Below are 115,343 nucleotides of genomic sequence, written 5' to 3' on the forward strand. Positions count from 1 at the left end.
GGCGTTCATCTCTGTTGATTGGTGAATCCATGGTTCCGATATAATCGGTTGATTATCCCATGTGCCGCGGTTGAGATAAAGATAGCCAAAACGTGCCATATCACGAGGTGTTAACGTAATCCCCCACCCTCCTGTGGAGATACCGTCCTGGTCTTTCACCCACCCTCTCACATTCTTCCCGAATAAATCCTCAAACCCAAATGATTTCATATCATAATCTGGGATTTCTTTCATGCCGATCGGTTTAAATAAGCGTTCGCCCGCAAACTCACGGGCACTTTTTCCTGTGCTACGAGTGATGATGGCTGAAAGCAGGTGCGCCCCTGCGGTGGAATATTTAAAAGCTCCAATACTTCCTCTTTGACCCAGCATATCCAGCGTATACTTTACCCAGTCGGGTTGCATACACATCTTGTCCAGCGGTTCTTGCCAGTCCTCAAATGGATAAGGAGCCGTCATCGTGAGAAGATGGCGTATGGTGATTTCTTGTTTTTGCCTATCAGCAGCATCGGAAATATATTCAGGGAAAAAATCCAGCACCTTTTGATCCACATTTTTAATATATTCTGCATCTATGGCAATACCAATGAGGGCAGATATTACACTTTTCGTTACAGATGCCACATGGTGCGTATCATCCGGGCCATAGCCATTATAATATCTTTCATAAGCAATAGACCCATTTCTCACAACAACAATACCGTTTATATTGCTGTACTCGGATTTTATCATAGGTTCAAGCTCTGAAAGCTTTTCAGAATCCATTCTCAAGGTTGCCGGGTCTACGGTCTACCATTCTGTAGTTGGCCAGTAGTTTCTTTTCATTATAGATACCTCTCTAAAAGACGTTTTTTGTTTTGTTTAGCGAGCGTTAATGATAATGTCACGTCGTGCTACTATTTTTTCTTTACAGGAAAATATACCTCGGTAACCATATCCTCAGGAACGGTGGCTTGATTGGGGTCGGTTACATATACTTCATATGGTGATTTCACCAATTCATAGCCTTCATTTTCTACCCATTCTCTCAGCTTGGCATATACCGATGTCAATTCTGAATATGAACCCTTTACAACAGATCTCGCACAAAGGCCTCCAGGCAAATCTCTCGTTCCCTTTACAGTCTCCTCTATCGGGATGGCAAACTCTGTATCATTGCCGGCAGGATTGTATTCAGGGCTGTGATAAATCGTCATTGGCGTACCAAGCAAGGTGAGTTTTTCAGTAGCAATCTTTTCATATAGCCTGCTAAAATACTTTCCATATCCTAGAGCATAGTCATCAATACTCATCATCTGACGCATATAAAGGATATTCATTGGCCGGGTTTCAATAAGTTGCACTTCTATATTGTCAAGGTATGACATCATTGGTATGCCCTTCTCTAAATTTAAAATATCATTACTCATTTGTTTTAGGGTATATTCAAAAGTGTTTAGCTGTTCCTGTATTTCTCTTCGCTTACGATTAAGGGCAGAACAAAGATTCTCTTCTGACTGATCCTCTTCCAATTCCAGAATGGCTTTGATTTCTTCCAAAGAAAAATGATAGGATTTCAAACGGTTGATAAAGAGCATCTTTTTTAGTTGTTTGATGGAATAATACCTATAACCGTTTTCAGGATTGATCTCATCAGGATGAATCAATCCAATTTCATCATAATATCGAAGCGTTTTTGTAGACACTTCGCATATCTTTGAGAATTCTCCAATCGATAGCAAGAGGTCACCTCCATTCTTCATATTTTAATACAGACAAAATGCTTTAAATATCGATACTTTGTTCAATTTCACTGTACATCTTACCCTAAGGGCAAAGTCAACAGCAAAAACATTAGTGCTTCTATAGTTAGGCAATCAAGAAAGCAGGCTTGTGCCTGATTTTCTGGTATATATCCACCGCCTACTGCAATGAATTACACCGGAATAATAGTCATCTCCACAAACACAGAGCAAGCTCCTATAATGGTGCACGTTCCTTGTGTGCTCAAACGCAATATTCCATGCGGAAGGTTGAGCAGCACAGTATTCAACCCGCCACCCTGTACAAGCGTTACCACGAAAACAATTCAACTGAGTGTACAAAGGGTATGCAAGTCCGTCATGCTTTTATGATTGCTCACAGAAACTCTCACTGTAACTGGCAAAAGGGAGCTCCGCAGTATACAGCGTATGAGCTCCCTTTTATAAACTGTCAACCATATTAAAAGAGTAGCGCTGAACTGACTAGACTATACAGATGTACCTTTTCCTAAAAAGATTTAAATGAGATCCCCGGGAGCTTCTGTGCTTCGGGAGAATCCAGAAACGATGCGTTTATCTTTTGTTTGAATCATGCTGGGCAGATCGGTACGGAATGTCAATTCATAAATCTCATTTTTTTGTAAAACTAGAGAATGCAGAAAACCCGAAAATTATACTAGAAACGACAATAAAATAATTATTTTCAAGAATATATGGATAGATTGACTTATTATTTACAAATAAAACCGCGTAGATACGCGGTTCCAATGTGTATATGTTGTTTCCCTTTATCATCTGAACAATATTAATTTCACCAATTCCATCTTGTATCCATATCTCTATTTCACTTTACGGTATTCCCCATTGCAATAGAAACTCTATTCCAAGTGTTAATTTGACCAATAATAATGATTAGCTCAAAATATTGTTCTTCGCTAAAGAATGTACGAACATGTTGATATAAAGAATCTGGAACACCATGGTTTGAGATAAGAGTGATGTGTTCAGTTAGTTCTAAAGCAGCTTTCTCTTCATCTGTATAGAAATCACACTCTTCCCAAGCATTCAAACAGTAAAGTCTTTGTTCGGTTTCTCCTAATTTTCTTGCTTCCGCAGTGTGCATATTGAGACAAAATGCACACTTATTGATTTGAGATGCGCGTATTTTAATCAGCTCTCTAATCGTCTTGCTAATCGACGATATGATCAATCCAGAATAATGCATTTTTTTAGAATGTCAATTCTTTAGTAATGCGCTTCAAGTGGTTTCGCTATTGACAATCAATCACGCTTCCTTCTAAGATTGAACACATGAATTCCAAGGTATTTCAGAAACATACCTTTCCAAAATTTTCGGTAAGCTATCGAAAGCAGGCATCGTACATTCAGTACCTGGAGTTAAAGGTGGATATCGCTTAGCAAAATCTCCTAAAGATATTTCATTTTGGGATGTCATAGAGGCAGTCGAAGAAAATAAACCCATCTTTCAATGCAAAAATATTCTCAGTAAGGGATATTTAGCTCAAGAATCGGAAAAATCATGCTGCCAATCTCCTAACCCCCACTGTACAATTAATTTGGTTATGTTAGATGCAGAAGAAAAAATGCGAAAAGAATTACGTGCTAAAACACTTGATTGGTTAGACAAAGAGCTCGATAGAACATTGCCTCCTAAGCGTAGGGAGGATACCCGAGCTTTCTTTGAGAAGAAAGAATAAGTAACTTGATTAAAATAAGTACCGTTATAAAACCAAATAGGTGATGCTACTTTTTGATGTACGTGACCTTATGCAGTTAAAGTAACTTTTTAACACAATGCTATAGTCTAAAACTTCGTACGGCGGCAATGGATATAAATTCTTGTCCTTTTCGGCTTAATACAAAAAAACCGCGTATCTACGCGGTCCCTAAGTGTATATGTTATTGTCCTCTGACACCTATCTTCTTTTTCTTGGGTATGACGCTACCAGTATATCCCAACTTATAAAGAAAAAATACCCATTCGTTTGGTGTCTTTGAGCTACTACCGGACTAATCTTCTAGTTCAATTTCGATACGTGCAAGGACACCAGCCGGATTATCTCCGCTTCTGTTTGCATTTGACGGAAAGTTAAAAGCGGCGATCACAATATCATTTGTACCTCTCCGAAGGAAACGCCTAATATTAAACGTTCTTCCAGGATTAAAGAATGAAACATTGCCCTGCGGATTGTCGATAACTACCGACCGTCCATTTATTAAAACGATGGCAAAGTTATCAACGGACAGGAATAAGCTAGCTCTCTCAATATCGTCTCTAATCGTAAATCTTCTGGCGACTACAGCAGCAGGACCGTTAGGGTCATTTCTTCCCCAAACGTACGATTCACCAGATTGCGGCGCAACCCATGCCGGATTTCGCTCGATTTCAAGTGCGTTTACCCAATTTCGATCCGTACTTATTCTCCTAATTCTTTGATTAATAACAACCGGTTTTTGTGCATTCAATGATCTTTGTGCGGCAAGCATCATTCTCATTGCCTTTGCAACGCTACTCGCCCGGATTCCGTTAAGTCTTCTAGGTGCTTGTAGTTGTTTGACTGTATTATTTGCCTTTCGTATGACAGATCTTTTGTGCATTTCATGCTTCCTCCTTTTTATTAACGAATCTTTACATATATATGAGTCCATGGATTTAATGGATATGGACAAATGAATAGTCAAATCGCTCAATTTCCGCAAATGAAAATAGACCCCCGTAAAAACGGAGATCTGTCTCACATTTTGCTTGGTGACCATAGAATCAAACCTGCTGCATAAATACACGCAAACACAGGCACTTAATTCCCTACGTTAAACTGCCCGTTAGTTCAATAAAAAAGAACACTCTCTAGCCTTCGCTTGGGCTATGTTCCTCCACATTATATTACCAATCATAGGATGTCAGTCTTTTACATTCGAAAGCTAAGCAAAGGCCTGCTCAAGATCTTTTTAATGCAAATCCGATTTTTGTAAATGTTTAAACTCATACATAATGAATCTCTTACAATTTCATCGCATTAAAAATGTCGACTGGTTTTTTAAAAAAACAATCGGCAAAACAAGAAAAAAATTTATCTATGTTCTGACACGCACTTCTACCTGTTAAAAATTCACACTCTCAGCTTTACTCGCCTGTCTTGCGTGTAATTTTTTCATTGCAAATCTTGCTATAGGCTGTACAATCAACAATTCAATCCATAATGCTATACCAAAGTTTCTAGGCCAAATATGAAGGAAATTTTCAAACGGTTCTAAGCTTATTTGTTTCGTACCGACCCAAGTTCCTATAATTGATAGCCAAAGAGATAACACCGTTACATTTAATACAGTATTTAATAATACTCTGGCATTAAATCCATCTGTCTGTCCCACGAATTTTGGCATCAGCTTAGCAACGAGCGGTCCCGCAATCAACCTTACTGATAAAATTACGATTATCCACATAAGCGGAATAATTTTTAAACTATCTAAGTAAACTTCTTTACTGAAGCCACGTTCCAATCCCATAATAATAGGCGAGATAGTGTTTACTGAAATGATAGAAATAGGCAGTCTTGTTTCTACGTACATATTGTTTGTCATCTCCATTATCATCCCTTCTCTTAAACACCATACAGTCTCCACAATTCATTTAAATTTATAATAAAACCTCCCATTAAACCTATTAAATCTAGGTTTAATGGGAGGTTTTATTCTGTTTGCATTAAGAAAGCCAAAGAGAGAGTTGACTGACTTCTTTCCCTCTGAATATACCCTCGATTACTTTAAAGTGCTTATGTCACTTTAAAGTGCGTACTTCCTATGTATGGTTAGTTAATGCAAAATAATGTTGTACAAAAAATAGTACAGAAGGAGCTGAAACACTATGAATATTGAATCTACAACAACACGTAAAGTCGCCTTAGTCGTGGGTGCAAATGGTGTTATCGGTCGCAACCTCATCGATCACCTCATCACTCTCCCTGATTGGGACGTGATCGGCGTATCGCGTCGCGGTGGAGAATCTAGCAACCATGTTCGATATGTGGCTGCGGATCTACTCAATATAGACGAGCTTCGCGAGAAGTTAAGCGATTTAACTGATGTAACACACATTTTTTATGCTGCTTACCAAGACCGTCCAACTTGGGCTGAACTTGTTCCACCGAATCTCGCCATGTTAGTGAACATCGTAGAAGTGATCGAACCAATCGCGTCGGGCTTGAAACATGTCAGTCTGATGCAGGGATACAAGGTATACGGTGCACATCTCGGCCCATTCAAAACTCCTGCTCGTGAGACTGACGCTAACCACATGCCTCCTGAGTTCAATATTGATCAGCAAGATTTCTTAGAACAACGGCAAAAAGGTAAGGCTTGGACTTGGTCGGCACTCCGTCCTTCTGTAGTCTGCGGCTTCTCGCTCGGAAATCCGATGAACCTCGCAATGGTCATAGCGATTTACGCTTCAATTTCGAAGGAACTTGGAATACCTTTGCGGTTTCCAGGTAAGTCGGGAGCTTACAACAGCCTCTTGGAGATGACAGACGCTGGGCTTCTCGCAAAAGCAACAGTATGGGCGGCGACCGACGAGCGCTGTGCGAATCAGGCATTCAACATTACGAATGGCGATCTGTTTCGTTGGAATGAGTTATGGCCGAAGATCGCTCAATACTTTGGCATGGAAACAGCGCCTCCGCTGCAGATGTCTCTGGACGTTGTCATGGCGGACAAGGAGCAGCTTTGGAACAATATGGTTGAGAAGCATGGTCTTGCTCGGAATTCCTATAAAGACGTATCCTCTTGGCTATTCGGCGATTTCGTGTTTGCATGGGATTACGATTTTTTCGCCGACGGAACTAAAGCTCGTCGTTTAGGCTTTCACGAATTCGTCGATACCGAAGCAATGTTTATGGACATCTTCAATGACTTCCGCAAGCGTAAAGTCATCCCGTAAACTATCGTATAAAATAAGAAAGCCGACCTTGTATATTGGGTCGGTTTCTTAACTGTTATTTACGTCTTTAAGCATTGGATTAGCCAGAACGCTAGCCTTTCCCTTGTACTTTCTCTCTATATGCGAATCCCCCCAACGGCACATCAGATGTAGGAGTTCCTTTAGACTCCAGCCGTAGTCTGTCAACTCATACTCAACTCTCGGTGGTACCTGATTATAGGAAATACGTAAGATGACGCCCTCTTCTTCAAGCTCCCGAAGGTGCTGCGTTAACATCTTTTGTGTAATTGCGGGAATCAAGCTCATAAATTCATTATTACGTTTCTTACCGAATGTCAGATGAAAGAGAATAACAGGTTTCCATTTCCCACCAATTACCTCTAAAGTTGCCTCTACTGCAGTGTTGTAAGTTCTTTCAGTCTTTTTCACACAACTTGCCCCTTTTCGAATATTTCGACACAGGTTATTGGTAACTCCTGATGAATTGGAGCCATTAAATAGCCCTATTAAACATTATAACTACAACCAAAATATTACGCTATCCTGCCCGTTACTTCAACAAAAGAAGAAGGAGCTGCTTCAAAGCAAACTCCTACATTATCGTTTCCCGTTAGTTTAACATCACCGTTAAAATTACAGGTCAAGAATGACGTCTCCAACATGTTAGATATTCATCAAAATGCTTCTCAACCAATTTAACAGCAACTTCAAAAGGTACTGCGGAATTTACTTCGATAACTTTTAGACCGAGCTGGTTTGCTTCTTCTCTTATTTGAGCGTCAATTAGCATATCTCGTTTATGCATGTTCTCCAGTGCTACGTTTTCTATATCAATTGTCTTAAATTCTCCTGACAATTTTCTGCGTTTCTTTGCAGAAGTCATCTTAAAGTGTTCATCCGACACAAACCAAATCGCTTGGTTTGAATTGCCTAAAAAAGGAGCTACCAGATTCGGCGTAAGTCCAAATCCTTCTGCTAAAATTGGATTATCGACATTCATTGCAGATAAATCACGGACCACCATAGGAAATCGACCACGAAATGACGCATTTGACCTATGAACTAATTCGTCTGGCGTGATATACACCCAATTGTCTTCCATAGTCGAAGAAAGGATTTCTTCTGCACCAACTGAATGAGCGGAAATCTCTTCATGATGCCTATTTTCATTACTATCATAATCATAGTATGATAGGTTGTATTTTTGAACGATGTACCTTGCTATCGTGCTTTTCCCTGAGTCGGGGGAACCGCCAATCCAAAGAATTAGATTATTAAATTCCAATGTGACGCACTCCTTCTCCATCGGGTAGCACGAATCAATGCCACCACTATATGTATTTACTTATACATAGACTACCGAATGTTTGTTCTCCTGTAAAGTATAGGCTGCAGGTTCTTATTATCGTAAACTGCCTGTACTTCAATGCGAAAGGGAACAGTTGCCTGTAGCGGTCTACTCCCTGGTTGTTTGAACTATCGTTACCCATTATTTGAATCGTCTTTCTGACTCAGGATTATCTTTTCTAAATTTTCATTTACTCCTTCTCCAGAGTATGAGATTAAAGGAGACACTTCAATTTGTCGGTTTTGTTCTAGTTCTAATATACTGGCGCCACTATTCTCTATCCATTTCTTATGGAGATTAAAAATTTGGTTTCTTGCAGTAAAAGGACTGTCCTGTCCTTCTCTATTTTTTACTGGAGCTTCCCGTTCAACCATTAAAACTGTAACTTTTTCTGCCAAACGGAAGTAGTCAAAAATGAATCTTTCCAACTTGTATGCATTTGGTTCACTGGGGGTTACAACATAGCCCTTAGAATCGATATAAGGTATTTTTTTCAGAGCAATGTGGTACGGGGTATTATGATGGGCAAAACTTTCAACGAAATCATATCTAAACATATGTATGGAAATGTTGGCGAGATTTAATAACAAATTGCCTTGAATATCCCGTTCTTCTAATATTGATTCTGGTATTTCATTATATTCTAATACGGATGGACGTCCGTTACTCAAGCACAAGACCCCAACCTTTTCATCTGGGTCACACTTTTCAGTTACTTTTACAGCTATTGGTTGATTGCAACAAGCAGAATACCCTATAAACAAAGGGTCTGCTATTTTAATAATGGTATTATCAACGCTATAATAAAACAACCAAGTTATCCCCCTGCGTTTTATATCCGCAAGAGCGCCTGATTGATAAAGAGAAGAAAAACATTCGCCATTCCCACTAGGCACTAAGTTTATTTGTGAAGGTGAAGAAAGGAGTAGTTTTCCTTCTGGATTTACTGCGGACATAGTTTTTTGTTGAAAGTTTATATTTAATAAGTAATTGTTTGGCCAGCAGTAGATTATCATTCATTGAGCGCATTCCGCATCCCCCTTTATTTCTGCTAATCCGCTCCTTCTATTGCTACTTGAGCAGCTTATTCTTCAGCTCCTCGGCCGTGTCCGACTTCCAATAGCTTATTCTTAATTTCTTCTCCTGAACCAATTGTCCAACCTGTTTAAAAAGGACTGCTCTCTTCGGTGCTGACCAATGGGTAAAAGACTGCAAATCACTGGACACATTCCAAATAGAGGTTGCATTTTCCTTTTGGGACCATTTTTTCATAAGAATCGATTCAACGTCCTCATAACCTATCCGATACAAAATACCAACATACGTCGCGCCAATTCCATCATCCAGAATCGCTCTTTTCAGAAAATACGATTGAACCTTTTGGCAGCAAACTTCATTATTTAGCGGGAGCAGATCACCCAGCACATCATCAAATTCTCCAGTTACTTTTCCAACATAATAGCTCGTTTTAATAAGACCGCTTAGCTTTTTCTTCTCCGGTTCAGCTGCCAAAAGTTCTATCCAGCGCACATCCAAATCCTCAAACAGCAGCGGTGTAAGTGAAAAATATGTATCATTCCTAAGCATATGACCCCAGCCAAACATAAATGTATGCCGGTTTTGCTTAGTATCAAACTTCACCGTACCTAGCACGTTCATAATAAGACGCTGCGCCACCGGATCTTTGTAATACTTTGAAAACACCTCGAAAACATCGCCAGCAGGCTTGGTTAGAAGCGCAGAAGCGAAGACAGGAGACAGCCAGGCTCCCCCATATTGTTCATATAGCTTGCAAGCCAGCGCTTGCAACCTAATATCTCCATCCATCAAAACAGAGCCAACCAAAATCATAGGAAAGGCTTGCTCTAAAGTCACACCTTTCAACGTTTCGCTTATATTAAAGAAAGAAGTATCTCTGTGGGTTAACTTTAGTACCTCGCTGTCGCGCTTAAATGATGAAACCTTCTGGATATGCTCTGCTGCAAGCTCATACACCTCGCACATCTTCTCACTCGCTTTGCCCGGCATCATGCCAAGTAAGGCAAGCAGTGTTTCATGCTCTTCCCAGCTGATCGTGCTGCCAGGCTTCTTCTCCAGAAACGTCTGCAAAAAAGCTAGCAATCGATCAGCAAGCAGATCCGACACTGTATTCGAGAATGTGTGGTTTAATATTTTTTCGCATTTTTGAGGCGACTTTAATAGCTTTTTCCAATAAGCTGCAGCCGGTTCATAATCAATCTTAGCCAGTGCCCTCTGGGCGGCAAGCTTACTCTTCCCGCGCTCTGTACTAGCCAGATGCAACAGCTCAGGCGCCTCGTTAGCTCCGAGCTCCGAGATAGCCTTCTCTCTGCTACTCCCTTTGGGCGGCAATGCATCGAGAACTGGCTGATTATAATCTGTCATTACTGCGTTCCTCCTCATCCTGACTATTTCTATTATAGTAGCATGACAAATTTTGCGGATATATAGTTCTGACTTCCATACGGTGGCCTTGATGCCACTTAATGGCTGTTGTGTTGTCCAGCTTCTCTGCCAAGCGCTCATACATAAAGGTGATCCCCCTTCAGCCGTTAGTTCAACAAAAACCTACTCTTAAATCCACTCTTTTCCATGGTCACGAATGAATTTAATATCATTTTGATAATGTTCAAGATGCCCTTCATCTATCATCTTTTGAAAAGCAATGTCTCCTTCACTGGCTTTTCTTGTAATTGTTTTACATAACCCTTCTAATCGTAGCAATACCATTTCCAAATAATCTTCTTCTATTCCCTCACCGTAAGATTCAAAAAACAATCTAACTCGTTGTTTTATTCGGTTAGCATGCTGTAATGAATTATAATGAACTTTCTCACCTGTTTCAGAAAAATAAAATCTACTTAAGGGGATGCAAGTATAAAGAGTATAAGCTATATCCCAAAGTCTTGGACCAGGTCCAGCGACATCAAAATCAATAATCCCTATTGGTCTTTCATGATTAAAAATAACGTTGTATATTGCAAAATCATTATGGCATAGTACCTCAAATTGTTGGGGGGTGTTATCTATCGATTGCCAGCTATCATCCAATAAAAAATCACTCATAGAATCATGATAAAGACGGAGCATTTTCGCTATATCGATTAAAACATTATCAGACCACATGTATTCTTTTAAAGGATAGTTACCAGCTTCTCCTTCAATAAATGATAACATCTCTCTTCCTTTTTCATCGATACCTAAAAACTTTGGTGCATAACTGAAACCTTTGTTCTCCAAATGCTTTAATAGCTTATGAATTTTTGGACTATCTGGCTTTAATTCTCGTCGCACAGTATCTCCCGAACGATAAACGTTAGAGACATTCCCTCCTGTTAGCATTTCTTCGTTTTCATGCTTTGACATCTAAATATTCCTCCCTATCTTACTCTTATTCTACGAATGCGTAATAAATTATTTTGGTGGCTATTTCTCTCATTTTATACTTTACTCTACCGAAAAAATATATCAATCAATCTATATTCCAATTCATGCTGCTCATAATGAACTGCCCCTCAATTGTTATACACCACTAACATTAGCAGACATGGTATGAAGGCGTGAAATTCATTGTGAAATCATTAGGAGCAAATCATGAAGTTGTCACAATAGTCAGCAATCAATTGCCAGGCGGTTGAGAAAAACGGCAGCCATTGTAACTGGCTGCCGTCTCTTATTGTCAACTTATTTAATTTCCATTACCGCAAAGTAATTTTCTTCATTATCTGCAAAGTTAAACACTCTTCCGGAAGGCATATTTACAATTTCTCCTACTTTGATATTTTTATTGGAGAAGTCGCTATATAATTCATCGAGATTCTCCGAAAAAAACATTAAAGAAGGTGTACCAAGATTTAATCCAGGGGACATTTTAGCAACGAATTCCTTATTGTGCAGAATGATGCTTGTTTCTGCGCCCTCTATTGGAGCAATTTCAATCCATCTCATTCCCTGACCGTTATTTTCTTCAGAAATTACGCTAAAACCTGCTTTTTCTGTCCAAAAATCCACTGCCTCATCTTGGTTATTTACATACAACATAATTTGACCAACTTTACTAATCATAAACTTTTCAACTCCCTTTTATAAGTAAATACCAAACCCAATACTCTTATCCTTTCCATCATTAAACAAAAACACTTGGATCATACCAATTAGTTAATCAAGACGAGATTGGCTGGTGGTGACTTGTCTAGGCTAACATATTTCCATGATATAATTATGAAAACTTATATTCACAAGTAAAGAAGAAAATTCAGCCGGGAGCGTGATGAAATGCTCAGAGGAAACAATGCGATACGATCTTAAGAGCGCAAGAGAGTTTGCTATTCGCGTGTGTGTTGCTGCTGGTGCGAGTAAAGCGATGGCACTCTCTCTTGCTGAAGCAACTGTCGCTGCGGAATGTTCCGGTCGTAGTTCGGTTGGATTTGCTCATCTTCCCGACTATCTAGAAGGCTTATCGTGTGGGCGCATTACTGGCACAGAAGAGCCTTCGATCTTCTTTCCAGCCCCTACACTCATTCATGTCGATGCAAAAGGTGGTATCGCCCAACTTGGTTTTGATCGTGCATTCGAGGAATTGCATACACGGGCAAGTGCTTATGGTGTAACCGTATTTGCTTTAAAGAACAGCTATACGGCTGGAGAATTGGGCTATTACGTAAGACGTCTCGCCCGTAAGGGATTGGTAGCAATGGCTGCGACCAATGGATCTGCCTTAATGGCCGCGGGCCAAAGTAGCGAGGCTGTTTATGGCACCAATCCTCTGGCATTCGCTGCTCCTGTCGACAACAGGCCCCCCTTGGTTATCGATCAGGCGTCTAGCGCCACGGCGTTTGTTAACATACGGCAGGCGGCAGAACGGGGGGAGATGATCCCAGAAGGCTGGGCCATCGACGGGAAGGGACAAAACACCATTGATTCGTGTGAAGCGATCAAGGGGGCTTTACTTGCTTTCGGGGGTGCGCGCGGTGCCAATATCGCACTCATGGTTGAAATTCTCGCCGCAGGTACGACAGGCGCTAACTGGTCACTTGATGCGCCATCCTTCGAGGAAGGGAGTCACTCACCTGGTGTAGGCCTGTTCATGGTTGCCCTAAACCCCGAACTGCTCGCTCCAGGTTTTTCGGCTCGAATGGCGGCTCAAATCGAACGATTGTCCTCCAAAGGTATTCATGTCCCTGGGAACAGCTACGTTGAGGATGAAATAGATCTTCCGACTTCACTTGTTGCGACCCTTGAGGAATACTGTCAGTATTAAATTTTCAAGCATAAATTGAGGCAACAAATACGTTAGACTCATTTCTTTACTTTTGAAATAGTCATCCCATCACCGATTGGAATAAGAAGGGATTCTAATTGAGGATGATTGGCCACAGTTTCATTGAATTTCTTCATTAATTCAGTATATCGTTTAGGTTTAGCCCCCTGGTCTGCTACACTACCGCCAGCAAGTACGTTATCAGTAACTATTAAAGCACCCGAATCCGCAAGTCTAATGCAATATCTCAGGTAATTTTCATAGTTTTCTTTATCAGCATCGATAAAGAAAAAATCAAATCGTTTATTATCCTCAACTAGTTTTTCGAGGCTTTGCAAAGCTTCCCCTGTAATATATGATACTTGATCGCCAAAGCCTACTTTAGATAGATTGCTGTATGCTAACTTTGCGTATCTCTCCTCTAATTCAAGGGAAGTTAATTTTCCTTCTCTACCGAATCCTCTGGCAAGGCAAATTCCGCTATAACCTCCAAGAGCACCTATTTCAAGAACATTTTTAGCCCCTGAAATTGATATAAGCATGGTTAGAAGTTTTCCAGAGGAAGGAGATACCGAAATGGAGGGCATTCCGTTTTCTTCAATGGACGAAATGACTTCCTCCAAAAGAGCATTTTGATTATGAAACACGGAATCGATATAAGCGTTAATTTGTTTCATTTAATCTAATTCCTCCTCATCATTATCTAAAGACTTTTTACTATCCAACACCGAAATTTCTTTATCTTCATTATTACTCGGTATATCCATTACTTCATTCTCATGGATTTCAAATAATTGAATAAATTCGTTAATTACCATATCAATGGCTTTTAATTCACCGACTAAAATTGGATGAATAGATTGAAACTCTGGTTTATCTAACTGTTGCTTAATGGTTGAACGCTTAAGATTCATCCTCTCTAAAAAAGCAATTGCTCTACCCCGGCGAAAGGTTTTTGCTCCACGTTCTTGTGAACCATCTCTTCCTTTGTGACGCTCACCACGATGATGTCCCTCTTTCTTAAGGTCCTTAAATTTTTCATTTCTCATTATAAATCACCCTTCCTTGTATGCAATTGTATACATATCAACTTAGTATTGATTGTATACATATGTATACGAATTGTCAATTTCAATTCAAATGCGCTTGCAAGAAGCAACATCGTCAACCCTCCGAATATTCAGTTTGAAGTAAAAAAAAGCGCCGACACATTTGTCAGCGCTTATTCTTATCCATCTTTATTCTTTTCATTATAGATACCATACCTCTATTAAAGACTTTAGATTAATCTATTCGTATTCCTATGTTACCCAGTTGATCTCCCTGTTTCATTCGATGTAAGGCCTGAATTGTATCTTGTAAAGGATATACCTTATCAATGATTGGATGAAGCGAGTGACGTTCCATAAATTGAAGCATCTCAGTGAACTCTTCACTGCTACCCATTGATGTACCAATGATATTGATTTGGGGAAAGAATATGTCTCTGATTGGAATCTCTATTTGGTCTCCCGAGCTTGCTCCAAACATGACGATACGGCCATTTGGTTTAATGATATCAAAGTATTGTCGGAACGTTGCAGGGCCTATGCTATCTAGGATGAGGTCTACGGTGTCATCGCCTATACTATCCTTCCAATTGCTATGACTGTCAAATGCATATTCAGCTCCATATGAGAGTGCAGCTTGTCTTTTGGTTTCACTTCGTGAAGTTACACTGACTTTTGCACCAACCGCTAACGCCATAAGCATGGCATAAGTCGCTACTCCTCCCCCAATTCCAGGAATGAGGATATGTTCACCTTGCTGTAAGCGTCCTCTCGTGAACAATGCTCGATAGGCTGTTAGCGCAGATAAGGGCAATACGCCCGCTTCTTCCCATGACAGGTAAGCCGGCTTGCTGACGACATTAGTAGCTGGAACGGTAACATACTCGGCGAATGTTCCATCTGAAGGACCGCCTAGTATTGCTGGAACAGATGGAACTTCATGGGTCATCTCCCATCCGATACATGGATTAATAATTACATTGGCACCTATTGTAAGATTAAACACACCTTCACCGACTGCTTCAATCCTTCCTGCACCATCTGAACCTATAATCAAGGGAGACTCCCCTTCATTTCGATCTTCCATAATGAACAAGTCTCTATGGTTCAACCCTGCAGCTTTAAGCTTAACTTTCACTTCGCCATAGCCCGGTGCTCTTTCACTAATGTCTTCATACGTTAAGCCCTTCAAACCACTAATGTTTGCATGTACGATCGCTTTCATCTTATATCCTCCTAAGTTGTGTTCTGTGTATCTATTAAAAATTGTACATAGGGGATATTATTCAGTAAAATGAACAGAATCGAACGTGACAATCAGAAATTATCATACCAAGCAGGTGATATAGATATGGAAACTAAAGACTTGAAAATTTTTCAAGCTGTTGCTCGCGAGGGCAGTGTAACGAAGGCTGCGGAGGTCTTGAACTACGTGCAGTCCAATGTGACCAACCGTATTCAATACCTTGAGGCTCAGTTAAAGATACCACTTTTCTATCGATCTAATCGGGGGATGACGTTAACGCCTGCAGGCGAAAATTTGCTGATATATTCGGATAAAATACTGACTTTGATGGACGAGGCTGTGAAGTCCTCACAATTTTCGGAACATCCTGTCGGTCCTCTCCGGGTAGGTTCAATCGAGACAACAGCTGCCATTCATCTGACACCACTTTTGATCGACTATCACTCGCGTTACCCTGATGTTGATCTATCACTAATAACAGGTGAAACACATACTCTCTTACAAAAGGTACTGAAATATGAACTTGATGGAGCTTTTGTTTATGGACTAATTGAAGAGCCAAATATTGAAAGTATTCCAGCTTTTGAAGATGAATTGGTGCTGATCTCGGAACCGGAGAAGAGCGATATACGCCAATTACTTACGAAGCCAATGTTGTTTTTTGATGTTGGATGCACACATCGCACAAAAGCTGAACGCTTCCTACATGAAAATGGATTTACTTCTTATCAGATTATGGAGTTTGGAACGTTGGAAGTGATTCTAAGTGGGGTATCTTCAGGTCTTGGCGTGTCTTTGCTTCCAAAATCATCGATTGTTAAGGCGGAAGAGTTGGGAACGATCGCTTCCCATCGCCTGCCAGAAGGGTACCGGAATTTAGAGATATGTTTTGTACATAGACAGGATTCGATCTACTCGAGTGCATTATTAAAACTAGTACAATTAATTAATTAATTTAATCGAGTCTTCCTCATTATAATTCTATACAACGGGAAGAACTTCAGTGTCTAACAAGAACAAGCTGGATCCGTGTTTGGAACCAGCTTGTTTCCTATCTAATCATGATCCCAGCCCATTTTTACGAAGAAACGCAGATGTCCAACATTTTTATTTTATAGAATTCTATTTTTCAAAAATGTATCTCGGGTCAAGTTCAAAAAGGCTTCGATCGCAGGTGAGATCCACTTCTCTTCATGCCAAAACATTTGGGTTGCAAACGATGTGGCGGTCAAATCCCATGGCAACGGAACCAGTTCTCCCCGATTCACTTCTGCGGTCACGGCCATTTCAGGCAATATGGCGATGCCCATTCCTATTTTCGCACATTGTTTAATCGCCTCAGCGCTGTTAAACTCCAATTCGGTAATGCCTCCCATGCCCTTCTGTGAAAGACTTCGTTCAAAAAACGTGCGATAGGAGCATCCCTTCTCCGTCAGCAAAAAGGTCTCACCATTAAAATCTTCAATGGTCAACGCAGTTCGTACAGCCAAAGGATGATCGGGCGCTGCCAATACATAAAAGGGTTCATCCAGCATTTTCTCTCCGCAGAATCCGGTCTCACCCTTGTTCTCATCCAGCATAAAAATAATGTCCGCGTCCCCTTCACGTAAGCTCTGTTTGAGGTTCGGATTAGCCAGCGGTCGAAACATCAGCCGAATCCCTGGATAACGCAAGCGAAACCGGCGCAGTACAGCCGGCAGTCGGTACGTACACAACGTTTCATCTGCACTTATGATCACCGTACCCGTCATCTCGCCAGATTGCTTGACGGCATGCTGTGCTTCTTCAAGCTCACTCAATATGTTGTCTACATAGCGCAGAAAACTTCTCCCCGCATCGGTCAGGATCACTTTTTTACCCAATCTGTCCACCAGCTTGACACCCAGTTCTTCCTCCAATGACTTCATCTGCATCGTAACCGTTGAGGGGACATAGTTTTGCACTTCTGCAGCGCGGCTAAAGTTGAGTGTGGAAGCAAGCGTATGAAAGGTCTTTAGTTGGCGCAATTCCATAGTACATCCCACCCCTTAATTCAAAAAAAATGAACGTTCTATTCGGAAACGTTTCTTTGACTTAACAATAGCATCATCGTAGAGTGATGACAAGAAAAGCAATTCATCTTTAACTATGAAAAGGAGATTTTCACATGAGAGATTATGAAATTTATGAACTAGGGGACGTTCTGCTGCAATCCGGTGACACCCTGCCACATGCCGTTCTCGCCTACAAAACCTACGGAACGCTAAATACAGAAAAAAACAATGTCATCCTTTATCCTACCTGGTTTGCAGGCCAGCATACCGATAATGAATGGTTAATTGGACCTGGTAAGGCACTGGACCCGGAAAAGTATTTTATCATCATCCCTAATATGTTGGGCAATGGATTATCCTCCTCGCCAAGCAATACGCCCCCGCCCTATCATCAAGCTAATTTTCCGCAGGTTTCGATTCATGATAATGTTCGGCTGCAGCATCAACTGGTTACCCAGAAGTTTGGCATTACGAAAATCGCCCTCGTCGTAGGCTGGTCACTCGGAGCCGTGCAGACCTTTCAGTGGGGAGCAAGCTATCCGGATATGGTTGAACGAATCGCTCCATTCGGAGGGACTGCCAAGACCCGGCCACATGCAAAGGTTGTATTTGAAGGAATGATCGCTGCCCTTCAGGCTGATTCTGCCTGGAAAAATGGCTTTTATACGCAGCAGCCCAAAGCAGGATTGGCAGCCATGGGTCGGGTCTATGCGGCTTGGGGCTTCTCCCAGGCTTATTATCTGGAGCAGCTCTATCAGCAAGAGGGCTACCACACACTGGAGGAATATCTCGTGGATTACTGGGATCAAGTGTTTTTGACCTTTGACGCCAATGACCTGATCACCATGCTGCGTACCGGAATCACCGGCGACATTAGCGCAAATCCGGTGTATGACGGCGATTTTGAACTTGTATTAAGCAGGATTACAGCACGGGCACTGGTCATGCCGGGAAGCACGGACCTTTTCTTTCCTCCCCAGGATAACAAATATGAGGCACAACATATGCCTGATGCGCTCTTCCTCCCGATTGAATCGAAATGGGGGCATTGCGCAGGCATCGGACAGCATGAACCAGATTCCGTATTTATAGATAGAAACCTGAAAATGTTCTTGCTTGAATAAAAACTTCGCGACTTGACTTTCCCCTGCACGGGAAACTGTATACTTCCATTATGTTATAGATTGGAGGTGATATTTTGTTTAAAATCAGTGAGTTTTCCAGACTAAGTAAGGTCTCCTTAAAAACATTGCGCTATTATGACCAGATTGGCATGTTAAAGCCGAGAAAGGTGGATCACGACACCGGCTACCGTTACTATTCAGCAGACCAGCTTCTTGAGCTCAACCGAATCTTTATTTATAAGGAATTGGGGTTCACATTACCACAAATTATACAGTTGCTCCGCGAAGATATTACATTGGAGCATATTCAAGGGATGTTTAAGCTGAAAAAAAGTGAAATCCAGCATATCATCGATATGGAACAAGCCAAGCTCTCCCGAATTGAGGAGCGTATGCAGCTTATAGATAGAGAGGGGCAAGTGGAAACAGGACAAGAAATCAGGATCAAAGCAGAAGGTGCTCAACCGTTTCTTTCTTTGAAAGCGCGCGGGAGAGAAGAAGACATTCCAGATCTCTTTCGTACATTTAATCAATTATTAACAAAGGAAACTCGCCAATTGGCTCAAAGTCCCCAGGTCGTTTTGTGGAAAGAAATAGACGAACAAGAGGATGAGTTTGAATTTGAAGTCGGTTATTTTTTAACCCGGGAGCTTCTAATATCTCAAGATACATTTCAACTACGGATTCTTCCTCCTGAGCCGATGATGGCCACAATGGCCTTTCGTTCAGATTCTACCTTTGCTTGTACAGCCTGTGTTGATTTAGCGAAATGGATTGAGAAAAATAACTATCAGATCAAGGAGAACGAACCTGGCAGGGAAATATATTTACCGTTATCAAAACAAGATGCACAATTAATGGAGATACAAATTCCAATAATAAATAGATAACGGGAGGAGGAGTGACTTGAATTGAAAAATAACCTGATCATCTATGTCCTGGCACTAGCTGTTTTTCTGATCGGAACCATTGAATACATTATTACAGGAGTCATTGAAATGATCGCCGTGGACTTGGGAGTAACTACTTCTGAAACTGGGTTATTGGTGACTGTATTTGCTCTCGCAGCGGCCATTGTCGCTCCAATTCTGATCGCCCTAACGATAAATGTGGATCGCAAGAAGCTGCTCCTGGTTACCCTTAGTGTGTTCATTGCCAGCAACGGACTGATGTTTATAAGCCCTTCTTATGAAACAGCACTATGGATACGAATTATTCAAGGGGTTAGCGGAGGAATCGCTACGGTGGTAGCCATGGCAGTAGCTACTCGACTGGTTGAAAAAGAAAGAAGAGGCCGTGCTATCGGCATTATTTTGATGGGACTCAGCAGCTCGCTCGTGCTGGGTGTTCCGATTGGCACATTTTTTAGCGAGATGTTTGGATGGAGAGTTTTGTTTATTTTGATCGGTTTATTAACCATTCTTCCATTGCTTATCATCTATAAAAAGGTTCCGGCAATCAAAGAAGAAGAAACGGTTACCCTCAGGATGCAGCTCTCCATTTTAAAAGATTCAAAAATTCTGACTGCACTGGCTATTACTTTATTTTATATCGGTGGCTACTCTACGCTATTTACTTATATTACGCCTTTTTTGCAAGCCACATCTCCTCTTTCCATAACCGAAATTAGTGGCATTCTATTCCTGGCGGGAATTTGCAGCTTCGTCGGATCAAAAATAGGTGGACAATTAGCAGATGCAAAGGGATCGAAATTTACAATTTGTCTCGGGCTCCTGTTACAAGGAGCAACTCTCCTTTTATTCGCTCTAGCCGGTGTCAATCTCTTTGTATTGATCTTGGTTTTAATGATCTTTATGTTAGCAACCTGGAGTATTTCACCTGCCCAGCAGCTATTTCTGGTTACTCTGGTACCTCGAAATCCGGACATTGCCCTAAGCGTAAATACTTCCTTCATCCAATTTGGTTTTGCGCTGGGATCTGGATTAGGCGGGCTTGTCATCAGCCGTACATCAGTCCTGAATTTGAATTGGGTAGGTTTGGCTGCTGTAATCATCGCTTTACTTCTTGCCATCTTGCTATTCAAAAAAATGAGCAGTGGAATTGGAACCCCTATTGTTACTAAAGATAAATGAAATGAAAAATATTATATAGCCCCAAATCTGCCCACATCCTTCCTTTATATTGAAGTGCTCGACTGAAAATCGGCATATTCAACAATAGAGGTAGGATGTTCTTTTATAATCTCGAGGATTTTTTTTGTCTAAATCACTGGCATAAAAATAGATGTCGAGAAAATCTCGACATCCTGAGAAGCTTAGGGAATAAGCCTCTGTTGAGAGACTCCTTTTTCTCTGTCTGAAAAACCTTGTTAAATCAAGGCTTGTGACTTATGAAATTGATTCAACTATAAATAAATTATTCACTCAGAACAATCTCCACATTTACATTGTCGACTCTTCTTCAAGAGCATCCCATGGTACCAAATACAGCTCCATTCCCTCATCTTCGACGAGTGCTAGATTATCGTTAGCATAGGCGTGCAGCAAGGTAAGCATACTGCCCGTAGGGAGCTCTTCGATTTCTCTCGTAAGCGTGACGCTCTTCTCTACTTGATCCTCAGGGTAATAATTCGAGATTTGAAGCAGCTTGGATTGCAGCTCGTCCAATTGATAGGTCATTTCAGTATATATGTGTCTGACTTCTTCACTCGATTCTCTTGCAGCTAATTCATTATATCCGTTCGCTAAAGCTTCCATTTCTTTGGCGACTTCAAATGCATTCTTGATGTTCATGTCGTTAACTCCTTTTCTATATTGATTGTTACAGTTAATAACTGTATTCGACATTTCCACTGTACAACCTTTTCTCAATTTCGACCATAGGTCTGTTCCCTCAGCGGCCCATTTTGCAAGAATTTAAGGGTAGGTGGATTCGCAACAGTCCCCCCAATGTTCTTTGTCATCGGAGACATACAACGATTTCTTGACGTTGCCTCCTTGGCATATGTAGTTGTATTTCAAGGTATTGCCTTCATGGGAGAACAAAAAAAGAAGCGCGCCTCTCCCTGATTGGAGGTGCCCACTTCTTCATTCATTTCTGTACTTCATTGCGCGAAAGGTTCCCGATAAAAGTAGACATCCTCCGTCACTATGCCTTTCCAAGGCGTCAACCAATCACTGCGGATACTCACGACAATGAGCAAAGTTTCGCTATCAATATTTTGATAAGCTTGGAACTCTCTTGACGTCTTCGAAGAATTATAGATATCTTCTCGGCTCACGTATACCTTAACGATTTTGTTAAAGATTTGCCGCGCATTGGATATAGGTATGATCTGAGAATGATTATAAGAATCGCACAAAGTTAATTGACTGATTTGCTTGTTCTTCATGATTGTCCTCCTTAACTTTGATGGAATCTCTTAGTCTAGGACTTTATCGATGCGTACACCCTTCTGCTCGAGCCATTCCAGAATAAAAGTGAACCCGTCCAGGGATAATTGAATTTTGTTACGCTTCTCATCTGGAGAGATCATATCGATTCGAATCGACTTGTCAAATTCGTTGAAGACAACGAAATAATCCATTTCCTTATCATCGACCTGTTCTGAGAACTTGCACATGATACTGCTTGCGAAGTTCCTCATATTCTTACGTTTCAGTTCTGGCAGCAGGCTAGAGCTGCTTGCTTGATCAATTGTTGCCACATGATGTTCCTGTCCGACCTCAGAATCTAACATTTGCGGATTTCTTGCCATCTCAGCATCCTCCGTTTTATTGGAATTGGAAAAAATCATTTGTTCAAACCAGTCGGAAGGATTCGATGAACGGGAAGGTGATGCTTCTTGTTCCTCTGCTTCGCTCTCATCGATATGAATTGTTCCGGCCTGTTCTTTGATGTTTTCGTCTAAAGATGCTTCCTCTTCTGCGCTGGCTTGCTGCTCTTCTGTCGACTCGGAGTTAGACTCCTCGGGAATATGATCGTGTTCAGCATCCAGACGATGGATTGAAATCGCAGTATCAGCTGTCAAAGGATCCGTAATAATGCTTGTCTCATCTTCTGCGATTATCGAAGCTGCCGCTTCCGTATATGCAGCTGTTATGTCTTCCAATAGATCAGCGTTACTTCGTTCATGTTCCATAGTGGGTAACGTTGGAGCCGCATTTTTGATGCTTTTAAGTAATGAGCCGAACTCTTCTTCCGCTTCTTGAGATAGACTTGCATCCGACACGGAGTCTACTTGTTCCACCAAATCGGGCGTTTCCGAGACAAGTGCTTCCTTCACTTCTAAGCGAGGTTCTATTAGTGCTTCTATTAGTGCTTCTATTGATAATTCTAGTTCTGGTTCTGGAACTGAGGCTGCTATAGGCTCTACGACTGCTTCAGTTAGGCTATCCTGTTCACTGATCTGCTCTTTTTTATTGTTCTCGATCAGCGGCATGACTTCTAGAATGATTTCCTTCACTAACTCAGGTTCAAACGGCTTCATCACATAATTGTTCGCCCCTGCCTTTAATGCCTTGGAAATGAGATCCCGCTGACTCATCGCGGAGCAGATTAAAATGACAGACTGCGGGTCAATGGCCCTAATCTCCTTTAACGCCGTGATTCCATCCATCTCCGGCATAGTAATATCCATAATGATCAGATCGGGCCGCAACTCTCTGAACATGTCAACGGCAATGACACCGTTCTCTGCTTGACCCACAACCTCATACCCTGATTTCATTAATATATCCGTTAACATCAAACGTACAAATTTCGTATCATCAACGATAAGAATCCGAAGTGACATAGCAGTTCACCCTCTTTCTTAACTTCCTGGAGTATTGATTATCGGCTGGTTTACGTTGAATGGGTTTATTTTCCCGCTTGGTAATGGATAAGATGCTGGTGGCAGCTCCTCGACCACACCTTCCATTTGTGGAACGTAGAAGGTAGAAATTGAAAGACTATAGGTATCAGCCTCTTCCGTTAAATTTAGCGTATCGACCTTTATAACACGCTTTAAGTTCTCCAACCCTAGAATAAATTTCTCGAGATCTGCAAATGTTGGTGTTTTTACAGTCATCCCGAGTACCACTTTATAAATCTCAGGTTGAACGCTTGCGTTATTAGGCGAAGGTGATGCTTGGGCTTCTGTTTCCGTCGTTGCTTCTCCTTCTTCTGTCTCCTTGGAGTTCGATGCTGTTGATTCATTCGTTGAATTCTCCTTTGGACTTGAATTTACGGCCTCTAGACTCACCCCCGAAGCTTGAAATAGTTCTGTCATCGTTGTCTTGGAGTAACTAACACCGATATTTTGGACAGTATTCAAAGATGATTTCTCTAGCGCCCTAATGTCGAGCAATAATTGATCAACAAGTGCTTGAACTGGAACCTTCTGTTGTAATGCTACGGTATCCACTTTCACATTCTGTTGCTCTTCTATCTGCATCCGCAAGGTTTCAAACAATTTTTTATCCCGTGTAATTTGTTTGTCTAACGAGCTGACTTCTTTTTGTGTCGGGCTAACTTTATTCATGTAAAAGATCAACAACCCAGAAAGGACGATCAGACTTAACGCGGCTAAAACAAGCACTTTCATATGTTTCGCGTTCAATTTCCATCAGCTCCTTTCGCGCTCGGGAAAGCTTCTCTTTTCAATTGAACCGTATAATTTGCTTCATAGAGGGTGGATTCTGTCTCATTATCCTGTCTAGAGACAGAACTAATCTCAATATGCTTCACCCAATCCGAGACTGTTAGCTGATGGAGGTATTGTGCTGTCTCTTCCATACTGCTGAAAGTTGCTATCAGCGAAATGGTACCTGTATCTTGATAGGTATACGATTTAAAATAACCATTTTGCGGCAAAGCAGCCGTCATGTCATTCAGAATCTTTACAGTTTGAATGGGCAGTTTTATAAGCGTATTTACAATTTCTTGATACTGTCCTGTCATTGATTGGAGAGAAGCTGTTAGTAGTTGCGCCGTTGCTTTCTCAATCTGCTCCGCAATGATCTTGCTCTCCGACTGCTTCGCATCTTTTTCTTTCGATAACGATTGGTACTGATAGAATAGTATCCCCCCACCGATAAGCCCAATGGATAAAATAATAGATAAAGCTAGAATAAAAAAAATGCTACGCTGCTCTCGCTGTGGAAGTAAATTAATGTCACTTAGCATTAGACGCCCCCCTTTAAGGACAAACCAAGCGCCAAATAGTATTTGGGAGTAATTAATTCTTTGGATTGGGTATCGAATAATTCGTTGCGAAATAACAGCGGAACCTTCCCGAACGCCTGCTGCAGGTTTTGACCAATGCCTTCAAGATCCGGGTAATCCCCCGTAAGCAGAATGATTTCAATCTCGTCATCATGCTGCGTTAAAGTCCGATAAAAGTTGATTACACGCTGAATTTCGCCCATCATCACATTAATTTCATATTTCAAATAGTTCTCTTCACCGATCCATACTGGCACCGATGCCCCATGTCTATCTATTTTCCGTTCCCAGTTCTCTAATGAGAGATTCATTTTAAATTGGCGTAATAATAGCAGCTTATGTTGACTGAGCACACTAACCGTAACGGTCTGTAAATCGAATTGAACCGAAAGGGTTGTCGATCCGTCAGGGATTGCATGATCTGATTCCCCATAGACTTTATGGAACAACCGATATATTGCTAATGAAGATACATCCGCTATGGCTGGTTTCAGATTGACACTTTTCATGATTTGGGTATACTCCGTTACTACATCCTCGGGAGCTGCAAATAATAAAATTTCTTTTGTATCTTCTTTCTGACCGAGAAAGTCAATATCAAAGATCGGGTTATCAAACGGCAAATGAATATTCGTTCCCAATTCTAGATATAGATGCCCTTTGATCTCGTCGTCCTGAACATCTGTAGGTATTTCGATCTTACGAACGATTACAAGCGAATCGGGTACAAGAAATTGGACTTCACGATCCTTCAAATTCCACTTGCGAACACAATCTCTTAGGATCGTCCGAAAGCGATCAACATCCACAATTTTTCCATCTTGAATAACACCTGACGGCAAAAAGTGCTCGCCACAAGCAACAACGCCATAAAAATCTGGCTTTTTCGAATCGATATAACGAATGACATGATCTTTAATGACGAAGCTAACCATCTTCCTTTTTGGAATGCTTCTTTTGTTGCCTTTGATTGAGCCAGGCAGTCCATTCGCTGGACGTTCTTTACGTGTTTGATTTGCTTTATCCCGTCTGCTAGCAATCATATTTTCTCCTCCACTAGATCAAAAAAAGGACTGATAATACCAATTAATAAACGCATCTCCCCACAAATAAGCGGTCATGGTTCCCAGCGCAATCGCTGGACCAAAAGGCATCGGCTGACCTCTGTGAACCTTGCCGAGGATCATTCCAACAACCCCAATCAGCGTTCCGTAAAACGTAGAGAACAAGAAAGCGAGCAGAACACCCTTCCATCCCAACGCTAACCCCAAGACAGCAAACAACTTAATGTCTCCACCGCCCATGCCGTTCTTGCTGACGAGGGCAATCAATAATAACAATGTGAAGCCACTCGCCGCTCCCGCAAACATATCCCACCAAGGATGGAGCGGAACAAGAAATCGAAGAAGAATAAATAAAATGGCAAACACGATCAATATCTTATTTGGAATCAACATATAACGTAGATCTGTAATCGTAATAATAACGAGAAGTGAGGTTAGGCTCCATGCTACGAGTAATTCAAGCGACCACCCCATAACCCACGGGGCCATAGCAAAAAGCAAAGCAGTGCCGATTTCGGTGATAAGATATAAGGGTGAAATCTTCGTGCCACAGCTTCTGCAAGCGCCTTTTAACCACAAATATGAAAAAAAAGGGACAAGTTCACTTGGACCTAATGTGTGTTGACAATTCGTACAATGCGAGCGAGGCCGAATAATCGATTCGCCTTGCGGTACACGGAGACCCACCACATTGTAGAAGGACCCTAAAAATAAGCCAATAATTGCTGCATAACTATAGTAGATAATGGTCATGATTCTTTCCCCTTGATGAGAATAGCACTCCCCCGGAAGGGGGAGTGTTTTAGTTGTGGACGGATGAACGAGCGATACTGGCTTCTGGAACGTAGTCGTCTACATCGGTGCCGTCGTCGCTGTCGGCTGTGTGAATGCCCCACGTGGCAGTTATGAAGCTATTGGTAAATACCAAAAAATTGTTATTTAACTTCCTCACGTGCTACTTTATCTTCCTCTACATAAGATGTCCCTTTACCACCAACACCTCTTTTATCATTAAAAAGAGAAACCTTGTATGTCAATGATCCTGTTTTTGAAGCAGTTACCTCTACTGCTGATACTTTTGGATCCTTATCAGAAGGGTCAGCTACAGTACCCTCTCTCGTATATCCATCTTTCCCCTTATCTGGATCTTGCATTTTATCAATGTAGCCATTAGTTTCTAACCATAATAATGAAATAAATAGCTTACCATTTGGTTCTGGTCTTGCTTTACTGTCACCTGCCGCAGCAATTTTTGCTGAATGTATCATTTGAATCGCATTCGCCGCATGCGCATCCTTCTTACTATTGTCGATAATGCCCCCAATCGCCGGAATTGCAATTGCCGCAATAATCCCTAAGATTACGACAACCGCTAGTAACTCAATCAACGTTAACCCTTTCTCATTTTTTAATGCCTTCCTCATTGCATGAACCATTTGAATACCTCCCAATTTTCTAAAATTAATCTATTATAATGTTGCCACTATAACCTATTTGACGTGGTTGAAAATATCGAACATCGGCACCATGATCGATAGCACGATGAACCCTACCATCCCAGCAAGCAGGATGATCATGATTGGCTCGATTAGACCTTTCAAGGCATCTGCCGTTGCATCTACTTCCTTCTCATAGAAGTCAGATATCTTCTCCAGCATGAGGTCCAAGGAACCGGATTGTTCCCCAATCGCGATCATTTGCGTCACTAACGGTGGGAAAATCCAATGCTGTTTCATGGGGTCTGACAGTGATTTTCCTCCTTCAAGCGATTTCCTTGATTCTTTCAATACGCGATTCATTACTTCATTCATTACGACCTTTTCTACGATGACGAGAGCTTCAAGGATTGGAACGGAACTTTTAAATAAAGAACTCAAGGTTCTTGTCATCCGTGCGATGACCGATTTCTGCACTAATTTTCCGAAGATCGGAACCTTCAATATGGCATAGTCTAAATAATATTTACTGGATGGCTTTTGTAGGATTAGCATGATCCCGATCACGATGCCAGCGAGGATAAGTAACATAAGCCACCAGAATGCCTGCACCCACTCACTAATCCTCAAGACGGTCTTCGTGATCGCTGGCAGCTCAGCGTCAAATTGCATGAACATCGATGCAAAAGTCGGGACGATGTTCGTTAATAGGAAGATCACAACCGCAATCGCGATGATCGCAATCGCAATTGGATACGTTAAAGCAGATTTCACCTTTTGCCGGGTATAATGCTGTTTCTCAAAATAAACAGCTAGTCGATCCAACGTCTCATCCAAATTACCGGTGGCTTCCCCAGCTTGTACCAAGTTGATGAACATTGGAGGGAAAATTTTCTCATGATTCGCAGCAGCGACAGATAACGGTTTCCCCGAGCGCAGCTCTTCTTCGACATTCATCAATGCTTTACGAAGTGCCTTGCTTTCGGTTTGTTGAGCCAATATTTTCGTTGCCTCAGCGACCGATACCCCCGCTATGATCAAAGTTGAAAATTGCCGCAAATAGATTACAAAATCTTGGGTTTTAACAGGGTTACCAATCGAAATCTCTTGATTGAACACCGTGGTCTCCAGCTCAACAATGTCCGATACCGCAATCCCCTTCTCACGAAGAACCATGACGGCATCTTTGCGGGCGGCACTCGTTATTTTCCCTTTACGAACCTTGCCGGATCTGTCGCGCCCAATGTACTCAAATTGCGCCATTAACTCATCTCCCTAAAGTAAGGTGCTGCAACCTCTCTCGTAATAATTCTCTTTTCTATGAGTTCGTTCATCGACATTTCGAGTGTATGCATGCCGTAGGATTTGCCTGTCTGCATGAAGTTGAAGATTTGGTGCACTTTCTCATTTCGTATCAAATTCGCGATCGCATGGTTATTGATCAACAATTCTGTTGCAACATGTCTGCCACGATTATCCATCGTTGGAAATAAGCGCTGTGACAATATGCCAATTAAGACGGAGGCTAACTGAATCCGAATTTGCCCTTGCTGATTCGGTGGAAACACATCGAGTATACGATCAATTGTCGCGGGTGCATTCGGTGTATGCAGCGTCCCCAGCACCAAGTGACCCGTCTCAGCGGCCGTGATCGCAATGGAGATCGTCTCCAAATCCCGAAGCTCTCCGACGAGAATGACATCCGGGTCTTGACGAAGCGCAGCGCGCAATCCATTCGCAAAACTATGTGAGTCATAGCCGATTTCCCGTTGGTTTATGACCGAGTAACGGTTGTTGTGCAAATATTCAATCGGATCTTCTAACGTAATGATATGTTTTCGCATTTTTTGGTTCATATCATTGAGCAGGGAGGCTAATGTTGTAGACTTTCCACTCCCCGTTGGTCCAGTTATTAAAATCAATCCTTGCGCCTTCGTAGACAGTTGACGCAATACTTCCGGTACATGTAAGTTATCAAGCTCTGGAATTTCCGTCGGAATGAGTCGAAGTGCGATACCAACATTCGAACGTTGGTGATAGACGTTGACACGGAAGCGAGTTAAATCTCTAATCCCGAAAGAAAAGTCCAACTCCCTCTTCTCTTGAAAAACATCCCATTGCTCTTTTGTCATTAAACTTTTAGCCATCTTCACTGTATCTTCTGGAGTAAGCTTGTCCTCGCCATGTTGTTTCAGTTCACCATGAATTCTCACAATGGGAGGCACATCCACGGTTAAATGCAAGTCAGAGGCCTTACTCTCAAAGGCTATTCGTAATAATTGCTCCAATGAATCCAATGCCATCTCACCTCTCACTCACTAATCGCGACACGCAGCACTTCTTCCGTGGTTGTATAACCTTCTTTCACCTTCATCAACCCATCATCCAGGAGAAAAATGGTCCCTTTGTTCACTGCAATTTGTCTAATCTCTTCAATCGATCGATTATTCATAATCATCCTTCTGATTTCATCATCAATAACTAGAATTTCGTGGATGGCGATTCGTCCTTTATAACCTGTCATATTGCAGGCTCCACAACCTTTGCCACGAGCAATTGTATCCACCTGTAATCCGCGATTTTCAAAAATCTCTTGTTCACGATTCGTAGGCATATGGATTGTTTTGCATTCCTGGCATATACGTCTGACAAGCCGCTGGGCAACTACGCCAGACAGTGATGCGGCTACGAGAAAAGGCTCTATTCCCATATCAATTAAGCGTGTAATCGTGCTGATCGCATCATTAGTATGAATGGTACTTAATACAAGATGACCTGTAAGTGAAGCACGCACCGAAATTTCTGCAGTCTCTGTATCTCGAATCTCCCCTACCATTACGATGTTAGGGTCTTGACGCAAGATGGCTCGTAAACCTTTGGCAAATGTCATCCCTGTGTTTGCATTTACCTGTACTTGATTGACGCCCTCCAAGCGATACTCGACAGGATCTTCAACCGTAATAATATTCACATCGGGTGTGTTTAATTGGCTTAACGCTGAGTACAATGTCGACGACTTCCCTGATCCTGTCGGACCCGTAATGAGTACAATACCTGTTGGCTTATCAATCATTTGAACGAAGCGCTCATAATTGGTAGGGTGAAAATTCATCCGCTTCAAATCAATCGCTGAACTGCCAAGATCCAGAATCCGCATAACCACCTTCTCACCGTAAACCGTAGGAAGGGTAGAAATACGCAGATCCACCGCATTGCCATCCATGATGATTTTGATCCTTCCATCCTGCGGGACACGAAATTCGGTAATGTTCAGATTAGACATGATCTTGATGCGGGCTACAATCATACTTAACATGTTCTTAGGAAATTTCTGCTCCGTTCTCAATATCCCATCGACTCGATACCGAACCACAACCTCTGCTTCTCTGGGATCAATATGTATATCACTTGCCCGCTGCTGATAACCAACAAGAATCATTTGATTAACCAGCTTCACAACAGGTGAATTCTCGTCGGTAACGGTATCTTCTTCCTTGTCTTTGGATTTCAGACCCATCCCGAGCAAATCATCCATGTTATCCACTAAACTGTAATATTTATTGATGGATTTCTGGATATCTTCTTTGGTTGCGATAACGACTTCAATTTGGAATCCTGTCGATAATCGCAGATCGTCAATCGCGTAGAAATCCATTGGATCCGCCATGGCAACAAATAACTTATTATTTTCTTTTTTCAGCGGGATCAGCTTATTTCGTTCAGCCGTTTCTTTCGGCACGATGTTAAGCAGCTTCGTATCGATAGGATATTTAAACAGACTCACGTAGGGGATACCTAGTTGGAATTCCAGCACCTCGATTAACCTTTGCTCGCTAATAAAGCCTAATTGCAACAAGGTTTCTCCTATTTTCTGATTCGCCTTCTTTTCTCGAAGGGCAGTCTCTAATTGTTCATTCGTGATTAGTCCCGCCTCGATAAGCAAATCTCCAAGTCTTTTGTGAGGTTTATTCATCCTTTATCACCTACCTTCAAATTAATAGGGATGCCAATTAAATTAAGCGCTTTCTTTATAGGCCAGGGCAAAAAATGCTGAAGTCCCCACTGTTGTAATCGTTTTTTTGTTTAATTCTATGTTGAGCAGGGATACTTCGGAATTTACTTCGAACCTCTGCTGATTCTTGTTGCTTATGATTTTGTAGGCGAGAATGGAAGAGCTTGTCTTGCCAAATTCAACAGTATAAGTAATCGGATCCTTTAAGTTTTCGGTTACGATCTTACGTGTCACATGAGAAGCTGAAGCGGTATCATACACATGCTCTTCAATACTTCTCCCACTTCTCCCATTCGGATTAATGCAGATATAGTTGAAACCTGGCTCGAAGGTTGCTGGGCAAGCATTTAATAACTGGACTTCACTGGCAAAACGTATTTTCGAAGTTATCACATGCGAAGCAATCCGTACTTCGTCTTGAAGCTCACTTTTCTCATTGGCTCGTTGAAATGCATTTACACCGAACTTGTAGGCGGAAAAAGCTAAAGATGCGACAATCGTCAAAAGTACAATCGATGCTAATAATTCAACCAGGGTTAGTCCTTTCTGATTCAGCTTCCAGCTCTGCATTTTCGCCCCCATTCTGAACATGATCCGTTAACACTATCAAGAACAGCATGTTCGTTATTACTAAATATCTGTCCAATAAGAACCCTCAATGTCCGGCGCATTACTAATACTTGATGTGTGAGGTCTTAAACATTTGTAATTCTTACCCTTGTATCTAACCTGATCGTTCAACGTATAATCAACGGTGGCCGCCCACTGCGGTGGGGTTGCAATAAATAGATCCAAACTACTTCCCGAGGCCTCCGTTATTTGCTTATTCACCGTCTCGCCATGTATGGTGATCGGAGCACCAGCTCCAGAAACCTTATTAATCGTCAAATTTCCATCGGTTCCACTCGTTGCTTGTTCAATATCCTTACGGGTCAGATGCATCGATTCGCTCCGGTTCCCAAATTTCGTAATGGACTGAAAACCTTGCGAGAAGAGACTTAATGTAACCGTTGCCAAAATGGCGAGCAATACAAAAGAGATTAAGACTTCAATCAGCGTAAACCCCTTGTTTTGTCTTAATGCATTCAATCGATCCCCCCCTATACATGGCTAGTTACTCCATTTCACTTTCTTGAATTTTCGTGTTTCTGCAAAAAGGTTTGCGACAGCAGCGTCATAGTTGACTGTCGAAGCACCTGTTAAAGTCACATTTTTCGTGATCATAGCACCTGTAAGAAACAATGATCCATTGGTGGAAGTATAATCTGCATTAGGTGCATATAATAACACCCCATTCAAAGTAAAAGAACCATCTAATATAAGTGATTTTTCTACAAAAAGAATCACTTTATGTCCATTTGAGTTAATACTGAAAGAAGTATGAGTCTCCAATTTATTAGCATAAATTTGCACAATCCCATTTCCACTTCCTGTAATATTAATACTTTGTGATGGTGTAAATTCATTAAATGCAATATAAAGGTCTTTATTATTAGCTACGTTAATGTATTCAAATTGAGTACTACTCGATGAATAATCACCATAATTACCCGACTGACTAATTGTTGATCCTGTTATAGTTAGAGGAGGCCAACCATTTACATCTGGAAAATGAATTGCTGGTGGCATAGCTCCTGTATAGCTTTCTTCAAGTTTACCTCCCCCAAGAGATGCGATTTCACCTATAATTTTCTTTCCTGCGGTAACATCACCTTTTTCAAATACTGCTACTGCTCCTTGGCTTACTATATTTTCCGAGGCAAAAATCGCATGATTCATAGGGACAATGGGTGCATCGGGTTCTAAGGTCAATGTGGCTGGATTTGTAACGTTCCCTACTTTGGCTGTTGATTTAACGATGATGGTGTATGGATTGAGAGGAGCGCCTGTTGTAACTTCTGCGCGAAAAGTACCTTGCCCAAGATGAATATCTTGATCTAAATAGTCGCTATTAAGAGTGGATATAGCTGTTGTTGTTAATGTGGCTGGATTATAGTTCTCAATAATATACGACGCAATCGCATCTGCACCAGACTTCGCAATGTAGAACGCCTGCTCTTTTTTCTCCTGATGAACGGTTCGGGCAGCTTGGCTTACGCTAACTCCAAGAAGGGTCATTCCTAATATGGATAAAGCTGTTACTAAGATGAGTACCATCGGGAGAGCAAATCCCCGTTCGTTTTTAACCATCGTTCACCCTCATTCCAATATCAAATGCATACAATATTCTCCAATTTCTTCGCAATTGTAGCAGACAACCCCTAAATATGGAATATGTATATTTCCAATTTTTATGAAAAAATGTCGAAATAATAGGAACTTATCCCTACTTTCGAGAGAATTACCCCCTCCTGAAGCGTAACAATAGACCTATATACCGGGTAAATCGTCGTTTATGGTTACCCACAAGCCCTAGATAAAAAACCTTTTCTTGATATTTTTCGTCATCTCCAGCTATCAGCCTAGCCTGCTAAACACCAGTCACGCTACTATGTACCCAAATTCGCAAGATTCCGCTTTAAAAGCGGTTGCACCCGTATTGGTCTTGCTGCTACCTTTCGAATTCATATGCACTTCATTGCTAGATTGAGGGCTGATTTTCAAAAATGATATAAACAAAAAAGCAGAAGATCACTTCTGCTTTTTTTGGAATTTCTTTTTTATTTCCTGTTTATCCTTGAAATTCAAAAAGCTATGAGTAGCTGTTACTGATTCTTCCCATAGCTTTAATCAACTTTCATCCATAGCTTTTCGAATATTATAATCATTTAGATCGATATCCAGAGCCATTCCTAGTGCCATCTTTGCCAGCTGGCTTCCAATATAGGGGCCCATCGTCAGACCGGATGCACCAAGTCCGTTTGCCGTTACAAGACCATCCCAGCCAGGAATAGCGCCTATCACCGGAAGAAAACCGGGTGTAAACGGGCGAAAACCAACTCTTACCTCCTGAAAAGTGCTGTTTGCTAAATCAGGTGCCAATTCCAACCCTTTATTTAGGATTTCCTGTATTCCGCCTGCTGTTACCCTTGTATCGTAGCCTTCAATTTCATTTTCGTGAGTCGCCCCTATAACGATCTTCTGATTATCAAAAGAGAGTAGATATTGATCAGTAGGCGGCATGACCACAGGCCAAATCCCTGTGTCTTGTCTATCTGGAACTTGTAAATGCATGATTTGTGCTTTTTGAAAACTAACCTTAAAGTGAATGCCTAAAGGGCGCAGCAATTCATTTGCCCATGCACCTGCACAAACAACAACTACGTCAGACAAAAAGTTTTTTGCACCGACAGTTACTCCTGTTACACGGTTCGACTCATATTGAAGTCTGGCATCCCCACTTATAAGTACAGCCCCGTTTCTTTGTGCTGATCGGATCAACGCATCGCGCAGCGCACGACCGTCCACCCTTGCGGCACCGCTAATATGAACAGAATGATGATCTTCTGTTAACAAAGGAAAACGCTCATGAGTTTCTTTTTCATTAAGCTGGGTAATTTCACCGATTTCCGGTGCATCCACTTTTCGTAGTTGTGCCCGCTCCCCCATCTTTTTTATTTTCTCCAAATCATCATGAATACTAAGAGCACCAACTTGAGCATAGCCTGTTTCTGTTTCACCTTCGCTTTTGAGTTCTTTAATCAACCCAGGGTAAAAACGTGCGCCGGCCTTTGCCAGCTGGTACCAAGCCTGATTACGCCTTTGTGATAGCCAGGGGCAGATAATGCCAGCAGCGGCATCAGTAGCCTGTCCTTTATCTTTACGATCTACAATAAGGACATCCGCACCCATTTTTGCTAACTGGTATGCTGTCGATGCCCCAAGAATTCCTGATCCAATTACGATGACTTTCTTCATGATTACATTCCTTTCCTAAATCACTGTTTCCATTATAGCGAATACTTCATTAAAGTATAATGTTCACAATTTATTCCAATTGAAATCTGTTAGACATTCCTCAAATCGGCTATGATATAAGTTCTTGTCCTCAGCTTTGGACAAGACTTATATCATTAAAACAAAAAAAGCCGCCAATATGGCGACTTCTTATACATGTATGTTCTTGCCCTCCGACATGTCTTGACGAAACCTAATAAACTTAAGTCGTCTCTTCTCACTACCTTTGTTAAAAGTAGCAATCTCGTATTGATTTAGTCGTTTTTTATAATCTTCAGTTATAACTCAAGAACTTACCCGAGCCACCAGTTTCCAAAAGTAATCTTACTATTACTTCATCTCTAAGTGTCCATCCCATTTGAGATCCATCTCTATAAATTAGATATGGTAAATTAGCGTCAGTGATAATTTTGGGAATCCATTCATTACCCACTAACTTGAAGTATGAATTAGATTTTCTTCGATAAGAATAATAAATTGGTTCTTCCGTCCCTGCTATTTTGGAAGTCTCGGTTTGTAACTCCGCGTATTTTTCGCTTCAATAGAATTAACGTGAGTTGAATAGTCTGCATCTATTAAAGGGTTCTGAAAAATATAGAGTTTTAAATGAATCATAGCCATGTTGAATAAATTAATTGCACTCGTAAATTCTTGTCCCACGGCATGTATGTCTTCTTGTCTTTTTACATCTTCTGTTCAAAGTCCCTTTCTTGAGCCATAAATGTCTCTAATTGTCGCGTACTTACCTACACAGAACCGAATATTTAATTACATCGTCGAAGTGTATGTTCGTAAAATGACGAGAGAATCACTGGTATAAAATAGATGTCGATAAAGTCTCGACATCCTGAGAGGCTTAGGGAATAAGCCCCAGTTTTTTTAATTCATCCAACACGGTGAACAGTTCCACCTCGGTATTTATAACTTCATGAAAACCGAATTGCTTGATTTTGGTTGTATCGGAGATCACATCATATTCGCACCCGAACACAAAATCACCGAAAGGCCAGGCTGCGACTTTTTCATATGGGATGGAGAGCAAATCATATTTCTCAATCATGGCTGTCCAGATTTCTTTTTGCAACGGCATCAGCTTCGATAGCGAGATGGTTTGGACCGGACCTGCTTCCATATTGAAATACCGAGCTAATTTAGGCCAGAGATTCTCCCATCTGAAGAAATCCCCGTTTGTTATATTGAAGATTTCGAAAGCCGTATGTTCTTGGACAGCTGCCCATGCCGAAGCGCGCGCCAACAAGGAAGCGTCCGTAAGCTGAACTAATGCGCGGAAGGCGCCTTCCTTACCGGGGAAACGGAGTGGAAGCCCCAATTCTTTGGAAATGGAAGCATACACGCCAATAACCATGGCAATGCTCATTGGATTGCCAATCGAAACCCCGGCAACCAGGTCCGGACGCAGGATTGTCCAGGACCAGCTTTTTCCCACTTGATGGGTCCGCAAAAAGTCCTCCTGGTTGTAATAGAAATTAGGCGGCAAATGGCGCGGATCACTTTCCTTCGCCGGAGTTTTGAACTTGCCCAGATGCGCTCCGTACACCTTGGCTCCCTGCATCAGAACGACACGCTCCAGAGAGTTCGACGTTTCTTCAACGCCTCTAACGGCATTAGCCAGCATGTTTGTGTTTACTTCAATCTGTTCTTTGGAATGAGCGGGGAAATCCTGATAAGCGGCAAAGAAAATATGGGTAATTCCTTGGATATGGCCTAACGTTTCCTTAACCTGATCAGCGTCCAATAAATTCAGACTTACGTACCGTTCCGGGTGTTTATCCGGGATAGTTCGGGCTACGCCAATGGCTTCCCAGTCCACCAATGAACTTAGGTGATCCAAAATGTAGCTGCCAATAATTCCGGTAGCGCCCACGACTAAAGCCTTCTTTTTCAACATATGATTCGTTTCCTCCTTGCCCTAGTAACCAGATTTTTATTATATCGTGGCCTGGTCGTCCCCCAATGAATTCCTTCCGCGGCGGTTGGCTCTCAAGCAAATATGGGAAAAGACTCTCTCGGTGGTTTGGTTTGTTCTTTCGTAGCTATTATAATGTTGGTTAATTCATAAAACAAATTATAAAATAATAAGAAATCCATAAATATATTTATAGATTGAACTTCAGAGCTCCTCTTGCAGCAGCTTCATTATTTCATGAATGGGGGGCAGATGCTTTTGTTTCAGTTTATACGCAATAAAAAACTCATTGTTCACACTCAGCTCTTCAAAAATGACTTTTGCCTTTGCATCATCCAATGCCTGATCCAGAATGTATGTTGGAATGACGCCCAGCCCCACACCGCTCTCGACTGCTTGTAATATCAGTTGAACATTCGGAATAACATGCACAGGCTTAAGTAAGGGACGCTTCTTGAAATGCTCCCGCCAGATTCGTCTGATCATCGGCAGTTCCAGACCATAGCTTATAAAGTTCTGAGTGGAAAGCCACTTCTCCTTGACGCTCACGCTAACGTCTTCAGGAACTTTCACATGGGCAGGAGCGACAATGACAAAGGTTTCGTCCATTAGCTTAAGATACTCTATGCCGGGCACCGGAACCCTTTGTGAGGTAATGATCATATCGAGATTGTCAGCCTGTAAAAGCGCCAGCAGCTCATTAGCTTCGTTAAAATGAATGACGGTACGGCTGCTGCATCTGTGAAGGTGAGGAAGTAGCTTGGCGCTAAAAAACTCATAATGAGTTCCGATTCTGACAACGGCCGGTGTAGGCAAAGAAGAGGACTTCAGGTTCATCGCGGCTTCGTCCAGTGATTCGATTAACGGGGCCAGCTGCGAATACAGCTCCTTTCCCCGCTCGGTAGGGACTATTTTTCTGGAGGCTCTTGAGAATAAAGCTTCTCCTGCTTCCGCTTCTAGGGAAGCTAAATGCTGGCTCATAGCCGGTTGGGTCATCATACGTGTTTTGGCAGCTTCGGACACGGAGCCATGCTTATAAATCGCAATAAAGCTGCGGAACCATTCATAATCAGCCATTTTGGCCTCCTTTATCCATAAAAACTGTTGTAGTAAACAATTTTAGATTCTATCTCTTATTTTAAAAAACTTTTATAGTCATGAAGCTATCTTTAATTATGAATTATGCATGAATTTACTCAAAAAAACATTATATTCAAAATAGTACATTAGCCCTTTATCTATATGAAATGTAAATGCATGATTTGTGCTATTTGATAACTTACCTTAAAGTGAATGCCTAAAGGCTACAGCAGTTGATTTGCCCATGCACCTGCACAAGCAATGACTACGTCAGACGAGAAGCTTTTTGCACCGACAGTTACTCCTGTTACACGGTTTGACTGATATTGAAGTGTGGCATCTCCGTTTATCAGGACCGCTCCGCTCCTTTGTGCAGATCGGATCAACGCATCACGGAGCGGCCCCAAGAATTCCTGATCCAATTACGATGACTTTCTTCATGATTGCATCCCTTTCCTAAATCACTGTTTCCATTATAGCGAACATGGCATGAAAGTATAATATTAACATTTTATTCCAACCGATATCTGTTAGACAATCCTCAAATCGGCTATGAATACATGTTCTTGTTCCATTTCGGCAAAGGATATGGAGAAAACACCACCCGATTGTAGAAAAACCCTTGTAATCGTAACTTGTACATTTAGAAGCAGGGTTGCTGTGATGAGATCGAGACCTCGGAGTATGGAACTCAATTTATTCTTATTATGACTTTTGGTAATCACCATCACCAACCTTCTCCTGCATGGCACAATGAGTTAGTGGGTTTATGTTATGCAGAAAACTCCCGCCTTTCGGCTGATCGCCGATGGACAGGAGTTCTGTTTAAGTAAGGCTATCATTTTGCGGTGGATCATATAGTCCCGAAGTGTCTTTGAACCATTGGAAAATATGGGATGCGCAAACCTTAAGAACCGCATAGCCAGGAACGGCCAGCAGAATGCCAACCACACCGAATAGATTACCCGATGTCAGGATAACAAAAATAATCGTGATGGGGTGAATCTTCAGCGTTTTGCCCATGATCTGTGGCGAGATGAACTTACCCTCTATTAGCTGTACGATCGTCCAGACTGCCACCATCTTCAGCAGCATTACCGGAGATGTGACCAGAGCCACAATCAGCGCTGGCGTAATCGCAATCGCAGGCCCTAGATAAGGTACAACATTGGTAAACGATGCAATTATGGCTAGAATAAGCGCATAATCCAGACCAATGATCATGTAACCAATGTAGAGCAGAATACCAATACAAAAGCTGACGATAATCTGTCCACGGATAAACGAACTGATCTGGTGATTAATATCTTGAAGTATATGCAATATGCCGGAACGACTTTTAGTTGGCAGGAAAGACAAAATCTTCAGCGGCAGCTTCTTGCCGTCTTTCAGCATATAAAACAGAACGAACGGAACCGTCACAATCGACAACACGATCTCGGTAAAAGCACCCAGGAATCCGCCCACTCTGCTCCACGTGTGGTTCAGAATTTCCGTTGCTTTCTTGGTAACTGTGCTCCACCAATCTTGGGAGTTAATGCTCACAGCTTCCTGGAGCTGACTAAATAACTGACTACCCGTAAGTTCTTCAAATTGCAGTTTAACATTTTCACTATATGTCGGGAAGTTATCAATCAACCCCATAATCTGGTTGCGAAGCACCGGAATGACCGCAAGCACGACCACCGTCAGAATACCGGCAATAGCCAAATATAGGATCAGGATGGACCATCCGCGCTTGATTTTCCTATTTTCCATAATATCCACAAGGGGATTAAGCAGGTAATATAATATTCCGGATAGTATGATCGGCAATACGATCGTCTTAATCAGTACTACGAGCGGATGCAGAACAAATGAAATTTTGCTTAGCACCAATACGTTAAGTCCCGCCAGTAGCAGGATAAGCAAAAGAAGTACAAACTTGTTGTTCAGAAAAAATCGTTTGAACCGGTCCGGCCAAATGCGGGGTTGCTCCATATATGTCTCCCTCACTTATGTATCGTTTATTAAAATGTAAAATCACTTCAGGAGAAGAAATTCAACTGCGAATATTCAATAAATGTTCGCTAACTCATTCTTGTAACTATAATATTTAACATAGTCACATGTCCAGTTCACCAAGGATCAAGCTAGAAAAATGCATATAGTCCTTCTATCATCTTTCCCATTATACTGGCTGCTGCCGGTTCCCATTCATAGAATTTCTGTTTTGATATCGACTGATAACAAAACATTTCTGTCAGCGAGCAAAGAAGACACCCCCATCAAGGATGCCTTCTCGTCTATTTTTTAAACCCATCGTGATCTCATTTATTTCAGCGTGAAATCCCCAGAGCTTGTGCGAACCTTCAGCACCACGCCGCCACTGCCGAATGTTCCCTTCAACTGGTTCTTGTCTTTGTCGTTAGTCTCATAACGCATTCCGTCCCACTGCATATCCCCCTTGCCGGAGCTCCCTTCGAAATCAACTTTCAGCGAGGATGGCTCTTTAACCAGATCGACGGTCACACGACCGCTGCTGGATCGCAGTTCAGCATCATGTATGAGCTGGTCCGCATCCAGGCGTATGTTTCCGGAGCCCGTCTTTCCTTGTATGCCTGACTCTCCGTCTTTCAGTTCGACATCGCCGCTCCCGCTCTGAAAGTTTAACATCGAAGCCTTATAGCGTTCGGCCGATATATCGCCAGAGCCTGACTCCAGCGCGATTGATTCAGCATCGATCTCCTCGGCCTTGATATCGCCGCTGCCAGTGTGCACCGTTATCTCGTCAGCCCTCACCTGCTGTACTTTGACATCTCCGCTGCTTGCCTTGATTATGACCGAATCTCCCTGCATTTGTGCGATCTCGATATCGCCGCTCCCGCTTTCAATCCCGGCCGATGCCCATTGCTTCTCGGGTAGTTCCACCGTCAAATCGATATTCATGACCCGTACGCCCAAGTCAATTCCTTGCGGTACATCGACCCCCAGTACCAACGTATCCCCGTTAGGTTCAGCCTTCAATTTCACTTGTTCCGCAATCTGGGGGCTTACCTTTCCATGAAGACGAACCTTGATCTGGTCCGCATTCCCTTGAACGAAATGTATATCGCTGCTACCTGTACGAAGGTTCAAGTGACGGAAATCATTGGCGTCGAATGTTTGCTCTCCGTTAATTTCTTTGGTATCAAATGAAAATCCGAAGTTAATACCCGAAAAGGTTTTTATCGGGTTCATCGTAATGATCAGAAGCAGCACACCCACCGCAACGATCAATAAACCTTTTTTCTTCTGCATAGCGTTCTTCATTCCTTCCCTCTTCCCCTTTTCTCTCTCCGCTGCAAATTCCGAAGTCCTGTTCAGTATAGCACCCCTGAAAAACTCAATCATTGGGCCCGGGAATGAGATTGGAGCCCCGACTTAAGTCCAGTTTCGCTTAAGAGAGCCGAGTGCCCAGCATCTAACACGCACGACAACTGCACTGTCTAGGGTGACTCCCGAGTTTATCATTGACGGACTGCCCATAATCGATATGCCTCCCGGTTTTCTCATTCAGCCTGTTCTACGGGCATCGGATAATTCCGTGTTGTTTGAATATCGATAAAACAAAAAAAGCCGCGATTTTCGCGACTTCTTATGTGTTCATGTTCTTATTCTATTTCTTTCATAAATATAAATCTTCTAAGTAGTCCGTATTTACTTTTTCAATGAAATCTCAAATTCCGAGCCAACTTCACCTGCAAATACGATGCTACCGTTCTCCGGTAATACGACCTGATTCTTACCGCTAACCACGGTGTGGTTGATGCAAATACCCGCTTGATCATAGACAGCAAAGGCGCCATTTGAAGGCATTTTAACCGTCATGACCTTTCCTTTAGCACTCGCTGGAACTGAATACCATTTGGCATAGCCATCAGCGTCGATTGTAGTCGAAGAACCTTTACCGGAATAGAGAGGTTTGACAAGATCCTCACTCGCGTATACATTACCTACGGCTGTTAAATATTCGATCCCGTTCTTCGTAAAGAAATTGATTTCCATCGTGTCACGACCATCCATACCAGGGATTTGCAGCCCATTGACTGCTTTGTCTGCTGCAATAATCTTATTATTCAAGACATACCCTGGAACCTCTTTCAAGCTATGAAAAGGAATGATAGCTGAAGCATTGAGATAGATCGTTGATGTATACTTCTCACTCATGAGGTAATATTTTTTACCTTCGCGCTTTTCCCATGCGGCGGTAATATCCTGAGGTAATTTACTCATTTTAAGCTTCTCTGCACTATATTCCGAGAGAGCCAACTGTCCGAGCCCTGGCACGGATATGTATGAGCGAGACCACAAATAGGTGCGCCCATTTTTCTCTTCAACGAATTTCAACTTTTCAGTACCTTCATCGTTTACAAAAGTCCCATCAGCCGTATAGGTGTATGGTTTAGCAGGGCTATTTGGAGCTGTGAGCGTGGATACAAACATTTGTCCGGTAGTGTTCATTTCTACCTTCATTACCGAATTATTACCGCCATAAACACCTGCATACTGGGTTATTTCCTGCGGTATATCTGCTTTTACAGGGACACCAAACGATTTTTCCGGCTTCCGTTCTTGAATGATATCCTTTTCCTCAAGAGCGCTGAGCAACAGTTCACTCGCAATGAATTGATCGGTTGCGCTTGAACCCCCTGATGAGGTAACGGCTGCAGCCATGTTGTATTCCGGGAGCACAACTAATGATGAATGATACGATGTGGTATCTCCACCTTTCGTAACGGCCTTGATGCCGTATTCGTTGAATGGGAACAAGTTCACACTATCCCACCCTAATCCGTAAGAGATAGACGTATCGCTATCCGCTGACCACATGCCTCTTTTATATTCTTCTTGTGCCATCGCTTCTACCGACTTACTAGAAAGAATGCCATCGACCTGTCCCGTGAAGATTTGTGATAATTTGGCGAGATCTTCCGCTGTGGAGTAAATGCCTCCTGAAGCAATGATGTTATAGTTTTCTTTTGGAAGTTGTCCATCATACAGAGGCGAATAGATCCCGGCCATTTTCGCTGGATCCAGTAGATCCTGCGGGGTTTTGGTGTGCGTCATGTCCAGTGGCTCAGTAATATATTTGTGTATGAATGCAGTGAATCCCATGCCACTCACGCGCTCGACCAGAATCTCAGCTAACGTAAACCCATCATTACAATATACCGAGAACGCTCCTGGATCTGCCTTTAGTCTTTGCGTCGCTAATTGCTCTAAAAAAGTGTCATGTGAAAAAGTATCATGATCCCCGTACAATGTTGCATTTCTCCCCGAGGTACCGAGAAGACCGGAGGAATGATTCAGCAGCATACGTGGTGTAATCTGTTTGTATCGGTCGTCTTTCATCTTAAAATCAGGTATATACTTCACAACGGGCAAATCCAAATCTACCTTGCCATCATCTACAAGCTTCATAACAGCCGTTGTGAGTATCATTTTGCTGGTTGAACCTATCCCATAGATCGTATTTGAAGTAAGAGGGACTTTATCCATTAGATCGTTTTTTCCAGCCTGTCCGGATATCACAATCTCACCATCATCAATGAGCGCATATTGTAGACTTGTCGTGCCGTACTTTTCGGATAGTAACTTGGCTTTCTCAGCAGCGATTTTCTTCGTTACATCGAAAGTAAGATCACTGCTGTTCGTAGCTGTTGCGGCCATTGCAGACATTGGAGCTAACATGGTTAATACCAGGGTTAACGCGGCGATTGAAGTTCTTTTTTTAGCCAATTTCTTGCCCACTCTCATTTTCAAATCTTCTTGTGCTACCATTCGCATCTTCTCCTGTCCTTATTTGTTTATCGGGCTAGATTAATCTAGCCAATACAGATAGCTTATACGACGAAGATGTACTCCCAATGACGACAATATGAATGGAGTATGAACAGGCTAAGAAATGATAGACCTGATCGGTTAGAGGTCTCCCGGCTCTATAAATTTCACCTCTGGATACATGTCGTTCGGCCCTTGAATCAGATTTCCACCCGTTCCTTTCAGTTGCTTATTAAAGAAATCGAGTACATATTGATTTACGAGGCTTGATCCTCTTTTACCATTTATGTCTCCTGTTATCCCCGTCAGTTTAATCAACTCAGAATAGAATTGAAGGTCCGTGAAATTGAAGTGTTGGGTTCCTTCTACGTAAATCGTACTTCCCCCATGCTTGATAACATTTTTAATAATGTGCAGCTCATCTGAAAGTTGCTTATTTATTTCGTTATCCGAATTTTTATCCTTTTTAAAATCTACTAACCAGTCTTTAAAACTTCCCGATCTTATGAACATAAACGGTTTGTTTATAACATCTCTATTTTTCACTTCATATAGTGACCCATCCATATTAATCCCGGCCTTGATTCTATGATCTAAATAAGTTGTATTAAACGCCGTTGCACCCCCAAAAGAATGCCCCATCACGCCGATGTTATTTAAATCTATTTTCCCTTTAAATTGACTTTCGATTGCACCTGAATTTAGCTTTTCAACTTGATTGATTACAAACTCTACGTCTTTCGTCCATATATTTCCAACTTTTTTACGATCATCTATTGTTGTCATCTTTGTTTTATAGTCCGTTACACGGCCATCCGGAAAAATGGTAGCAAAGGTGCTATACGTATGATCGATTGTGACCACGATAAACCCATGACTGGCCAGATTCTCGGCCTGTGATGCATGTAGAACTTTACTGGATCCCATGCCATGAGATAGCAGGACCAAGGGATAAGGACTTGTAGAAGGTAATATTTCTACATTTTCATAAGAGTTGGTTCCACTATACTTCCAGTAATCGAACACAAAATCGGGAAGGCTTAAAGAATTAGAGTATGTCTGAATGTATTTTTTGAACATTTCTTTATCTTTTGGAAAAAGCGCTTCACGCTTGTTGTTATTCTTATTTTCAGTAGGATACCAAATTTGAACCATGAGCTCCCGCTTATCGCTTTGATCGTCAGTTAAAACTTCATCTCTGTTCTGATCTGTAAAATGAAATGTTTGAGTCCCCACTTTCTCTGGACCATCAGGCTTTGGCAAATGAAAGACAGGCAAGTATATAGATAAGCTGGTAGATACAACCAAGAGAATGATGATGATGGAAGACAAGCTATATTTCAACAGCTTCCCTATTTTTAGATTTACTATCTTTCTTGAATGTCTGAATAAAACGATGAGTATGAATAGAGCCGTTAGGATATAGACCACAAGCAACTGCCATCTGTATCCCTCAACAAACAATTGAATTGCGAATATAACGCTACTTCCTATACTCAGAATTACTCCTGTTTTCTGTGCACTTCTTTTAATAAACAATAAATCTAGAAGTAAAGCCAAACAGGATAGCACTAAAAGTATTTCAAACAATCTCATTTGTATCCCTCTCTTTCATCAATAGACCCTAATTCAAGCGTGAGCGGTTGAAACCTGGAAAATAAAGTATGCGTCAAGACACCGGACAATTGGACAAACTGTGGAAAACCGCCCCAAAGGACGGTTTTACATTCGATCTATTTATTTTGCTTCTTTCATAAAAGTTCTAACGTTCTCCGCGATTTCTTTGAATTTGGTGTGGTGCAAATAGTGAGAGCCTTCCATTAGGACGACTTTCCCATGCACCGAGTCCTTGATCTGCCCTTCATGCAGAGGGATCCATCCGGCTACACCTTGATTATCCGCTTGTACAAAGAGTAGAAGTGGAAGGTCTTTCGGGAATGTTAAGCCTTGAGCCCCTTTGAAATTAGAGGAGATATGGTCCATCTCATTCAACATCGTGGAACTATTCGAGTTTCTATTCGACAGCATTTTCATCTGCTTCACGGTGTGATCATCAAATGCGAGTCCAGCATAGGGGTCACCACCAAATTTGACCATCAATCTTTGGAGACCTGAATTTTTAAGAAATGCAAACATTTTTAATGGGAATTTAACATCCATACCCGGTTGGGTTGGAACACTGCTATCGATTCCGACAAATGCAGTCACCTCGTTAGGATACTTGTTCACATAATTAATACCGTAAATGCCCGTAATGGAGTGGCCCATGAGCATGTAGCGGTTAATGTTAAGCTGCTGTAGCGCTTCATGAACTTCACTTACGATATTCTCTGTGGTTCGATCTTTTTCCGTTCCATCACTTAATCCATAACCGAAAGGCTCAACTGCAACAACTTTGTAATATGGTGATAGTTCATCGATGAGCAGCTTAAAATCAAGCGCCGGTGCAGCTGTTCCATAACCAGGCAGAAGCACGATCGTTTCCTTGCCATCGCCTTGAATTAACACATTCATATTTTTTCCGTCCACAGACACGTGTTGACCGTACGGCACGGTTTTTGCTTGATCCGATTTTGTTGCAAATATATTCACGATAAATATAATGGCTAGAAAAAGCACGATGGCAGCGGCTATAGCTCCTAAGGTTTTGAGTAAAATGCGCAGCGGCTTACGCATCCTTTTTTTCGTTACCTCTTCTTTTGGTTTCATGTTCATCTTCTCCTGTCCCTCATCTCTTTATTGGGCTGCCTTGAATAAGAAGCCGTTAAGAGAAGCTTATACGATGAAGATGTACTCCTCATGTCAACAATATGAACTGAATATGAACAGGCAAAAAAATGCTACGAGATCCCATGCAAGGAAGCTTGCACATGATTCTCTAACATGGAGGTCAAATATTCAAACAGTGAAAAACCGTCCATTAGGACGGTTTTATATCACTTATCCATATGATCAAGATCGTAGAGATACCTTCTCTAGTACACTTATTTTATTTCTTTCATAAATTCTCTCAAGTTCTCTACGATTTCTTTAGCTTTGGTACGATGGATGTAATGATCTGCTTCAAACCGCATCACTTTTCCATGTACAGAATTTTTTACTTGTGCTTCATGCTCAGGTACCCATCGATCCGTTACTGGATGATTCGCTTGGATAAAGAAAATAATAGGAAGATTTTTGGGAAATGATACGCTTTCAGCTGCTTTAAAATTAGAATACATATGTTCAACTTCATTTATTATGTTCGAATTAAACATGTTTTTGTGCATAAGAATTCTCATTTGTTCTTTCGTTCCATCATCATACGGCAGTGCAGCTAATGGGTCCGTACCCAATTTCATTGCCAATCTGGAGAGACCTAATTTTTTGAGCCATTTAACCATTTCTAGTTGGGAAGATTCAATCTTCTCCGTTAGCGTTGGAACACTGCTATCGAGCCCGACAAATGCAATGACCTCGTTTTCGTATTTATTCACATAATCGAGTCCGTAAACGCCTGAAATGGAGTGTCCCATGAGAATATAACGTTCAATGTTAAGACTTTGTAAGGCATCGTGAATTTCACGGACAATATTCTCTGTGGTCCGTTCCTTTTCGGTTACATCACTTAATCCGTAGCCAAAAGGTTCAACGACGACGACTTTGTAGAATGGTGATAGCTCTTCGATTAGCGGCTTAAAGTCCAGTGCGGGTGCCGCTGTTCCAAGACCAGGTAGGAGTACGACGGTTTCTTCGCCTGTTCCTTGAATCAGAACATTCATATTTTTACCATCTACGGTTACAGACTGACCATAGGATTCTATTTTACCTTGCTCCGATTTGTTACAGATCACATTCACGATAAATACAATGGCTAGAAAAAGCACGATGGCTATGGCTATAGCTCCTAAGGTTTTGAGTAAAATGCGCAGCGGCTTACGCATCCTCTTTTTCATTACCTCTTCTTTTGGTTTCATGTTCATCTTCTCCTGTCCCTTATCTCTTTATTGGGCTGCCTTGAATAAGAAGCCGTTAAGAGAAGCTTATACGACGAAGATGTACCCTCGATGACGACAATATGAACGGAAAATGAACGGACCAAAAACAAAGGCTTCACACGCAAGGAAACTTGCGCATGAAGCCTTAGCAATCGAATTAATCTGTTGGTGATGTGATTGGCAGTGTGACAATGAAGGTCGTTCCTTGACTAGGCTCGCTCCCCACTCGGATGTCGCCTTGATGAAGCGATATGATCTGCTTCACGATGGCAAGCCCCATACCGCTGCCGCCATACTTACGGCTATGGGAACGATCGGCCTTGAAGAACCGCTCGAATATACGCTTCTGGTCCTCCAAGGAAATACCAATGCCCGTGTCGGATATTCGGATGGTTACATATTTTACATCTGGTTTAACGCTGATGCTGATCGTGCCGCCATCCATGGAAAATTTGATACTATTGCCGATGATGTTCGTCCAGACCTGATTTAATAGATCATGATCTGCCGTTAAGCGAATGGCCTTCAAATTGAGCTCGAAACGAATATTGCGGGCAGACCATTGCGGCTGTAGCGCCACGATAACCCGTCGGATCTGCTCATCAAGACTGAGTGTGACCAGTCGGAGCTGCTGTGACTGCGATTCAAGCAAACTCAGCTTGAGCAGGCTGTCGCTCATCTTGGACATCCGCTGCGCTTCAGTGATGATTATGTCCAGATAACGACTTCGTTCGTGATCTGAGAGGTTTACTTGCTTAAGGGCTTGAGCATAACCGGATATCGAGGTGAGCGGTGATTGTACCTCGTGCGATACATTCGATACGAATTCCCTGCGCATCTGTTCAAGTTGCTGCAAATCGTGCATCATTTCTTCGAAGCTTCGAGCCAACGTCCCCAGCTCACTCGTTTGCTTAATATTCAGCTCGACATTGAAATCTCCAGCCGCTATTCGCTTGGTTGCTTTTGTCAGCTTTTTGATCGGTCTTACCAAGAATATAGAGGCAACCAGAATCAATAAGCTTCCTGCAATCAACGAACAGGTTGCAAAGATCATTGCCCAATTAGCGACAAAAGAGGAAGAAGGAGGGGCGAGTGTTTCCAAAAACATCGCTTTTGTTCCCATTTCCGTTTTCAAGGGCAACCCTAAGAGGACCGAAGCAATTCCATTCGGCGTGACTTGGACAACGCCTCCATCGAGTACTTTCTTTAGTTGCTCCATCGTCACAGGGGCAGGTTTATGTCCGTTAAGTTTTCCGTAAGGCTGGAACTGACCTGTTGCTTCATATATTCGAATATAATAGGAATCGAGCTGCTTCATTTCACTTACGAACGAGTCCGCTTCATGTAACGGAAGCGTCTTGTAAATTCGGACGATGTCTTGGCCAAAGTTACGTAAGTTGATTTGCGCGTTCTCATTCAATTTTTCTTCGAATATCCAAGTTGACGCAAAAAAAGAAATGATCGTTCCCCCAATGACGGAGACTAGGAATGTCAGTACGACACGAATATATAAGGACTTGATCATTCGTAAACCTCAAGCCGATACCCAAGCCCACGCACCGTTTCGATCTTGAAATCGGATGTCGTCGCGAATCTTTCGCGAAGGCGTTTAATATGAACGTCTATCGTTCGATCATCTCCTGCGTAATCGATCCCCCAAATCTGATCGATCAACTGTTCACGCGTATAGACTTGTCCGGGTGTTCCAGCGAGCTTATACAGCAATTCGAACTCCTTAAGCGGCAATGTGAGCGACTCCGTCCCTCTCATCACCTTGTAGGTCTGTCGATCAAGAGTGACGTTGCCGAACTGGATCGTCTGCGTGGAGCCAATTCGGTATCGTTTCAATAATGCCCGAACACGAACCGTCAACTCCAAGGGATCGAATGGTTTCGTCAAATAATCATCGGTCCCAAGTTCGAAACCTTTCACTTTCTCCCATGTTTCTCCTCTCGCAGTCAGCATAAGTAACGGAAGATCAGGATTGGCTCTTCTGAGCTCTTTGCATAACGTCCAACCATCCATAATCGGCATCATAATATCAAGTACGACAAGATCGATATGCATCGAGGCATAGACGGCCAGTGCTTCCTTGCCGTCCGCGGCTTCGGCTGTTTCGAATCCGTCGTTGCGTAGAAATAAACAGACGAGTTCGCGAATGTTCGCATCATCGTCAGCAACCAGTATAGTAGGCATCGGTTCCCTCTTTCCCTGTTTTCCATCCCATATAATAATAACCATTATACTATAAATAATTTGAAAGACTGATGTGCGTCCGATAAATCGTACCCCGTGTAAGATTATTAGCGACGCAAGAAGATAGAATTATGGCGACGGCGATCATTAAACCGTAAGAGCGGATAGGGAAGTTTCTGATATGAAATAACCTACACGGCTCGTGTTCCTCCTCAACGTTGATTCATGGATAACCTTTACTTCTAACTTACATAAAAAATATGTTTAATCTGTGAAGCAAGGGACTTTCCACTATTTGGTTGTAATATAAAAAGGGACTTGCTACAAACGCAAGCCCTTATTTCCAAACCTATATCGTTAGCCTTAAAGATTGACTGCGACTTTTTGATATTGTTCATCGGTTAATACACGGCCAGCTGTGACATCATACAAATCCACTGAATTTCATGTTCCACCGTTACACTACCGTAAATCCACTTTCCCATGCTCAATTTTGCTATATCATCGTTAGCACTAGTTCTTAAAAAGATAATGTAGCATTTTCCGAATTTTTAGTTCATTATCTCGACTTCGCTAAAGTAAAGTTTAGAACAAATTGTTAGCTGCGATCAGCAGAAGTATAATACCGCTGGCGAATGTTCCGAATTGTCCCAACGTGAACGGTCCGATGCGTACACCCGCAACTTTGTTGCCCAACCATACCCCAAGCCATACGGTCAGAAAACTGCCAATCGCTGCAGTAAGGGATATGATCAACGGCGATAGTCCGAGCAGCCCTGCGCTTAACCCGTTAGTCAGCGCATTAGCTGAAAGGGCAACCCCCAGGATCAAAGATTCGAAGATCCCGATATCGTTCGATTTGTCCAGATCGACGCGTTCGGGATTCCGCAGGATCGCCGTAATTCCTTTGGCTTTCGGATCTGGCTCTGCCGTTTCCTTCTGCCCGCGGGGAACTGCAAGCAAGATGATACGAAGTCCGATTACCAAAAGTATGAATGTGCCCAGAAGTACGGGAAGTACGCCAGGAAGAACGGCAGAGATCCATTTTCCAAACCAAATCCCCGAATAGCTGAACATGAAGCAAACAGCGGCGATCAACAAGTTCGAAATGATACCGATCCGGATATTTCTTATCCCGTAAGAAATTCCTACTCCAAGATTGTCAAGACTAGATGAAATTGTAAAACCTAGGATGAGCAGCCAATTCACAAAACCACCTCATGTTGTTCAATTTGCTATTAATGTATGTGGTGTTGAGATAAAAGTGCAAGTACATGAGAAAAACTCAACAAATTGTTTCTCTGTTTTGGACTGTATGTAAGGAAAATTTCTCAACACCATCTCATATACTATCGTAAAATGATCTTGGGAAAGGGGGTGCAGGATGGAAACGTTTGATCAATCAAAGGAACATCGTATCGGAGATCTGATCAGGTTTCTTTTAAAGAAGCATTCGCTTTCCATGCGCAAACTTAGCAGCCTTTGCGGAATGGATGCCGCTACCATTTCACGTATCGTGAACGGCAAGCAGCAGCCGAAGCTGATTCATCTGAAGCATTTTTCCGAACATCTGGATATTTCGTTGGACCAACTGATTGAAGCTTCCGGTTATGAAGTGGTTGACGGAAAAAAAGAAAGCGAGATGGGGATCCTCAATTCGCTTGATGCGATAAGGGTAATACTCGGGAATTCCAAATTATTCGATCCTGAAGTTACGACAGCGCGTATCGAACAAGAATTGATCAAGTATGAGCAATATTCGCAGACAGAAGAGGGCCACCGCATGATCTGCCACGAATTTAATGCCAAAGTAAACCAGGTAAACGGGGTGGGGCCGTTCATCGAACATTTGAAGGAAATGTACATGCGATATTGCGATGAAGATACGTCTGTTAATGATCGGTCCGTGCTGGGTAGCGCATTACTATACTTCATTTTGTCGGCGGACATCATACCCGACTACATCTTTCCAATCGGCTATCTGGATGATGCCATCGCCGTTTATCTGGTCTTGGACCGTCTGAATCAGAACGGATATACAGCCTAAATTATCGGTCAAAAGAATACGACCGCCCCCGGTTATGCCGGTAGCGGTCGCGATTAACAGGACTACAGCCAAATGGGCGGTTCCATTCACTTTGGCGTGATTTTTACTTTACCATACCTTGCAATGAAACCGAGAGCACCTTGGCCGTCTCTTCGCGGGTTGCTTAGTCTTGCGGTGCGAAGCATATGCCGGATTTATTCGCGTACGTTTTACCGCTGATGATGCCTGCTTGCTGCACGCCATGGAGGCTTATTCAATTGGAGTATCTTCATTAGAAATATGTATTACTACACACTTTATTTTGCAGACTCTATTTGCTCTAATTGCCGGATGGCAAACCGTCTTGGTGAATAAGCATATCATAATATATCCCTTTTTTCTCTAGTAGTTCTTGTTGTTTCATTGTTTGTTGAAGCTAAAAAGACTGGGCAAGACGGAATCCAAGGTCGTCTATGCAAAATGACGGATGGCTACGACGACGACACGAAGCTCCACAACCCCTGGCCTCTTCAGCCCAGCTACCTCCTCGAAAAATTCGGTAGGAGCCGTATACTTGTTCATCATATAAATCAAAGCACCACTCCCAAACATTCCCTAACATATCATACAACCCCCATGCATTCGGTTCCTTTCTTCCTACTTCATGGATTTTACCTCCTGAATTTTCATTATACCAGGCAATCTTATCAAGCTCTCCGTATCTATAACCAGTGGTCCCTGCTTTGCATGCATATTGCCACTCTGCTTCTGAAGGAAGTCGATAGCCGTCTGATTCCCAATCACAAATAATGTTTTTACCATCATTACTTATGGAATAACACTCTTTCAGTCCAGCTTTCTGTGAAAGTAGATTACAAAAAGAAATTGCATCATTCCAAGAAATATTCACAGCCGGTTTTAGATCTCCGTCAAAAGAATTAGGAGATTTATTTGTAATTGCATAGTATAGACTCGTAGTTACAGGATACCGTGCAAGAAGAAACGGTCCTATTTCAGCTTTCCATTTGCTTTTTATTCTATCATCTCTTAATTCTATTTCTCCCCCTTGAATTTTCACCATTGGATAGTCAATGTAACTCTTTATTTCATTTGACACTCTACCTTCCTCCTATTAAATCTGGCATTCTCCTATGTTTCGTTTTTTGTTCGTATGCAAATGCAATACGAATTAGTGCCGGTTCACTAAATGCCGTTCCTGCGAATGTAATCCCGAATGCTCTTCCATTATCTTGGAATCCAGCAGGTACTGCTATGGATGGATAACCCGCTTTAGCACATATATCAGCTCCGACATAAGAAGGAAACAGGATTGTATCTAATCCATACTTTTGTAATGCATGATCTATACCCATATTTTGCGAATAATATAAATCAGTAATAGACTCTAGAATGTATTTCTGATTCTTTAATGGATTATCTAGTTGTAATTGATATTTCAATGAATCTTGTCCATATTTCAAAGCCTTCTCAGTATTCTGCTCGTTCCATTCAATCAATTCATTTAATGTATGAATAGGAAGATGAGCTGGGAGGCTTTGCAAATAGTGTTCAATAGAATGCTTAAATTCAAAGTTCATTTTGTTATGTTCCCACTCTCTATAGAACGATGGGATTTCTATATCTTCTATTACAGTGGCTCCAGAATCTTTAAGTTTAGCCACAGCATCATTAAACAATCTTTCATCATACTCGCCAATATCACGATATTTCTCAGGGGCTACATTCCTGAAAATGCCTATGGTTGCGTTAATTAATCCGTCTTTATCTAAAAATGCTGTATAGTCCATATTAGGATGTTCATTCTTCCAAGTAGCGGGATCACTTTCATCTTTTCCTGTAAGAGCACCTAATAAGATCGCTGCATCTGTCACAGTCCTTGCCATAGGTCCAGCTGTATCCTGAGAGTTGCTCCACGGAATGATTCCTGATCGACTTATTAAACCTACGGTTGGCTTTATACCAACGATAGCGTTCTGTACAGATGGACTTAAAATAGAGGCGGATGTCTCTGTTCCAACTGCGATTGTAGCAAAATTTGCTGCAACGGATGCACCCGAACCCGTACTAGAACCACCAGGAAAATAATCCCCATATGGATTTTTGGTTTGTCCACCTATTGAACTATATCCAGCCCACATTATTGATGACGACATCCCATTTGCCCATTCTGTCAAATTTGTTTTTCCGAGGATAATTGCACCTGCGTTCCTTAATTTTTGGACAAGGAAGGCATCTCTTGAGCTTACATGGTTTTCCAAAGCTAATGCACCCGCATTTGTATGCATTTTATCATTTGTTTCAATATTTCCTTTCAATAATACAGGGACACCATGTAGAGGGCTTCTTGCTCCTAGTAATTTTCTTTCTTGGTCTAAAGCTTCTGCAATAAAAATCGCATCTGGATTTATTTCCATAATAGAGTTTATCATGGGTCCACTCTGGTCAAATGTTGCGATACGGTACATATAATACATTACAAGTTCCCTTGAGGTAACTTCCCCCTTATTCATAGCATCCTGTAATTCAAGTATCGTTGCTTCTTCGCTATTTAATTTTGTCAATCCAAAACTATGTTCCATAGTGAGCTCCTACTTTCGAATTTGGGTCTTTTATTTATTTCATTCTTGTGAATCCTATGGTCTTTATTATAGAAGTGATCGAATTTAAAAATATATAAAAAACAATTACTAAGCGTTTAGAATATAAAAAAAGGCTTGCGGGCTTAACCCGACAAACCTTATGATTTATTTATTTTTTGAGTACACAATTTTTTTGATACTATCATGGGAAAGACTGAACAGTTCTGAGAGTTGATCAATCGTTGATCCCTCATTGAATTTTTGGCGAATATGGCCGTTTCTAAGGTTCAGGTAATTTCTGCTCCCTGATTTTTCACCCCATTTTTTGCGAGACCCTTCTGAGTTGGGGATGTAGACCATTCGGCCTTGCACATATTTCTGTACTTCCTTTAGTAAATCTTCTGGCAAAATAGCTTCAGCATTTGTATATTTCAAAGTAGATATACTCCTTAAAATAGATTCTAATTTTAAGGGAGCAAAATCTATACTATAAACTATTTTCACCTTACAGGTCAGAATGAAAACATGCGGTTACTTCAATAAGCTCCATACAAAAATCCGCCATGGTTATAATATAGACTTTGCATGGAGCTTGACATTTGCGACATTATTGTTCAATCTTTACCCTCCTTATCACGATTTATGATAACTGATTACTTAATAACTAAATATTCTATGATATTCACGTTAATTCCTTCTTAACATTAAGCTCTCGAGTCCCGTTAGTTCAGAATCGATAATGATTGATTAGGGATAAATTATATCGCCTTATTCCAGCAGCGTTACAAACTGTTGGACGTTAAACTTAAATCTGTGTTAGGAGGAGTGTAACCCAGGTGCCGAGCCATTGATACAATCTGTCCCTTATGATGAAATTCATGTGTTTCCGTATGGGTTAAGAGCCTTAATGGAGTTGTACTCCATGGTTCCTCCTGCCACTTCACATGATTCGATATTTGTTCGAACCAACGAAAATTAAACTCTTCCAAGAACCGATATACTGCTTCATCTGCTAACTCAAATCTGTCACGAATCCACTTGACATCCGAGCGTTCAATCTCATTATGAGTAGCAAATGAAAAATCAATTCGTTTCTGTTTAAAAGCGTATGATCCAAGCCAGTACCTATAGCAATCAGCAACGTGAATATGGGTTTTTATAATACTGCCACTCCCGAAGTTTGGGACTGTGTTGTGCAACTTTTGCAACGGAATCTCTTCCAAAAATTCAAACAAAGTTTGCCTTGTGAGTCTAATATAGCTATATTGTTGCTTCAAAACGTCTAACAATTATCATCAACCCTCTCCGTGTGTAACTGACTCTCCTCAACCCTCTGATTCCTTATTTTACCACGACAATTTGAGGTAGAATAATGTTATTTATTTAACTCTTCTGTTCCTTATCCCCACCCCCTAGCACAGACGCAGCTAAAGCTTCACGAGGCATTATCGGATTGAGTCCGTTCAGCTGCTCAGCTCAATCAGCAGTTCTGCTGTTTCCCGCGATCGAAAGACGGGAAATTGATGACCGAACGGAACTGCGCTCACACGAGGATCTTGACGGAAAGGCTCCGTAATCGTGTATACCTTGTCTTTCTCTCCCCACAGAATCGTAATCGGTACATCGGGCAGGTCGGCCGGCATCAAGTCAGGCAGATGATGATGCACCATATGCAGCATGGCGGCATTCGCCGCCGTAATGCGCGGAGAAGATAGTCCCCGGATAACGGATTCGATATATCCTTCAGGAAGCTCGCTCTGATCCTCAATTCCTTCCTCCCGCAGCATCATTCTCGTTAACGAACCTGCGGAAAGCAGCTGTAGCAAGAAGCGAGACCATTGGGCAGATGTGCTATGCCATCGGCGCACACGGTTGCGGGGCTTATGGAGAACTGGCTGCAGCAGGAACAGACGCTGTACCTTGTCCTGTAAGGCGGCAGTGGCCTTGGCGGCCAGAACGGCACCGAATGAATGACCGGCCAGGCGAATAGGACCGGGGTGATCCTCTATCGCGCGACACAGGGCTTCGACATTGCCCTGCAGCGCATCCCCCTGCCGCAGAGACGGGGATCGCCCGAATCCGGGCAGGTCCACAATCCATACCGGATTACCGGTCCGCTCATGCAATTGGTCAGCAAGGGGAACCAGATCATCCGCTCCGCTAAACATCCCGTGCACCAATACCCACGGCACTCCGTTTCCTTCCTTTACGAGCACGGACAGATCCCCTCTCCGCTCCTTCACATAGCCTTCCGGTTCCTTGCGGTTCGGATAGGTCAGGCGATAATCCAGGTCCGCGATTGCCATTGGCAGGATGCCGCTTATATGTAAAGGAGGCTTCCCCATGCGTTCGAGAAGCTCGTTCGTGGTCTCGGTGCGGAAGGAACGGCTGGTAATAAAGGACAAAGACTCGGCGGGAATACCGGTCAGGCGGCTGCCCCCAGCCCTCATCGTGGCCCGAATCAATGGCACGGGCACGGACAGACGAGGAGCCGGCATTCTTAATTCCCGGGATATGATGGACAACAATTCCCTCATATCCGGTTCCCGCTCCTTCTCGCCGAGAACGTTGTAAGTGCGTCCGCTCGGTGCGGCATCACGCGCCAAATAAGCAATGATATCGGCCAGATCATCATTGGCGGCGATAGGCACCCAGTACGACGATCCCCCAGGGATGACCGGCATTACCTTCCGCCGCAACGCCTCGACGAGAATACCGAGCCCCCCCGTCTGTTCCGTCGTACCTGCAGGTTTGGCCCCGACGAGCGTGCACGGGTTCACGACGGATAATGTATATACGTGCTCTCTAGCCTGCTGGCGTATGTACAGATCGGATAAAAACTTCATTCGTTCGTATGGACCTTCCTTTTTCAGTAGGTCATCCGCTTGGAACACATCCGTCTCCATATGGATGTTATTGTCATGAAAGGGACTCATGTACCCGACGATATGGATGAAATGGCGCAAGCCCTTTTCCTGATGTACGTCTGCAGCCAACTCAGCAATATGGCGCGCCCCCTCGAGAAAGGTCTGCCTCGCTGTCGTCGAGTCAAGCGTGATGTTCATCGTTCCTCCCGCATGGATAATCACATCGGCAGTGCGTGCAAGCTCGCGATCGTCCGGATGCAATCCGAGTCCGGGTGCGGACAAGTCTCCTTGCAGCAGCGTAATGTGCTTGTTTTCCCCACCCAATCCCATGCGATTAAGCTCGGCAGAAGCTTTCTCTACCGAACGAACCAAGAGTAGCAGCCGATCCCCTCCTTTTGCGAGCTGTTTGATGACTTCCTTGCCGATAAATCCGGTTCCTCCGGTGATGAACATAACACTCATGTTAATTCCTCCGCATCAATTAGAACTGTTCAGTTCTATTTATGAGTAAAAAAAGAAGCTTCATTACAGAAGCATCAGACTGACGGAACCCTCTATAGTTGAAAACGCATAGAGGGTATCTGCTTGAGAGTCCTGACGATCGCAGCATCGTCTAGTTGCTCTACGGTGACTAAAGACATTATACCAAAGTAACCTCCCCCTACGTCGGAAGCCTCTTCTGAACGGAAGGGAGAATGAAGAAAAGGACTTGGCAGCGGTTTGTTTGGGCTGGAAATGTCACTTTTTCGTTAACGAAGCATTCTGCAAAACTGGACTGCCGTCCGCTTGATGACCCCGGCATCGCGGGTCGTGTCGGCCAGTACAAGCGATCCTTCTAGCGAGGCGATGAACAGGGAAGCCGCCTCCTCGGCACTGACATCCCGCCGGAATTCTTGCTTATTGACTCCCTGAGCGAACAACTTCGTCAATAACGGCGACAATTCGACGAAAAACCGGGAAATTCTCACTCTAACGGCCTCGGCCTGCTCCGAACATTGCAAATATAACGACACGAACGGGCAACCCCCTTGATGGTTCCGTTCCGTGAAGCCTATAGCCAACGATTCCATGAAGGCCAGTATTCGCTCCTCCACCGTGAGGCCGTTTTGGCCGAGTATGGCGAACAACTGGGCTTCATACGTATCAGCCCAGAATTCGACGACGGCCAGGAGCAGTTCCTCCTTACTCTTAAAGTGATAATAAATATTCGACTTCGACACACGACTTTCCCGCATCACATCATCCATGCTCGTATAAGCGTATCCGCCCGTCAGAAACATCTGCGCAGCCGTCTGAATGACTTGATCGCGATTGGTTGGTTGGTTTCTTTTTCGATTCATGTTTAGAACTATACAGTACTATTCACGATAAATCAATTTTTATTACTCGCCGGTTTCAGCAAATTTTTGGATCCGCTCACCAATTTGATCACGAACACGTTGGAAAACAGCCCATCTTTCTTCATTTGTTCCCTGAGCCTTAGCAGGATCATCAAATCCCCAGTGTTCACGACGAACATGTGAAGGTGTCATGGGACAACGATCTGCAGCATCTCCACATAACGTTACTACCAAATCCGATGTATTTAACAACTGAGGGTCGATGATATCGGATTTTTGATTCGAAATATCAATACCAACCTCGTTCATAGCTTTGACAGCATTGGGATTTAGGCCGTGTGCCTCAATACCTGCACTGTAGACATTCCAATCATCACCAAGGTGTTTTTTTGCCCATCCTTCAGCCATTTGACTGCGGCAAGAGTTGCCTGTGCATAAGAAGTATAGTGTCTTTTTTTCCATGTTCATTCTCTCCCTAGTGTGAAATTAAAGTATAGTTAACCAAATATATAAACCTAATAGGGTTATACATAAAGTTGGAATCGTTAATATGATCCCGGTTTTAAAATAAGTGCCCCAACTGATCTTCACGCCTTTTGTTGAAAGAACATGGAGCCATAACAAGGTTGCCAATGAGCCGATAGGTGTTATTTTAGGACCTAAATCAGAGCCGATGACATTGGCATAAATCAAAGCCTCTTTAATGGCTACAGATGTATTCGTAGCATCTATTGCTAACGCATCAATCATGACAGTAGGCATATTGTTCATGATTGATGAAATAATCGCAGCAATAAAACCCATTCCCATCGTAGCCGCAAATAAACCTTGGTCAGCAACGCTCTGAATTACACTTGCGAGAAGATCGGTGAGACCTGCATTACGCAACCCATATACTACGACATACATACCAATCGAGAAAAAGACGATAGCCCATGGGGCTCCCTTCAGTACTTCCTTCGTTTGCACAACCGGACTTCTTCTTGCCATCAGTAGGAAGAAAATCGCAATAACTCCCGCTACAATGGATACCGGTATATTAAAGGATTCACATACAAAGTAACCGATAAGCAGAACACATAGTACTATCCATGACAAACGAAACATTTTTCGGTCTTGAATAGCTGTCGAAGGTTGTTTAAGCTGTGTACCATCAAATTTCTTCGGTATACTCCTCCGGAAGAACAAGTAAAGCACAAGAATACTAGCTACTAATGAGAACAAATTGGGAACAATCATTCGGCTAGCATATTCGGTAAACGAAATATCAAAGAAGTCTGCGGACACAATATTCACCAAGTTGCTAACGATAAGTGGCAGCGAAGTCGTATCCGCAATAAATCCACTAGCAATGATGAAGGGAAATACTTTCTTCTCGTCAAAATTAAGTGCCCTTACCATAGCAAGCACAATCGGTGTTAAGATCAGTGCCGCTCCGTCATTTGCAAAAAATGCAGCTACTATAGCTCCGAGCACGGATACATAGACAAACATGCGAATGCCGTTTCCTCTAGCTGCATTAGCCATATGTAGAGCAGCCCATTCAAAGAAACCGATTTTATCCAGGATCAATGAAATGATAATGATGGCGACGAAGGCTAGTGTCGCATTCCAAACAATTTGGGTGACATCCCATACATCCTGAAAGTTAACGACACCAGCTAAGAGTGCTAATGCCGCACCACCACAGGCAGACCATCCTATGGATAGATTTCTGGGTTGCCATATGACAAGAATTAATGTCACAAGAAAAATCAAACTAGAAAGTACAGCAGTAAGCAATGTACAACCCTCCAATTATTCAGCAGTTAAAAAGGCTCAAATCCAAAATCAGTGCTTGCATTAAGCAATGAAGCCGCTGCGTGGATGGATCGTTCTTACGATCGCTGTTGTCCCCAAATTTCTTATGAATCAACTTTTAAAGTGGATGAAATTCGGGGACAAAGGCGAACGCTTCGCTTCTTCAGATCGATTCCATCCCCTCCGCTACTTTGCTTTTTATGTCAAGAACTGATTATTAGATTGAGCCGTTAAAAATCCTACTCTTTTTTATGAGTTCGATAAGGTAATGCACTTTCCGGTTAATCATTATATAACTATATACTTATATAATCAACAGAGATACGTTATTCTGATGCTATTTATTCTGATCAAACCGTTACTCACAAGCGCAGTTAATGTCTTTGTTAAATGATGATAATATCTCTTGAGAAGTAGGCATTTCATCCAACACCGCTTTAATATATGGCTTATCTTCTACATTTAAGGAATAATACACCCATTGACCACGTTTGCTTTCATTTACAATCCCCTGGGATTTTAATTTTCTTAAGTGCTGGCTGATTGCAGGCTGGGACATATCAAAAATTTCAACAAACTCACAAACACACCACTCTCTTTCCTTAAGGAGCGTCAACATGGTAAGTCTTGTTTTATCTCCAAGCAACTTTAACTTCTCGGCAATTTTTTTCAACTGCTCCAATAAAATTCATTCCTTTCTTATGCTGAAATATAGCCGGTCCCAGCCCCTGATGGAACCGACTTATAAATACTTAACATGGTTTAACCAAACAATAAATCCAGAATCTTTTCATCTGCCTTTCTATTCTTTCCAATATAAGGGTAGCAGTGGATATGGATCGCTGGATTAAAATTGATTTCTATAATGCTGTAATTGGTGTCCGTTGCTTCTTCCTCTATATGATCAATCATCATATCCACACCACATATGGTTGCTCCTGCTGCTTTAGCTGATTGAACAGCTAGATCCTTATACCTATTGGGTATGTCATCGGTAAAATCGATACTGTCTCCACCTGTACTAATATTCGAGTTTTCTCTCAGATAGATAACTTCCCCTGATTGTGGTATATCGTTCCAACCCATAGAATGATTCTTCAAAAACATCTCTTCTGCTTCCCCTAACTGAATTTTCTCAAGGGGGGTTTTATATCCACGACCTCTGAGTGGGTCTTTATTTTTCTCTTTAACAAGCTGTTCGATCGTATGGACACCATCTCCCACGACATTTGCAGGAACACGATGCAGCACCCCAACCACCTCATCTCCCATAACCAGGAAGCGATATTCTTTGCCTGTCATAAATTCCTCGAGAAGCACTGTCCGATCATGTGTAAAGGCTATTTCAAACGCTTTTTTCATATCCTCTCTCGAATATTCGCGATTGAAGATCGTAATGCCCAACCCGAAATTGGTTGATTTAGGCTTGATCACAATTGGAATGCCGCTATACGTTTCGTAGGCGGATATCGCTTCATCCAAGCTTCTATATGCTTCCCCTGACGGGACACGAATTGCATGTCGTTTGAGAACTTCTTTTGTAACAACCTTATTTTCCATAATTAACACCGTACTGTAGGAGTCCAAGGACGTTTTCGTAGCTTGCTTCACATATTCTTCGTGCTCACCATGTGATAACAATACAAAATTCTCATCCCGATCCACCAGTTTGAACTTAATTCCCCTCTTCACTGCTGCTTTTAAGAGCAATTGGGTGGATAATTCGAGATCCTCATATCCTGCAAAACGGTATCCATTCTGAATACTTTCCCCAGCGTACTTTTTTGCTTTTTCTAAATGGTAAGTCAGATAGGATGTCTTTTGAATGTCGGACTTTACGATAGATGCAGGGTTCAAATCAGAATGAAGAATCTTTTGCTTCTCACCATTTAGTATGTGTAGGTAGTCCTCAACCTTAGGGAACAACAGCTGCACCATTTCCTGCATCTCATCGATACAAGCAATTGCCATCTCCTGCATCGTGAACTGACGATCTTCATGATCGTTTAAACGTCCGCCAATGCCTTCCATGATCAATTGATCATGATTCAATTCAGCTATTCTTTGATCTTCTTCATTAAAGGGTTCATCTTTTTTAAGCAGCATAAAAAGAATAAACAAATGTATAAAATGCATCGTTTCTTTACTGATTCCTATTCTATGAAGCGGGTTTATATCAATAAATCGAAGCTCTAAGTATGCTACTCCATCTTCCACAAGTTCCTGTAAGGGGTTGATGCCCTTTGCTGTTTTTATGCGAATAGGGCTGTAAAATTCCTTCACGCTCAGTAATTCATTCTTCTGAATCAACTTATTCAAATCATGAACATAGTCTTTCGTCGAATTAAAGGATACATAGTACGATTTTTCATTCCGATAGCCGCATGCACTATTCCGAAGTGAGTTCATATTGGAAACATAGTAGCTTTTATTGTCATGTGAATCCCCTAAAGCAACACATCGATCGATATAGGTTTTATCAAAAACAGGACTTGCCCCTGTTAAATAGATGAGCAGCCAACGGTATCTCAACAGGTTACGAGCTACTTTAAAATAGATCGCATCCTTGAATTCTTTAAAGTCTGTGTTCCGCGCCTCTGTTTCATATAGCTTTCTAAGAAACCCTTCATCAAACGAGAAATTATAATGAATTCCACTTAACAATTGTCTCTTACGACCATACTTGTCCGCCAATTCGCTTCGATAGTCGTCCGCTAGGGGATCGTTCATTTTGGCAATTGGAATCTCTTGCTCTTCGGGCAACATGGGGGGATTACTGCTTGGCCACAAGTATTCCCCATCCAATTCTAACGAAACAATGTCTTGCAAAGCTTCCATGAAATGATAAGTCTCATCAATCGAGTCAAAGGCTGGGGTTATCATCTCAATTTGACTCTCTGAGAAGTCAGTTTGAATAAAAGGGTTTTCCGTCTTGCTGCCAAAGGCTTTAGGATGCGGTGTCAATGCAAGTTTTCCATCTTGATCGACTCTCACATTTTCTTTTTCCAAACCGAAATGACCTCGAAGCAGATCATTATGTAAAGCTTTGTCTATCAAAAGCTGGATGAGTTCACGATTTAACAAATTCATGTTTAATGACCTTCCTTTATGACTTGTTATAAATGAATGGCTTGCGGAACATTTATATTGCGCAAAGATTTTCTAAACCAGAAGACCAGAATGACACCCTTAAACACACTACTCAGTGCAATCGACATCCACACCCCATTTAAACCAAACGGTTCGGATAAGATCAAAGCTAGCGGTATTCGTAACGCAGTAAATAAAATACTAAATATCGGCGGAATATGTGTCTTACCAATGCCGTTAAATGCACCTACGGTCATCAGTTCCATACACATGAACAATTGGGAGAAACCGATAATTCGCATGTAATCCGTTCCTAACTTTAAACTAGCTTCATCAGATAGAAACAGTGAAAAGAGTTGTTGTGGAAATAAGATGAATACAAGTGAAATGAAAGTACCAAATACAGATGTCAGCAGCAATGCTTTGCGATACCCCTGCTGAATTCGATCCAATTGACGAGCTCCGTAATTTTGTCCAAAAAAGGCAGCAATAGCCCCCTGTAGGCCACCGATGGTCATATAAGAGATGGATTCAATTTGTATCCCGACCTTTTGAACCGCAATGGCGTCAGCACCCCACCGCACAATGATCTTCGCAATGATGATCGATATAATCGTAAAAGTAACCCGCTGAATCGTAATCGGAAGCCCCATTCGGATTACTTGTTTCATGAGATGGCTATCCCAAACCGACGATTTAGACATAAATTGGGAACTTCTTGTTTGGATTATAAACAGCACGGTCACTAATACATTGGCCGTCAGAGTGGCAATCGCTGCCCCTGCAACTCCCCAACCCTCAAAACTGCCCACTCCAAATATTAAGAATGGATCGAGGATGATATTCAAAATGAGACCAACTGAAAAAATATGAAACGGCTGCTTACTATTTCCCATAGCATTCAAAATGGTTGCATATAAGGTGTTTAGGATTGAGAATACGATACCTACTATTGAAATCAATAAAAATTGCTTCGCCATCAACTCAACTTCATCACTTCCAAGATCAAAGAAACCAATAAGATGGTCCTTAGTCAATACGATAAAGACCATGTAGAGAAGCCCTAATACAACAGACATAACAAATCCGTTCTTCACATATGACCTAGCTTGTTCTACCTGACCGGCTCCCATACAATGTGAAACCTTGATCCCTGTACCGATCGTTATCATTGTCGCTAAAGCAATCGCTAAATTGATGAAGAAGCTTGCCGTGCCAATCGCTGCAACAGGACCGCTCCCTAGCCTTCCTACCCATATCATGTCGACAAGACCATAGGTTGTAGATATGAAGTTGGTTGCAATGATGGGAATCGTCAATTTCATCAAAGTAGGCATAATAGGACCTTGGGTCAAATCATTTGTGCCCTTCATGTCTAGTTACTCCTTCTTGCTTTAATGTAAAAACCGACCACAAGGGTCGGATCAAAGCGGATAAAAAATACAGCACAGCTGTTCAGATAATAGTCCTCTGACTTCTTCGTTGTTTAGCTCATAAAAGTTCCATTTTCCAATGCGTTCCAGAAGTATAAGATTTGCATCAAGTAACATTTTTAAATGATAAGACAGTTTCGACTGAGGCAGATCAAGCATGTCGGTTAATTCGCACACACAAACTTTACCTCTTTGGTTTAATTCATAAATGATTCTTAACCGATTTTTATCGGAAAGAGCTTTAAATTTCTGTTCGTAAACGCTCAAGATGTCCTCTTCAATAATAGGAACCTTCATGTTGTCACCTCAACTTCCCATCAATTATTTTTGATGCGTCAATTGTAGCAAGTCATATGATACACGTCAAGCATCAGTTTTTTTTGATGCGTTCCATTTCGATTGTAGTATAGTATCAATGGAGACATTCTCAGCAATAGTCTATTTTAAAACATCTATCTTTATCTAATTGATTTGATTAATATTAAGCTATATTTGAAGCACTATTTTGGCAACCGTGAAGTAAATAATAAGTCCGGTGCCATCCACTAGCGTAGTAATAAAAGGACTCGATACGACCGCAGGGTCTGCCTTTAGCTTATACAATATTAATGGTAAAATTGCTGCCACAAAGGACGCCCAAATGACGATAGTCATTGCTGAAATACTGACAACAAGTCCAACGTTCCAATCTACCCCAAGTATTAATGCTCGACCATAAGCTATCAATGAAATCGTGGCACCCGTCAATAAACCTGTGGTTACTTCCTTCTTTACGACTTTAAATAGATCCCTCAATTGGACTTCACCGACAGCAAGTGCCCGTACCAGAGTCGACACCGTTTGCGTTCCTGTGTTTCCACCCGTTCCAATCAGTAATGGAATAAAGAAAGCCAATGCAATTACTTCAGATAACGTCTCCTCATAGTGTCTCAGAACAGTTCCTGTATAGGCCTCCGCTACAAATAAAATTAATAACCAAATGATACGTTTTCGATATAATTGAAATACGGACGATTTTAAATAAGGTTCAGCAAGAGGTTGACTTCCGCCCAGCTTCTGAATATCCTCTGTCGCCTCTTCGTGAATGACATCGATTAAATCATCGACTGTGATTACGCCAATTAAGCGCTCTTGCTTATCAACTACAGGTAGAGCTACTAAATCATAACGGGTTAGCAGCTCGGCTGCTTCCTCTTGCCCCATAGTAGCGGGTACTGAAATCACTTCTCCCATTACAATTTCTGATATTTGGGTCTGGGGTTCAGTTAGTATGATTTTCTTCAACGAAATTACACCTAGCAGCTCCCCTTTATTTCCGGTGATATAAACATAGGAGGTAATCTCTGCTTTATGACCAATTTTCCGGATATGACGTAATGTTTGCTCTAATGTCCATGTATTGCGTGCAGCAATATAATCGACCGTTGCCAGACTACCTGCGGTATGTTCAGGAAAGGTCATCAAAGTCCGAACTTTTTGACCATAATCCACCGGAAGTAGAATGAGCAGCTTTTCGGCTTGATACCGATGTATGGCAAGCATCATATCAGCTACGACGTCGCTAGACATCTTGTTGAGAACCTTCGTTGTCAGTACTTCCTCCAAATAATTTAGAATGCGATACTGTAATACCGGTTCAAAATATTCCAATATCTCTGCAGACATGGCAGGATCCAATATCTCAAACAATTTAATTTGTTCCTTGCTCTCAAGTTGCTCTATACATTGAGCCAGATCAAAAGGTCTGAACGATTCAATATAGTTTTTTATGAACTTAACATCTGAATTCTCTATCATATCTCTCATTTCTTCGATCTGGATCATTTATGTCTACTCCTTCATGTTAGGATGTTGCAAATGGTATAAGAAGATTGGCGACGCTATAATAAATGAATAATGCTACGATGTCGGTTAAAGTTGTTACCACGGGTCCAGAAGCAATTGCAGGATCTATATTCAGACGTTTAACGATTAAGGGAAGTATTGCTCCGGTTATCGTTCCGAACAGAACAGATATAAATAGTGCCAAACCTACGATAGTGCTAAACATCAGCGATGAATCCAATAATAGGATTGACAGCACGGTAGCGAAGACCCCACAAACGAACCCCGTCAGCACACCAATGCCCGCTTCTTTTCCAAGTAAATACCAACTGCCCTTACCGCTCACCGGACTCACACTCATTCTTCTAATGACAACAGATAAGGATTGAATTCCGCCGTTACCCGACATTGCTAGTATTACCGGGATAAATAGTGCTAGCGTCGTAAAATGTTCCAGTGAGGCGATAAAAGGAGCCATGATTTTAGTCATCAGAAAGCCCAGCACCGTAAGTCCAATAAGCCAAGGCAATCTTTGGCTTACTAATCTAAATGTACTTGAAGAAAACGACAATCCACTTTTTAGCGCGGCAATATTCTGAATTCTCTGCGTCATCCGTTCTTCCAGCAAATCGAGAACATCATCAACCTTAATGATTCCAATCATGATTCCGTCTTGGTCCGTGACAGGGAGCTCATGAAGATCGTACTTTTTGATCAAGTCTGCTGCGTGGGTTTGATTAGCATGATCGTGAATAGAGATGATATTCGTGTTCATGAGCATCTCCATCTTGCTGTCTGATCGGGCTCGCAATAGTTGATGTATCGATACAACACCGATCAAGCGAAGGTCCTGATTGGTAACATACAGAAAATAATAATAATTGTCCTCGCTCGATAGACGTAACCGACTCAGTACCGCCTCAACAGTATCCGCTCTATCTACGATTTGAAATACAGTATGAATAAGTGTACCCGAAGAGTTAACTGGGTACTTCATGATCCGCTCCACCTTTGTTCTAACTTCCGGCTGCATAGCATCCAATAGTGAAACGGCTTTACGCTTCGATATGGATCTTAGGAAAGCCGCTGCTTCGATCGAGACCATAAAGTTCAGCATTTCCGTAGCATAATTAGAGTCAAGATACGCCACTATAAGCCTTCGATCGTCCAAACTCAGTTCTTGAAATATACCGGCAAACTCACTCGGTTTTAGAGACTTAAGAACTGTTTCACGCTTCCTTTCATTCAGTCCCAAAAAGAATGCTGCTTGGTCTGAAACATGTAGACTTAGAAAAGTTAAGATGAATTGCTCAATTTCGTTGGATGCTAGAGACAATCGAAGGCGATTCGTAATTTCATCATTCTTTCTTATGTAAGTGGAATTCATAGTGATTGCTTCCTTCCTTCGATTATCATAAAAAACCATCTTTAATAAATCTTGTTATTATGAGCTTTCTATAGAATTTACGGAATCTTCATGACATATACCTAAAGGGTTATACCGAGTCTGTAGTAACTGTTCCAGTTTCACTCGTTTGAATAATCCTATTGTTATCATCATAATAATCAATGCTCAATTGACCATAAGAAAAAGAGTCCTTAAAAATTAAGGACCCCTTAAAACAGATTTAAATTATTTCAACATAAGTACTAATGCTTCTCTTTTAAAATAAGGCATTCTCCCGAGAATAGGGTACCTTAATACAAGCTCTCCAGCTCATCAATAAGTGAACCTACGTAGGCTGCGGCGCTGCGAATCGGATCAGGCTGTGACATGTCCACACCTGCCAGTTTCATCAGTTCGAGCGGGCTCATAGATCCTCCGGCTTTTAACACTTCGAGCCATCGATCCACGGCAGGCTGCCCTTCCTCTCTTATGAGCTGTGCTACAGCAGTGGAAGCAGTAAGACCAGCTGCATATGTATAAGGGTACAAACTCATATAGTAATGCGGTTGACGCATCCAGGTTAACTTGGCATCCTCATCGATAACCACATCCTCTCCCCAGAACGAAGACAGGATATCTCCCTTCAACTCACACAATTTCACGGCAGTAATCGGTACATTTTTCATAGCAAGATCGTAGACCCGGCGCTGAAGCTCTCCTTCAAGCAAATGGGTTACAAAGTTGTGGAAATAGGTGCCGAGCAACTGGGAAATAACCCAGCGGCGCATTCTCGGATCGTTAGAACGTGCCAGCAAATGATCCACCAGCAAGAGTTCGTTCATCGTTGAAGGAGCTTCAATGAAATACAGCGAAGGTCTGGAGTTCGTCAAACGCTGATATTTGCTCGCCAGCATTAGATGACCGGCATGTCCCACTTCATGGGCCAGCGTAAAGGCACCTCTCATGCTATCGGCCCAGCTGATCAGAATATAGGAATGGACTCCAGGAATTGACATGCAGAACGCACCCGTTCTCTTCCCTGCGTTATCCGCGTAATCCACCCAACGATTATTAAAGGCATCCGATACGATCTCCCCGTATTCCGGACCAAGGATGGTTAAGGCTTCCTTGATCAGATCCCCTGCTTCCTGAAAAGAAATGCCAGGACTAAAATCAGGATCAAGCGGAGCTTTCAGATCTGCAAACGTCATCTCGTCTAAATGGAGCACCCGTTTTTTGAGTGCGGCATATTTTCGCATATGAGGCGCAAGCTCTTCCTGCAGAATATCCAAAATGTTGTTGTACATTTCCGTTGAGACTTGCTGCGGCGTCAAGAGCATATCCGTAACGGAGTCATATCCGCGCAGACGCGATTCAATCACTTGGCGCTTCACTTCGGTACCGTAGGCTTCAGCAAACGTATTGCGGTATTTGTACAGTGTCTCGCTAAAGGCTTTAAACGAATTACGGCGCAGCTCAGTGTCCGAAGATTCAACGTACTTGTTCTCATAAAGTGCAAACGAAACTGGCACTTCTTCCCCTCGGCCGTTCTCTGTAGACGGGAATGTCATATCTGCCAGCTTGCTGCGCTCATAGATACGGTAAGGCGCCCCTAATACTTCGCCAAAAGAAGCAAGAACCTTTTCCGTCTCCGCTGTCAATCTGTGCGGCTTGGTTTGCAAAAGCAATCCGAGACTGCGTTCGAACACCCGAAGTTCGGGCTGTTCTTTTATGTACTGGTCAATCGTTCCTTCTGGAAGCGCAATAATCTCGGATTTGATAAAGGAAAGAGCTGAACTGACTACTGAAGCAAGATCGCGCGCTTTTGCAGCGTTCATCTGATTCTCGGGACTGATGCTGTCTCCAGATTGATGCAGATAAGCATAGGCTCCTACACGGTTGATTCTGCCTTGCAGTTCTTCCTGTGCATTAAGACAGGCTAGCAGTGTATCTGCTCCTTCTCTGAGTCTTCCTTCATATTTCGTAACAGAGGAGATGTCCTTCTGAACAGCGTTTAATTCTTCTTCCCATGCCTCTTTTGTTTCAAAGATATCATTCAAATTCCATGTTGATTCCGTATCCACTTCTGCTCGGGTTAAAATTTTCGACATACGCTAAGCACCTCTCCCATGTTATTAATTGACCAATGTATGGCACCAATAAATCCCATTGTATCATAGATTCGTAAGCCTAAAGAGGTCATTTTAACCATGACCTCTCAATGTTAATTATTTTGTTGAAAATCCCAACTTCCAATTGCCTTTTATCTCCAAGCGTGCATCTCCCTTACTATGTTCAAAAAATGAATTAATGACTATAGTAAATGTGTCGTCAGAGCCTAAGAATTCTTTATCAATGACAAGGCTTGCTTTAAACTCCCTTTTTGTGGGATTTTTGTTTTCTACTTCTGTAAGTAATTTGTGGCTGTCTTCAATGTCAAAGCTGAATTCCTTTGATGCTAGAGGTTCGACTAGAATTTGCTCCGCAGTAACTTCGACTCCAGAATGACTTATAACTTTAAATTCACCGAATGTTAAGGCTTCAGCCATAATATAAGGTGCTTTATCTGCTTGTTCAAAAGTAACGGTGATTGGTAAAACAAAATGGTTGTTTTTCACGTTCAAGTCGGAAACCATAACACTTATTTCATCTGTCGTTTGATAGTACTCCGTACCTATAACTGCACCTTTCCAATTCGTAATGTCCTTGAAAAAACCTTGAAGTGAACTTGCGAAACCAGGATTAACTGCCGCCGTTAAACTAATTGATAAAACAGCTACCGCAGCTACACCTCCTAGACCTTTTATAGCTTTATTCTTTATTCCTCTTCCCTTCATTTCAGAACTTGCTGCTTTAATCCCTAGTTCACTTCTTTCATGTAATTCTTTTGGGATTTCAATTTTTTCTAGTTCTTGTTTTATTCGATTACTCATACATACCCGCCTCCTTCACTTGTTTACGTAGCTTATCTAATGCACGATATAATACGGATTTTGCTGTTCCTAAGGGAATTTCTAATATCTCTGAAATTTCCCTGAAGGTTTGATCATAATAAAACCTTAGAAGAACAATACTTTTTTCATCTTCATTTAACGTATCTACTAATTCTTGAAGTGATAACGAGAGTGGAATATCTTCATCATCCGAACCTACAAATTCTTCATATCCTGGCTTTAAATGAACTACTTTCTTGCGTTTTCGAAGAAGATCGATCGAACAACTAATAGCAATTTTCGTTAACCATGTTTTGAAATACTCTGGATTCTTCAATGTATTGATCTTTTTAAACGACAGGTAAGCTGTTTCTTGAACCACATCCAACGCATCGTCTTTGTTTTTGACATACACATAAGCGATACGATATAAATCTTCCTCATATTGTTGGAATAGTTTTAAGAATGCTTTATCGTTTCCCCTTTGTGCCTTTCTGACTGTCCGAATGATACCAATCACCTTCTTACTCTGTTTAATTTCTGACTTACACCCATTAGACGGAGAACTATTTAGTTTGGCTTAAATTTCCGAAAAAAATAGTTTTGCAATATTGTCGCAAAAAAACTGAGCATAAAATTTGCCCAGTCGTCACATCTTTTCAAATAACTTGCCTTAGTCAATCATTATCTTTCTATAAATGCTTATTTGATGTTCTTCCATACAATTATCCAATTAATGATTTTAGAAAACCAATCTCACTTAAGAATGTTTTCTACGTGATAATCCGAATATCCAAAGAAGGAAAGATCCACTATTAATACTACATGATATTTTATTGATAAATTTAGTAAATCGATGAACATGACACCACTTGCTTATAAAAAGAATCAGTTGGAACAAAGAACGAACTCGGTAGGCGTATAAATGCCACTAAACGAAAGTAGGCGACATCTCCTGGATGCCGCCTATCTTGTGTGCACTTCCCTCTATTATTCGTATTGTCTGATTAGCTCCCGGAGCTTGCTTTGTATTTGTTCGCGCACCACTTGTGGACGCTTCACGTTTGCCTCCATGCCAAAGCCGAGGAAAAAATGTACCGCCCATGGTACATACGATGCGCTCATGTTTGTACAAATCGTACCTGAGCCGTCCTCACGCAGATCGATCCACCGTGTTAACCATAAGTCTGATTGGCATCGTCTCACACCCTCCGGTGTCAAATCCACCTCAAGATCCAACGTATCAATCTCATCCATTCGCATGATCCATGACTGAATGTGCTCCTCAGTCGTATTCAATTTCATGCTTTGGTCGCCCTCGAGCGAAAAATCCTTCACTCGATCCACGCGAAACACTCGATAATCCCCTGCCATGAAACAGTAAGCCTGACAGTACCATAACCCGTTCATCGTATATATCCCGAGTGGTTGAATCATCCGTTCTCTTCTCGAAGATGCTTCGTACATGATTGTGACGACACGCTGATCCAGTGCAGCCTCGAGCAACTCCTTCAAGAAAGAAACTTCCATCTCATGCGGAGGAACCCAAAATACAAGCCGTTGTTGCATACTTTCGATCTTTTGCTTAAGCTCACTCGACAGATAATGAAAAAACTTATGCAACGCGGTATCCACTTCATCTTTGAAGGGGAGAAATTTGTAATTACGTAACGATTGACAGGCAAAAAACAACGCGATCGCTTCATGTTCCGTAAAGCTGATGGGTGGCAGCACCTTCTCGCGTAGGACGCGATAACCGCCCCTGGGCCCTGCTTCGGAATAGAGCGGCACGCCCAGTTCACTCAGCTCCATCAAATCGCGAATCATCGTTCGGCGCGAAACGCCGCATTCGTCTGCCATCTCCTGTATCGTAAACTTCTTGCGTTCATTGACCATCATCATAAGTTGAATGAGTCGCTGTGCTTTGTGCATGGACCGCTCTCTCCTCTTAACAACCCAAATAATAGTGCCATCAGTTGTCACTATTATCCCGTATGCTTAACCTTGAAGTCAATGTTTACACACCAAGGAGGATTCGGATATGCAATCAGATGAATTGACATTTTCGTAACTTGGAAGTTACCAATCTGCGTTTTTGATCTTTTCGGCAGGATAAAGATTATGTAGAAAGTTCCTACCATAATCAGGAGTAGTAAATGGAATCTTCAAATATGAAAACGAGGGGAGATTTAAAAAATGGAACAAGTTAATCAACACTACGTGATGGAAATGGTTTTGTTCAGGTTGAAGGAAGGTACGGATAAAAATAGTTTTTGTCAGGCGGCTGCCGCACTCACAGAGGTACTGCAAACTGAGTTTTCTGGCTTTAAAACGCGCACTTTGCTGCATACACCAGACGAAACCCAGTGGACGGACATCATATACTGGTCCGATATGGAGATGGCATTAACAGCGATGAACCAACTCAAGTCAGTTCCTGCTTTCCAAACATTTGTGTCGATGATTGATTCAAGAGAGATCATGCTACAGCATCTGATCCCTGCTAATTTGAGTATGTAGGGAATTTGTGCAGGTGTCAGGGCGGCAACGTTGTCACTTGGCATGATGAAGATAATTCCAAGAAAGGTGATGAAGCATGGGAGACACATTTGCGGGTAAATATACTCCGGATTTTTTCAACCAATTTATAGCTATCGTCAAACTCAAGTATCCGGCATTTGATTCAACAAGGTTTCTGAAATTGATCTATGATGATCGCTGGGAGCAGGAACAATTGAAACAGCGTATTCGGCATATAAGCAGCTCATTACGATCGACCCTACCTGCGTCCTATAATGACGCACTGTCGGTATTGACCCAAATCGCTCCCGAATGTAGAGGAGTCGAATACTTGTTCTTTCCAGATTTCGTGGAAGTATACGGGCTTGACGATTGGACAGCTTCCATTCCCGCATTGGAATGGTTCACCCGCTTTTCCAGTTCGGAGTTCTCCGTTCGTCCTTTTATTGTGCAAGATCCTGTTAGAATGATGGACCAAATGCTGCAGTGGGCAAACCATACTGATCATCACATCAGACGGTTAGCCAGCGAGGGCTGCCGTCCTAGATTACCCTGGGCGATGGCCCTGGACATATTCAAAGCTGATCCATCCCCAATTATTCCAGTATTGAAAAAACTCAAACGAGATTCATCTGTCTACGTGCAGAAAAGCGTTGCTAATAATCTGAACGATATATCCAAGGACCATCCTGAACTGATCATACAACTCGCCCGCGATTGGCACGGAGAAAACCTGCAGACCAATTGGATTGTCAAACACGGATGTCGCGGTTTGCTCCGAAAAGGAGATCAAGATGTGCTTTCCTTGTTCGGCTTTGAGATATCGCCGGATGTGACGGTAAGTGGATTGTCGCTGGACGAAGAGACGCTGGAGATCGGCCAAACTCTCCACTTTTCTTTTTCGATCCGAACCAACTCCTCTGTATCCCAGCGGCTACGGGTCGAATACGCGATTGATTTTGTTAAAGCCAACCGTACGACATCGAGAAAGCTATTCAAGGTAACAGAACACAACTACGACAAAGTGGAGCGACAATACATACGTGCCCATCATTTCAAGGATTTGACGACCCGAAAGCATTATCCGGGCAAACATCGGCTATCCGTAATCATAAATGGAAAAGAGCTAGCGGCAACGGATTTTTACATAACCGCTACCTCAGAGCCCTCGTGAGAATGATCGTAAACAATCAAGTCGATGCCATCAATTTAGAACTTTATGACATGGAGGAAATAATATGAGGAATGTATCAGTAATCGGATTGGGATCAATGGGTGCATCACTGGCTCAAGTGTTGCTTCAAAATGGCTATCGAGTGACAGTATGGAACCGAACGAGCGCTAAGGCGGAGCCGCTCGTCAAAAAAGGAGCTCTCCTTGCCCCCAGTGCGGCTTCTGCTATAAGCGCAAGCACGGTGTCAATTATCTGCGTCTCTGACTACAAGACTTCATACGGTATTTTGGATACAGAGGAGGTCAGAGATGTCCTTGCGGGTCGCGTTCTTATCCAGTTGAGTACAGGCAGCCCCCAGCAAGCACGCGACAATGAAGCATGGGCTCGCGTACACAATGTGGGATATCTCGACGGAGCAATAGCGGCTTCACCGCCCCAGATGGGCAAACCGGACGCTACAATCTTCACGTCAGGTTCCATGACCGCTTTTCAACAGAGTGAACCGTTTCTGAAATGTCTAGCCGGAAATGTGCCTTATCTTGGTGAGCAGGTTAGTGCAGCATCTTCGACAGAATTGGCGTTTCTTTCATACCTATTCGGTTCGTATCTCGGATTTTTTCATGCGGCACGCATCCTTGAATCGGATGGTCTACGCGTAGATGCTTTCGGATCTATGATCGCTCATGTCTCGAAGGTTGTCGGTGAGGTTATCAAGTATGAGAGTGAAGTGATTCAAACAGAAACTTACGATAACCCACTGAGTTCTGTTGATATGTGTATGACGACAGTGGAACTCCTCATGGAACAAGCTCGTGAAGCTGGAATTAACAATGAATTTCCGGTGTTTGCTCAAGGGCTTTTTAAGAAGGCCTTGGACTCTGGCTACGGACAGGAGGAACTCGGTGCCCTTATTAAAGTAATGCGATAGAACTGATTTCCCCCTCTCTTCTTCCTGTGTGGATTGGAGAGGGTTTTTGCTGTCTCTATATAGCCAGCTTGTTTGGTGAGAAATCGTCCGTTGACAAACATAGATTATGATTGTAATCTAATGAAAAGAAATAGACTACACTTGTAATCAAAGGAGGTATTACGTGTGGATGAGCAACCGCGAATCTCAGATGCGGAGTGGGAGATTATGAAGGTAATCTGGACTAAATCACCTGCTACTGCATCAGATGTCATTCTTGCGCTACGAGACCACAAGACGTGGAAAGACAAGACGGTCAAAACCTTACTCAACCGACTCTTGCAAAAGGGAATTCTCACGTTTGAACAGATCAACCGAGTCTATTATTACTCTCCTGCACGAAGTGAAGAGGAATGCAAACGTACAGAACGCCAATCCTTTTTGCAACGCGTGTATGGTGGCGCACTAAAGCCGATGCTGGTTCACTATTTACAAGAAGAAAAGCTCTCCTCCCAAGAGATTGACGAGTTGAAGAAAATCCTTTCCGAAAAGGAGAAATAACCTGGTGGATTGGAATTCAGTAACGTTTTATCTCAATCAAGCATTTTCGTGGACACTGCATAACTCCATTCAGGCCAGCTTTCTCGTCTTGCTGATCTTGATCTGCAAGCAGCTTGGCAAAGAGCGACTGCCCGTCAGATGGCACTACGCCGTATGGTTCCTTCTCGTATGGAAACTGGTAGTTCCGTGGTCGGTCGATAGCTCTGTTAGTTTGTTCAACTGGCTGCCCACGCCGTCTTTGGACAGGATCCAGGAAGCTCACCCGCTAACGTCATCTGGTTCTTATCAGCCTACTGAAGCGGCCTATCCGCATAATTCCATCCTCCACCGAGATACATACCTTTCTACTGAAGCGGGCTTTTCATGGTTCAGCGTCCTTTCTCTCATCTGGATCGGCGGGGTCATGATTCTTGCTGTCACCACGATTTACACCACATACAGATTTCTTTCTCGGGTAAAAGACGATTCGACTGTTCAGGATCAAACTATTTTGCGAGTCTATTCCCAGTGCAAACAGCAGATGGGCGTCACCACACCCATACCTTTGCGGATGAGTCACCGAATGACGAGCCCTGCTTTAATGGGATATGGCGACCGCAAATTTGGCTTCCTGCAAGCATTTTGGAAAAACTCGACGAGCAAGAGCTACGGCACATTTTATTGCATGAGCTAGCGCATTGGAAAAGACGAGATATTGGCGTGAACAGCATCATAAGCATGCTCCTGATTGTAAACTGGTTTAACCCGCTGTTATGGTACGCCGCTTCCCGCATGCGCCAAGATCAGGAAATGGCTTGTGATGCTTTGCTCCTTACTTATTTGAAGGAAACGGAAGTACCGCGCTACGGCCACACCATGATCAAAATGCTCGAGCTATACGCAGAGCCAAAACAAATAAGCATCACAGCCGGATTTTCCAGCTCCAAAAAACATGTAAAAAGGAGAATCATAATGATTAGTCGGTTTAAAAAACGGGCTTACACGTGGATGGCATCCGGTATCATTGTCGTCTTGGCTCTAGGTGTTTTCACACTTACCGATGCACAAAAAGTACTAGGTAAAGAACTCACCTTCGTCACACCAGTGGCAGGCGACATCCGCAGCACGCCTGATCAAAAGGGAATCAACATCATTAACAGTTTGAATACGCCTGCAGAAGCAGCCGCAGCTGGCAAGGTGCTCAAGGCGGAATACAATACCACACTGGGCAACCACGTCATTCTCGTGCATGAAGACGGATATCAAACCGTTTATTCTCACTTGGAAAAACTGGAGGTTACCGCTGGAGCTACTGTTACCCAAGGTCAGCTCATCGGTCTATTAGGTAGTACTGGGCGAAGCACGGGACCGCACCTGAACTTCCAGATTCTCAAAAACGGCACGCCCGTCGATCCAATGCAGTTTTTGGTGACCGAAACAACAAAAGAGTAGCCATGGAGCCACTCTTTGTAACAAGGACAGCTCCTGATGGGCTGTCTTTTTCATATCTCATTAAAAAACCGTGACGGTCCTCTATAATTGTTCCAACAATCCGAATCGATGCTCTATAAATTGTTTTAAATGCTGCCGTAGTAGCATTATTCCGAATCTGTAGAATTTGTTGTAGCTATAAAGACTATGATCCCGATGATACAAGTTGCACCCAACCACTGAAACCCTTCAAAAGGTTCCTTTAACCAAACTACCGTTGTGAGAACGGCTGCCAGCGGCTCCAGACTACCTAGGAGACTTGTTTCCTTCGGCGAAAGACTTTGCAAGCTTTCGATATAGAACCAAAATGCGATCATTGTGCCAAATACCACAACGAATACTAAATATAGATAGCCTTCAACTGTAAGCAGATTAAAATCAATTTTCCACGGCGGATGGATAAAGCTTAAGGCAACACCGCCAATGATCATTGCCCAGCCGACAACGACAAGCGAATCAAATTTCTCTAGAAGTGGAACGGCATATAACGTGTAGAATGCTAAAGCCGCACCTGACAAAACACCCCATACGATGGCAGCGGCTGGAACAGATAATTGAGAAAAAGAGCCATTGGTTAGCAGGAGAAAGCAACCGACCAATGCAAGCGAAACAATCAACATATCTTGACGCTTTAGCATAGCTTGTTTACGTAGAATTAAATAAAAAATAATCATAACAGGTGCCAAATATTGCAATAGCGTTGCAACAGCCGAATTTCCTAGTTTAATGGAAGCCATATATGTGTATTGTACGGCAAGCATGCCAAATAGCCCGAAGATAACCAGCTGTGCGGCTGTCTTTTTATGTTTCCAAACATGCAGGATCTGGGAGCGGTCCTTTGCAAGATATTGAACTGTTAACAGTAATATACCGGCAATGAGCAGACGTGTCGTAACAAGCCAACTCACACTTACGCCATATTGTTGAAAGAGTTTTTGGGATACGGTACCGCCAACGCCCCAACAGATGGCTCCCGTTATGACAAGCAGTAGTCCTGTTTTTCTATTAGGTTGGTTGTTTATCATGGATGGTCCCCTTAATATAATGATATTGTTATAATAAAGAGGAACATGCTGTTTTCATACCATAATCGTATATTAAAATATAAAGATATTGAGGTGATGGCTTGCAGATCAAAAATATCATGATTGATCAAAGCTTAAAGGAACTAACAGAACATCGTACAGTCGAGTTACCCGTCGCCTGTTATGAAACAACAATAAATCACAATATATATGGCTATATCCCTCTCCATTGGCATGATGAATTGCAGTTTGTATACATTGTGCGAGGCGAAGCTCTTTTTCAAATCAATGATGAAGAAATGGTCATTCGGGAAGGTGGAGGGTTATTTATTAATAGTGGTTGTTTGCACATGGCAGAAGATTGGAACGATACCCGTTGCACGTATATCTGTTTGAACGTTTCTCCGCAATTTGTTTTACCCAAGGAGCTTCACGCTTCTTATGTATATCCCTATATTCAAGCAACGAATGTTCCTTACTATTTTTTAAGTCCTAGCGAAAGCTTTGGAAAGGACATATTAGATGCGATCATAAAAATAAATCAATGTATTGAGAAAAAACCTCCACGGTATGAGGTGGACATATCGGTTATGCTGACTTTTATATGGCGTAGCATTGTATCGAACACCCCTCAAATAGAAAACGATCAGAAGGAAAACATAAGTTATCAAAGAATTAAACGAATGTTGAACTGGATACATCAGCATTATACAGAGAAGATCAGGCTCGAAGATATTGCTAAAGTTGGCCAATTAAGTCGTTCTGAAACATGCCGTTATTTCAAACGAATGATAAAAACGTCACCGCTAAGTTATGTCATCGAATACAGAATCCAACAAAGCTTAGACCTGCTTCGGCGTCCGGAATCAAATGTAACCGAGGTTGCCTATCAAGTCGGATTTAATAGTACAAGTTATTTTATTGATAAATTTAGTAAATCGATGAACATGACACCTCTTGCTTATAAAAAGAATCAGTTGGAACAAGGGACGAACTCGGAAGGCGTATATATTCCTGCTGATGGAATATAAAGTGAGGCTGATATGTAAATCCTTCAATTCGGCCAAAACACATGGGAATTAAGAAGCTGTGTTACCTTGTGGTGTCTGGTGTCGATTCGCCAGATTCGTTAACCTCGCCTTCTTCAGGCGTCTCGGCTTTTTTGGGATGCGGCGTACCGTCCAATCCGTATACTTCGTCATAGGCATCGAAGATTTTCCGAGCAACAGGCGCGGCGCTGTAGGCGCCAAAGCCACCTTCCGGAATAATGACGGCTACGGCAAGTTTTGGATTCTCCCGCGGCGCAAATGCAATGAAGACACCGTTGTCGGTGGTATATTTTTTGCCTTTAGGAAAAACATTTTGTTGCGAAGTACCCGTTTTCCGTGCGAAGTCATAGCTAAAATCGTTAAAAGAAGGCAGATTTTGAGTGTTCATCCCCTTGATGACCTCGTCCCAGTACTTTTGCGGCAATTCCACTTTGTTCAGGACTTCACGGCCATATTTCTTAATTACATTTCCTTTTTGATCCTCGATTTTGCTGACCATCTGCGGTTTGATCCGGCTTCCCTGATTGGCTAACGTTGCAGTGTACTGAGCCAGCTGAAGCGTTGTATATGCTCCTCCTTGACCGAAGGATGCAAATGCAAGTGAAGCAATAGGACTACCTGCTGCCTCGTAATTTTCATACTCAGCTCTGCCGCGATGTTCTTTCGGAAGTCCAGACTCCGTAGAAACACCTAGTCCAAATTCTTTCATATACTTGCCCCAAACGTCGATTCCTTTAATACCGTACTTCCCAAATAACTTCTCTCCTACCCAATCGATCATAAAAGCATTCGAGGAATTCTGAATAGCTCCTTTCGGCTTGATTGGGCCCAACGCTTTGCCTCCTGAGTTACTTACATTCGCGTTAGTATCATTTGCAATTTGAGCTGATCCTTTGTCGTAATAGTAGTCATTTACACCAAATAAGCCTTCGTTGAGACCAATGAGGACACTCAGTGGCTTAATTGTGGAACCCATAAGCAAAACGGACTCCAGATTATTGCCTGATCGTCCTGAATTGTACGGTGAAATCGTTCCGTTCCCATAGAATTTTTCCACACTGGCCCAATCATCTGTTCCGTCCTTCCACACATTTGGGTCGTAGTCAGGGATGCTTGCCATTGCTACCACATTCCCTGTGTCCACTTCCATCGCAACGGCATATCCGGTCAATGCATCGGGATGGGTTTTGCCTGAAAAGGGCGTTGTCCGAAGCCAGATCAGCTGATCCACAATCGCCTGCTCCGTCGCCATTTGAATCTGCTTGTGAATTGTTGTATACACATTATGACCCTTCTTCGGGGCAATCATCACCGGTTCTCCATCGATCATATTTTGTGGATTAATCGGGATGCTAATATAGCCGTTTTTCCCGCGCAGTTCATCCTGAAACATCATTTCCAGACCATCCACGCCGACGCGTTCCGACTCCGTATATTTCAGACCGGGATCTTCCTGGGTCTTGTTTAGCTCCTCAATCATTGCATATTTTTCGAGAGTTTTAACTCCTTTAAATTCCTTTAGGTAACCAATCGCCTGAACGGCCACCGTGTCGGTATCGTAAAACCGTATGTTCTCCTCGATAATTTTAATGCCCGGAAAGTCTTCCTTGTTTTCAATAAAATAAGCAACCTCATCCTCTGTCAAATCACCCTTAACCCGCCTTGGTTCATAGCCTCCCTGCTTATTTGACTTCAAATCCAGCTCTTTAATGACTTCTTTCTTTGTCATTTTTACTGTTTTCGGATCACCATGTTTTTCAAACACCTCAACAACCCGATTGGCAATTTCATCAATCTCCGGGTAATTTTCAAGCCCTTTGTCGTTAGAAGGGTCATAGTTTTTAAGAAGCGTTACATACAGCGCATTTGATGGCTTGGAATAAGCCAAAGGGGTTCCGGCAACATCGAGTATGCTACCACGGATCGGCTGCAGAGGGAAATTTTTCGTTCGGCCGCTGGTTTCCTGCTCTGTAAGTTCCGGTCCCTCTACAAACTGCAATATTGCAAGCCGGATAATAATGACACTGAAAATAACAAATGTGGTGAAGAAGAATATATTAATTCTTAAATTAAACTGACTACTGGCATCTCCTTCATCTTGCTTTCGTTTGCCTGCCTTAATAAAGTTCATCCTAAGTTTCTCCCCTTTGTTCACGTTCACCATAATATTCATGTTGTGCGCTAACAGGAGTCTGCCTGAATCGAGTGTATTTCCTATTCCTTGTAATTAACACCTCAAAATACATATTAGTTACATAATATTTTATAAGAATTGATAATAAGATCTGTGGATGCTTGATTCATACCTATTTACGTTTGGCACGCCCTCGATCCAATGCAGCTTTTGATAACCGAAACAATAAAAGAGTAGCCATGGAGCCACTCTTTGTAACAAAGACAGCTCCTGATGGGCTGTCTTTTTCATATCTCATTAAAAACCGTGACGGTCCTCTATCGTTGTTCTCCTAGATTATACTTCAGAAACTTGTTGTACCTTGATCCTCCATCCCCCTAGTCTCTGCTGCTCTTGCCACAATCTGTCGTATATTCCGCCCATGGACAAAAGTTCCTCATGTCTGCCTGCTTCCACAATCCTTCCCTGATCTACAACTAGAATCCGGTCTGCCGCCTGGATTGTTTTTAAGCGATGAGCGATGACTAGCACCGTTTTACTATAAGCCAGCTTGCTGATTGCTCTTTGTAAATGCACTTCATTTTCCGGATCAAGGGAAGCGGTAGCTTCGTCGAGAATGACGATAGGAGCATCCTTGAGAATAGCCCGAGCTATTGAAATACGCTGCTTCTCTCCACCTGATAGCGCTGCCCCACCCTCCCCGGCAACGGTGTCGTATCCTTGCGGTAAATTTATGATAAAATCGTGACAATGCGCTGCTTTGGCCGCTTCAATTACCTCTTCAGTTGTAGCATCCGGTCTGCCCTTTCGGATATTGGCTGCGATCGTTTCATTAAATAGATAGGGCTGCTGCTGAACCGTGCTTACCATGGCCAGGAGTTCATCGCTTAGCATAGCTCTTACATCGATGCCTCCAATCTTCACAGCACCTCCCGTTACGTCCCAAAAACGCGAAACCAAACCGGCAATCGTCGATTTTCCCGAACCAGAGGGTCCGACCAATGCGACCAAATTGCTTTCAGGAACCTGAAATTGAATCCCGTTCAAAATCTCCTTGTCTCCATAAGAAAAATGCACGTCCTCTAACTCGATATCGAACGAGGAAGGACGCTGTGGATGCTCCGGTTCAGGTAGTACGGATTCAGCAAACAGTTCGCGAATACGCTCTCCAGCAGAAGCCATATAACGCATTTGTGTCAGCGCTGTTCCCGCCGACCGTAATGGCTGATAAAACTTCATGCTTACCACAAGGAAAATCAGGAATATGGACGTATCCAGGACGCCGCCTGCCAATAAGAAACTACCAATAAATAGTAGAAACACAAATCCAAGCTCCAAAATAATGGAGAACAGCATGACAACTGGAGAGGTTATCACTTCGACCCGGATGCTATCGTCTCTAAGCCGTGCCATCGCGTTGTCTAACCGCGAAAACCGCTGTCCTGTCTGATTATGAGCTTTGATCAGCCGGATCGTCTGAACGTATTCCAGTAGCCGAGAGTTCACTGCAGCTGCCGCTTCCTGCCGCTTCTTGCTCCTCTTGCTCATCAGACTCTGAGACCAGAATAAGAGAGGAAGCGCCAGCGGTACGGATACGAGCACGGCAAGAGCCAGCCGCCAATCAATGAACAGTAGAAATAGCGCACTGACGACTGGCAGGATAATTGAACCAATGACTTGATTAAAGAGATGAGTCAATATCATTTCTACTTCATCCACATTAGCCAGTAAGGTATGGCTGATATCGCCTTGGTCTCGCCGGGAAAAATAGCCCATGGGCAACTTCCTCAGATGCTCACCTAGACGCAGGCGGACATCTTTCATAATGGAAGCTCCGCTGCTTTGAGCCTCAATCTGGCCACGACTGGCAAATAGCGCCTGAAGGGCAAACATCCCTACCAACGATGCCGACCACCAAAGAATTTGTTTTAGCGTTACCTCACCTTGAAACAAAGATGCCAGAATAAAATATAAAAGACCGGCGGGAGCTGCGTTAGCGATCATTTCAAGCACGGTATACAAGGTAGCCCGAGATAATAATTTGCCAGATTCTCCTGTAATTAAACGGATGGTTTTAAACATGGGATTCCTCCTTTCCTTCCAGCGACCAATCTCCGGCTTCCCTGTGGGCCTTCCACATGCTGGCGTACAGAGGGCAGTGCTCAAGCAGCTCCGTGTGGGTTCCCGTTCCAATGACATGCCCGTCGTCAAAGACGACAATACAATCCACATCTGCAATCGTGGAAAGCCGATGTGCAATAACTACAACCGTCTTACCCTGCAGTAGACTGCTTAACGCAACCTGTATTTTCGATTCATTCTCTGCATCGGCAAAAGCAAAAGCTTCATCGAGAATCAGGACTGGAGAGTTCTTCAGAATAGCGCGGGCAATCGCAAGTCGCTGGCGTTCCCCTCCGCTTAAAGGAATTCCACCATCGCCTATCTGCGTATCGTAGCCGTCAGGCAGCGCGATAATGAATTCATGAGCCTGAGCTGCTTGTGCCGCTTGAATCAGCTCGGTATCGTCAGCAGCATTTTTACCCATCCGCAAATTAGCAGAAACGGTATCACTAATCACTGGCACGTCCTGAAATACAAACGACACCATATCCATCAGTTGCTCCGGTGCGATGGAACGAAGATCGATACCTCCGAGCGTTATTTCTCCATTAGCTGGATCGAAGAAACGGGCGATTAACTGGGCGGCGGTCGATTTACCCGCTCCGGATGGACCAACAAAGGCAGTTACCTTGCCATGCCCCGCGTTTAGATCGACCCCTTTCAATACCTCCCGGTTGCCGTAGGAGAAATGAACCTTTTTGAAATCAATATCAAACCGCTGTGGTTGATGTGCCGTGGAGTGTTCAAGTACTGACTGTTCTTCTTCCGCAAGCACAGCTTCAATGCGACGAACACTTTCCAGATTGTTCTGCATCATGTGGCTAAGCGTTGAAATTTGCCGTAGTGGTGCGGTTAGCCCAACACCTAGCAGCAGGAAGAGCAGCAAGACAGAGAAATTAATCCCATGATGACTATATAACCAGAGCCCCGCAGGCATGATAAATAGCAGCCCCGATTCCAGCAACAGCAGAAATAAGACATATAACGGTGTCTTTCTGCGGGCGATTTGCGTCCATAAGTCTGCATAATTCTCCACGGAGTCATGATAACGGGCAAACGAATGTACCGTTTGGTTAAACGACTTGATGACCGGCATCGCATGGACAAATTCTACGATCGCTCCGTTCATGTTTTCTGAAAGATCATGCATCCGTTTCATATCGTCGCTTCGTCTACCGCGTGCTGTCATCAGTCCCTGTACAGCAAACGCTGCAGGGATCGGAAGCAGCGCAGCAATCGCCAATCGCCAATCGACAGTGAATAGGTATGTCGCCGTTAGCAGCGGTGCTACGATTGAAGCGGTCAGATCAGGCAGATGATGTGCAATAAATGATTCGATACGCTCAACATCATCTGCGATAATCTTCTTGAGTCCCCCGGAATGCTGTGCACTGAAAAAACCAAGTGGCAGCTTTCCCAACTTGTCGATCAGACGAACACGCAAATCATACAACACATGAAACGCCGCAGCGTGTGCTAGCATCGTTGATATACCCATCAACACAAACCTAAGTAAAATAGCAATCAGTGCAATCAGTATATGCTTCTGAACCGCTGCAAAATCGACAGGGTGTTCAAGAACTACTTCCGCTAATTGATACACAATTACAAACGGAATCAAAGAACATAAAGCGCTAACTGCGGAGCTGAGACAGGACAATATCAGTTTTCCGCGCTGTTTGCCAGCCAGACGGAGCAAGAATTGAAGTGAAGTTGACATGGCATAGTCCCCTTTCTTGATGTGACGACATCTCCTGTCTATTTCTTCAGGGCCTTCATGATTTCTTCAATACCATCAATTTTTGCAAGAGCCATCGGCCCCGGAAGTGAAGGGTCTTCCAGTTCGTAAATGTGATTATTCTTCACCGCATTGAGGCCATTCCACACCTTGCTGTTTTTCATAGCCTCCTTGACGCCTCCCTGAATCGGAGTTTGCCAATTGTTAATGATGAACAGATGATCTGGGTTGAGCCCGGCCAAACTTTCTAGTGTTAAAGGCCCGTCTGATATCATACCTTCTACCGGCTTTAGTCCCAGCCCCTTATAGAAGGGATCGAATCTGCCATCCTTCCACGTAATAAACTGCTCCTTGCCACCGTACATTGCAAACATTACGGATTCCTCGCTGCGGAACGCCAATTGCTGTTTGTATTCAGCGGATTTGCGATCAAATTCTGCCAGCACACTTTTTGCCTTGTCCTCTTTACCGATCACTTCAGCGATTTGCTGCAGTGTATCCCTCCAATCCCCTGCTTGAGGAAATATAACGGTTGGAGCAATTTGGCTTAATTTCTCATACTGATCCTTCATGTCATCTGCGGCAATAATCAAATCTGGTTGTGCGGATAGCAATCTCTCCAAGTCAACTTCCATACCGAGATCCATGATGTCTTTCCCTTCCACACGCTTGCTGAGACTTGGAAAATTCCGTCTGATCGTATCAACACCTTGTGCGGCAATCGGATATTCATCCAAAACGGCTAGGTAATCGACAAAGGCAATATATGGCGTAGCTATTTTGATTGGCTTTGCTTCAATCACCGTCTCACCTTTTAAATGTGCAATTGTTCTTGGAAATGTAGAAGAGGTGCTATTCACCTTACCTTCAGCTTGGCTGTGCTTGTCCTTCTCCCCTACCGAAGACTCCGAATTTGTTCCTCCGCAACCTGCCACCAATCCAATCAGGGCAACAATGATGAGGAGCGAAACTATTTTTATTCCCCGCATTTCTATTCCACTTCTCCTTTTATTTGCTTTTTGTCGCTATAAGTCCCTTTAGAGCTCTTATACATCAATGACACGTTGCAAATGATATTCATTATCAATGAAATAATGATACTATGTGTTCTCTCAGCCCTTCTACCAGTAGCCGGAGTACTTTACTGGTTAGCGGGATTATCCGACAAAAAAAAACTGCTCCGAAGAGCAGTTTAAATGAAACTTCTATTTATTACCTATTCCTTTTGTTCGTCTATTGTTCTGAAGTTAGCAGAGCGGAAGTAGCAAACTGCTTGACGAGCTTGCCGGGATTGATCCCGTATTTCTCCCGGAACACCTCTGAGAAGTAGCTCGAATTGGAATAACCTACAGCGCATGAGGTCTCGTTAACGTTCAAATTGCCTTGTTGTAATAGGAGTAAAGCCTTCTCCAACCTTTTATCTCGTAAATAACCAAATACGGTTGTTCCGTACATTTCTTTAAATCCGGTCTTTAATTTAAAATCATTCATACCGATCAAGCGGGAGAGCTCAATCAGCGTTGGTGGATCTATCATACGTTCTATTATAATGTCCCGAGCTTCCCTAATTTTTTGCATATCACTTTTGGACAACTTCGTCATCCTAGAAGAACCGTCCGTCAGGAAAGATTGAAATGCCATGGATAATAGCTCCAATACGCTGCATTCGATTTCTAAATTTTTCGTGCTGCGATTTTGAAGAGATCCTAACATTCGCTGAAGTATAATAAGAGCAGCCGGATGCAGCGTTTCCTGGAAAACACGAAACGGCGATTGTCCAAGTATTCGAGTAAAATCAGCGGACCTCCCGCCACCTCCCTCTTCCATGAAATGATGAAAGGTTGAAACGGGAATACCTATGCCTAGCATGAGATAAGGTTCATTACCGATAAATTCAAAATGAGCTCCGACCTCATTCATTAATTGAAGGGTACAACTTCCCGGAACAAACTCATACTGCGCACCTTCAACTGTAATCTCTCTTCTTCCACGCAAACAGTAATTAAGCTCAACCATTGCTGTTTTCGTGACAAGAGGTAAGCTACAATCCTGACGAAATGTAAAATCGGATACAACCACATCGATATCAAAGCGTGGGACGAAACGGCGAACGAACCCCTCTCCTCTTTGCGAATGTAGTGCCATGTGTTCCGTTCGATCTTTATTCTGCCGCGGCAGTTCGAGTCCATCGAAAAAAAGATTGAAATTGTGATGAAAATCTATTCCAGTCATTACTCCTATACTCCGATCAAGTTTTTATAATAATGATAATAATAATCATTATCATTATTATATTCGAGCCATTGAATGAACCGCAACGTACATTTCATGAGGAATAACCCTATAGGTTACGCGAATGACCGGTAAACCCTTGACTCTCCCCTCAACTGGATAGTTATACTCGTAAAGACAATAGGAGAACAGAAAAAATTCATTCAGGAGAGGTATCCATGTATAAAATCAGTGAGTTTTCAAAGATTAGCCAAGTTTCCGTCAAGACCCTTCGTTACTACGACCAGTTGAATTTGCTCAAGCCAGCTCACACCGACAAGTTGAGTGGATATAGGTATTACTCGGCCGATCAAATGTTTCAACTTCACCGTATTTTAGCCTTTAAGGAATTGGGATTTTCGTTGGATCAAATTCGTCAAATGTTGGACGAGCATATCCCGCTCGAACAAATCAGAGGGATGTTTCGACTAAAACAAAGCGAGATTCAATCTAATCTAGATAAGGAACAAGCCAAACTTGAGCGAATCAAAGAACGTCTGTGTACCATCGAAAATGAGGATACCGGCCTGACATCGCAAGATGTCGTGCTAAAGGAAGTGGAGTCGCAACTTGTGATGTCTTACCGTCAAAAAACTTCCCTAAGCCAAATTCCTGAGCTTTTCAAACAGTTGGACGATTATATGGGAAACTCCGGTCAGTCTTCTCTGTCCCAATTGGTCCTTTGGCATGACTGTGTGGAAGGCGATGACGATATCGACATTGAAGTGGCTCGTCTGCTCAATCACAATATACCAAGCCACTCACCATTTACAGTAAAACGATTACCTGAAGTTCCGATGATGGCCACGCTTATTCATCACTGTCGGACAACGAGCCGCTGCACCGCAAGTACAGAATTGGCGGTGTGGATCGAACGAAACGGATATCGAATGAAGGAGAATGAGCCACGGCGTGAAATCTGTATTCCTCATGAAAGATTAAGCGATCCGGAATCTTACGTTGCCGAGGTACAGATAGCTGTCGAAAGAGCGTGACTGAAGATCATCTGGAAGGAGATACACCTTTGACTAAACAACAAAAGCTTTTGACTATAAATTTATTTTTATTGACTTTCGTATTGGGAACGAGTGAATTTGTCATTGTCGGGTTGTTGACTGAAGTGTCAACCGACTTAAATATTGCAATTTCAACAGCAGGAGCTCTGGTATCGACTTTTGCCATATCTTTTGCAATAGGTACGCCAATCTTGACGGCTCTATTCAGCCGATTCTCCAAGTACCCTCTAATGCTTGCCTTGATCGCTGTATTTATTGCTGGCAATATCCTAACCGCTTTATCTGGGACATATGCTCTGCTTCTTGTTTCCAGAATAGTCACTGCCGTTGTTACCGGAGTTTTAATCGCTCTCGCAATGGCAGTTGCCAGCGAAACCGTGTCTACCGAAAAGAGGGGTGTAGTTATTTCAATCATCTTTACGGGGTTTACAATCGCTAGCGTAATCGGGGTCCCTCTTGGTACCTATATCGGACAATGGGGCGGTTGGCATATGGCCTTTTGGTTTACCGCTCTATTAGGAATCGTCTCTCTGATCGTAAGCTCGGCAACTATTCCAAAAGGGCTAAAGGGAACGCAGAATTCATTAAAAAAACAAATCGGATTATTAACCAATTCTCGTATTATAATCGCATTCTTTATTCCGGCGTTAAGCATTGGAGCGACATATACCATATATACTTATCTAACTCCTTTGTTACAAGAAGTGCTTTCTGTCCCGGAACGGTATATTAGCCTTGTTTTTTTACTTTACGGAGTTGTATCTATCTTCAGTACTCTAATTGGCGGGAAATTGGCAATCCACAACGGAATCGGAAAGCTTCGGTATGTATTTTTAATACAATCAGCCATTCTCGTATCGCTTTATTTTTCATCCAACTCGATTGTCGGGGGATTGCTTAGCATATCATTCATTGCCCTTATCGTTTATACAATGAATTCCACTATGCAATTGTATTTCATTGATCTGGCAGATAAACATTTTCCGTCAGCCAAAGATCTAGCTTCGTCTTTAACTCCTGTGTCCGTAAACGTCGGAATTGCGATTGGATCAGCTCTGGGAGGATTTGTAACGACGAACATGGAACTCATCGATGTTTCTTGGTTTGGAGGGATCATTGCGATCGCTGCCTCGTTGCTGACCTTTATCAGCTATAATTTAGACAGAAAAGCAATTCTAAATAAAAATATGAAGTCGTCCATATAACTGTCAGGGATATAGAGCATATAATAAAGCCGCTCTATCGCGGATCGGCGCGATGAGCGGCTGATATATGTACGATTTTTCTTTTACGGACGAGCCCCATCTCAGCATAGGTAGCCATTGGGTGGAACACCTCAGAACATATATCCTTAAAAGATCTACCAAGTTCTCTTCTACTCTACCATGTCGAATGAGGGTGGTCCCTAATTAATTCAATAGTTTTAGAATCAACCGGTAAGTCTAAACTTTTAAGTGCCATCATCACAGCACCGGATACTGCTGATAACTCGGGATTATTAAAACGATATCGTTTATTTTTACCGGATTGCAAGCTTTCAATAAACTTAGATTTCATATAAGGACTATTGATGACACTTCCTATACCCGTTACGGATATGAGGCCGGATTGGAAGAATGATCCAAGAATCTCCACTCCAACCATGATTTGATCGATGGCTTTATCGCATACGCTCTGAGCCAATCGGCTCCCTTCCTGAGCGGCATTCGTGATGGTTGAGGCCATCTCTCCAAATTTTTTATCTCGTTCCCTTCGATCCTCTATAAATCCTCGAGCCGCTAGAGTACGAAGTTGATCTAAGTTTTCAACATTCCAATAGGATTGAATATTACGAACCATCGTCTCATCTGATCGTTGAATATTCCCAGCCAGTATTTCGAAAATTGTATCATATGAAAGAAATCTTGCAGCACTCTCGGCATAATGATGGAAGTCATTATTTTTGAGTTGAATCCCTTGTTCAGTAACTGCAAAAATGATCGATCCCGTACCTGACACAACCACGATACCAGGCTTCCCCAAGAAAGCTCCCGCATGCGCAACGACGGAATCGTTCACATACCATTTCGGACAATGTAACCCATCAACATCGGTTAAACGTTGAACCCACTTTAAGTCTTGCTCAGACTCGTAACCAGCTATCCCCGCATATATTCCTTTGACTTGATCGATGGAGCAATCAGCTATGGAAAGCGCCGTTTGAATGGTTTTTTGAACATTTTCGTGGGCGTTACTGTCTTTATGGATCGACGATGCCCCGCCTTTTGCATAGGACAATATATGTCCAGACAAATCGCTGACCATGACTCGCGTTTGCGATCCGCCCCCATCAATTCCAATAACTACTTCATGAACCATTTCAGAGGTCCTCCTGTCTATCAAATCATGTAAACCTGTCTGATGCTGACTTCAAGTTGTGGACGGAGCACATTCATGAGCTTGCACAAACGATCAACTTCTGTAAGCATTATTATATTTTCTTCACTTCAACTAAAAATCCCTTCTTAACTAAGCTATCCTGTCCGTTAAATGATTTATCCCACATTGTCGATTATTGATCGTATTTGTGTTAGGTTCGCTCCTTATCGTTTCTCACATGCGCGTAATGAGTGCAGATGGCTTTATCAATTCTGACTTTACTAATCTTGCCGGATGACTTAACTCTCTGTTCTTATGAACAATTAATCCATGCATAGAATAGCTTTCTGGACATAAAGGAAGTACTTTAAAAGTGCCTGCGTCGAGTTCATGTTGCACCGCAACTTCCGGAACCAAAGCAAAACCAATCCCGCATGCAACGGATTGTTTAATCATTTCCAGACTCGGGAGTTCAATTGCATCCTTCACCTGAATTCCCGCCTCCTTCAGAGCCTTACTGGCATGTGTATGGTATAAACATATAGTTCCGAAACTGATCAATATTTCCTTGTTTAATCGGGAAACTCCTTCAGTCTCTACGTCCATCATCAAGGTATTGGATGCGATAAATATCAATTTCTCTTCAACCAAAGGATAGAATACAATATCATTCCGCTTTGGATCACGGGGCAAGATTCCAAAATCAATTGCATGTTCAAGCACTTGATCCAATATATCCTGATGGAACCCTGAAGAAATCCGCAATTTCACTTCTGGATATTCCTTCCCAAAATGCTGCATAAACGAAGAAAACCGTGTCAAAAAAAAGGATTCCTGCATACGAAGGTACACCGTGCCTCTCGGCTGTTCCATCTCATTCATAGCATCCTCGATCGTAGCTCCTAATTGAACAAATTGATAAGCATATTTCAAGAGTTTTTCACCAGCCGCTGTTGGTTTTACACCACGAGACAATCGGTGGAACAATTTCTGTTTACACACTTGCTCTAACAATTGAATATGGGTTGTCACCGTGGACTGAACATACCCCAGTTTATCCGCTGCACGACTAAAGCTTTTTTCTTCCATCACGACAATAAAGGTTTTAATAAATCTCCCTTCCAGCAATTCAATCACTATAATCCTCCTCCTGATATCGAAAAACGAAATGTATTGTATTGAATTATATCATGACTGCAATACCTGATTTCATGATATCATAATTTCCGAAAGAACATAAGAAATAGATTTGAAAATTCGATAGGAAAGTGAGAGGAGTATTTATGAGTAAAAAGCAAGGTTTTAGAGTTGGTGTCTATGTTTTCAAGGATGCTGAGGTCGTTGACTATGCGGCACCTTACGGTGTGTTCTCTGTCGCGCGGAGGTTGGATCCAGAGCTTGACGTATTTCTTGTCGCAGATTCATTAAGACCCGTCCAAACCCAAGCGGGCCTTACAGTGCATCCCAATTACAGTTTCAACGAAATGCCTGATATGGATGCATTTTTGATTCCCGGCGGTTTCGGAACTCGTCAGGAAACCTATAACAAACGACTGCATCAATATATTTGGTCTCTGCCCGAGACAACATTACTGACCAGCGTTTGCACCGGTTCTTGGATATATGGACAAATGGGACTTTTGGATGGACTGCCTGCGACTAGCCGGAAGGAACCGGATCGTCTGGAAGCGTCCGAAATGGGCAAAGTGCCGATTGATCGCCTTGCCGAGATCGCGCCGGCTTGCATAATCAGCAGAGCGCGCATTGTCGATACCGGTAGAATCATTACTGGAGCCGGCATCGCTTCCGGCATGGAAATCGGATTCCATTTGTTGAGACGTGCCGGATATGACGAAGGCTTCATCTCGGATGTAGCTAGAGTGATGGAGTATTCCGAAGCGTACAATGTGTACAAAGATGATATTGAGTATTTCAAGCAAGCCGCTAAATAAACCGTCCGGCTTTGTTAAAATCCCTCAACGTAGACAAGACAATATTGTTCCGCGTCGACCGTTCTCCAGTATTTTACTGCGTGGGCGGTCGTTTCTCTTTTTGTGAACTCGGTCTTAGCAATTTCCAATGAATAAAGGATGCTCTCGTCCAAATAAAAAAGCCGCTCTATCGCGGATCGGCGCGATGAGCGGCTGATATATATATTTTATTTCAATCGATATTCCTTTTACGGACGGGCCTTGAAAATACCAAATGGACGACCGATAGGAAGAAACACTTTTCCAAAGTGAGTATTCAACACTGCTGCACCCGCGCCATAGAACGAGAGAAGAGCAATACCCATTTCAGCATAGGCAGCCATTGTGTGGAACACCTCAGAGGCGATTCCGAATGCATCAAAAGTCAGGCCCACAAAAAGCAGGTCGATCATTACGAAAATAAAGAATAATACTTTATTTGTCTCCATGGCTCCAATCGTCATGAGTACGGAGAAGATGAGATAACCAGCAAATGCAAATCCGAGCTGCTTGCCGTCAGCGTTTGTTGCTAAAACTTCGCCGAATACGCCGAGTTTTACCAGCCAACTGCATGCAGTCGCGAACCAGAAGAAAGCATATGCACCAAAAGCAGTCGTGCCGAATGTATTGTTGTGTTTAGAATCAAGAATCGAAGCGTAGAGCTGCGCAAAAGCACCGAGGAAGATAGCCCATGGGATAACGAGGCCGAGGCCTTCAGTCAAACCGAGCTTTTGTGATGACGCAACGAACGTAACGATAGCCAGTCCAAACAAGCCGATTGCGCTTGGGTCGGCTGTTACGATTTTGATGTTAGTATTCTGTTGATTGTTCATGGTAGTAAAAAAGCCTCCAATAATTTCAGGGGTGATCCTGTATAATATGTCATTCTGCCGATACCAGAATAGTACTGATCTATTCTAACGGAAAATATACATTTCGCAAAGGGGAGAATCCTAAAACGGAAAAAACAAATCATACTTGAACATTCATTAAGTTCCCAGTTACTCTATAATCTGATATGTTAAGAGACACATTCATATTGAATTGAAAATCTATCGTCTCGTCTTGGAACTCTATTATATAAGTGACCACGTATGGAGTTTCGATGTAGAAAAGAGTAAGTTGTAACGTATTTTCATCTTGCCAAGAAGCATGAGTGATAACCTCTTGAAGATGCATGGATAAATCTTTATTGAATACATCCTTAGTATGCATCGCTTTCGTAAAATCAAATGGTAAACTTTTGTCTCTATCATCCCCATAGAAAACTTGAAGTTTCAATTGTTCATCCTTCAGGTGGAAGGAAACTTTTTTAAGTCCATGGGGATTGTCATTCATCATATAACAACTATTATTTACAATCGGTATGTTAACGGGAACAGGCCGAATTGTAGGAACAGAGTGGTTAAAATTAGATAATAGATTTTGCAGTTCGATATTGTCTTCAGGATAATAGAAAACATTCTTGTCTAATTGATCGAAAATACGTTCATAAATTAAATCTAAAAGTGTCTGTAATGGCTTCATATTCTTGAAGCTAGAAGTTGCCGCAATGACTATATTTTCTTTTGGAGCTACAAAACATAATTGACCAAAAGCACCATCGCCCCTGTAACAGCCGCGCCGACATAAATGAAATTGATATCCGTAACCTTGTGCTGAATCTATTCTCTCTGCTCCTGCACGATTATCACTTTGTTCTGATGTAGCCAACTTAATGAATTGCTCTGAAACAATTCTTTTCCCTTCGTAAACCCCTTTATTTAAGAGCATAAGACCAAATTTAGCTATACCTTCGGTTGAAATGCTCAGTCCCATTCCACCTGCTGTAATGCCCAATGGGCAGATTTCCCATGATGGTCTTGGTAACCCTAGTGGTTCAAATAATCTAGACATTAAAAAATCAACCATGTTTTGACCTGTTACTTGTTCAATGATTGCAGACAGCATGTATGTAGAATGGGTGCTGTAACGATAGTGGCTTCCCGGTTCATGTTCAACATCTAAAGATAAAAATGTCTTTACCCAGTCTTGTTCCTTAGCTACTGTAGCATAGATATTATCATGGTGCCCTGCGTTCATAGATAATAGATGATGTACGGTCATTTTCGCTAAGTTTGGAGTAATATTTCTCGGTAGTTTTTCAGGAAAAAAAGATATGACGTTATCATCTAAATCTAAATATCCGTTATCCCATGCGATACCTACAGCTATAGAAGTAAAGCTTTTGCTCAGAGAATATAATAGCTGTGGACTATCCATACGATATGGTGAGCGACAAAATTGAGCGGTAGCTTTGCCATCTTGTAACAAAATAAGAGTGTTTACTTCTAATTTTAGTTGTTCTATTTTTGTGAAAAACTCTAATAACGCCTTCGAAGATAGCCTATGATTCTCAGGAATATCGGTTGATATTTCCATAATATACTCCTCCTACTTCGTCATTTTATCTTCAGTAGATAACTATTTCTATTGTCTACATACACTTACCTTCTATTCGCCATACATAAAAAGCACGCAGCAGGTTAGCCTGTGCGCGCTTGGGCCATTCACTATTTTTCCTCCAACTCATCCGGTATATCGTATTTATTGATATGTGAGGTTATCGCTGCAACTGCTTCGCTGGCATCCGTCGTAGCAGGTACTTGTCGCACTACATCATCCGTATCGTCATTAAAATTTAAACGGTCGGCCTCGATCTCTTTTTGCTTATTTTTTTCCATCTTCTCAACACCTCCTCACCTCTTATATAAGCTCCTGATCTTGTTCTGTTAACGCGTACAAAGGGACTTCCCGCTCCTCTTCCGGATTATTTAACGCATAGATGCGTGCCGTCTCACTTTGCTCGTCTACATGTTGAATATAGATCGCTGTCCCATCACACAACACATTCGCCATTTCGGGGGAGGACGCTATTTCTTGTGCTCTTTGAACATTCATACAGAAAGACCTCCCTTACTGAGTAGAGTTCGTCTTTACTATGCACAAGGTAAATATCTGTTATGCATACTTCATTCCAGCGCAAAAAAAGAGACTCAAGTAGCTGGTTAGTTCATTTTTACAACGGCGTTCTCAGCAGCTTCCATAATGACTTCCCCCAACGTAGGATGAGGATGGATGGTTAAGGCCAAGTCTTCCACGCTCGCGCCCATCTCAATAGCTAGAGCCATCTCCGAGATAAGGGTCGAAGCCTCCACCCCTACGATTTGCGCGCCGATTACGGTTCCCGAGGTTCGATCTGCAATGATTTTGACGAATCCATCCGTAGCTTGCAACGCTAAAGCCCTTCCGTTAATCGAAAATGGTGACTTGCCGATGACAGTTGGAATGGCATTTTCTTTTGCGTCCGCTTCAGTCAGGCCTACACTCGCAAGCTCTGGCTCCGAAAAAACGACTAGCGGAATCGCCTTGTAGTCAACCATTGAGGTTTGGCCAGCAATCGCTTCAGCTGCAACCTTGGCCTCATATGACGCTTTATGGGCAAGCGCCGGACCTGCCGTTATATCTCCAATGGCGAATATATGCGGGATAGCCGTTCTGCATTGTTCGTCGGTATCGATCAATCCCCGATCTGTTGTGTGCAGATCAATACGCTCCAGTCCTAGATTTCCGTCAGTATTGGGTTTTCTACCTACGGTGACCAGTGCATAATCTGCCGTAAGAACATGCAGTTCCTGATCTTTGGAATAATGAAGCGTGACCGTATCGGAAGTTTGTTCCGCTTGTACGGCAGTCGCTTCCGTTATGATCGTTATGCCATCAGCTTTTAACTGCCGGAGAACTGGAGCCGTCAGTTCTGGCTCAAAGCCTGGCAACACTTGGCGACCTCCCTCCAAAATCGTCACTTTTGTCCCGAATTTTGCATACATCTGTCCTAACTCCACGCCAATATATCCGCCTCCGATAATGATCAGGCTGGTCGGAATACGCGAAAGCGAGAGAGCTTCTGTGGAGGAAAGAATTCTTCCACCAAACGGCAAGGCTTTCAGCTCGATCGGACGGGAGCCCGTTGCCAATATAGCGTGTTGAAAAGAAATCGTGGATTCCGCATCCATTTGTTTAATAGCAGCCGTATGCTTATCAACCAGGCTTGCTTCTCCCTCGATGATCGTAACTCCAGCATTTTTCAACAGAAATCCAACTCCACCAGACTGTTTGTTAACGACTCCTTCCTTGAATGCCTGTGCACTCATGAAGGAAGCCACGGCCTCCGTCTTATTCGATTGACGGAGAACTTGATAGCGATGAGATTCGGCAATCAACGCTTTCGATGGAATACAGCCTACATGGGTGCAGACTCCACCAATCTTGCCTCGCTCAACAATGGCCGTTTTCAGGCCAAGCTGAGCGGATCGCAGCGCTGCCATGTAGCCGCCGGGACCTGATCCGATAACCAATGTGTCTACAGTTACAAACTGACTCATACTCAGATACCTCCTGTATAAAAATAGATTTTAAAATATGATGATCATAATATATTATAGTCATCATATTTTAAATCGGTCAATGGCCCTCTTCATGTCCTAATCATAACAGCAGCAGAATTGACAGCTTTTATTATGATGACTATAATATTTTAAATGAACTATTTGGAGTGAGAGGAGCGATTGCGATGCCTTATCCAGAAGGCCACAAGGCGATGGTTCGAGGTAAAATCATTGAAAGTGCTGCCCGTGCTTTTCGCACAAATGGAATTCGCGACATCAGCGTTCCTTTCATAATGAAAGGTGCTGGACTGACACACGGGGGATTCTATGCGCACTTTGATAATAAAGAACAACTGGTTGCTGAGACCTGCCGTTATGCAATCGGCGATACGATTGCGTTCCTCCAGAAAGCTGCCGAACAGCAGAAACAAAGACCCCCAATCCATGTGGTCATTGATTACTACCTCAGCCAGCAGCATCGGGACAGTACGGATTTTGGTTGCATCCTTCCTGCCCTTTCCAGCGGAATTTCACGCTCTTCTGAAGAGGTAAGGCAAGTCTACACCGACGAGTTGAAACGGATGATCGATTTTATTTCAGATGTTGCGAATATCGACTATGCTACAGGGTCCAGCTTGCTTAGTTCGATGGTTGGAACACTTATGCTTTCTCGATCTGTCAACGATCCTGATATGAGCGACAATCTACTCGCCGCAGGTAAGCAACAAGCGAAAGCGTTAATTTTCACTCAAGAGTCCGTCATCCAATGATGGACCAAAGTCTTTTATACTTAAAGTAAAAATACCGATTAAAACAAAAGAATCGTACATGTTAGCCCGAAATACAAACAAAGCGGACTATATAACCATGTATCATTTCTCGCGAATACTGTGTGATTTATTTTCTTGAAAAATCCTATATGTCTAAAGTCACCAATCGCCCGAAGAAAGAAAACTGATGCGCAAACGATACACCCAATTCTTGTTATGGTATTTGCTATAAAGTAGTGTGTATAACCACCCTGAATCAGAAGAATGAAGCATACGATTAGAATAAGAATAGCCACAAATAGTGTACCTACCTTCCCAGGAACAAAAGCAGGTTTATACTCCCCCGCTCTCGAAGGTATGGCCGCCTGGATACCCCAGCGACCCCCATACGCCCAATAAACATGTATGATGCTGATTAGAGCCAAAAGACTTACAGTTGATAATGTCATAACGAGTTTCATAATAACGCCTCCAAAATCACCTTATTTAAACTTGCTCAACAAATCCTAGCAAGGTTTCCAAGAACATTAAACATAGCAACAATTTCGTTTGCGGCCTAGGGAGTGCACGAACTAAAATTAGTGAAAATATAAAAGTCAGTACATTATTTACTTGGCAAATATAATTCAACAAACTGGGTCCCATCTTAACGTTAATCATTACTAAATTAATGCTAGCGTTTGAGATCACTGCCAACCCACCGCTTACGAACCATATAGATTCTTGGGTCATGGATTTGTATATTCTGGGTGTTATCCAAATATGAATAATCCCCAAAAGCATTATCATTAATGCCACAATAAGGTGAAATGTTTTTATATAAAAATCTCCTTTCTCCATAAAAGGGGTTGTTAGAAATACATAAACATACGATTACGTATGTTTATGTATTTTTTATGTCCCTATGGATCGTAAAACCACATTAGGGACATGCGTAATCACATACTTAATAAAATCACAAACATTTTCTCTATATCAAAATTGGTATTGAACTCAAACCTAGTCATCCACCCTACATAAGTTAAATATGTAAGTCTAGCCCTGTCCATCGCTTCTGAAAGCGTCAGCCCCCGCCTTTGATACAGTCTGGAAATACAATTAATTCTTTGTTCCTCAATATCAACTAATCGGGTTGCCACGATAGGATCATGTTTGGCCCAGGCATAAATGCCAATCTCAATTTTCTTGTCTCGATTGATACTAATGTGAAGCAGCTGTTCCAATGAGGAATTATCTTGTTCTATACTATGAATGATCTGTTTAGTTGCATAATCTTCCCAGTAATCCATCATGGAATCTAGAAGTTCTTTACGGTCTCGAAAGTAGTGATAAAAACTACCTTTACTTATTTTCAGCTTCCGAGCAAGTATTTCGACACGAACTTCATGTATTCCAGCTTCGGCCAAGTTGTTCAATCCAGCTTTTACCCAGTCTTCCCTCGTTAATTGCATAATTCACCTCTAGATACGGTAGCGTATGTTTTCAATAGAATACATTTCGATTTTTATTTTGTCAATAGAGAGTCGATCTACTTTAATGGCATTTATACGAACTCTTATTATCAACTTTGTATTTCTAAGAATTGAAGAATGGTATCGTTTACAAAAACCGGGTTTTCTCGACTCATATGAGGTCTGTGGCTGCCACCAGGTACTACAACATAACGAGAGTTAGGAATTAGGCTGGTCACCCGTTTAAGTTCTTCCTCTGGAGCGAACTGATCATACTCCCCAGCAATAAACAAAGTAGGACAGCTTATACCTCTTAATTGGTCATCAGTTAGCCGAGGGTAAGTTCGCCAATCCCTTATTTTTTGTCTTAAAAACTCTTGCCAATTTCCTTGATGTGCATCTAGATGTCTTTCTTCCATCGATTTAATAAAATCATATTTCTTGTGTTTTATAAGCCATTCCGGTTCAAACTCTTCCGAACCCATGGATGCAACAAAGCCACTTTGACCAATAGAAGTCAGTGATGCAACTCTTTGGGGCTGATACATAGCACAATATAGAGCAACTCCTCCTCCCATGCCATATCCAATTAAATGAGCCTTTGGTATCTGCAGTTGATCCATAAATGCAAGAATATCGTCTGCGTGTTGTGGGGTGCTCCATTCGAGACTGCTGCTCCTTGTTCTTCCATGCCCTCTAAAATCCGGGAAGTAACAATTATACTTGCTTTGAAAATCGAGTATTTGACTAGAAAACGCTAATATTCCTCGTGAAAATCCACTATGTAAGAACAATACCGGACTTCCGAAACCCATCTGTTCATAATATATTTCTATGTTGTTACATTGAAGATATGGCACCCTCTATCAACTCCTCAATATTAAATATGTGTTTCTCTAAATTGAAGTAGTAGTTACCACTCTCTGAAGTAAACTCGTAGACACAATAGTCAGGGTCATCAACTCCAAGCGAATAATACTTTTCATCCCCTTCATTCCAAAGCATTCTTCTGCTTTCATTGTCTGTGCAAACTTTCATTTCCCCAATAAGCATAAGTCCATTACTTTCTCCGACAAAATAAAGACACGCCTTTTGATTCGTCAAAAACTGTCTTGTGCGTATTGAAGAAGTGTTCGTAGAAAACCAGAATTTTTCCAATCCGTTGTGTATCTTTTTAAACATCTGCTTTGAGTTGGGATAGCCATTTTCATCAACAGAACTGACTATTATGGTGTGAGCATCATTTACTAAAGACATGATTTGCTTAAGCACAACTGGATCCATTAGATTACTCCTCATAATGTTTTAGATTGTTAAGTACTTTAGCGAGCATATTGTCGAACTGGTAAATTTCCTCATCCGAGAATCCTTTGTAGAACAATTGATTCATCTGGGCTGAGACTTTATCGTAGTTTTTACTAAGCGCTTTAGCATGAGGTGTTAGCGTAATCAGCGTTTGTCTCCGGTCTCTTGGATCTTGATTCCGTTGTATGTGACCTTGCTCAGCCATTCGATCAAGCATACTAGTAAGTGTTGTTTTTGCAAGTGATGTCTTCTCACCAAGCTCTGTAATCGTTAAATTATCCTTCTGCCAGAGCACGAATAAGATGCGTCCTTGAGCACCATTAAAGTCCTCGATGGCATTTTCTTTTAGTAATCTTTCAAAAATTCTATTACTAAGCTGTTTAATTTGGGATATATAAAACCCCCCGCGTGTTTCTCTATTCATAAACACCACCCTTATCATACTATATAGGATAATACTATATGGTACTAATATCAAGTAGCTCGTCTAACTAAACGCTCAGTTTTTTATCTACCCAATAAGGTGCATCCTCCCATGGTTTCTCCCCACTTCTTAAATATTGCTGGACCCCACAATTGTGAATCGTTTCTGTCAAAGAAGCACCCATGTGCCAATTGAAAGGCTGTTGTAATAGACCTTTCAGTGTTTCCCGGCCGAGTATAAACAACTTTTCAAGATATTCCCAAAGAGTAATAGACTTATCTTTTTCACTCAAATAAACTAATAATTAAGAGCCATGGTTACTTTCCCCCTCGACTTTTATGGTCAACGGCCAACTAAAGTCCTCCCAATAAATTTATCAAGCTGCCCTTCTGATGGCAGCTTGTTTTTCATTATATTAAGCTATGCTGCCTGTTATCTCAACGCCCAGTTTGAAGGAATCCCACCATTAGAATAGTAACGGATTGCCTTTCCCTTCTCTTCAGCATACTTGATCTCTTTTTTTGTGCTGTTCCCAATGTAACCTCCAACATCAATTACAAATATTTCATCAGAAATATCAATCTTTCTAAAATGCAGGTTACCAAGTAGTTCAGCTTGTTCTTTAGTTATTTCAAAACCTTCGCTCTGCTCAAAGAAGGCAACGCTAATAACGATGTTACCTTGAAGTGTGAGAAATGCATTTGCTTGTTCGAATTGGTCTTTGAATTTTGTAGAACCGCATAAAGTAATTACTCGCATAATCATTCCCCTTCTCAAAATCCTGTTCGCTATTTCAACTCGTCTTGGATCATGACCAGCGAATGATGAATTTACTGGGATTCCAACTAATTTCTTTTCTTGTAATTGAACAATTTCAACTTCTAAAGAAATCTTCATTGACGAAACTTCCTTCAAAATGTCTTTTTAATTTCAGCTTGCAGTTATTTCAGCTAACGTTCTTGTATCTACGAGCCCAAGAGGCTTAAGGCGCACCCGCGCCTGGTCCGACGGACTTAACCTCGCAGGTTTGTTCGCTGAATCATCCTCTCTGCTTAATACTTCATGCGAACCAAGGGCGTAGATACGCTGTTAGTGATGCAGTGCCTCCCGGAGATACATACAGTTAAAAGTATTTTGCTTCTAGTGCTTTCTTGAATACATTAATAGGTTCTTCATAATCAATTGGTTTATAGATCATCGAGTTTAGCTGGGCACTAAGATCAAACGTGTGATTAAACTCCATATCGATACAATAGTAGGACATTTCATTCATGATTCCCAAAACACTCTTATTATTAGTTTTACCAATACGAATTTCTCCTGTTTCAAAGAAATATTGATCGATTTTGCTTCTTCTTACTCCCTCTAACAATAAATATTCTTTGAGATCTGCCTTAAATCTCTCTTGTAATTTGCCTAGTTGGGAACCCACCCTTATCCCATCGATGATTAAACATAATCGACTTGAATCATTAACAAATATTATATGTTTTCTTCTTAGTTGTAATATATTCACATGCCAACTAAACAGCGGGTCAACCTCTCCTAACTCAACTGGAGTTGCATTCATATAAGTTTCTGAGTGAATTTAAGTGCCAGCATAGTATTCGCTCCTCTGTATATTCGCACTGGTTTCGCATAACTAGATGCTTACGTACTTCGCTTATAACTCCATATTAGGTGAATTGCTAAACTTCGTAAATACCATCTTCATTATGATTGGGTAATATAGACATTGGCAATGTATACATGCTTTTGTCTTGGATTTCGCGCTTCCTACTTCGTGGCTTAGTAAAAGTAGGCCTCGAGTTCGGGTGGCTTCCCCTTGCCATAATCTATTAAAGAAAACAAGCAGATACCAAAAAGTAAAAACGGTAGCTTCGAGGTGACCCCTAAAGCTACCATTTTTATTCTTATAAGCCAAAAAATTTATCGGATCCGCGCTCATCAGTCAAATTAGTTACTTTTGGGACAGCCCCAAATAATTAGTGATTCAAGCCTCCACGGGCATGCGAAGCTGCTGTGCGAAATCCTGCAGCCGAATGCTGTTCCCATCCATTCTGGATTGTTCCGCGGCAAAAGCCATCAGATGACTTTGTACCGAATGATGTGCCGAGGTCAGCCCCTGGCTTTTACCGTCCTCACGCACCAACCGGAGGAAATCCATGATTAAGCCCATATCTCCGCCCCCGTGACCGACATGCCCGCCCATATCCTCAAATGAAATCCGCTCCACCTTACCGCTACCAAAGTGGATGATCTCGATTTCGTTCTTCTCCATCGCACCGCGAATTTCTCCCTTGGTTCCCATCAGCTTGAGCGTGCGACTAACGTCTCGGGTAAATGCACTCATCGTAAATGCAGCCGTGACGGAATTCGCGAATTCCAAATTCACGACCTGATGATCTACGACATCGTTATCACAATGATAGACACATCTGCCGTACGGCCCTTCCTGCAGCGCTTTATAGCGGGCCTCATAACTCAGATCATCGCTGATCGCCGAGGTTGGCCAATTCGTATCGCTCGTTAAATATTGCTTCGGCGCATAATAGAGACACTCGTCAGATACCGGGCATCCATCCAAGCACCGTAGCGCAGCTCCTTCCGGGGCTTGATCCGCCTTAAAATGGGATAATGATCCGAAAGAAGACACACGCACGCATTCCGCATCGGCCAACCAGAGCAGAATATCGAGGTCATGGCAAGACTTCGCTAGAATCATCGGACTGGATTCATCTTTTCGACGCCAATTCCCTCTCACAAAACTATGTGCTTGGTGCCAATATCCTACGTTCTCATTATGTTGGATGAACATGAGCTGACCAATGGTTCCCTGCTGCAACAATTCGCGAATCGTCGAGAAAAAATTCGTATAGCGAAGCACGTGACATATCGAGAAAACACGGTTCATTTGCGAAGCTTTCTCCCCCATGAGCATACATTCCCTCGCATCCGGAGACATCGGTTTCTCCAGCAATACATGATACCCCGCTTCAAGCGCCTTCATCGTGGGTTCGAAATGTTGCTTATCTTGCGTGCATATGAGCACGGCGTCTGCGAGTTTCGGTACGGCAAAGAACTCATCCCAATGTTCAAAGCACATGTCATCTGCAATGCTATGCTTCTCCTTGAAGCTATTCCGCCGTTCCACAACAGGCTCCGCCACGGCGACAACTTCGAGTTCATGCGGGTGCTGCAGTGCATAATCCAAATAATTCACACCTCGTAATCCCGCTCCAATTAATGCAACCCTAACCTTTTTCATCTGTCATCCTTCTCCTCTCAAGTTATATGGAACTATTCCTTGACGCTACCCACGGTCATCCCTTTGACGAAATACTTTTGCAAGAACGGATAAACCACCATAATGGGCAAAGCTCCCATAAATATTTGGGCCGTCCGAAGGGTTTTCTCGCTTAAATTCTCCATCGCCTTCAGCTGTTCAATTGAGATCGATGTCATCTGGGCGTTAATCGACATAATTAAGGTAGAGAGATACGTCTGCAAAGGATAGTTCTCTGGCGAGTTCATATACAAAATCCCGTCGAACCAGGCGTTCCAATGCCCTACAATGGTGAATAACCCGATGGTTGCAATCGATGGTAGGGATACCGGCAAATAGATTTGCCACAAGACTCTCCAATGCCCGGCACCGTCAATTCTCGCTGCTTCATCTAATTCTTTCGGGATCGATCTGAAGAAGTTCAACATCAAGACCATGTTCCATACATTTAAGGCACCCGGCAAAATCAGGGACCACATTGAATCGATTAAACCCGTATTTTTGACAACGATATAGGTTGGGATCAATCCGCCCCCGAAAAACATCGTAATCGCAAAAAACCACACATACGGCGTTCTATATTTAAATTGGTCGTTCGATTTCGATAGAGGAAACGCGGTAATGAACACGAGAAACATATTAACGGCTGTCCCCAGCACGACACGTTCAATAGATACCCATAAGGACCGGAAGAATTCAACCTTCTCGCCTAAGTACACATAAGCATCCCAAGAAAATCCGACGGGCCATAGCTTCACTTCTCCAGCCATTGCCGCAGTATTGGAACTGAGTGAAATCGATAACAAGTGAATGAACGGAATAATTCCAAGCAAGGTGATGCCTGTTAATACGATGGTATTGATCATGACAAAAAGTTTTCTGCTGATTGTTGGTTTGTGTATCACAGTACGACCTCCAGCCTAGAATATTCGATAATTATTGTATTTGTAAGCCGCATAGTAGGTTGCAGATACCAACCCTAACGAGATGACCGATTTAAAGAGTCCGATAGCTGCAGCAGGTCCAAATTGTTGGCTAAACATCCCGAGACGATAGACGAATGTATCGATAATGTCTGACCCTTCATACACCGTTGGGTTATACATGATTAAGATTTGCTCGAAGCCTGCATTCAAGATTCCACCAAGACTTAATACGCCAAGCAGAATCAAGATCGGAGCCATGCCTGGGAGTGTAATGTGAATCAATTGTTTCCATCTTCCGGCCCCGTCTACTTCTGCAGCTTCATACAACGTTGCGTTGATGCCAGTAATGGCAGCGAGCATAACAATCATGTTATAGCCCATCCCTTTCCAGACATCCGATCCGATCACAATGCCTCTAAACCACTGGTTGTCTAGCATAAACATAATAGGCTCCAAACCGATAGAGGTTAACATTGCGTTAACGGGTCCATGCAAGGAGAATAATTCAATAACTACACCGCCAAGTACGGTCCATGAAAGAAAGAAGGGCAAGAAGATTGCCGACTGGATAAAACGTGAGAACCATTTTTTCGTCACTTCATTCAATAACAACGCAAGGATGAGCGGGACGAGTAAAAATAACACCATCTTGAAGAGGGCGATAACAACTGTATTCCAGAGGACTTGGTTGAAATCAGGCAATTCAAATACGTAACGAAAATTGTCAAACCCAATGAACTTCGATTTAAAAAAACCAGACAACGGTTCAAACTGCTGGAACGCCATGACCAAACCCGCCATCGGGCCGTATGCATAAATCAAAGTTACAATAACTCCAGGTACCAACATCAAATGAAGCGGATATTCTTTTTTCAGCGTACTCATCGATGATCCTCCTAACCCACAACCGAATTTTAAAACGGGAGGGTTGCCGACGAATCGACTCCACTCTCCCGCTTTACGATCTCATCATTTATTTGGTAGATTGCTCGCTATACCATGTATTAACTTCTTGAGTGATTTGATCGCCGCCAAGGGATTTCCAGCTGGCTACGAACTTATCGAATTCATCTAGCGGAGCACCCATAATAATTTTCGTGAAAGACTCTTGCATCAGCTTATCCAGTTGGCCGCCCTTTTCCACTTGGGTTGGCGTAGGAAGACCATAGAATTCATTGTTCACGAATGCTTTGCTATCTTTAATCTGTCTCGTCAATCCCCAACCGCCTTCTTTGGCAGCACGGCTGTAATATTGACCCCAATTGACGCCTTTGGTAGCTTCTTTTGTGTTTCCTGCAAGATAATCCTTCGCGGCCTTAAAGACATCCGCTACGTTCTTATAATTCTCATCGTCTAGCGTAATTTCCGTCTGATTTGCATCAAGTGCTTTATTCACTTCAGTATAGATGGTCTCGATTTGTGCTGGGTTGTAGATGCGCGGGTTAAACCAGTTATATACATAGCCTTTTTCCGCTTTGTTCTGATCCATGTATTTCTTGTTACCCATTTCAATATAGAAATTGATCATTTTAATCGCTGCTTCCGGATTCTTCGCTTTTTTGTTCACGGCGAATAATTTACCGCTGCGGATTTTCGGGACAAGCGATTGGCCTGGTCCATCCAACCCTGGAACTTGGATGGCGATCCATTCCGCCTTCGGATCTTTGTCCACATTCAGATTCAACGGCCAGTTCGGGTACCACCATTCCCCGTAGGAAATGCCCACTTTACCTGCTGTAATATCTTCCACGGCTTTATTCTCATCTTTCAGCGCGAACTCTTTATCGATAATCCCGTTCTGGTACCAAGATTGCAATTTCCCTAACGCGGTCTTCACTTCCGGCTGAATGATGCCTGGCTTTAATTTATCGCCGTCTTTCAACCAAGCAGACTGTCTGTCACCAATGGATGGATATGCCCCGAATCCATTGAAGAATCCCCTCACATCAAATCCCCAGAAGAACAATTCCTTCTGCATAGCGATGCCGTACGTATCATTCTTGCCGTTTTTATCCGGGTCTTGTTGAACAAATGCGGTTGCCACTTTCTCCAGCTCATCCATCGTCTTTGGCGGCTGCAAATTCAGGTTATCGAGCCAATCTTTACGAATCCATAGTAACTGCGTGGACAGGAACGGATCTTCAAATGCCGGAATTCCCAGTTGCTTGCCATCCGAGCTGAATGTCTTCATCGCGAACCCGCCGTCCGACTCCATATATTTCTTCAGGGCTGGTGAAGCATATTGTTGATAAGCTTCTGTCAAATCAGCCAGCATATCTTGCTGTTTCAACTTCTCAAAGTTCTTCTGATCTAGCTCCATGATATCCGGCAAATCCCCGGATGCCATGGCAAGTGAGAATTTCTGTTCGAACTGGCTGGAAGGCACCGTCCACTTATATTTCACTTCAATATTCAACATTTCTTTAAGATCTTTCAGATAAGCATTCTGGTCGGGTGTCATGCCTTTAGGCGTTCTTGGATCTTCGGGTGGATTATACCCTAGCACCTCGGAGACGGTAACTGTTTCCGGGTACTTACCTAACGGATCCGGCGGTGCTGCATTGTCCTTATTGTCTTCCGTAGCGGTTGGCGTCGTCGTGCTAGCCGTTTCTTTTTCTTGACTCGCGCAGGCTGTAAATACCGAAAGTATCATCGTAACCAGCACAATCAATTTCCATGATCTGAATGTCTTCATCTTGACCCTTTCCCCCTTTGTTTGGTGCAGCCGTATCAACAATCTGTAGGTGCTTACTTTTATTCTAGGTTGAAGGTAAAGCGCTATCAATTTTGATTTCTTTACAATGCTTTTACTTTATTTACTTATTTCGAATTTCGGTATTCCAGGGGAGAAACACCCATCTTTTTCTTGAAAAACGTCGTAAAGTAGGAGTGCGAATCAAACCCTACCTGCATAGCGATTTCATTCAATTTCAAGGACTTATCTTCCATCAATTGAATAGCGACTTTCAGCTTCGTTGACTGAATGTATTCTTGTAAGTTTCGGCCTGTCATCTGTTTATAGTAACGAGACAAGTACGATGGATTGAAGTGAACCTCATCCGCAATCGAAGTAAGGGATACATCTGCAGATAAATTATGCTCTACAAAACGGTGAATTTGTTCAATGACAAGCATCTTGAAGTCTTCCTGTTCAACCACGTTATTCTGAACGAGGGTATCGTCTTGATTCCCCGACTTCTCAAGATCAACAATGACCATGTTATGGCCTTGGGAAGCTCTTCGCTGAATCCCGGCAAGCGCCGCTTCGACCTGAAGATGTATCGTGTCCCATATATTCAACAGGTTTCCGGATATACCGAAGGAGACACAAGCACCGAGCAGCTCATCACATTGAGTCTGTACCAGCTCGAGAATCCCTTTCATATAAACAACCATGCCATGCCATGGATATTCCGTATCCTGGTGAACCTGAAGCTTCTGCAGCAATTCTTCATCCGGTTGCAATAACCAGACGAGCACACGGTCGTCATAAATCCCTTTTTCGCTGACGATGGAACTCGGCAAATGATTGCCAAATATCCGTTGCACCGATGCAAGGATTTGCGACGAGTGACCCTCGAGCCGATCCACATGGCCTACCAAGAAGAAAGCAGGTCGTGCGAGCGAAATCAGAAACTCCACGTTCGCGTAATGGGTATGAGATAACAAGGTTGTGATCGACTCCCCGCTCAGCATCGACGCCATTAATTCCTTCTTCAAGTACGGCTCAGCGATTTGAAAATGCATTTGTGCCCGTTCCTGCTGAAGCCTGCGTCCATTCTCTTCTTCGAGTTTGCCGATCGCCGTCTTCACAGCTTGGAAGATCGGTTCAATTCCTTCGGTTTTCAGAATATAATTGTCGACATGCTTACGCATTGCCTCATATACATAATCAAATTCGCTGTACCCGGTAAGAAAGATGATCCGGCATAAAGGCCAATAATAGATAATGTCATCCACGAGTTGAAGCCCGTTCTTCTGCGGCATGCGAATATCGCTTACTAAGATATCCAGCTTGGTTTTCTTCGCAATTTCCAACGCTTCGCCGGCTGAATAAGCTTTGCAAATATCCAGTTCAAACTCACGATTTTCCTGAAACAGCTGTACGAGGCCATTTACGATGACAGGCTCGTCATCTACGATTAATAGTCGGTACATAGTTATACCCCCTCATGTTCATAGATTATGATTAGTTCTACCTTTAATCCGCCATACGAGCTGCGCGAGACGAATAAGCCGCTCCCTGCTCCATATTTGAGTTGTAATCGGTTATTTACATTGATGAGACCGGTGTTCTCCACTTGACTGCAATGCATCGCCAGCTTCTTTTGTAACTGCAAGATATCTTCGTCCGTTAATAGATTCCCGTTATCCTCTACCGTAATTCGGACTCTTCCTTCCTGACAATCCGCGCCAATATATATCACGCCGTGCATCGTACCGTCTTCAAAGGCATGCTCGAACACATTCTCGACAATCGGTTGAATGATTAGTCTTGGAACAGCAATCACATTCGTCGCGTCCGAAATCTCATCGTATTCGTAATGAATCCGATTCGAGAATCGAATACACTGAATCTCGCAATAATCAAGCGCATGCCGATACTCTTTATAGAATGGCACTTCATCGGAACCGCTTCTCGTAATATATTGGTAGTAGCTGCCCAGCTTCTGGGATAGCTCCGCTGCGCTGTCGGCATCGCCTACTTTGCACATCATATAAATATTAAAGAAGCTGTTATACAGAAAATGCGGATTGATTTGCGATTGAAGCTGCTTCAACTGCGAGTGCTGTAGGGCAATTTTCTGTTCGTAGTTCTCCTCAATGGAGCGTTTGAGCCGAAAGGCCATGCGATTAAAGCTATGAAATAAATAGTGGAACTCGTCCTTGCTTCTGGACTCGATGACGAGATCGAGGTTATCCGTCTCGATCAAATGAAACGCTTTCACAAGTTTAGAGAGTGGTCTATGAATCATGATATTCACCGAGTAAGAATAGAGCAGCATGACTGCGATCGCGATAATGAACAAGGCATAGAACCACGTGCTGAACTGGCTTAAGGGACGAGTGATTTCATTCTGATTGACATACATGACTAACGATAAATTCAACGCACTGACATTGTTATGTATAATAAAGTAGCTTTTACCATTCACCTTTTTCATTTCCGGCAAGTCCGAATCATGTTCGTTCTGTTCATCCATCAGGTTAAGAACGGTAGTCGATACCTGGTCTTCTTGTGTCGTGGATAGTACCTTCCCCATATCGCGGTTCCCTAACAAAACTTCAGATTCCTGATATAAGGTAGCTATTTCATGAAGAGCCTCTAAGAGCTTGGATCGGGAAATTTCAATATACGACCAGACTCCTGCATTATTTTCGGTTTCTATGAAAAAGATTCGATCTCCATCCCTATAAAAAGACGGCTTTGGTTTCGTCTTCAGTAGTGAATCTATTTGCTTATATTCATCATTCGGTGTATTCGTTACCCCTGTCATGCTGCTGATGGTTTTGCCGATGGCCTCGACATAGACCCCACCATTGATTACATAATCACTGGACGATAGGAGCGTGCTTAACCGGTCGCTAATCTGATCGATGAGTTCAACCTCTTCATAACGCCCTAACCTGCCGCCTTGAAAGCTAAGCTTCTGCAAATCTTTATCACCCAGAAATTGCAATTGTAGATTGCGAATGAAATACATCTCTTTGTCGAGTTGCTTCGAATAGAATGACGCGCCCGCCAGCGATGAATCCAAGATTGCATTCTTCATAAAGGACATTCCCTTGTAATTCACCCAAATGTTCATCGAAATGAGAGGGACAAGGAATGCGATAAATACGATGACGATTTTCTGATAGACTAACCATTTGGCCTTCCCCGTAGCCTGCAGTTTCATGCGACACCTCCATTTTTTTACAAAGTTCAACATTAAGTATAATCCCTTGTTACCGAAAAAAGGAGACCGATGATTTCTCATCCGTCTCTTTCATCTTCGATCCTCTTCTATTATGGCTTGAGATTATAGAGTTCCAATTCATTGATCGCGAAATTGCCCCATTTCAGGTTCGCTCCGTTGATCTTTAACCGGAATTTGCTTGCCGTCGTTGCCGTAAAGTCTACGCTTTTGGTCTCATTCGTTTGGTCATTCGATTGCCAAACCCATTGCACGCCTGTCTGCACTGGGACCCATGACGTGCCGTCGTAAGCTTCGATATCCAGGCTCGTTACCCCTTGACCCGTTCCGAAGCGGGTTACGACCTTCATATTGTTCACGGTCACGGTTCTCGCACCAAAATCTAGCGTAATGTAATTCGGGAACGTAACTCCTTTATCCACACTAGACCATGCTTTATCATACAAGCCGTCATTCAGCCATTTGATCGAACTGCCCGATAAGGTAGCTATGGACGCACTTGCTGTCGCTAACGGCGTCAGATTGCCCACGGCAGGTCCGGGTGGTTTCGGCAATGGCGTAATCGGTGCCGGTGTGAATACGATTGGCGGTTTATTCGTGGCTGGCGGTACGTCGCCTTGATATTCGAATGCGCCAATATCAGGATCCCCGTTATATAATGTATTGCCGAAGTAGTCGCGTCCGCCATTGTCTGAAATCGGAACTCCTGCACCAATGAGCGGAGAGTCACTTTGTAATTGATAGCCGTCCACCGTATTCATGCCAACTCCGCCACTGCCTGGATTCAATAATTTCGGATTGGCCATTATTTTGTGAGCATCCGAACTCACTAGGGTTTTCCCGCCAAAGTATGCATTATTATCGAAGGTCTGACCCGTCAACGTCCATCCGCGGTCTCCAACACTGTAGTAGATATTATTGTAGTTTTTAATATTTTTGGGACTGCCAGAAGATTTGGTGAAATAATCACTCATGACAGGATTGCCCGAAGCAGCTCCTACATAAATCGTGTTATTGTAGTTCATAACCGTATCAATCGAACCGCTGTAACGGAAGATACGGCCTTTATCGTTCTGGCTAATGTTATATCTGACAATGGTATTGATCGTATTGTAGGTATCATTTACATAGAGCATAAAACCGCCTGCATTGTCATGACTGTAGTTGTATTGCACGAGTGACCCGAGATTTCCCGCATCCACATCGAAGCCAGTTCCGTCTTCCGAACCATTGCGACTAGCAAAAGACTCATTAAATTGAACGACGTTGTTGTCGGCATACGCCCACCAGATGGATGCATTCGTCGCGAGATAGGTAGCCTCTTGAACGGTATTCCGCTCAACCACGGCACCGTCTGTCACGTTCCAAGCAATCCCTCCCGTTGCGGCTCTAACGATTGTATTATTAGAGATCTTCACGCCTGTTGATGGCGTCCACGGGCCATAAGGCTTCGGAACCCATTCCCATAGGTCGCCCATGCCATAACGTATGATGCAATTGGAGCTGATATAGATTCCGTATGCATCAACATCGGTTAATGTATTGCCATCAATGAGGATATCGTGAAACGCACTCGGCACGATGGAGCCGACCGAATCGAAGATGATTCCGCCAGAGCGCGTTGTATATACGCCATCTACATCATGAACGTTTAAGTTTTTGATATAAATATGGTTCAATATTCCTCTCTCTTCATTTAGTATGTAGACGCCGCGCCGTTCCCCCCGCGCTCCTTTCCAATCTCTTGTAAAAGGCTCGGAAGAAGGGTTGGTGACCTCTAAATTATTGATTTCCCAATATTCCTGATTTTTAAGGAAAACCGTCGATAATTCTGACGTCACGCCGGTAATGAGCGGTTTATTCCCCGTTCCATACATATCGATGACGATGGGGCTGCCGTCTGCACCCGAGCCTTTCGGCCAAAGCTGTCCTTGCCAAGAACCGCCTGCTTTGAACAAGATTTTGTCTCCAGGCGCAAAGGTAGTTGCATTTACTTTAGCTAACGTTTTCCATGCTGCGCTTTGATCTGTCCCCCCATGATTGTCATCTCCGCTGACGTTATCAACATAGTACGTATTCCCCGCTTCTGCCATCACCTTTGTCGGAGACACCGCTGCAATGCTAGAGAACATAAGCACCGCAACGGCCAGACTAATAATTTTCTGGGCTGTTCCTTTGAACATAAGTCTTCTTCCTTCCTCTTTTTTGATGTATGTAAAAGCTTCAACGATATTTCATTGAAACGCTTACAAAAGTGAGGAAAACATAGGTTTAACGTGGCATGGGATAGGATTGATACTGGGATTCGTTCCGTACGATTGTCACCTCTAACAACCTCTTGCTGACATATGATTCATACTGGTCATCGATCATATCTTGGCGTACCTGTTCTCGGATTTCCTCCAAAGGTATATATGTAGAGCCCGGCTCAATTTTCTCGATACACTTTATGATATGAAGGCTGCCATGTTCTTCAATCATGCCGCTAATTCCGTTAATTGAGAGCTTTGCCGCTGCCTGAGCCAACGGGCTTCTTGCATTCTGTCGGTCGTTCCTGAGGTGATAGGTCAGCTCCATCTCTTGATCCGTTGTCATATAGGCTTGCGCAAGATCTGCAAAAGAAGCTCCCGCAACCAAATCTTGTCGTACTTTCTCTAATTCGATCTGGGCTTGTTCTTTCTTGAACGTATCCACGTGTTGTTTCGCATCTAAAAAAGGAATCGAAATGCGCTGTACCTTCACGTAACCGGATGTCACGTATCGCCCGTCTTTATGCAGATCATAGAACTGCTTCACAGAGTCTTCATCGACCTTGGATGCGCTCATCTTCTGCTTTACGGCAATTGTTTCATTCGTCATCCTGTATTCAAAATAGGCTTCTTCCTG

The 115,343-nt window shown here is 42.6% G+C and carries 103 protein-coding genes and 5 pseudogenes (2 of these 108 running past the window's edge); 18 read left to right on the plus strand and 90 right to left on the minus strand.

The window, feature by feature from the left end:
- The 3 genes and pseudogenes from MNQ98_RS16080 to MNQ98_RS16090 all read right to left on the minus strand — a co-directional run.
- Positions 1-765, minus strand: the 5' portion of a protein-coding gene (locus MNQ98_RS16080; protein ID WP_241929164.1) for a serine hydrolase domain-containing protein. Its footprint begins 198 nt before the window's first position; only the first 765 of its 963 coding nucleotides appear in the window; it begins with the start codon at positions 763-765; the stop codon falls past the left edge of the window.
- A 131-nt stretch (positions 766-896) separates the two neighbouring features.
- Positions 897-1,721: a MerR family transcriptional regulator gene (locus MNQ98_RS16085; protein ID WP_241929165.1), complete on the minus strand. Its 825-nt coding sequence runs from the start codon at positions 1,719-1,721 to the stop codon at positions 897-899.
- 865 nt (positions 1,722-2,586) lie between these two features.
- A pseudogene (locus MNQ98_RS16090) lies at positions 2,587-2,943 on the minus strand (carboxymuconolactone decarboxylase family protein); the annotation flags it as partial.
- A gap of 112 nt (positions 2,944-3,055) precedes the next feature.
- Between MNQ98_RS16090 and MNQ98_RS16095 the strand changes: the two are divergent.
- Positions 3,056-3,460: pseudogene (locus tag MNQ98_RS16095) on the plus strand (Rrf2 family transcriptional regulator); the annotation flags it as partial.
- Between the two features lie 313 nt (positions 3,461-3,773).
- Here the strand turns inward: MNQ98_RS16095 and MNQ98_RS16100 are convergent.
- Together MNQ98_RS16100 and MNQ98_RS16105 are read right to left on the minus strand one after the other, a co-directional pair.
- On the minus strand, positions 3,774-4,361 hold the full coding sequence (locus tag MNQ98_RS16100; RefSeq protein ID WP_241929166.1) for a hypothetical protein: 588 nt from the start codon (positions 4,359-4,361) through the stop codon (positions 3,774-3,776).
- A 504-nt stretch (positions 4,362-4,865) separates the two neighbouring features.
- Positions 4,866-5,333 (minus strand): DUF2798 domain-containing protein, encoded by a 468-nt coding sequence (locus tag MNQ98_RS16105; RefSeq protein WP_481856772.1) that lies wholly within the window; start codon positions 5,331-5,333, stop codon positions 4,866-4,868.
- A 295-nt stretch (positions 5,334-5,628) separates the two neighbouring features.
- On the opposite strand from MNQ98_RS16105, the gene MNQ98_RS16110 reads away from it, so the two are divergent.
- Complete coding sequence (locus tag MNQ98_RS16110) at positions 5,629-6,699, plus strand: SDR family oxidoreductase (RefSeq protein ID WP_241929167.1); 1,071 nt, start codon at positions 5,629-5,631, stop codon at positions 6,697-6,699.
- A 48-nt stretch (positions 6,700-6,747) separates the two neighbouring features.
- Here the strand turns inward: MNQ98_RS16110 and MNQ98_RS16115 are convergent, their stop codons facing one another.
- The 7 genes from MNQ98_RS16115 to MNQ98_RS16145 all read right to left on the minus strand — a co-directional run bounded on the left by MNQ98_RS16115 (position 6,748) and on the right by MNQ98_RS16145 (position 12,130).
- Entirely contained in the window at positions 6,748-7,128 is a 381-nt protein-coding gene (locus MNQ98_RS16115) for a winged helix-turn-helix transcriptional regulator (protein ID WP_241929168.1), read from the minus strand.
- 211 nt (positions 7,129-7,339) lie between these two features.
- A complete protein-coding gene (locus MNQ98_RS16120) occupies positions 7,340-7,984 on the minus strand; it encodes a nucleoside/nucleotide kinase family protein (RefSeq protein ID WP_241929169.1) in 645 nt (214 codons plus the stop codon).
- Between the two features lie 197 nt (positions 7,985-8,181).
- Positions 8,182-9,063: a UTP--glucose-1-phosphate uridylyltransferase gene (locus MNQ98_RS16125; protein ID WP_241929170.1), complete on the minus strand. Its 882-nt coding sequence runs from the start codon at positions 9,061-9,063 to the stop codon at positions 8,182-8,184.
- A gap of 55 nt (positions 9,064-9,118) precedes the next feature.
- Complete coding sequence (locus MNQ98_RS16130; RefSeq protein ID WP_241929171.1) at positions 9,119-10,450, minus strand: hypothetical protein; 1,332 nt, start codon at positions 10,448-10,450, stop codon at positions 9,119-9,121.
- Positions 10,437-10,595: a hypothetical protein gene (locus MNQ98_RS16135; protein ID WP_241929172.1), complete on the minus strand. Its 159-nt coding sequence runs from the start codon at positions 10,593-10,595 to the stop codon at positions 10,437-10,439. Before MNQ98_RS16135 ends, MNQ98_RS16130 begins: the two co-directional genes overlap by 14 nt.
- Before the next feature lie 44 nt (positions 10,596-10,639).
- Positions 10,640-11,431, minus strand: a complete 792-nt coding sequence (locus tag MNQ98_RS16140; RefSeq protein ID WP_241929173.1) for an aminoglycoside phosphotransferase family protein — start codon at positions 11,429-11,431, stop codon at positions 10,640-10,642.
- A gap of 318 nt (positions 11,432-11,749) precedes the next feature.
- Entirely contained in the window at positions 11,750-12,130 is a 381-nt protein-coding gene (locus tag MNQ98_RS16145; protein WP_241929174.1) for a VOC family protein, read from the minus strand.
- A 226-nt stretch (positions 12,131-12,356) separates the two neighbouring features.
- Here MNQ98_RS16145 and MNQ98_RS16150 point away from each other — a divergent pair, with 226 nt between their 5' ends.
- A complete protein-coding gene (locus MNQ98_RS16150; RefSeq protein ID WP_241929175.1) occupies positions 12,357-13,325 on the plus strand; it encodes an Ldh family oxidoreductase in 969 nt (322 codons plus the stop codon).
- Between the two features lie 38 nt (positions 13,326-13,363).
- Here the strand turns inward: MNQ98_RS16150 and MNQ98_RS16155 are convergent, their stop codons facing one another.
- From MNQ98_RS16155 to MNQ98_RS16165, 3 genes are all read right to left on the minus strand, one after another.
- The gene (locus MNQ98_RS16155; RefSeq protein WP_241929176.1) at positions 13,364-14,002 is read right to left on the minus strand and encodes an O-methyltransferase; all 639 of its coding nucleotides are present in this window, start codon (positions 14,000-14,002) and stop codon (positions 13,364-13,366) included.
- Positions 14,003-14,374 carry a hypothetical protein gene (locus tag MNQ98_RS16160; RefSeq protein ID WP_241929177.1) on the minus strand — a complete coding sequence of 124 codons (372 nt, stop codon included), beginning with the start codon at positions 14,372-14,374 and terminating at the stop codon, positions 14,003-14,005.
- A 235-nt stretch (positions 14,375-14,609) separates the two neighbouring features.
- Positions 14,610-15,599, minus strand: coding sequence for a zinc-binding dehydrogenase (locus tag MNQ98_RS16165; RefSeq protein WP_241929178.1), 990 nt, complete (start codon positions 15,597-15,599; stop codon positions 14,610-14,612).
- Positions 15,600-15,725: 126 nt separating this feature from the next.
- Between MNQ98_RS16165 and MNQ98_RS16170 the strand changes: the two genes are divergently transcribed.
- Entirely contained in the window at positions 15,726-16,574 is an 849-nt protein-coding gene (locus tag MNQ98_RS16170; RefSeq protein ID WP_241933939.1) for a LysR family transcriptional regulator, read from the plus strand.
- A gap of 158 nt (positions 16,575-16,732) precedes the next feature.
- Here MNQ98_RS16170 and MNQ98_RS16175 read toward each other — a convergent pair whose 3' ends face one another.
- Positions 16,733-17,632: a LysR family transcriptional regulator gene (locus MNQ98_RS16175; RefSeq protein ID WP_241929179.1), complete on the minus strand. Its 900-nt coding sequence runs from the start codon at positions 17,630-17,632 to the stop codon at positions 16,733-16,735.
- 134 nt (positions 17,633-17,766) lie between these two features.
- On the opposite strand from MNQ98_RS16175, the gene MNQ98_RS16180 reads away from it, so the two are divergent.
- From MNQ98_RS16180 to MNQ98_RS16190, 3 genes are all read left to right on the plus strand, one after another.
- Positions 17,767-18,777 (plus strand): alpha/beta fold hydrolase, encoded by a 1,011-nt coding sequence (locus MNQ98_RS16180; RefSeq protein ID WP_241929180.1) that lies wholly within the window; start codon positions 17,767-17,769, stop codon positions 18,775-18,777.
- A gap of 74 nt (positions 18,778-18,851) precedes the next feature.
- Entirely contained in the window at positions 18,852-19,667 is an 816-nt protein-coding gene (locus MNQ98_RS16185) for a MerR family transcriptional regulator (RefSeq protein ID WP_241929181.1), read from the plus strand.
- Positions 19,668-19,688: 21 nt separating this feature from the next.
- A complete protein-coding gene (locus MNQ98_RS16190; protein ID WP_241929182.1) occupies positions 19,689-20,870 on the plus strand; it encodes an MFS transporter in 1,182 nt (393 codons plus the stop codon).
- A 309-nt stretch (positions 20,871-21,179) separates the two neighbouring features.
- On the opposite strand, the gene MNQ98_RS16195 is transcribed toward MNQ98_RS16190, so the two are convergent.
- The 28 genes and pseudogenes from MNQ98_RS16195 to ytaF all read right to left on the minus strand — a co-directional run bounded on the left by MNQ98_RS16195 (position 21,180) and on the right by ytaF (position 51,545).
- Entirely contained in the window at positions 21,180-21,530 is a 351-nt protein-coding gene (locus MNQ98_RS16195; RefSeq protein ID WP_241929183.1) for a hypothetical protein, read from the minus strand.
- A gap of 311 nt (positions 21,531-21,841) precedes the next feature.
- Positions 21,842-22,129 carry a hypothetical protein gene (locus MNQ98_RS16200; protein ID WP_241929184.1) on the minus strand — a complete coding sequence of 96 codons (288 nt, stop codon included), beginning with the start codon at positions 22,127-22,129 and terminating at the stop codon, positions 21,842-21,844.
- Positions 22,130-23,176: 1,047 nt separating this feature from the next.
- Positions 23,177-23,533 (minus strand): annotated as a pseudogene (locus MNQ98_RS16205) (response regulator); the annotation flags it as partial.
- A gap of 18 nt (positions 23,534-23,551) precedes the next feature.
- On the minus strand, positions 23,552-24,340 hold the full coding sequence (locus MNQ98_RS16210) for a hypothetical protein (RefSeq protein WP_241929185.1): 789 nt from the start codon (positions 24,338-24,340) through the stop codon (positions 23,552-23,554).
- Entirely contained in the window at positions 24,337-24,906 is a 570-nt protein-coding gene (locus MNQ98_RS16215) for a PilN domain-containing protein (protein ID WP_208919681.1), read from the minus strand. The genes MNQ98_RS16210 and MNQ98_RS16215 overlap by 4 nt, the downstream gene beginning before the upstream one ends.
- A complete protein-coding gene (pilM, locus tag MNQ98_RS16220) occupies positions 24,906-25,988 on the minus strand; it encodes a type IV pilus biogenesis protein PilM (RefSeq protein WP_241929186.1) in 1,083 nt (360 codons plus the stop codon). The genes MNQ98_RS16215 and pilM overlap by 1 nt, the downstream gene beginning before the upstream one ends.
- A gap of 18 nt (positions 25,989-26,006) precedes the next feature.
- Positions 26,007-26,762, minus strand: coding sequence for a prepilin peptidase (locus tag MNQ98_RS16225; protein ID WP_241929187.1), 756 nt, complete (start codon positions 26,760-26,762; stop codon positions 26,007-26,009).
- A 182-nt stretch (positions 26,763-26,944) separates the two neighbouring features.
- Positions 26,945-27,445 carry a prepilin-type N-terminal cleavage/methylation domain-containing protein gene (locus MNQ98_RS16230; protein ID WP_241929188.1) on the minus strand — a complete coding sequence of 167 codons (501 nt, stop codon included), beginning with the start codon at positions 27,443-27,445 and terminating at the stop codon, positions 26,945-26,947.
- 54 nt (positions 27,446-27,499) lie between these two features.
- Positions 27,500-28,708 carry a type II secretion system F family protein gene (locus tag MNQ98_RS16235; RefSeq protein ID WP_241929189.1) on the minus strand — a complete coding sequence of 403 codons (1,209 nt, stop codon included), beginning with the start codon at positions 28,706-28,708 and terminating at the stop codon, positions 27,500-27,502.
- On the minus strand, positions 28,708-29,748 hold the full coding sequence (locus MNQ98_RS16240; protein ID WP_241929190.1) for a type IV pilus twitching motility protein PilT: 1,041 nt from the start codon (positions 29,746-29,748) through the stop codon (positions 28,708-28,710). The genes MNQ98_RS16235 and MNQ98_RS16240 overlap by 1 nt, the downstream gene beginning before the upstream one ends.
- A gap of 8 nt (positions 29,749-29,756) precedes the next feature.
- Positions 29,757-31,418: a GspE/PulE family protein gene (locus MNQ98_RS16245; protein WP_241929191.1), complete on the minus strand. Its 1,662-nt coding sequence runs from the start codon at positions 31,416-31,418 to the stop codon at positions 29,757-29,759.
- A 42-nt stretch (positions 31,419-31,460) separates the two neighbouring features.
- Complete coding sequence (locus MNQ98_RS16250; protein WP_241929192.1) at positions 31,461-32,027, minus strand: PilW family protein; 567 nt, start codon at positions 32,025-32,027, stop codon at positions 31,461-31,463.
- A gap of 60 nt (positions 32,028-32,087) precedes the next feature.
- Entirely contained in the window at positions 32,088-32,546 is a 459-nt protein-coding gene (locus MNQ98_RS16255) for a carbohydrate-binding protein (protein WP_241929193.1), read from the minus strand.
- 21 nt (positions 32,547-32,567) lie between these two features.
- On the minus strand, positions 32,568-33,647 hold the full coding sequence (locus MNQ98_RS16260; RefSeq protein WP_241929194.1) for a pilus assembly PilX N-terminal domain-containing protein: 1,080 nt from the start codon (positions 33,645-33,647) through the stop codon (positions 32,568-32,570).
- Positions 33,648-34,187: 540 nt separating this feature from the next.
- Complete coding sequence (locus MNQ98_RS16265) at positions 34,188-35,315, minus strand: NAD(P)/FAD-dependent oxidoreductase (protein ID WP_241929195.1); 1,128 nt, start codon at positions 35,313-35,315, stop codon at positions 34,188-34,190.
- Positions 35,316-36,210: 895 nt separating this feature from the next.
- Positions 36,211-37,263 (minus strand): SDR family oxidoreductase, encoded by a 1,053-nt coding sequence (locus MNQ98_RS16270; protein ID WP_241929196.1) that lies wholly within the window; start codon positions 37,261-37,263, stop codon positions 36,211-36,213.
- Between the two features lie 222 nt (positions 37,264-37,485).
- Complete coding sequence (locus MNQ98_RS16275; protein WP_241929197.1) at positions 37,486-38,358, minus strand: LysR family transcriptional regulator; 873 nt, start codon at positions 38,356-38,358, stop codon at positions 37,486-37,488.
- Positions 38,359-38,588: 230 nt separating this feature from the next.
- Positions 38,589-38,759 (minus strand): annotated as a pseudogene (locus tag MNQ98_RS16280) (FAD-dependent oxidoreductase); the annotation flags it as partial.
- 132 nt (positions 38,760-38,891) lie between these two features.
- Positions 38,892-39,089 carry a hypothetical protein gene (locus tag MNQ98_RS16285; RefSeq protein WP_241929198.1) on the minus strand — a complete coding sequence of 66 codons (198 nt, stop codon included), beginning with the start codon at positions 39,087-39,089 and terminating at the stop codon, positions 38,892-38,894.
- Positions 39,090-39,186: 97 nt separating this feature from the next.
- A complete protein-coding gene (locus tag MNQ98_RS16290; protein WP_241929199.1) occupies positions 39,187-40,341 on the minus strand; it encodes an AI-2E family transporter in 1,155 nt (384 codons plus the stop codon).
- A gap of 333 nt (positions 40,342-40,674) precedes the next feature.
- Positions 40,675-41,652: a DUF4097 family beta strand repeat-containing protein gene (locus MNQ98_RS16295; RefSeq protein ID WP_241929200.1), complete on the minus strand. Its 978-nt coding sequence runs from the start codon at positions 41,650-41,652 to the stop codon at positions 40,675-40,677.
- Between the two features lie 387 nt (positions 41,653-42,039).
- Positions 42,040-44,163 carry a serine hydrolase domain-containing protein gene (locus tag MNQ98_RS16300; RefSeq protein ID WP_241929201.1) on the minus strand — a complete coding sequence of 708 codons (2,124 nt, stop codon included), beginning with the start codon at positions 44,161-44,163 and terminating at the stop codon, positions 42,040-42,042.
- A gap of 141 nt (positions 44,164-44,304) precedes the next feature.
- Positions 44,305-45,759 (minus strand): alpha/beta hydrolase family protein, encoded by a 1,455-nt coding sequence (locus tag MNQ98_RS16305; RefSeq protein WP_241929202.1) that lies wholly within the window; start codon positions 45,757-45,759, stop codon positions 44,305-44,307.
- Positions 45,760-45,900: 141 nt separating this feature from the next.
- Positions 45,901-46,872: an alpha/beta hydrolase gene (locus tag MNQ98_RS16310; RefSeq protein WP_481856645.1), complete on the minus strand. Its 972-nt coding sequence runs from the start codon at positions 46,870-46,872 to the stop codon at positions 45,901-45,903.
- Between the two features lie 275 nt (positions 46,873-47,147).
- Positions 47,148-48,119, minus strand: a complete 972-nt coding sequence (locus MNQ98_RS16315; protein ID WP_241929204.1) for an alpha/beta fold hydrolase — start codon at positions 48,117-48,119, stop codon at positions 47,148-47,150.
- A gap of 178 nt (positions 48,120-48,297) precedes the next feature.
- Positions 48,298-49,665, minus strand: coding sequence for a sensor histidine kinase (locus MNQ98_RS16320; RefSeq protein WP_241929205.1), 1,368 nt, complete (start codon positions 49,663-49,665; stop codon positions 48,298-48,300).
- A complete protein-coding gene (locus MNQ98_RS16325; protein ID WP_241929206.1) occupies positions 49,662-50,336 on the minus strand; it encodes a response regulator transcription factor in 675 nt (224 codons plus the stop codon). The genes MNQ98_RS16320 and MNQ98_RS16325 overlap by 4 nt, the downstream gene beginning before the upstream one ends.
- A gap of 585 nt (positions 50,337-50,921) precedes the next feature.
- Positions 50,922-51,545 carry a sporulation membrane protein YtaF gene (gene ytaF / locus MNQ98_RS16330; protein WP_241929207.1) on the minus strand — a complete coding sequence of 208 codons (624 nt, stop codon included), beginning with the start codon at positions 51,543-51,545 and terminating at the stop codon, positions 50,922-50,924.
- A gap of 175 nt (positions 51,546-51,720) precedes the next feature.
- On the opposite strand from ytaF, the gene MNQ98_RS16335 reads away from it, so the two are divergent.
- Positions 51,721-52,383, plus strand: coding sequence for a DUF1232 domain-containing protein (locus tag MNQ98_RS16335; protein ID WP_241929208.1), 663 nt, complete (start codon positions 51,721-51,723; stop codon positions 52,381-52,383).
- A gap of 415 nt (positions 52,384-52,798) precedes the next feature.
- Here MNQ98_RS16335 and MNQ98_RS16340 read toward each other — a convergent pair whose 3' ends face one another.
- From MNQ98_RS16340 to MNQ98_RS16425, 18 genes are all read right to left on the minus strand, one after another.
- Entirely contained in the window at positions 52,799-53,443 is a 645-nt protein-coding gene (locus MNQ98_RS16340; protein ID WP_241933940.1) for a formylglycine-generating enzyme family protein, read from the minus strand.
- Between the two features lie 37 nt (positions 53,444-53,480).
- Positions 53,481-54,962 carry an amidase family protein gene (locus MNQ98_RS16345; protein ID WP_241929209.1) on the minus strand — a complete coding sequence of 494 codons (1,482 nt, stop codon included), beginning with the start codon at positions 54,960-54,962 and terminating at the stop codon, positions 53,481-53,483.
- Positions 54,963-55,127: 165 nt separating this feature from the next.
- The gene (locus MNQ98_RS16350; protein WP_241929210.1) at positions 55,128-55,397 is read right to left on the minus strand and encodes a CD3324 family protein; all 270 of its coding nucleotides are present in this window, start codon (positions 55,395-55,397) and stop codon (positions 55,128-55,130) included.
- Positions 55,398-55,744: 347 nt separating this feature from the next.
- Positions 55,745-56,251 carry a DinB family protein gene (locus tag MNQ98_RS16355; protein WP_241929211.1) on the minus strand — a complete coding sequence of 169 codons (507 nt, stop codon included), beginning with the start codon at positions 56,249-56,251 and terminating at the stop codon, positions 55,745-55,747.
- 174 nt (positions 56,252-56,425) lie between these two features.
- A complete protein-coding gene (locus MNQ98_RS16360) occupies positions 56,426-58,291 on the minus strand; it encodes an alpha/beta fold hydrolase (protein ID WP_241929212.1) in 1,866 nt (621 codons plus the stop codon).
- Positions 58,292-58,578: 287 nt separating this feature from the next.
- Positions 58,579-59,169, minus strand: a complete 591-nt coding sequence (locus MNQ98_RS16365; protein WP_241929213.1) for a TetR/AcrR family transcriptional regulator — start codon at positions 59,167-59,169, stop codon at positions 58,579-58,581.
- 42 nt (positions 59,170-59,211) lie between these two features.
- Complete coding sequence (arsC, locus tag MNQ98_RS16370) at positions 59,212-59,631, minus strand: arsenate reductase (thioredoxin) (RefSeq protein WP_241929214.1); 420 nt, start codon at positions 59,629-59,631, stop codon at positions 59,212-59,214.
- Positions 59,632-59,655: 24 nt separating this feature from the next.
- Positions 59,656-60,951, minus strand: coding sequence for an arsenic transporter (locus MNQ98_RS16375; protein WP_241929215.1), 1,296 nt, complete (start codon positions 60,949-60,951; stop codon positions 59,656-59,658).
- Positions 60,952-61,327: 376 nt separating this feature from the next.
- Entirely contained in the window at positions 61,328-61,651 is a 324-nt protein-coding gene (locus MNQ98_RS16380; RefSeq protein WP_241929216.1) for an ArsR/SmtB family transcription factor, read from the minus strand.
- An 80-nt stretch (positions 61,652-61,731) separates the two neighbouring features.
- Positions 61,732-64,059, minus strand: coding sequence for a bifunctional glutamate--cysteine ligase GshA/glutathione synthetase GshB (gene gshAB / locus MNQ98_RS16385; RefSeq protein ID WP_241929217.1), 2,328 nt, complete (start codon positions 64,057-64,059; stop codon positions 61,732-61,734).
- A 26-nt stretch (positions 64,060-64,085) separates the two neighbouring features.
- Positions 64,086-65,432, minus strand: coding sequence for an MATE family efflux transporter (locus MNQ98_RS16390; RefSeq protein ID WP_241929218.1), 1,347 nt, complete (start codon positions 65,430-65,432; stop codon positions 64,086-64,088).
- Positions 65,433-65,483: 51 nt separating this feature from the next.
- Complete coding sequence (locus MNQ98_RS16395) at positions 65,484-65,789, minus strand: ArsR/SmtB family transcription factor (protein ID WP_241929219.1); 306 nt, start codon at positions 65,787-65,789, stop codon at positions 65,484-65,486.
- A 189-nt stretch (positions 65,790-65,978) separates the two neighbouring features.
- On the minus strand, positions 65,979-67,316 hold the full coding sequence (mgtE, locus tag MNQ98_RS16400; protein ID WP_241929220.1) for a magnesium transporter: 1,338 nt from the start codon (positions 67,314-67,316) through the stop codon (positions 65,979-65,981).
- Between the two features lie 19 nt (positions 67,317-67,335).
- Positions 67,336-68,703, minus strand: coding sequence for a magnesium transporter (gene mgtE, locus MNQ98_RS16405; RefSeq protein ID WP_241929221.1), 1,368 nt, complete (start codon positions 68,701-68,703; stop codon positions 67,336-67,338).
- A 311-nt stretch (positions 68,704-69,014) separates the two neighbouring features.
- Positions 69,015-70,814, minus strand: coding sequence for an oligoendopeptidase F (gene pepF / locus MNQ98_RS16410; protein WP_241929222.1), 1,800 nt, complete (start codon positions 70,812-70,814; stop codon positions 69,015-69,017).
- A gap of 117 nt (positions 70,815-70,931) precedes the next feature.
- Positions 70,932-71,636: a hypothetical protein gene (locus tag MNQ98_RS16415; RefSeq protein ID WP_241929223.1), complete on the minus strand. Its 705-nt coding sequence runs from the start codon at positions 71,634-71,636 to the stop codon at positions 70,932-70,934.
- The gene (locus MNQ98_RS16420) at positions 71,629-72,153 is read right to left on the minus strand and encodes a sigma-70 family RNA polymerase sigma factor (RefSeq protein WP_481856773.1); all 525 of its coding nucleotides are present in this window, start codon (positions 72,151-72,153) and stop codon (positions 71,629-71,631) included. The genes MNQ98_RS16415 and MNQ98_RS16420 overlap by 8 nt, the downstream gene beginning before the upstream one ends.
- A gap of 473 nt (positions 72,154-72,626) precedes the next feature.
- Positions 72,627-73,568 (minus strand): helix-turn-helix transcriptional regulator, encoded by a 942-nt coding sequence (locus MNQ98_RS16425; protein ID WP_241929225.1) that lies wholly within the window; start codon positions 73,566-73,568, stop codon positions 72,627-72,629.
- Between the two features lie 264 nt (positions 73,569-73,832).
- On the opposite strand from MNQ98_RS16425, the gene MNQ98_RS16430 reads away from it, so the two are divergent.
- From MNQ98_RS16430 to MNQ98_RS29750, 5 genes and pseudogenes are all read left to right on the plus strand, one after another.
- A complete protein-coding gene (locus tag MNQ98_RS16430; RefSeq protein ID WP_241929226.1) occupies positions 73,833-74,156 on the plus strand; it encodes a hypothetical protein in 324 nt (107 codons plus the stop codon).
- 76 nt (positions 74,157-74,232) lie between these two features.
- Positions 74,233-75,330 (plus strand): DNA alkylation repair protein, encoded by a 1,098-nt coding sequence (locus MNQ98_RS16435; RefSeq protein WP_241929227.1) that lies wholly within the window; start codon positions 74,233-74,235, stop codon positions 75,328-75,330.
- A gap of 64 nt (positions 75,331-75,394) precedes the next feature.
- Positions 75,395-76,258: an NAD(P)-dependent oxidoreductase gene (locus tag MNQ98_RS16440; RefSeq protein ID WP_241929228.1), complete on the plus strand. Its 864-nt coding sequence runs from the start codon at positions 75,395-75,397 to the stop codon at positions 76,256-76,258.
- A 165-nt stretch (positions 76,259-76,423) separates the two neighbouring features.
- Positions 76,424-76,798 (plus strand): BlaI/MecI/CopY family transcriptional regulator, encoded by a 375-nt coding sequence (locus tag MNQ98_RS16445; RefSeq protein ID WP_241929229.1) that lies wholly within the window; start codon positions 76,424-76,426, stop codon positions 76,796-76,798.
- Between the two features lie 4 nt (positions 76,799-76,802).
- Positions 76,803-78,229 (plus strand): annotated as a pseudogene (locus MNQ98_RS29750) (M56 family metallopeptidase).
- 146 nt (positions 78,230-78,375) lie between these two features.
- Here MNQ98_RS29750 and MNQ98_RS16460 read toward each other — a convergent pair.
- Positions 78,376-79,293, minus strand: a complete 918-nt coding sequence (locus tag MNQ98_RS16460) for an EamA family transporter (protein ID WP_241929230.1) — start codon at positions 79,291-79,293, stop codon at positions 78,376-78,378.
- A gap of 101 nt (positions 79,294-79,394) precedes the next feature.
- On the opposite strand from MNQ98_RS16460, the gene MNQ98_RS16465 reads away from it, so the two are divergent.
- Positions 79,395-80,324, plus strand: a complete 930-nt coding sequence (locus MNQ98_RS16465) for an AraC family transcriptional regulator (protein ID WP_241929231.1) — start codon at positions 79,395-79,397, stop codon at positions 80,322-80,324.
- A 61-nt stretch (positions 80,325-80,385) separates the two neighbouring features.
- Here the strand turns inward: MNQ98_RS16465 and MNQ98_RS16470 are convergent, their stop codons facing one another.
- From MNQ98_RS16470 to MNQ98_RS16490, 5 genes are all read right to left on the minus strand, one after another.
- Entirely contained in the window at positions 80,386-82,473 is a 2,088-nt protein-coding gene (locus MNQ98_RS16470) for a peptidoglycan D,D-transpeptidase FtsI family protein (RefSeq protein WP_241929232.1), read from the minus strand.
- A gap of 339 nt (positions 82,474-82,812) precedes the next feature.
- Complete coding sequence (locus tag MNQ98_RS16475; protein WP_241929233.1) at positions 82,813-84,558, minus strand: ABC transporter ATP-binding protein; 1,746 nt, start codon at positions 84,556-84,558, stop codon at positions 82,813-82,815.
- Positions 84,551-86,317 (minus strand): ABC transporter ATP-binding protein, encoded by a 1,767-nt coding sequence (locus tag MNQ98_RS16480; protein WP_241929234.1) that lies wholly within the window; start codon positions 86,315-86,317, stop codon positions 84,551-84,553. Before MNQ98_RS16480 ends, MNQ98_RS16475 begins: the two co-directional genes overlap by 8 nt.
- A gap of 38 nt (positions 86,318-86,355) precedes the next feature.
- Entirely contained in the window at positions 86,356-87,324 is a 969-nt protein-coding gene (locus MNQ98_RS16485) for an ABC transporter substrate-binding protein (RefSeq protein WP_241929235.1), read from the minus strand.
- A 244-nt stretch (positions 87,325-87,568) separates the two neighbouring features.
- The gene (locus tag MNQ98_RS16490) at positions 87,569-88,567 is read right to left on the minus strand and encodes a helix-turn-helix domain-containing protein (RefSeq protein ID WP_241929236.1); all 999 of its coding nucleotides are present in this window, start codon (positions 88,565-88,567) and stop codon (positions 87,569-87,571) included.
- Positions 88,568-88,785: 218 nt separating this feature from the next.
- On the opposite strand from MNQ98_RS16490, the gene MNQ98_RS16495 reads away from it, so the two are divergent.
- Together MNQ98_RS16495 and MNQ98_RS16500 are read left to right on the plus strand one after the other, a co-directional pair.
- Positions 88,786-89,601, plus strand: a complete 816-nt coding sequence (locus MNQ98_RS16495; protein ID WP_241929237.1) for a MerR family transcriptional regulator — start codon at positions 88,786-88,788, stop codon at positions 89,599-89,601.
- Between the two features lie 29 nt (positions 89,602-89,630).
- Positions 89,631-90,827 carry an MFS transporter gene (locus MNQ98_RS16500; protein ID WP_241929238.1) on the plus strand — a complete coding sequence of 399 codons (1,197 nt, stop codon included), beginning with the start codon at positions 89,631-89,633 and terminating at the stop codon, positions 90,825-90,827.
- A 175-nt stretch (positions 90,828-91,002) separates the two neighbouring features.
- On the opposite strand, the gene MNQ98_RS16505 is transcribed toward MNQ98_RS16500, so the two are convergent.
- Positions 91,003-91,980 carry a BadF/BadG/BcrA/BcrD ATPase family protein gene (locus tag MNQ98_RS16505; protein WP_241929239.1) on the minus strand — a complete coding sequence of 326 codons (978 nt, stop codon included), beginning with the start codon at positions 91,978-91,980 and terminating at the stop codon, positions 91,003-91,005.
- Between the two features lie 234 nt (positions 91,981-92,214).
- The gene (locus MNQ98_RS16510) at positions 92,215-93,117 is read right to left on the minus strand and encodes a LysR family transcriptional regulator (protein WP_241929240.1); all 903 of its coding nucleotides are present in this window, start codon (positions 93,115-93,117) and stop codon (positions 92,215-92,217) included.
- A 146-nt stretch (positions 93,118-93,263) separates the two neighbouring features.
- Between MNQ98_RS16510 and MNQ98_RS16515 the strand changes: the two genes are divergently transcribed.
- Positions 93,264-93,932 carry a DJ-1/PfpI family protein gene (locus tag MNQ98_RS16515; RefSeq protein ID WP_241929241.1) on the plus strand — a complete coding sequence of 223 codons (669 nt, stop codon included), beginning with the start codon at positions 93,264-93,266 and terminating at the stop codon, positions 93,930-93,932.
- A gap of 227 nt (positions 93,933-94,159) precedes the next feature.
- Here MNQ98_RS16515 and MNQ98_RS16520 read toward each other — a convergent pair whose 3' ends face one another.
- The 5 genes from MNQ98_RS16520 to lpdA all read right to left on the minus strand — a co-directional run bounded on the left by MNQ98_RS16520 (position 94,160) and on the right by lpdA (position 98,374).
- Positions 94,160-94,783: an acetate uptake transporter gene (locus MNQ98_RS16520; protein ID WP_241929242.1), complete on the minus strand. Its 624-nt coding sequence runs from the start codon at positions 94,781-94,783 to the stop codon at positions 94,160-94,162.
- Positions 94,784-94,922: 139 nt separating this feature from the next.
- Positions 94,923-96,371 (minus strand): serine hydrolase domain-containing protein, encoded by a 1,449-nt coding sequence (locus MNQ98_RS16525; RefSeq protein ID WP_241929243.1) that lies wholly within the window; start codon positions 96,369-96,371, stop codon positions 94,923-94,925.
- Between the two features lie 131 nt (positions 96,372-96,502).
- The gene (locus MNQ98_RS16530; RefSeq protein ID WP_208919630.1) at positions 96,503-96,673 is read right to left on the minus strand and encodes a hypothetical protein; all 171 of its coding nucleotides are present in this window, start codon (positions 96,671-96,673) and stop codon (positions 96,503-96,505) included.
- Positions 96,674-96,695: 22 nt separating this feature from the next.
- Positions 96,696-96,890, minus strand: a complete 195-nt coding sequence (locus tag MNQ98_RS16535; protein WP_241929244.1) for an H-type small acid-soluble spore protein — start codon at positions 96,888-96,890, stop codon at positions 96,696-96,698.
- Positions 96,891-96,997: 107 nt separating this feature from the next.
- Positions 96,998-98,374: a dihydrolipoyl dehydrogenase gene (gene lpdA, locus MNQ98_RS16540; RefSeq protein WP_241929245.1), complete on the minus strand. Its 1,377-nt coding sequence runs from the start codon at positions 98,372-98,374 to the stop codon at positions 96,998-97,000.
- A 188-nt stretch (positions 98,375-98,562) separates the two neighbouring features.
- Between lpdA and MNQ98_RS16545 the strand changes: the two genes are divergently transcribed.
- Positions 98,563-99,147: a TetR/AcrR family transcriptional regulator gene (locus tag MNQ98_RS16545; RefSeq protein ID WP_241933942.1), complete on the plus strand. Its 585-nt coding sequence runs from the start codon at positions 98,563-98,565 to the stop codon at positions 99,145-99,147.
- Positions 99,148-99,185: 38 nt separating this feature from the next.
- Here the strand turns inward: MNQ98_RS16545 and MNQ98_RS16550 are convergent, their stop codons facing one another.
- The 15 genes from MNQ98_RS16550 to MNQ98_RS16620 all read right to left on the minus strand — a co-directional run.
- The gene (locus MNQ98_RS16550; protein WP_241929246.1) at positions 99,186-99,608 is read right to left on the minus strand and encodes a DUF3995 domain-containing protein; all 423 of its coding nucleotides are present in this window, start codon (positions 99,606-99,608) and stop codon (positions 99,186-99,188) included.
- A 477-nt stretch (positions 99,609-100,085) separates the two neighbouring features.
- Positions 100,086-100,598, minus strand: a complete 513-nt coding sequence (locus MNQ98_RS16555) for a TetR/AcrR family transcriptional regulator (protein ID WP_241929247.1) — start codon at positions 100,596-100,598, stop codon at positions 100,086-100,088.
- A 110-nt stretch (positions 100,599-100,708) separates the two neighbouring features.
- The gene (locus tag MNQ98_RS16560) at positions 100,709-101,458 is read right to left on the minus strand and encodes an alpha/beta fold hydrolase (RefSeq protein WP_241929248.1); all 750 of its coding nucleotides are present in this window, start codon (positions 101,456-101,458) and stop codon (positions 100,709-100,711) included.
- Positions 101,439-101,882, minus strand: a complete 444-nt coding sequence (locus MNQ98_RS16565; RefSeq protein ID WP_241929249.1) for a pyridoxamine 5'-phosphate oxidase family protein — start codon at positions 101,880-101,882, stop codon at positions 101,439-101,441. Before MNQ98_RS16565 ends, MNQ98_RS16560 begins: the two co-directional genes overlap by 20 nt.
- A 4-nt stretch (positions 101,883-101,886) precedes the next feature.
- The gene (locus MNQ98_RS16570; RefSeq protein WP_241929250.1) at positions 101,887-102,327 is read right to left on the minus strand and encodes a MarR family transcriptional regulator; all 441 of its coding nucleotides are present in this window, start codon (positions 102,325-102,327) and stop codon (positions 101,887-101,889) included.
- A 432-nt stretch (positions 102,328-102,759) separates the two neighbouring features.
- The gene (locus MNQ98_RS16575; protein ID WP_241933943.1) at positions 102,760-103,086 is read right to left on the minus strand and encodes a hypothetical protein; all 327 of its coding nucleotides are present in this window, start codon (positions 103,084-103,086) and stop codon (positions 102,760-102,762) included.
- 364 nt (positions 103,087-103,450) lie between these two features.
- Entirely contained in the window at positions 103,451-103,897 is a 447-nt protein-coding gene (locus MNQ98_RS16580; protein ID WP_241929251.1) for a DUF6933 domain-containing protein, read from the minus strand.
- Between the two features lie 423 nt (positions 103,898-104,320).
- Positions 104,321-105,595 carry a Gfo/Idh/MocA family protein gene (locus MNQ98_RS16585; protein WP_241929252.1) on the minus strand — a complete coding sequence of 425 codons (1,275 nt, stop codon included), beginning with the start codon at positions 105,593-105,595 and terminating at the stop codon, positions 104,321-104,323.
- A 32-nt stretch (positions 105,596-105,627) separates the two neighbouring features.
- Positions 105,628-106,515, minus strand: coding sequence for a carbohydrate ABC transporter permease (locus MNQ98_RS16590; protein WP_241933944.1), 888 nt, complete (start codon positions 106,513-106,515; stop codon positions 105,628-105,630).
- Positions 106,516-106,533: 18 nt separating this feature from the next.
- Positions 106,534-107,424 (minus strand): ABC transporter permease, encoded by an 891-nt coding sequence (locus MNQ98_RS16595; protein ID WP_241929253.1) that lies wholly within the window; start codon positions 107,422-107,424, stop codon positions 106,534-106,536.
- A gap of 88 nt (positions 107,425-107,512) precedes the next feature.
- Positions 107,513-109,234: an extracellular solute-binding protein gene (locus tag MNQ98_RS16600; RefSeq protein WP_241929254.1), complete on the minus strand. Its 1,722-nt coding sequence runs from the start codon at positions 109,232-109,234 to the stop codon at positions 107,513-107,515.
- A gap of 125 nt (positions 109,235-109,359) precedes the next feature.
- Entirely contained in the window at positions 109,360-110,697 is a 1,338-nt protein-coding gene (locus MNQ98_RS16605; RefSeq protein ID WP_241929255.1) for a response regulator, read from the minus strand.
- Positions 110,698-110,699: 2 nt separating this feature from the next.
- Positions 110,700-112,439, minus strand: a complete 1,740-nt coding sequence (locus MNQ98_RS16610; protein WP_241929256.1) for a sensor histidine kinase — start codon at positions 112,437-112,439, stop codon at positions 110,700-110,702.
- A gap of 110 nt (positions 112,440-112,549) precedes the next feature.
- The gene (locus MNQ98_RS16615) at positions 112,550-114,640 is read right to left on the minus strand and encodes a right-handed parallel beta-helix repeat-containing protein (protein ID WP_241929257.1); all 2,091 of its coding nucleotides are present in this window, start codon (positions 114,638-114,640) and stop codon (positions 112,550-112,552) included.
- An 88-nt stretch (positions 114,641-114,728) separates the two neighbouring features.
- On the minus strand, positions 114,729-115,343 hold the 3' portion of the coding sequence (locus tag MNQ98_RS16620) for a peptidylprolyl isomerase (protein WP_241929258.1). It continues 474 nt past the right edge of the window; only the last 615 of its 1,089 coding nucleotides appear in the window; the start codon falls outside the window, past its right edge; it ends in the stop codon at positions 114,729-114,731.

Source organism: Paenibacillus sp. N3/727, assembly GCF_022637315.1.
GTDB classification, from domain to species: domain Bacteria; phylum Bacillota; class Bacilli; order Paenibacillales; family Paenibacillaceae; genus Paenibacillus_AQ; species Paenibacillus_AQ uliginis.

Bases quoted from the DNA above. Each gene is read 5' to 3' on its own strand.
- MNQ98_RS16100 (WP_241929166.1), bottom strand. From the start codon at position 4,361: ATGCACAAAAGATCTGTCATACGAAAGGCAAATAATACAGTCAAACAA.
- MNQ98_RS16105 (WP_481856772.1), bottom strand. From the start codon at position 5,333: ATGTACGTAGAAACAAGACTGCCTATTTCTATCATTTCAGTAAACACT.
- MNQ98_RS16110 (WP_241929167.1), top strand. From the start codon at position 5,629: ATGAATATTGAATCTACAACAACACGTAAAGTCGCCTTAGTCGTGGGT.
- MNQ98_RS16125 (WP_241929170.1), bottom strand. From the start codon at position 9,063: ATGATAATCTACTGCTGGCCAAACAATTACTTATTAAATATAAACTTT.
- MNQ98_RS16130 (WP_241929171.1), bottom strand. From the start codon at position 10,450: ATGACAGATTATAATCAGCCAGTTCTCGATGCATTGCCGCCCAAAGGG.
- MNQ98_RS16135 (WP_241929172.1), bottom strand. From the start codon at position 10,595: ATGTATGAGCGCTTGGCAGAGAAGCTGGACAACACAACAGCCATTAAG.
- MNQ98_RS16140 (WP_241929173.1), bottom strand. From the start codon at position 11,431: ATGTCAAAGCATGAAAACGAAGAAATGCTAACAGGAGGGAATGTCTCT.
- MNQ98_RS16145 (WP_241929174.1), bottom strand. From the start codon at position 12,130: ATGATTAGTAAAGTTGGTCAAATTATGTTGTATGTAAATAACCAAGAT.
- MNQ98_RS16150 (WP_241929175.1), top strand. From the start codon at position 12,357: ATGCGATACGATCTTAAGAGCGCAAGAGAGTTTGCTATTCGCGTGTGT.
- MNQ98_RS16155 (WP_241929176.1), bottom strand. From the start codon at position 14,002: ATGAAACAAATTAACGCTTATATCGATTCCGTGTTTCATAATCAAAAT.
- MNQ98_RS16160 (WP_241929177.1), bottom strand. From the start codon at position 14,374: ATGAGAAATGAAAAATTTAAGGACCTTAAGAAAGAGGGACATCATCGT.
- MNQ98_RS16165 (WP_241929178.1), bottom strand. From the start codon at position 15,599: ATGAAAGCGATCGTACATGCAAACATTAGTGGTTTGAAGGGCTTAACG.
- MNQ98_RS16170 (WP_241933939.1), top strand. From the start codon at position 15,726: ATGGAAACTAAAGACTTGAAAATTTTTCAAGCTGTTGCTCGCGAGGGC.
- MNQ98_RS16175 (WP_241929179.1), bottom strand. From the start codon at position 17,632: ATGGAATTGCGCCAACTAAAGACCTTTCATACGCTTGCTTCCACACTC.
- MNQ98_RS16180 (WP_241929180.1), top strand. From the start codon at position 17,767: ATGAGAGATTATGAAATTTATGAACTAGGGGACGTTCTGCTGCAATCC.
- MNQ98_RS16195 (WP_241929183.1), bottom strand. From the start codon at position 21,530: ATGAACATCAAGAATGCATTTGAAGTCGCCAAAGAAATGGAAGCTTTA.
- MNQ98_RS16200 (WP_241929184.1), bottom strand. From the start codon at position 22,129: ATGAAGAACAAGCAAATCAGTCAATTAACTTTGTGCGATTCTTATAAT.
- MNQ98_RS16215 (WP_208919681.1), bottom strand. From the start codon at position 24,906: ATGCTAAGTGACATTAATTTACTTCCACAGCGAGAGCAGCGTAGCATT.
- pilM (WP_241929186.1), bottom strand. From the start codon at position 25,988: ATGATTGCTAGCAGACGGGATAAAGCAAATCAAACACGTAAAGAACGT.
- MNQ98_RS16225 (WP_241929187.1), bottom strand. From the start codon at position 26,762: ATGACCATTATCTACTATAGTTATGCAGCAATTATTGGCTTATTTTTA.
- MNQ98_RS16230 (WP_241929188.1), bottom strand. From the start codon at position 27,445: ATGGTTCATGCAATGAGGAAGGCATTAAAAAATGAGAAAGGGTTAACG.
- MNQ98_RS16235 (WP_241929189.1), bottom strand. From the start codon at position 28,708: ATGGCGCAATTTGAGTACATTGGGCGCGACAGATCCGGCAAGGTTCGT.
- MNQ98_RS16240 (WP_241929190.1), bottom strand. From the start codon at position 29,748: ATGGCATTGGATTCATTGGAGCAATTATTACGAATAGCCTTTGAGAGT.
- MNQ98_RS16245 (WP_241929191.1), bottom strand. From the start codon at position 31,418: ATGAATAAACCTCACAAAAGACTTGGAGATTTGCTTATCGAGGCGGGA.
- MNQ98_RS16250 (WP_241929192.1), bottom strand. From the start codon at position 32,027: ATGCAGAGCTGGAAGCTGAATCAGAAAGGACTAACCCTGGTTGAATTA.
- MNQ98_RS16260 (WP_241929194.1), bottom strand. From the start codon at position 33,647: ATGGTTAAAAACGAACGGGGATTTGCTCTCCCGATGGTACTCATCTTA.
- MNQ98_RS16265 (WP_241929195.1), bottom strand. From the start codon at position 35,315: ATGAAGAAAGTCATCGTAATTGGATCAGGAATTCTTGGGGCATCGACA.
- MNQ98_RS16270 (WP_241929196.1), bottom strand. From the start codon at position 37,263: ATGTTGAAAAAGAAGGCTTTAGTCGTGGGCGCTACCGGAATTATTGGC.
- MNQ98_RS16275 (WP_241929197.1), bottom strand. From the start codon at position 38,358: ATGGCTGATTATGAATGGTTCCGCAGCTTTATTGCGATTTATAAGCAT.
- MNQ98_RS16285 (WP_241929198.1), bottom strand. From the start codon at position 39,089: ATGGTGATTACCAAAAGTCATAATAAGAATAAATTGAGTTCCATACTC.
- MNQ98_RS16290 (WP_241929199.1), bottom strand. From the start codon at position 40,341: ATGGAGCAACCCCGCATTTGGCCGGACCGGTTCAAACGATTTTTTCTG.
- MNQ98_RS16295 (WP_241929200.1), bottom strand. From the start codon at position 41,652: ATGAAGAACGCTATGCAGAAGAAAAAAGGTTTATTGATCGTTGCGGTG.
- MNQ98_RS16300 (WP_241929201.1), bottom strand. From the start codon at position 44,163: ATGGTAGCACAAGAAGATTTGAAAATGAGAGTGGGCAAGAAATTGGCT.
- MNQ98_RS16305 (WP_241929202.1), bottom strand. From the start codon at position 45,759: ATGAGATTGTTTGAAATACTTTTAGTGCTATCCTGTTTGGCTTTACTT.
- MNQ98_RS16310 (WP_481856645.1), bottom strand. From the start codon at position 46,872: ATGAAACCAAAAGAAGAGGTAACGAAAAAAAGGATGCGTAAGCCGCTG.
- MNQ98_RS16315 (WP_241929204.1), bottom strand. From the start codon at position 48,119: ATGAAACCAAAAGAAGAGGTAATGAAAAAGAGGATGCGTAAGCCGCTG.
- MNQ98_RS16320 (WP_241929205.1), bottom strand. From the start codon at position 49,665: ATGATCAAGTCCTTATATATTCGTGTCGTACTGACATTCCTAGTCTCC.
- MNQ98_RS16325 (WP_241929206.1), bottom strand. From the start codon at position 50,336: ATGCCTACTATACTGGTTGCTGACGATGATGCGAACATTCGCGAACTC.
- MNQ98_RS16335 (WP_241929208.1), top strand. From the start codon at position 51,721: ATGGAAACGTTTGATCAATCAAAGGAACATCGTATCGGAGATCTGATC.
- MNQ98_RS16340 (WP_241933940.1), bottom strand. From the start codon at position 53,443: ATGGTGAAAATTCAAGGGGGAGAAATAGAATTAAGAGATGATAGAATA.
- MNQ98_RS16345 (WP_241929209.1), bottom strand. From the start codon at position 54,962: ATGGAACATAGTTTTGGATTGACAAAATTAAATAGCGAAGAAGCAACG.
- MNQ98_RS16360 (WP_241929212.1), bottom strand. From the start codon at position 58,291: ATGAGTGTTATGTTCATCACCGGAGGAACCGGATTTATCGGCAAGGAA.
- MNQ98_RS16365 (WP_241929213.1), bottom strand. From the start codon at position 59,169: ATGAATCGAAAAAGAAACCAACCAACCAATCGCGATCAAGTCATTCAG.
- arsC (WP_241929214.1), bottom strand. From the start codon at position 59,631: ATGGAAAAAAAGACACTATACTTCTTATGCACAGGCAACTCTTGCCGC.
- gshAB (WP_241929217.1), bottom strand. From the start codon at position 64,059: ATGAATTTGTTAAATCGTGAACTCATCCAGCTTTTGATAGACAAAGCT.
- MNQ98_RS16390 (WP_241929218.1), bottom strand. From the start codon at position 65,432: ATGAAGGGCACAAATGATTTGACCCAAGGTCCTATTATGCCTACTTTG.
- MNQ98_RS16395 (WP_241929219.1), bottom strand. From the start codon at position 65,789: ATGAAGGTTCCTATTATTGAAGAGGACATCTTGAGCGTTTACGAACAG.
- mgtE (WP_241929220.1), bottom strand. From the start codon at position 67,316: ATGATCCAGATCGAAGAAATGAGAGATATGATAGAGAATTCAGATGTT.
- mgtE (WP_241929221.1), bottom strand. From the start codon at position 68,703: ATGAATTCCACTTACATAAGAAAGAATGATGAAATTACGAATCGCCTT.
- pepF (WP_241929222.1), bottom strand. From the start codon at position 70,814: ATGTCGAAAATTTTAACCCGAGCAGAAGTGGATACGGAATCAACATGG.
- MNQ98_RS16415 (WP_241929223.1), bottom strand. From the start codon at position 71,636: ATGAGTAATCGAATAAAACAAGAACTAGAAAAAATTGAAATCCCAAAA.
- MNQ98_RS16425 (WP_241929225.1), bottom strand. From the start codon at position 73,568: ATGCACAAAGCACAGCGACTCATTCAACTTATGATGATGGTCAATGAA.
- MNQ98_RS16430 (WP_241929226.1), top strand. From the start codon at position 73,833: ATGGAACAAGTTAATCAACACTACGTGATGGAAATGGTTTTGTTCAGG.
- MNQ98_RS16435 (WP_241929227.1), top strand. From the start codon at position 74,233: ATGGGAGACACATTTGCGGGTAAATATACTCCGGATTTTTTCAACCAA.
- MNQ98_RS16440 (WP_241929228.1), top strand. From the start codon at position 75,395: ATGAGGAATGTATCAGTAATCGGATTGGGATCAATGGGTGCATCACTG.
- MNQ98_RS16460 (WP_241929230.1), bottom strand. From the start codon at position 79,293: ATGATAAACAACCAACCTAATAGAAAAACAGGACTACTGCTTGTCATA.
- MNQ98_RS16470 (WP_241929232.1), bottom strand. From the start codon at position 82,473: ATGAACTTTATTAAGGCAGGCAAACGAAAGCAAGATGAAGGAGATGCC.
- MNQ98_RS16475 (WP_241929233.1), bottom strand. From the start codon at position 84,558: ATGTTTAAAACCATCCGTTTAATTACAGGAGAATCTGGCAAATTATTA.
- MNQ98_RS16480 (WP_241929234.1), bottom strand. From the start codon at position 86,317: ATGTCAACTTCACTTCAATTCTTGCTCCGTCTGGCTGGCAAACAGCGC.
- MNQ98_RS16485 (WP_241929235.1), bottom strand. From the start codon at position 87,324: ATGCGGGGAATAAAAATAGTTTCGCTCCTCATCATTGTTGCCCTGATT.
- MNQ98_RS16490 (WP_241929236.1), bottom strand. From the start codon at position 88,567: ATGACTGGAATAGATTTTCATCACAATTTCAATCTTTTTTTCGATGGA.
- MNQ98_RS16495 (WP_241929237.1), top strand. From the start codon at position 88,786: ATGTATAAAATCAGTGAGTTTTCAAAGATTAGCCAAGTTTCCGTCAAG.
- MNQ98_RS16505 (WP_241929239.1), bottom strand. From the start codon at position 91,980: ATGGTTCATGAAGTAGTTATTGGAATTGATGGGGGCGGATCGCAAACG.
- MNQ98_RS16515 (WP_241929241.1), top strand. From the start codon at position 93,264: ATGAGTAAAAAGCAAGGTTTTAGAGTTGGTGTCTATGTTTTCAAGGAT.
- MNQ98_RS16520 (WP_241929242.1), bottom strand. From the start codon at position 94,783: ATGAACAATCAACAGAATACTAACATCAAAATCGTAACAGCCGACCCA.
- MNQ98_RS16525 (WP_241929243.1), bottom strand. From the start codon at position 96,371: ATGGAAATATCAACCGATATTCCTGAGAATCATAGGCTATCTTCGAAG.
- MNQ98_RS16530 (WP_208919630.1), bottom strand. From the start codon at position 96,673: ATGGAAAAAAATAAGCAAAAAGAGATCGAGGCCGACCGTTTAAATTTT.
- MNQ98_RS16535 (WP_241929244.1), bottom strand. From the start codon at position 96,890: ATGAATGTTCAAAGAGCACAAGAAATAGCGTCCTCCCCCGAAATGGCG.
- lpdA (WP_241929245.1), bottom strand. From the start codon at position 98,374: ATGAGTCAGTTTGTAACTGTAGACACATTGGTTATCGGATCAGGTCCC.
- MNQ98_RS16545 (WP_241933942.1), top strand. From the start codon at position 98,563: ATGCCTTATCCAGAAGGCCACAAGGCGATGGTTCGAGGTAAAATCATT.
- MNQ98_RS16550 (WP_241929246.1), bottom strand. From the start codon at position 99,608: ATGAAACTCGTTATGACATTATCAACTGTAAGTCTTTTGGCTCTAATC.
- MNQ98_RS16555 (WP_241929247.1), bottom strand. From the start codon at position 100,598: ATGCAATTAACGAGGGAAGACTGGGTAAAAGCTGGATTGAACAACTTG.
- MNQ98_RS16565 (WP_241929249.1), bottom strand. From the start codon at position 101,882: ATGGATCCAGTTGTGCTTAAGCAAATCATGTCTTTAGTAAATGATGCT.
- MNQ98_RS16570 (WP_241929250.1), bottom strand. From the start codon at position 102,327: ATGAATAGAGAAACACGCGGGGGGTTTTATATATCCCAAATTAAACAG.
- MNQ98_RS16575 (WP_241933943.1), bottom strand. From the start codon at position 103,086: ATGCGAGTAATTACTTTATGCGGTTCTACAAAATTCAAAGACCAATTC.
- MNQ98_RS16580 (WP_241929251.1), bottom strand. From the start codon at position 103,897: ATGAATGCAACTCCAGTTGAGTTAGGAGAGGTTGACCCGCTGTTTAGT.
- MNQ98_RS16585 (WP_241929252.1), bottom strand. From the start codon at position 105,595: ATGAAAAAGGTTAGGGTTGCATTAATTGGAGCGGGATTACGAGGTGTG.
- MNQ98_RS16595 (WP_241929253.1), bottom strand. From the start codon at position 107,424: ATGAGTACGCTGAAAAAAGAATATCCGCTTCATTTGATGTTGGTACCT.
- MNQ98_RS16600 (WP_241929254.1), bottom strand. From the start codon at position 109,234: ATGAAGACATTCAGATCATGGAAATTGATTGTGCTGGTTACGATGATA.
- MNQ98_RS16605 (WP_241929255.1), bottom strand. From the start codon at position 110,697: ATGTACCGACTATTAATCGTAGATGACGAGCCTGTCATCGTAAATGGC.
- MNQ98_RS16610 (WP_241929256.1), bottom strand. From the start codon at position 112,439: ATGAAACTGCAGGCTACGGGGAAGGCCAAATGGTTAGTCTATCAGAAA.
- MNQ98_RS16615 (WP_241929257.1), bottom strand. From the start codon at position 114,640: ATGTTCAAAGGAACAGCCCAGAAAATTATTAGTCTGGCCGTTGCGGTG.